Raw genomic sequence first — 93,947 nt, forward strand, 5'->3', positions numbered from 1 at the left:
AACCGGCGCGGCGACCGGCGCAGCGATGGGCGCGGCGATGGGTGCGGCAACCGGCGTCGGCACCGGAACCGGCACCGGCACCGGTACCGGCGCCGCCTGCACCGCGGTCGTCGCCACCGGGCGCGACTGCGCGGCGGGGGCCGGCGCAGCCGCATCGAGCGGCGGCAATCCCATGCGGCTGCGCACGAGCGGATCGCGATACTTCACGTCGTCGGCAACGGTCGCCTCGGCGGCCGGCGCCACGTTCGAACGCGCGAGCGGTGCGGTCGTGCCCGGGCACAGGTGGCCGGTCGCCTCGACGGCGCGCCGGTTCGCATCGCTCTGGCAGAGCAGCGCGAGCGCGACATCGGTCAGGCCCATCGCACGGAATTCGCGCGCGTCGAGACGACGCACGCACGCCTGGTCGACAAGCGTCGTGCCGCCCGTCGCGCCGAAGCCCGGGAACGACACGCCGACGCTCACCGAGCCCATGCAGGTATCGGACAGCGTGGTCGTGAGCCCCGGCGCCTGGATGGCGGGGTTCGTCTTGATCGTCTGCGTGCCCGAATAATTGACGTTTTCGGCTGACTGGGTGTTATACGGATTGGTGCCGGGTGCGCCCGCCGACGCGAGCGAACTGACGCCCTGCGGCTGAACGTTCGAGCCTCCGCTCGTGGAAGACGGCATCGTCACGCTGACCTGCACGGTCGAATTGCCGCTACCTCGAACCCCGCTGCTGCTGGTGGCATTGCCGCCGCGCGAACTGGTGGTGTTCGTATTCGTGTTCGAGCTCATGCTCGAGCCACCACCCTGGCTGATTGCCGTCGACGAAGTCGACGACTGCGAGCTCGAGCTCGAGTCGGCGGTTTGCGCGTGGGCACCGATGGTGGTCATCGCGAACATCGCCGCACATGCCACCTTGATCTTGTTGCTGTTCATTTCACTCTCCGGACGAGGTTTGACCTCCCACCCAGGCAACCGTACTAATTCCCCTGAATTCCTTCAGCTTTTCCTGCTTCCCCGAACTGCTTCCAGCCGCTGCCCAGCTGGGACCACGAGTTGTCCGACACGCCCTGCCACCACTGCAGGGAATCCGGTGCGCCGATGGCACTGCCCGAAGAAAGCGTTTGTTGTTGTGACGGTTTGGTTGTCTGGTCAGGGTTGTTTGACGTCTGCATATTCGATTGCACGTCCTCGGCAGCACGGTCAGCGCCATACGCCGTCAGAGACGCGAGCATCAGAGCGGCGGCAATCAGTTTCTGCTTCATGCCAACTCCTTACGTGACAACAATGCGGGGAAAGAGACCAGCGTCGCTGGGAAACTGGCCCCTCCCGCGCCTGCTAATGACTGCTTCCGGTTGCGCTCGAACTGCTCTGGCTTCCGCCCGAGGCGGACGGCGAGCCAGCCGAACCGGTACTCCATACGGTCGACGAATTGGTGTGATTCGAACCCGCGATCGCGCCCGAGCCGCCGCTGCCCGACAACCCGGCGGCACCCGCGTTGGCATTTCCCTGGTCGTTCGCGCTCGTGGCCGTATAGTGGTTCGCGCCGAGTACGATCGTGGCGCTGACCCCTCCCGACAAAGCATTCGCGTTCTCGCTCGTGCTGCTGTTTCCGCCGTACGAACCTGCGGCACCGATACCGCCGCCTGCTGCAAACGCGCCCCCGTTCGTGCCCGAACCGCTGGCCGTCGAAGTCGTGTTGTGGAAAGCGGACGCCGTACCGACGGAGCCAGACGGTGTCACGGTACTTCCTGCACTCGCACCCGCCGTCGAAGTCGAATTGCTCGTATAGCTGCCGGACCCGACCAGCACCGAGCCAGACACGCCCGCGGCAACAGATTGAGTCTGGTTGGTGGTCGAACCGGCCGCCCATACGACCGACGAAATGGCGGTGAGCGCTGTCGCAAAAATGATGTTGGCTTTCATAGCAATTCCTTGCTGTGAGAAAGTTCGGCGGAAGCGGGCCGGTTCCGCCCGTATCAGGCGGAACCGGCATCCGCACCCGCCAGCCAATGACGAACGCTACGCGCCGTGGCTTAGTGGTGCGACGTCGTCCAGCCGATCGAGCCGGCATTCGCGCCGCTTTGACCGCTAGCCTGTGCACCGCCGAAGCCGAAACCACCGACCGTCGACGTATTGGTATGGTTCGTGTACGAGATCGAGCCGCTGCCACCGTAGCCGGCAGTCGCGCCGGCTGCGCCGAGCGCCGAGCCCGAATCGGTCGCGCTGAAGTGGCCGAACCCGACGACGCCGGCCGACGTACCGCCAACGCTCGACGAGCTGCTCGACGACACCGTGCCGCTGCCGGCGAACGCTGCACCCGAAACCGCCAGAACTGCTGCTGCAATCAGAAGCTTCTTCATGGTCGACTCCAAAACGGCGTGGACGGAATAAGCGAGGAAGATCGCACGCCAACAACCTTCCTGCTTCGAGCAATCCATTTAATTAGGATCACTACGCCATAAAATCGAAAACCCGATCTCGTTAAATTCGTTTATGCAATTTTGGTCAGCCGAAGTGTAGTTTCGTGTTTTTCAGTTGTCCAAATTTTCTTTGTAGGTGTTTTCTATTAATTTTATGAACATTTGCCATTCCACATAAATTCATTAATTCGCGCATCTGAAAATATTAATGCGCCTCTCCTGCGTCGATTTTCGACACTTACCCCGGCGGCGCACCGAAAAACGGCACCCGCCCGCAAGAAAGTAAAATGCGCGAACATATTCACCACTGCAAATGCGACACCGGAATTAATACTCGACTCAATCCGGGGATAACGGCTCCGCATTGCAGTCGGGTGGCATGGCGTCTCCCTGAGCTATCGATGAAATGTCTTCCGGGTAATTCCGGCGACGGCGTTCGATCTACTCCGGCCGGCGCCGGCAACGGCCCGGCGCGATCGAAACCGCTCTGCACTGTCGAAGACGAATCGGCGCCAGGCTGCACGGCACGAACAGCCCGACCCATCCGGGTGAACAGAATGAAAACTGGCGCCACCGGCGCTCGATTGCCGCGTCGGGCGACAACCGCTCCAGGACACGGAGCCCGTGAAATCGGCAAGGAGAAACCCGCGAGGCTGGCACGGCATCGCGAGATACGCCCCGATTTGTTCGACTGCCCCACTGCTGCGCAAGCATCGCGCGGATCAAGCCACTGCCTATGGTTTTCATCGCCGCTTCCCCGACTGGCTTATTGACGAGTTGGTCGCCCCACATCTTTGTCGCGTCGCATCGACCGCTCGCCGGTGCGTCCAGTACCGCAAACGGCGTGCCATGCGTTATTCCACCGACCGCCGGACGCTGTCTGCCGCCGTCGTGCCGGGTTCCATCGCCGCAAATGTTATTTTTTGTTTCAGGAATGTATCGCAATAACGGTCAGGCGCCCGCAGCCATCGTTGAGCGTCGCGAAACAATGCCGGCAAAAGGCTGAGAAATCCGGATACGGGCCTGCGCCGGCCGCTCGCTTGAACGAGTGTTTCAAACTTGAGATGCGAGCCGCCGTGCGTGTGCGGCCGCGCTCGCGGTTCAACTCGCCGACCGCCCGTTGCAGCGCGCGCAGCGGGACGGCAACGCTCGGACGAATGGAATCCGGCACGCGCGAGCCCGATTGCGGAAGGCCGCCGCGCCGGACATCGATACGTTTACGATACCGGCGCATTTCGACGATCCGCACGCATTTGATTCATTCGTGAAAATACGACTCGATCACTCGACGATTGCCATCGTCGCAAATGCACGGATCCGGAAAATCGACACGTCGATCAACGGCCTTTCGCTCGACGCGCACTGCCCTTCCGAAACGACGACGTCGTACTTCAAACGTATGACGCATTGGCATTGCAATCCGTCCTGGTTCGTCTAATTCACGCATTCGGTGCATCTCGACGCCGCCATCCGGCATTTCCATTGCAGGTGCGCTTGCACGCATTCATCGGCAGCCGATACGCGGCGGAAACATTTTTCACGCCGATATCGAAAGGATTCTCAAACCTGAAACATCCGCATTCGCCGCCTGTCGCTCGATCCGGAATCCGTCCCGCCTTGAATCGCAGTGCACTGCAACGCGTCGATGCGCGCGAATCCGGGATTCGGCCGATCGGTTTGTCTGTCCCCACGATACACGCATGAAACACAAGCCCGCGTGATCGCCTGCGCTGCGCCGGCACACTGTCGCGATCGCGCACGGGCGCAGCGGGATTGCAACGGCGCTGGCATGCCGATTGCCTCATGTCGGGTTCAAGCGAGCGGCACGCCACGATGCCAAGAAGACGGGTGGCGGCCGTTCGTCCATAAGCCAGTCGGGGAAGCGGCGATGAAAGCCATCAGCGATCGATCGACGTTCGCGTCGTTCAAGCATCAGCGGGGAAGTCAGCGCAACCGGAGTGCCTGTCGGGGCGCTTCGTCGACATCAGCACAGGTGGACCGGCGCATGCCGAAACGATGCCCTTGCAACGGGATGGGCATCGTTCGCGCGATCGTCGAGCAACTCGATATCGGATTCCTGACGATGTGCGACGAAGGAGAAGACCATGAATGACAGGATTGCGATCGAGACACGCGCCGGCCAGCGCGTGCTCGTGACAGGCGGCGCAGGGTTTCTCGGCAGCTACGTATGCGAACGTCTCGTGATGGAAGGCGCGCATGTCGTATGCGTCGACAGCCTGCTGACGGGCCGCAAGCTCAACGTCGCCGACCTGAAGGCGTCGGGCCGCTTCGAGTTCGTGAAGGCCGACGTGTCGCTCGGGCTGCCGCAGATCGAGGTGGACGAGATCTGGAATCTGGCGTGTGCGGCCTCGCCGCCGACCTATCAGGTCGATCCTGTCCATACGATGATGACCAACGTGCTCGGGATGAACCACTGCCTCGCGCTCGCGCGCAAGACGGGCGCGCGCGTGTTCCAGGCATCGACCAGCGAGATCTACGGCGATCCGGGCGTTCATCCGCAGATAGAAACCTATCGCGGCAACGTCAACACGATCGGCCCGCGCGCATGCTACGACGAAGGCAAGCGCGCCGCCGAGACGCTGTGCTACGACTACTACCGCGCGTACGGCATCGACGTGCGGGTCGCACGCATCTTCAACACGTACGGGCCGCGGATGTCGCCGCGCGACGGCCGCGTGGTATCGAACTTCATCGTCGGCGCGCTGAACGGCGAGCCGCTCGAGATCTACGGCGACGGCAGGCAGACACGCTCGTTCTGCTTCGTCAGCGACCTGATCGACGGCTTCTTCTGCCTGATGGGCGCCGAGCGCAACGTCGGCACGCCGGTCAATATCGGCAACCCCGTCGAGTTCACGATGATCGAGCTCGCGCAGAAAGTCCTCGCGATGACGGAATCGAAATCGGAGATCGTGTTCCGGCCGCTGCCGATCGACGACCCGCACCAGCGCAGGCCCGACATCTCGGTTGCCGCGACCGAGCTCGGCTGGCAGCCGTACATCGATCTCGACGAAGGCCTGCGGCGCACCGCCGACTACTTCAGCCGCGAGCTGTGGATCGCGCCGGTGCTGCAGACGACCGGAGCGAGCGCATGAAAGTCCTCGTGACGGGCGGCGCCGGCTATATCGGCAGCCATACATGCAAGGCGCTCGCCGCCGCGGGGCACGAGCCGATCGCGTACGACAACCTGTCGACCGGCCACCGCGACGCGGTCCGATGGGGGCCGCTCGTCGTCGCCGACATTCTCGACGGCGACGCGCTCGCCGGTGCGCTGGCCGCGCACCGGCCCGACGTCGTGATCCATTTCGCGGCGCTCGCCTATGTGGGCGAATCGGTGCTCGTGCCGGACCGGTATTACACGGTCAACGTGACGGGCACCTGCACGCTGCTGAATGCGATGCGCGAGGCCGGCGTCGGGCGGATCGTGATGTCGTCGTCGTGCGCGACCTACGGGATTCCGGACGCGCTGCCGATCTCCGAGCGCACGCCGCAGCAGCCGATCAACCCGTACGGCTTCACGAAGTGCGCGATGGAACGGATGGCCGCGGATTTCGAGCGCGCGTACGGGCTCAAGTGGGTCGCGCTGCGCTACTTCAACGCGGCGGGCGCCGACCCGGACGGCGAGATCGGCGAGCATCACGAGCCTGAGACGCACGCGCTGCCGCTCGCGATTCGCGCAGCGCTCGGCACGGGCCACGCGTTCCAGGTGATGGGCACCGACTATCCGACGCCGGACGGCTCGGCCATTCGCGACTACGTGCACGTGAGCGACCTCGCCGATGCACACGTGAAGGCCACCGCCTACCTGAGCCGCGGCGGCAACAGCGTCGCGCTGAATCTCGGCACCGGCAACGGCACGTCGGTGCTCGAAGCGGTACGCGCAGTCGAAGCCGTGACCGGACGGCGCGTGCCGACCGTGACGGCGACACGCCGCCCCGGCGACCCGCCCGCGCTGTACGCGGACGCGACCAAGGCCGCGCTCGTGCTCGGCTGGCAGCCGCGCTTCACCGCGATCGAGCAGATGGTCGAACACGCCGCAACATGGTTCCGGAAAGAACTGCAACTCGCATCGATTCAGTAATCGCGCAAGCGTCGTTGAAATCCATCAAGGGGGTAACCATGAATGTGCGGATCGCCATCGTCGGCACGGGCTACGTCGGGCTGGTCAGCGGCGCGTGCTTCGCGGATCTCGGACATGACGTCGTGTGCATCGACAATAATCGCGGCAAGATCGAGGCATTGAACGACGGCTGCATGCCGATCTACGAGCCGGGCCTTGACCTCGTCGTCGCGCGCAACGTCGAGCGCGGCACGCTGCGCTTCAGCAGCGACCTCGCATCGAGCGTGCGCGATCGCGACGCAGTGTTCATCGCGGTCGGCACGCCGACGCTGCCGGGCACCGACCGCGCCGACCTGCAGTACGTCGAGGCGGCCGCGCGGGAAATCGCGTCGAACCTGAACGGCTTTACGGTCGTCGTCACCAAGTCGACGGTGCCGGTCGGCACGAACCGCATCGTCAAGCGCATCGTCGACCGCTGCGCGCCGGCCGGCCTCGACACCGCGATCGCGTCGAATCCGGAATTCCTGCGCGAAGGCTCGGCGATCGACGATTTCATGCATCCGGACCGCGTGGTGTTCGGCGCCGAGCATCCGCGCGCGATCGAGATCATGAACGCGATCTACGCACCGCTCGCGGCAGCGGGACATCTCGTGCTCGCGACCGAGATCGAGACGGCGGAGCTGGTCAAGTACGCAGCCAACGCGTTCCTCGCGGTGAAGATCAGCTACATCAACGAAATCTCCGACCTGTGCGAAGCGGTCGGCGCCGACGTCGAGCTGGTCGCGAACGGCATGGGCCTCGACCGTCGCATCGGCGCATCGTTCCTGAAGGCCGGCCCCGGCTGGGGCGGCTCGTGCTTCCCGAAGGACACGCGCGCGCTGAAGGCGACGGCTTCCGAATACGCGGTGCCGCTGCGCATCGTCAGCGCGGCGATCGAATCGAACGCGCTGCGCAAGGAGCAGATCCTGCGCCGCATCGAGAATGCATGCGGCGGCTCGATCAAGGGCAAGCGCATCGCCGTGCTCGGGCTGACGTTCAAGGGGCAGACCGACGACGTGCGAGAAAGCCCGAGCATCGACGTGATCCAGTTGCTCGTGAGCGCCGGCGCGCATATCCGCGCGTACGATCCCGCACGCCCGCACGAGGCGACGCGCCTGCTGCCGCAGGTATTCATGGAAGGCTCGGCGGTCGACGCGGTGCGCAGCGCGGACGCCGTGGTCGTGATGACCGAATGGAAAACCTTCGAGACGCTCGATCTCGCCGATCTTGCGGATCACATGGCCGACCCGGTCATGCTCGACATGCGCAACCTGTTCGACGAACGGCATGCGGTCGACAGCGGCTTTCGCCGCTACGAACGCGTGGGCCGCTCGTGCGGCGAACGCGCGCAACTCCAACCCGTTTCCGACGACACTCCGGCTGCGCCGCAGCCTGCTTCAAAGCTGATGATCGACTCGCACTGATTGTTGAGGAGAGCACCATGAAGAAGCTGGTTGCATCGCTCGCCGGCGGCCCCGAGCCGGACACCGTCGACACCGAGGCCGCGCCCGCCGACACGCTGAGTCCGGAAGTCCCGCTGCGGGTGCCGCTGATGGACAGCGGCACCCGGTTCGTCTTCCAGCTTCTCGCGCTGTGCTGGTTTGCGGCGCTCGCGATCTTCTGGCGATGGTGGTTGCGCGACGAACACTATGTCGATGCGTTCCGCTTCGGCGTCAACTGCTTTGTCCTGTTCTGGACCACCTTCATTCCCGGCTACTTCATCTTCATCATCCGCTCGGCGGTCATCCCGAATCCGGAGCTCGCCGTGCCGCGCGACTGGCGCGTCGCGATGGTCGTCACCAAGGCGCCGTCGGAGCCGTTCGCGATCGTGCGCACGACGCTGCTCGCGATGCTCGACCAGACCTACCCGCACGACACCTGGCTCGCCGACGAGGATCCGACGCCCGAAACACTCGAATGGTGCCGGCAGCACGGCGTGCGCGTATCGACGCGGCGCGGCATCGCCGATTATCACCGCACGAGCTGGCCGCGCCGGACCCGGTGCAAGGAAGGCAATCTCGCGTATTTCTACGACACCTACGGCTACGACAACTACGACTTCGTGTCGCAGCTCGATGCCGATCACGTGCCGACCCGCACCTATCTCGAGGAGATGCTGCGGCCGTTCGTCGATCCGGCCGTCGGCTACGTGTCGGCACCGAGCATCTGCGACAGCAATGCCGCCGAAAGCTGGAGCGCGCGCGGTCGCGTGAACGTCGAGGGGCCGCTGCACGGCACGATGCAGGCGGGCTACGCAGGCGGGCTCGCGCCGCTGTGCATCGGCTCGCACTACGCAGTGCGCTGCCGCGCGCTGCGCGAGATCGGCGGCCTCGGGCCCGAACTCGCCGAGGACCACTCGACCACGATGATCTTCAACTCGAAGGGCTGGCGCGGCATGCACGCGCTGAATGCGATTGCGAACGGCGAAGGGCCGCGCACCTTCGCCGATCTCGCGACGCAGGAATTCCAGTGGTCGAAGAGCGTGATGATCATCATGCTGCGCTACACGCGACACTATTTCGGCGGGCTGCCGCTGAAGCTGAAGGCGCAGTTCCTGTTCTGCCAGCTCTGGTATCCGCTGTGCGCGCTCGCGATGGCCGGCAGCGTCGTGATCCCGGTCGTTGCGCTGCTGACCGGCCGCGTGTGGGCGCATGTCGACTACCTGACCTATCTGACCTACGCGCTGCCGCTCACCGTGCTGATCCTGTGCGTCGTGACCTGGGCGACGCACGCGACGCAATCGTGCCGCCCGCTGAATACGAAGCTGCTGTCGTGGGAAGGGCTGTCGTTCGTGTTTGCCCGCTGGCCGTGGGTCGTGCTCGGCTGCGCGTCGGCGATCTTCGACTGCCTGCGCGGCCGGGAATTCGCGTTCAAGGTCACGCCGAAAGGCGGCGCGATCGAGCAGGACGCGCCGCTGCGCGTCGTCGCGCCGTATCTGCTGATCTCGATGTTCTGCAGCGTGCCGGTGGTCGCGGTCGAGAATCCGCACAACGCCGGCGGGTTCTATCTGTTCTCGACGCTGACGAGCATCCTGTATCTGGTGATCGCGGCCGTCGTCGCGGTCAATCACGGCAAGGAGCAGGGCCTCGCCGCGTCGACGCTCCGGCAGATGTTCTTCAGCCGCCTGCCGGTGCGCAACGCGCTGTTCGTGTTTGCGCTTGCGATGCTGCTCGCCGGCATCGGCCTGCGCGCGCCGAAAGGCTGGCAGGCCGTGACGTGGCGTTCCGGCGTGCCGGCCGTGCTCGCGCCTGCGCCGGGACAGCCGGTGAAGCAGCCGGCGCTCGGCGCGTACGATCCCGACAACACGTTCTCGGCGGATGCGAATCTCGCCTTCGATCACGTGTTCGTGTCGTGGAATGCACCCGACCTCGACACGCAAATCGACCGCGCATACCGCGACGCGCAGGCCCGCAACCGCGAGCTGATGGTGACGGTCGAGCCGTGGGCGCTCGACGGCAGCCGCAAGGGCGCGCTGCTCGAGGATATCGCGCACGGCCGCTACGATGCGCGCATCGCCGCGACCTGTTCGGCGCTCGCCGCATTGCAGGCGCCGGTGTTCGTGCGCTGGGGCCACGAGATGGAAACCGACACCGGGCGCTATCCGTGGGCGATCGGCGACGCATCGGGCTATGTCGACGCCTACCGGCGCGTCGTGACCGCCTGCCGCGCGATGACCGACAAGCTGCGCTTCGTCTGGTCGCCCGCGGGCAACCGAAACCTCGACGACTACTTCCCGGGCCGCGGCTATGCGGACGCGGTCGGCCTGTCGGTGTTCGACTGCCCGCGCTGCGCGGTATGGCCGGCCGGCGGCCGCTCGTCCGCCGCGAGCATCCTGCGGGTCAAGTACGCGCGGGTGGCCGACTACGGGCTGCCGGTGATGGTCACGGAACTCGGCGTCGACGGCTCGGACGCGCGCAAGCGCGACGAACTCGACGAATTCCAGCGGTCGCTTTGGCGCTATCCGCTGCTGAAGGCGGTGCTCTATTTCAATGCGGTCGATACGCCCGGCGCATGGCCCGCGCATTACGTGCCGGACTGGCGAATCGAGCCGGCGTTTTTGCAGGCGGAGGTGGTCGCGAAATAGGCGGGGGCCCGGGGGCGCAGCACGCCCCCTTCGGCTAGGGGTTTACACGTAAGCATATTGTCAGAATGTTATCGATATGCCGATAATGTTCTCATGGATGTGAAAACCGCAGTGCGCGTCTTCGACGTGATCAATCTCTTTGCCGAGGTCCGGCAACCGATGATCTACAGCGAGATTGCGCGTCGAACCGAGATCCCGCTATCGAGCTGCCACGCGCTGTTGCAGACGATGGTGGCCAAGGGCTATCTCTATGCACCGGGCGTCAAGGCCGGCTATTACCCGACCCAGCGCCTGCTGCATGTCGCGCGGGACATCTGCAGCGAGGATCCGCTGACGCTGATGTTCCAGCCGCTGCTTTGCGCGCTGCGCGACGCGACCGGCGAAACGGCCGCGCTCGCCACGCTGGCGGGCAATCGCGTCGTCTATCTCGATGTCGTGGAATCGCGCCAGAAAATCCGCTACAGCGACGAGCCAGGCGGCTTCATGTCCGTCGCGAGCGCGGCCGGCAAGGCGCTGCTCGGCGCACTTGCGCCCGCCGCGCGGCGCAGGCTACTCGACAGCTGCGAACCGCTGACGGTTGCGCCCGGCGGCTCGTTCGTGAATCGCGAGACGTTCGAACGCGACATCGAGCAGGGCGTGATCGACGGCTGGCACCGCTCGACCGGGGAAAGCGTCGAGGATGTGGCCGGCCTCGCGCGCGGCTTCCTGATTCATGGCGAGGCCTTCGCGCTCGTCATCGGCGCGCCCAAGGCGCGTCTTCTGAGGCACGAGCAGCAAGCAGTGAAAGCGCTGCTCGACGTTTATGCACAAATCCCGCCGTCGTTGCTGGCCGCCTGACGGCGCACGCAACGTTCGCCGGGAACGATCCAGATCGGCACAGCAGCACGGCAGCGGCAGCATGGCTAACGGTAACGAAGCACATGCCGCCGGCTCCGGACATCGAGGAATTGCGCATGCGTTGGAAGAACCGGCCGGAAGGCTCGAACTGGGGCGACTTCGGCCCCGATGACCAGTTGGGCCGCCCGAACCTCATCGGCGCGGAGCAGGTGCTCAAGGGCGCGCGCGAAATCCGTGCGGGCCTGAGCTTCACGCTGTCGCTGCCGCTCGACTTTCCCGGCGACAGCAAGCTCAACGCGCGGCGCCATCCGCCGGTGCTGCGCCCGACGACGCGCGACGGCCTGCCCTATGTGAACTTCCCGTTCGCGCGCAACGTGCCGGGCGCGAGCGACGTGGTGAGCGACGACCAGGTGCTGCTGTCGCTGCAATACTCGACGCAATGGGATTCGCTTGCGCATGTGGGCGCACGCTTCGACGCCGACGGCGACGGCCTGGCCGAAAGCGTCTACTACAACGGCTATCGCGCGGACCACGATATCGTCGGCCCGATCCAGTACCGCGCGGACGGCGGCTTCGCGCCGCACGCGTGCGGTGGCGAGCATAGCCGCGCGACCGCGCTCGGCATCGAAAATCTCGCGGTAAAAGGCATGCAGGGCCGCGGCGTGCTGATCGATTTCGTCGCGCATTTCGGACGCGAATACCGCACGATCGGCTACGACGATCTGATGCGGGTCATGCAGGCGGACAACGTCACCGTCGAACCCGGCGACATGCTCGTGCTGCGCACGGGCTTCGCCGAAATGATCGTCGAGATGAATCGCGAGCCCGACGAAGCCGTGCTCGCGAGCCATTGCAGCGCGCTCGACGGTCGCGACGCGCGCCTGCTGCAGTGGATTACCGATTCGGGTATCGCCGCGCTCGCCGCCGACAACTATGCGGTCGAACGCTACCCGGCACGCGAGCCGGCCACGCCGGGCGAACATCCGCTGTTGCCGCTGCATCATCACTGCCTGTTCAAGCTGGGCCTGCCGCTCGGCGAGCTGTGGTATCTGCGCGAACTCGCCGCGTGGATGCGCGAACACAGGCGGTCGCGCTTCATGCTCACCGCCCCGCCGCTGCGGCTGCCGGGCGCGATGGGCTCTCCCGTCACACCGGTCGCGACCGTGTGAGCGCGGTCCGCGCACATTCATTTTCAAGTCTCTCCATTAGGATTCCAGACATGATCAAAGAACGTGTCCTGATCACCGGCGGCCATGCCGGCATCGGCGCGGCGTGCGCCGCACGCTGCGAAGCGGACGGCTATGAAGCGATCGTCATCGACCGCGACGGCGACGGCATCGTCGCCGATCTCTCCGACACGCGGGCCACGGCGGCGGCGCTCGAGCGCGCACTCGCCGGCGGCCCGATCACGCGCCTCATCAATAATGTCGGCGTCGTCTGCCCCGCGGACGCCGAGCACCAGACGCTCGACGAGCTCGAACGCGCATGGGCGCTCAACGTGCGCTGCGCGCAGCAGTGCATGCAGGCGCTGCTGCCGGGCATGAAGGCCGCGGGGTTCGGGCGCATCGTCAACATGTCGTCGCGCGCGGCGCTCGGCAAGGAGCTGCGCACCGCATACTCGGCCACCAAGGCCGCGCTCATCGGCATGACGCGCGTATGGGCGCTGGAGCTGGGCCCGTTCGGCGTGACCGCGAACGCGATCGGCCCCGGCCCCATCCGCACCGCGCTGTTCGACCGCGCCAACCCGCCCGGCGCGCCGCGCACCCGGGCCATCGTCGATGCGGTGCCCGTCAAACGCGTCGGCACGCCGGACGACATCGCGCACGCCGCGTCGTATCTGCTCGACGCGCGCAGCGGCTTCGTCACCGGCCAGGTGTTGTATGTATGCGGCGGCATGACCGTCGGCGTCGCGGGTATCTGACGATGCCGCCCATCGATCGCCGCGAAGCCGGCTCGCGCCCTCTGCAAACCGGGCTGCCGCCCGACGTCCGGCGCGCCGGCATCGTCGGTGCGGGCAGCATCGGCATCGCATTCGCGCTGGTGTTCGCGCGCGCCGGCTGGCGCGTGCGGCTGTTCGATCCCGATCGGGCGCGACGCGCGGCGGCGCCGGCCGAAATCGCGTCGCGGCTGGCCGACCTCGCGCACTTCGCGCTGCTCGACGAAAGCGCGGCCTGCATCGCCGCACGCGTCGAACTCGTCGAATCGCTCGAAGCCGCCGCAGCCGATGCCGATCTCGTACAGGAATGCGCGCCCGAACGCGTCGAACTCAAGCGCGCCCTCTTCGCGCAGCTCGACCGCGCCGCACCTCCGCACGCAATTCTCGCGAGCGCGTCGTCGTTTCTCTGCGCGTCGGCGTTCGTCGACGAAACCGTTGCGGGCCGCGCACGCTGCCTCGTCGCGCATCCGGGCAATCCGCCGTACCTGATACCCGTGATCGAGATCGTGCCCGCCCCCTTTACGGCCGAGCACGCCACCGCACATGCGATTGCGCTCTACCAAGCAGCGGGCCTGACGCCCGTTCGCGTAAAGAAGGAAATCGCCGGCTTTATCTTCAACCGGCTGCAAGGCGCGGTGTTGCGCGAAGCGTATTGCCTCGTGCGCGACGGCATCGCGTCGATCGACGATATCGACACGGTGATGCGCGACGGGCTCGCGCCGCGCTGGTCGGTGACCGGCCCGTTCGAGACGGTCGACCTGAACACGCGCGGCGGCATCGCGTCGCATGCGCAGAAGATGGGGCCGTCCTACGAGCGCATGGGCGCCGAGCGCGGCCAGTCCGATCCATGGACGTCCGAACTCGTCGCACGCGTGACGGCCGCGCGACGTGCGGCGTTGCCGCTCGATCAATGGGACGCGCGCGTCGCATGGCGCGACCGTCGGCTCATGCATCTCGCGCGGCATCGCAAGGCCGTCGCACTCGACGACGATTGATCGGCCCGTGCGCCGCCGGGGAACCCCAAAACAATCACGATACAACGGAGACAAAGCCATGCAGAAATTGACCGCCTTCTTCACCGAGCTGATGCGCCGGTACTTGCCTGACCCGTTCGTCTTCGCGATCGGCCTCACGCTGCTTACGATGGTGCTCGCCGTGGTCGTGCAAGGCCAGGCCGTGACCGCGCTCGCCACGAGCTGGGGCAAGGGTTTCTGGACGCTGCTCGCGTTCACGACGCAGATGGCCGTGATTCTCGCGATGGGCTACGTGCTCGCGACCGCGCCGCTCGTCGACCGCTTTCTGGACCGCATCGTCTCGCACGTGAATTCGCCGCGCATGGCCATCGTCGTCGCGACGCTGGTCGGCGGCATCGGCAGCTGGCTGAACTGGGGATTCGGACTCGTGGTGGGCGGCATCGTCGCGCGCAAGCTCGCGCTGCGCGTGCAGGGCGTACACCATCCGCTCATCATCGCGTCGGCATACAGCGGCTTCACGCTCTATGGCCTCGGCCTGTCCGCAAGCATCCCCGTGCTGATTTCGACGAAGGGTCATCCGCTCGAAGCGCAGATGGGCGTCATTCCGCTGTCCGAAACGATTTTCTCGCCCGCGATGCTGATGACGAGCCTCGCGACCATCGTCACGCTGCCGTTGCTGAATGCGTGGCTGCATCCGAAGGCGGGCCAGCCGGTGAAGGAAATCGATCGCACGCGCGAAGCCGCGCCTGCGGAAGCCGCGCCCGCGCTCGACCTCGACGAGGGCGACACGCTCGCCAACCGCCTGAACCACAGCCGCGTGCTGAGCTACCTGATCGGCGCGATCGGCATGGGCTACGTGGCGCTGCACTTCGTGCAGGGCGGCTCGATCGACCTGAATCTCATCAACTTCTTCATCCTGTTTCTCGGCATCCTGCTGCTCGGCACGCCGATTCGCTATGTCGAGAAGCTCAACGAGGGAATCCGCACGATCGGCGGCATCATCCTGCAGTATCCGTTCTATGCGGGCATCATGGCGATCATGGCGTCGTCGGGCCTCGTCGAGACGCTGTCCGCTGCGTTCGTCAAGATCGCGACGCCTGCCACGCTGCCGTTCTGGGGGCTGGTCAGCTCGTTCGTGATCAACTTCTTCGCACCGTCGGCCGGCGGCCACTGGGTCATCCAGGGGCCGTTCATGATCGAAGCGGCCAAGACGATCGGCGCGTCCGTCGGCCATACCTCCACCGCCGTCATGCTCGGCAACGCATGGAACGATCTTGTGCAGCCGTTCTGGATCCTGCCGGCGCTCGCGCTGTCGAAGCTCAAGCTCAAGGACATCATGGGCTATACGGTCATCATGATGTTCTGGGTCGGCATCGTCTATTCGGTCGCGATCCTCGCATGGCGCTGAGCGCGGCGCATCGCGTCGCGCCGCACGCGTCCGGGCAAATCATCGAACGAGGCAGGCAATGCCGTTTCTGATCGAAACTTTCGACAAGCCGGACCACGCCCATGTCCGCGCGCGCGAACGCGACGTGCACCTCGATTTTCTCGCGCGGCACCGCGCGCTGCTGCTCGCCTGCGGCGCCAAGCTCGACGACGACGGAGCCGCGGCGAGCGGCGGCATTTATATCGTCGACGTGGATACACGGGAAGCGGCGGAGCGCTTCATCGCCGCAGACCCGTTCTCGCTCGCGGGGCTGTTCGAGCAGGTCGCTATCGTGCGCTGGCGCAAGGCGTATGTGGACGGTGTCTGCCATCTGTGAGCGCGGCCGCGCAATCGCGCGTCAGCCCAGCAGTTCCTTGCGCCGCAAATGCCCGACATCGCGCATCGGCGGCGCGCCGAACAGCCGGCTGTATTCGCGGCTGAACTGCGACGCGCTTTCGTAGCCGACGGTCGCCGCGACCGACCCGACGTCGCCGCCCTGATGCAGCAGCAGCCGGCGCGCCTCGTGCAGCCGCAGCTGCTTCTGGTACTGCAGCGGGCTCAGCGTCGTCACATGCTTGAAGTGATGATGCAGCGACGACACGCTCATATTGACCGCGTGCGCGAGCGTCTCGACCCGCATCGGCTCCGCGAAGTGATCGCGGATCCATTCGATCGCGCGCGCGATCCGGTGCGTCTGGCTGCCCGCGACGCCCATATGCCGCAGCCGCGTGCCCTGCCCGCTCGCCATCAGCCGGTACAGCACTTCCTTTTCGATCAGCGGCGCGATCACCGGGATATCGGCGGGCGTATCGAGCAGCCGCAACAGCCGCAGCGCGGCGTCGAGCAATGGCGGCGTCAGCTCGGCCAGCGCGATCCCCTCGCCTTCCGGGCCCGCCTCCGGCTCCGGCAGCCGCATCTCGGCCGACAGCTCGACGATCCGCTGCGGATCGAGCGTCAGCGACAGGCACAGATAAGGCTCGGCGGCCGACGCGCGCGTCACGCGCGAGAGGATCGGCAAGTCGATCGAGGTAATCAGGCAGTTCTGTGCATCGTATTCGTACGCGTGACCGGCGACGATCACGCGCTTCGCGCCCTGCGCGGCAATCACCAGCGCCGCCCTCGACACGCCGCAGCCGAGGTCGACCGGACGCGTATGCTTGTGCAGCAGCAGGCCCGGGATGGCGGTCGGGTGGGAGCCGTCCACCGGCGCAAAGCGGCCGATCAGCGAGGCCAGTTCGCGCCGCCCGGATTCGCGCGACGCGGCGATATCGGTCATGTCCATCACACCTTCCTCGATTCGATTCCTGTTGTCGCGGGAGCATAGCGAAACGCGCCGCGCGATGCCGGGGATTTGCAGGATTGTTCAAGAAATTTGCAGGATTGTGTAGACGCAAAACCGGCGCGTTCGCGCACACTGCCCCCTAACCTGGCCCCAGCCGGGTTTTCCCCATGGAGACATCCAATGCCCACCACGTTTGTCCTGAACGGCAAGAGTGTCACGCTCGATGCCGATCCGTCGATGCCCGTCCTCTGGGCGATCCGCGAACACGCGGGGCTGACCGGCACGAAGTTCGGCTGCGGCATGGCGCAGTGCGGCGCGTGCACGGTCCATCTCGAAGGCCAGGCCGTGCGCTCGTGCGTGCTGCCGCTCGCCGGCATCGCCGGCAAGCACGTCACGACGATCGAAGGCCTGCAGAGCAAGCCCGCGCAGGCCGTGCAGGCCGCCTGGGTCAAGCTGCAGGTGCCGCAATGCGGCTATTGCCAGTCCGGCCAGATCATGTCCGCCACCGCGCTGCTGGAACAGAATCCGAAACCGACCGACGCCGACATCGACGCCGCGATGAACGGCAACCTGTGCCGCTGTGCGACCTACGCCCGCATCCGGGCCGCGATCCACGACGCGGCCGCGACGCTGGGAGCCTGACCATGACGATCGAACTCGACAACCGCGGTTCGGTGCAGCCGTCGCGCCGCACGTTCCTGAAAGCCGCGGGCGCGGCGGCGGCCGTCAGCCTGACGATCGGCTTCGAATGGGCCGGCCTCGGCCGGCGCGCGCTCGCCGCGACGGCCCCCGCCGCCGGTTTCGCGCCGAACGCGTTCCTGCGGATCACGCCCGACGGCGTCGTCACGGTGATCGCGAAGCACGTCGAACTCGGCCAGGGCGCCTACACGGGCATCGCGACGATCGTCGCCGAGGAACTCGACGCCGACTGGTCGAGCGTGCGCGTCGAAAGCGCGCCGGCCGACGCGAAGCGCTACGCGAACCTCGCGTTCGGCACGATGCAGGGCACGGGCGGCAGCTCGGCGATGTCGAACTCGTGGCAGCAGCTGCGCGAAGCCGGCGGCAAGGCGCGCGCGATGCTCGTGTCGGCGGCCGCCGCGCGCTGGAAGGTGCCAGCGAGCGAACTGACGACCGCCAACGGCGTCGTCACGCACGCGAAAAGCGGCAACACGGCCGCGTACGGCACGCTGGTCGCCGATGCATCGAAGCTGCCGGTGCCGGACAAGGTCGTGCTGAAGCAGCCGGCCGACTTCAAGCTGATCGGCCATCGCATTCCGCGCGTCGACGCGTCGGCGAAATCGAACGGCACCGCGCATTTCACGCTCGACACGACGTTCCCCGGCATGCGCGTCGCGCTGCTGCAGCGCCCGCCGCGCTTCGGCGCGACGGTCAAGTCGTTCGACGCGACGGCCGCGAAGGCCGTGCCGGGCGTGGTGTCGGTCGTGCAGGTGCCGGGCGGCATCGCGGTCGTCGGGACCGGCTTCTGGGCCGCGAAACAGGGCCGCGACGCGCTGAAGGTCGAATGGGACGAAACGAACGCCGAAAAGCGCGGCTCGGACGAGATCATGCGCGAATACCGGCAGCTGGCGGCCAAGCCCGGTGCATCGGCGCGCAAGGACGGCGATGCCGACGCGGCGATCGCCGGCGCCGCGCGCAAGATCAGCGCGACCTACGAGTTCCCGTATCTCGCGCATGCGCCGATGGAACCGCTCGACGCGGTCGTCAGGCTCACGAAGGACAGCTGCGAGATCTGGGCCGGCGACCAGTTCCAGACGGTCGACCAGGGCAACGCAGCCAAGGTCGCCGGCCTGAAGCCCGAGCAGGTGCAGATCCATACGCTGTATGCGGGCGGCAGCTTCGGCCGCCGCGCGAATGCGTGGTCGGACTACGTGGTCGAGGCCGTGTCGATCGCGAAGGCGCTCGGCGCGGACGGCAAGCCGGTCAAGCTGCAGTGGACGCGCGAGGACGATATCCAGGGCGGCTTCTATCGTCCGATGTACTTCCACAAGCTCGATGCGGGGCTGACCGCCGACGGCCGGCTGGTCGGCTGGCGTCACCGGATCGTCGGCCAGTCGATCCTCGCCGGCACGCCGTTCGAAGCCTTCATGGTCAAGAACGGGATCGACGCGACGTCGGTCGAGGGCGCGGCGAACCTGCCGTACGCGGTGCCGAACGTGTCGGTCGAACTGACGACCACCAAGGTCGGCCTGCCCGTGCTGTGGTGGCGCGTGGTCGGCAGCTCGCACACGGCCTATGCGGTCGAGGCCTTCATCGACGAAGCCGCGCACGCGGCCGGCAAGGATCCGTACCTGTTCCGCCGCGACCTGCTCGCGAAGGAGCCGCGCATGCGGGCGGTGCTGGAGCTGGCCGCGCAGAAGGCCGGCTGGGATCCGGCGAAGCCGCTGCCGGAGGGTCGCGGACGCGGAATCGCGGTGGCCGAGGCGTTCAAGAGCTATGTCGCGCAGGTCGCCGAGGTCTCGGTCGACGCGGACGGCAAGGTGAAGGTCGAGCGCGTGGTCTGCGCAGTCGATTGCGGGATCGCGATCAATCCCGACATCGTCGCCGCGCAGATGGAAGGCGGCATCGGCTTCGGGCTCGGCGCGGCGATGCACAGCGCGATCACGCTGAAGGACGGGCGCGTCGAGCAGCGCAACTTCGACGGCTACCATGTGCTGCGCATCGCGGAGATGCCGAAGGTCGACGTGCATATCGTGCCGTCGGCCGAGGCGCCGACCGGCGTCGGCGAGCCGGGGGTCGCGCCGATCGGGCCGGCCGTCGCGAACGCGATCTTCGCGGCGACCGGCAAGCGGCATTACGTGCTGCCGTTCGATTCGGGCGATAGCGCGAAGGCGTAAGGCCGGATGCGCCGGCTGTGGGGCGGGGGTGCCTTGCGGCCGGCGTCATGCGCAATGACACACCCGCTGACCTCCTTCACTCCTGTTCGACTTCCGGCCACAGTTTCGGGAACAGAAATCGGAGGCTGGCCAGCGGCAATCCCAACGACAGCTCGCCTCGATGCGAAGGCGAAGTCAGCAACCCGAAATCGAGCAACGAACGGACGATTCGACGCGCAAGCACATCGCTCACCCCCAGCATCTGCGCGAATTGCGCGCGCGTCACGGTTCGACGCAGGGCGACAAACTCCATGGCGAGCGCCGTGGCTTCCGGTTTGATGACCGATTTTTCCGACCGAATGGTCCACGGATTGGCTTCCAGATATCGCAACAGATCGAGCAAACGTCCTGTCACGCCGTCGAACTCCGTCATGTGGATCATGAAGCTGACCTGATCCAGACAGCAGTCGAGGAAAAAACGGGCGAACTGCACCAGGCCTTCCTGGGACAGATTGCCCCGACCATCCAGGTCGTTGCGCCGCGTCTGATCGGCCTCGCTCAACCTCGCATAATATTGCTCATGCTCGCGGGCCAAACCCCGGAGCGGCGACCAGAGCCCGTGAGTCAGGTCGGCCGCGCGCAATCCGAGATGCGAATGCAGACGCGCAACCCTGCCGTTGCCATCCATGAAAGGATGGATCCACGCCAGACGATGATGCGAACAGGCAATCGCGATCAGTTGATATTCCTTGGCCCGGATGCGGCCATAACGTGCCGCCCACGCATCGAGCAACGGCTCGATCATCTCCGGCTCCGGCGCCAGATGCCGTCCGACTGTCACGTCCGCTCGACGAATCTCGCCCGGAACAATGACCGCGCCATCCCCGGTCAATCGCTCGTCCTCGGGCAGGCAGGAAAAAAAACGCTCGTGGATGGCCGAAATGCGCGCCGGATCGAATAGCGCGGCCACCGGAAGCGCCCCCCACTCCTTCTCGAGCATCGTTTCCGTTGCGATATGCGCGACCGCGAAGCGCTGCTTCTTGCGCTCGACGGCATCCGCGGAATAATCGCGATGAAGCGCAGCCTCGATCCTGGCGGGCGTCGTGTGCTGACCTTCGATCTTGTTCGTGTAGTACGAATTCATCGCGCGCAGCTGCGGCACGAGCGCGCTGGCGAGCGGAGTGTCGCGCACGGCAAGCAGCTGCCGCGACGTGTCGACGAGCTGTGCAGCCCGTTCGAGCAGCGGATCGAGTACGCGATCCTCGGGAAACAGCGGTTCGAAGGTAACGACGGTTGTCATGCGTCCGTGTCGGGTTTCATGTAGGGTTCGATGTCGGCAATTGTATCCTCTTATTATGCTGATTTATATAGGCTTTTCATATATAACGGTAGAGTTCGATGTAGGGTTCCAAGTAGAGTTATCGCCAGCCGTTTTCACGCAACGCGACAGCCGCAGGCACCCGGCCTCGCCCCACGTTACGTCAGCCGTAACGCCCGTAACGTCCGCGCGCGATGCTACGTAACAATCCTTCACTTTCGCTCCGGCCCTTTCGCTTTCCACCCGCCCCCGGCGTTAAAAATTCTTTGAGATTCAAGGCTGCCGCCGTCTCCCGCTTCGCCATCGGCGGCAAACACCAGGCTGGCCCGAAAGTTGCAGTAACTGACTCGCAACACTCCTTTAAGGACATGCGAGGGCCACCATGGATTGCAAATACCTGTATATCGACGACATAAAAATCAACTTCGTGCGCCGCACGATCGAAATCGCCAATAAACCCGTCGACGTCACGCCGCGCGAATTCGACGTCGTCGAATTCCTGCTCGACAACATGAACAAGATCGTGCCGCGGCAGGCGATCCAGGAAGCGGTCTGGGGCCGCGAGCTCGGCGTATCGTCGCGCACGCTCGACACCCATATCTCGCGCATCCGTTCGAAGCTGCAGCTCGATCACGACAAGAACCTGCGGATCATCCCGATTTATGCGGTCGGCTATCGCCTGGTGCTGTTCGGCGCAGCGATGACGCACGTCGAACGCCACGAAGCCGCGCCGATCCTGCGCACCGCGCCGCAGCCCGCGATGGCCGCCGACTACGCGTAACGATTCGTTCGTGCGCCGCGCTGCCCGCGGTGCGCCGAAGCCCGCCCCCCGCCGCGCAGCGCATCGCGCCCCGGCGTTCGACCGTCGCACGCCAGCTGCCGTCCGCGTGCCGCGACACGACCGCCGCCTCCAGGCGGCGGTCGCATTTGAACGCGCCGCTGCGCGCACGGCGGCGCAGCGCACCTCGTAAATCCTCTCCCGCCGCGCCGCCACTCGCAGCACGCAACTACGGATTCCGGCGCGGCACACGCGCATCGCCGTCCCTACAATCGACGCAGCAGCCGCGCGCCCTTCTCGCGCCGCCGGCCAGAACAATCCGTCGAACCAACGCCGAATCCGCCTCGATCCCGCCGTGCCTGCGCTGTTCCTGACGAATGCCGACACCGGCGACGCCGCGAATCGGGCCGCTCCCACCGCGCCGCCGACGCCCGCCGCGCCACCGGCGACATGCGCGCTCGACGCGTCGCCGTACCTGCCGCGCCTGTCCGCCGCCGCGGCGCGCGGGCTGTCGCATGCGTACTGCGCGAGCGAGGCCGTGCCGATCACGCTCGGCGAGCACGCATACCAGGTGCGCTGGCGCGTCGATGCCGAACCGGCCGCCGATGCGCAGGCGTACCGCTTCGTCGTCGGCCCGGCGGTCGGCACGCTATGGATCGACCCGCTCGCGGAAACCGAATGGCTCGGCGATGCCGCCGACCGGGCCGTGCCGGCCGTGATCCGCGCGGCGCTGCTCGCCGACCTGTGCGCGCCGCTCACGGCGGCGCTGCAAGCCGCGACGCGACAGCGCGTCGAGCTGCTGCCGCCGGCCGCGACGTCGCCCGCGTGGCACGCATCGCCGGCCGCGCTGCGTTTCGAGCTGCGCCGCGCCGACGGCGCATGGCGCTGCCACGGCGCCCTGTCGTTCGACGCGCCGGATGCGCTCGCGGTGTTCTTCGCCGCCGCGCCGGCGGCGGCGCCCGACGCGCGCGCGGCCTACGCGAACCTGCCGGTGCCGCTCGTATTCGAGATCGGCCGCACCGAACTGACGATGGCCGAGCTGGCCGACGTCGTCGGCGGCGACATCATCGCGATCGAACGCTGGCACGCGCACGAGCAGAGCCTGCTGTGCGTCGCGCGGGTGCCGGCCGTGCCGGCGTGGGAGATCACCGGACGGCCGTCCGGCAACCGGCTGACCGTCCAACGAATCAGGGAGATGCCTTTGGAACCGACCCGCACCGACACCTCGCCTACCGGCGCGCACGATGCGTCGGGCGCCGCTGCGTCGGGCGCCGCCGCGCCGACAGGCGACGCGCCGCGCCCGCTCGACGGCCTCGCGGTCGACCTGCGCTTCGAGCTGCCGCCGACCTCGATGCCGCTCGGCGAACTGAGCGCGCTGCAGCCGGGCGCGGTCATCGAGCTGCAGCAGGGCATCAACCAGAGCGTGATCCATCTGGTCGCGAACGGCATGCTGATCGGCACCGGCCAGCTGATCGCGGTCGGCCAGAAGCTCGGCGTGCGCGTCGTCACGCTGACGCAGCCGGCGCCGCGCGAGCGCTGAGCGATGGGCAACCTGCCGAATCCGGTTGCGCTGATCGCGGTCATCGCCGCGCTCGGCATCGCGCCGTTCGCGGCGCTGATGGTGACCAGCTATACGAAGCTGGTGGTCGTGCTCGGGCTGCTGCGCTCTGCGCTCGGCATCCAGCAGGTGCCGCCGAACCTCGTGCTGAACGGCATCGCGCTGATCCTGTCGCTGTTCATCATGGCGCCGGTCGGGATGTCGATTCGCGATGCGCTGCAGGCGCGCCACTTCGATGCGTCCGGGCAACTATCGACCGCCGACGTCGGCGCGCTCGCCGATGCCGCGCTGCCGCCGATCAAGGATTTCCTGGTATCGCACACGCGGCAGCGCGACCGCGAATTCTTCGTGCGCACCGCGACGTCGGTCTGGCCGAAGAACCGCGCGGACGGCATCAAGGACGACGACCTGCTGGTGCTGGTGCCGAGCTTCACGCTCGCCGAGCTGACGAAGGCGTTCCAGATCGGTTTCGTGATCTATATCGTATTCATCGTCGTCGATCTGCTGGTCGCGAATATCCTGCTCGCGCTCGGCATGCAGATGATTTCCCCGACGACGATCTCGGTGCCGTTCAAGCTGCTGCTGTTCGTCGCGCTCGACGGCTGGTCGCTGCTGGTGCACGGGCTCGTGCTGTCGTACCGCGTGGCGGGGGCGGGATGAGCGCGCGCGGCCGGCGTCGCGTCGCCGCGTGGCTGTGTGCAGCCGCCGCACTGGTATTCGTCTGCGCATTCGGCCAGCCGCACCGCGCGCACGCGGCCCGCAACGTTGCGGGCTTCGCGCAGCTCGCGCGCGCCTGCGCGCCGAACGTCGATCCCGAGACGCTGGCCGCGCTGGTGCGCACCGAGTCGGGCTTCAATCCGTACGCAATCGGCGTGGTGGGCGCGCACCTGACGCGACAGCCCGCATCGCTCGACGAAGCGCGCGCGACCGCGCGCGAGCTCGCCGCGCGCGGCTTCAGCTACAGCGTCGGGCTCGCGCAGGTCAACGAGCGCAATTTCGCGAAATACGGGCTCGACGAAGCGACGATGTTCGAGCCGTGCCGCAACCTGCGCGCCGGCGGTGCGATCCTGACCGAATGCTTCGCGCGCTCGTCGGGCACCGGGCGCGCGGTGCAGGCCGCGTTGCGCGCGGCGCTGTCCTGTTACTACAGCGGCAATTTCACGACGGGATTCTCGAGCGGCTATGTGAGCCGCGTCGTCGCGAGCGCGCAAAGCAATGCACGCGAAGGCGGCGCGGCGCCGATCCCGGTCGTGCGCGACGCGCCGCCGCCGGCGCGCCAGCGGCGCATGGACGCGGCCGCGACCACCCCGCCCGAACGCGCGCGCCGGCAGGCATCGCCGGCGGCATCCGCCGACGCGCCGTCGTGCCATGCGCGACCGGTCGTGATGATGTGCCGCGGGCTGCCGGCCAGCCAGGCGAAGCGGCTCTGCGTGCGCTGCCTCGACGAGTGACCGGGCCGGCTGCGTCGCGCCGGCGCGCACGCTCAGATCGCGGCGCGCTGCGCGTCGAGCCACGCCTGGAACATCAGGACCGTCCATAGCTGGTGCTGCCAGTTCATCCGGCCGGTCTGGTGCTGACGCCACAGACGCTCGACCGCGGCCGCGTCGAAGAAACCCTCGTCGCGCAGCCGGGACGGCTGCAGCAACGCGTCGGCCCAGTCGCGCAGCGCGCCGCGCAGCCAGTGATCGACCGGCGCGCAAAAGCCCTGTTTCGGCCGGTCGATCAGCGACGACGGCACATAGCGGTCGAGCAGACGGCGCAGCATCGCTTTCGACTGCCCGTCCGGCAAGCGTATCGACGCCGGCAGGCACCACGCGAATTCGACGACGTGATGATCGAGAAACGGCATCCGCGTTTCGAGGCTGACCGCCATCGCCGCGCGATCGACCTTCGCGAGGATATCGGTCGGCAGATAGGTGAGCGTGTCGATCGCCATCGCCTGCTCGGCGAAGCTCAGATGCGCGGGCCATGCGGCGGCCGTATCGAGCGGCGTCGGCGGTTCCTGCCCGGCCAGCGCGATGCGCTCCGGATGATGCACCGACGACATCAGCAGCCGGTACAGACCGATGCGGCTCTCCGCCGTCATCACGTGGCCGAGCTTGTGCAGGCGATCGCCGATCCGCGACGCCGACTCGCGCGCCTCCACGCCGCTCCATGCGCCCTGCGCGACCGCCGCGAGCTGGTCCGCATGATCGGGCCGCAATGCGTGCAGCGCGGCGGCGATCCGCGCACGCACGGCCGCCGGCACGCGATGCAGCTTGCGCCACAGGCGCGGCGTCAGGAAGTAGCGCGTATAGCCGCCGAACAGTTCGTCGCCGCCGTCGCCGGACAGGCTCACCTTCACGTGCCGGCGCGTCAGCTCCGCGACGAGAAAGGTCGGAATCTGCGACGCGTCGGAAAACGGCTCGTCGTAGATCGACGGCAGCTTCGGCACCACGTCGAGCGCATGGTCGGCCGTCACGTAGAGTTCGGTATGCCGCGTGCCGAGATGGCGCGCGACGGCCTTCGCATAGCCGGCCTCGTCGTAGCCGGCTTCGTGGAAGCCGATCGTGAACGTATCGACCGGCGTCGTCGACTGCGCCTGCATCAGCGCGACGATCGCCGACGAATCGATGCCGCCCGACAGGAACGCGCCGAGCGGCACGTCGGCCTCCATCTGTCGCGCGACGGCCTGGCGCAGGATCGCATCGAGCCGGCCGACCGCGTCGTCCGCATCGCCTTCGAACGGCTGTTCGCGGCCGGCCTCGATCGCCTGTTCGAGCGTCCAGTACGCGCGCGGCCGCGGCGTGTCGCGCGCATGCTCGAACTGGATCCAGGTGCCCGGCGGCAGCTTGCTGATGCCGCGATAGATCGTGTAAGGCGCGGGCACGCTCGACTGACGCAGATACAGGCACAGTGCGTCGCGATCGATCTCGCCGCCGAAACCCGGATACGCGCGCAGCGCCTTCAGCTCCGACGCGAACACGAGCGCGTCGCCGACCCGGCCGTAATAGAGCGGCTTCTCGCCGATCCGGTCGCGCGCGAGCGTCAGCACGCGCGACGCGCGATTCCACAGCGCGAACGCGAACATGCCGGTCGCACGCCGCAGCGTCGCCTCGACGCCCCATGCCGCGATCGCCGCGATCAGCACTTCGCTGTCCGAATGGCCGCGCCACGCGGGTGCGCGCCCCGCGCGCTCCAGTTCCGCGCGCAGCTCGCGATGGTTGTAGATTTCGCCGTTGAAGACCAAGACGTAACGGCCGCACGCGGACGCCATCGGCTGCCGGCCGTGCACCGACAGATCGACGATCGCGAGCCGCCGGTGGCCGAGCGCGATGCCGGCCTCCGGATCGACCCACAAGCCCTGCCCGTCCGGCCCGCGATGCGCGAGGCTCGCCGTCATTCGCGCGAGCGTGCCGCGCGCTGTCTCCTCATCGAAGGCGACGCTATTCAGAAAGCCGTCGATTCCGCACATGTAATTTGCCCGCCCTGTTGACTTGCCCGCCATGTGCGGCGCGACCTCGCGGCCCGCCGTCCGGCATGACGGTCGCGCCATATTACGAAGAAATAATTCAGCAATAATTCATGGATGAATTCCGGCCAGAACCGGAAAAAATACTGCGTCAAGCGCCACGTGCACGCAGCGATGAAAGGGCCGCATCGAAACCGGCGCGCATCGATTGATCGGACGAATCGATCAGGTCGCGCCCGTCGCCCACTTCAGCAACTGCGCGACTTCGCGGAAATGCTGCTGCTGGATCGTGCCGTTCTCGGGCGTCGTGTCGTACAGCGATTGCGCGAGCCCGGCATTCGCGAGCGTCGGGCGCAGCGCGTCGCGCGCGAGCCGCACGATCCGCTCGGCCGCCTCGCCTTCGCCGCGCGCGAGCACCCACGGCAGCGTGCCGGCCCCGCCGTAATAGAGCGCGACCGCGACGCGCGGCGAGTAGACGACCACCGATGCAAAGCCGATCCGGTCGGGCAGCGCCGCGAACTGCGCTTCGCGCGCGAGTTGACGGCGTTTTGCCTCGATATGCGGATCGCCTTCGTCCTCCTTGTGCTCGCGCCGCACTTCGTCGATCGACATCTTCATCTTCCGGTTGAATTCGCGCCGCTGATGCACGATGTCGATCAGCGCCATCACGATATAGATCAGCGCGGCCCAGCCGAACAGCAGCATCAGCAGCTTCACGATCAGCGCGAGGATCGATATCGGCCGCGTAAAGCCCGACTGCACCGCGGCATCCAGCGACTCGACGATCACCCAGCCGAGCGTCGCGACGAGCAGCGTCGTCTTCAGCAGCATCTTCGCGAGATTGACGAGGTTGCGCAGCGACCACAGGTTCTTCAGCCCTTCCGCCGGATTGAGTCGCGACAACTGCGGCACCAGACGGCTCCACGCCATCACGCCGCCGACCTGCACGAAACCCGCGAGCACGCCGAGCAGCAACCCGGCCGCGACGATCTGCGCGGACAGCGTCGCCCAGTCGCGCGCGGCGCCGTCGATCAGCACCGCGATCCGCGCGGACGGATCGGCCGCGCCGGCCGCGTCGAACACGAGCCGGAACAGCGCCTGCAACCGCGCGAACAGCGCGCCGATGCCGACCGCCAGCGCGATGCACACGCCGGCGAAGCATGCCGACGAGATCGTCTCCGCGCTCTTCGGCACGTCGCCTTTCTCGCGCGCCTCGCGCAGGCGTTTCGCGGTCGGCTGCTGGTTCTTCTCGGCCATGTGCGGTCCTTCGTGCGGTCACGTGCCGCCGTGCGCGGCGAACAGCGCACGCAACAATGCGACCAGCCCGCTGTCGGGACTCAGCAGCGCATGCAGCGACGCATACACGACCGGCAGGAACAGCGCCATCATCAGCACCGCGAGCGCGCTTTTCACCGGCTGCGCGAACACGAAGATATTGAGCTGCGGCACCGCGCGCCCGACCAGCCCGATCCCGAGTTCGACCAGCACCAGCACGATCGTCACCGGCGCCGCGAGCTTCACCATCCATTCGAAGATCGTGTCGGTCTGACGCACGACGAAGGTTTGCAGCACCGACGAGAAATCGGGGCCGAGCGAGCCGATCGGCCACCATGCGTACGACTGCGCGAACAGCTGCACGAGCACCTGCAGCCCGCCGGCCGTGACGAACAGCGCGATCGCGACGAAGTTGAGAAAGCCGGACGTCGGGCCGCCTTCATGCCCGCCCATCGGATCGAAGAACGCGGCGCTGCCGCTGCCGGTCTGGAAATCGATCAGGTAGCCGACGCCCTGGATCGCGAACAGCACGGCGCTGAACGCGCCCGCCAGCAGCATCCCGACCACGGCCTCCTTCGCGACCAGCACGCACCACATCAGGAACGGCAGCGCGGCCACCTGCGCGGCATCGATCGCCGGGGCGACGAACGCGGCGATCACGACCGCGATGCCGTTGCGCACGAGGCCGGTGACGATCTGCTCGTTGAATACCGGCACGACGAACATGATCGGCAGCAGGCGCGGCATCACGTAAAGCAGCGGACGCAGCGTGCCCGCGATGTCGTTGAAGCCTGCGGCGTGATCTAGCATCGGCGCTCCGAGGCGTCGGGCGGCGGTCCGTCGGGCGGCGCTCCGTCGTCGGCCGCGTCGGGTTCAGCGCCTGCGGGATGCGCGCCCATCTGCGCATCGAACGCGGCGGTCGCTTCCGGTTGCGCGCCTGCATGGCCTGCCGCATGAGCAGCCGCATCGACGCCTGCATCGCCCGCCCATCCGCTCGATATCGCAAAGCGCCGCACCGCATACCCGTCCGCGACTTCGTCGGCATCGCGTTCGATCCGCGCCGCGCGCGCATGCAGCGCCTTCTCGCCGGCCTTGTCGAGCTTGTCCTCGGCGGCCCTCGCCTTGCGCGCGGCGCGCTGCAGGTCCGCCAGCGTCGCCTCGTGGCCGCGATGCACGTGCGCGGCCTCGCTGACCGACGCGCTCGCGCTGCCGATCCGCCGGCCGAAGGTGCGCGCATCGGCTGCCGCGTCCTGCAGCGCGCGCGCCTCGCGCACGTCGCCGGCGAGCCGCGTCTGGATCGCGGCCTTCGCGGCAAGCTGCTGCGCGAGCTGCGCATGCGCGTCGTCGAGCGCGCGGCGGCTCTGCGCGGCGACGCGCTGCTGCCGCGCGGCCGCGACGCGCGCGATCTGGCTGCGCATCTCGCGCACGCGCCTGAGCCGCGCGAGCGTCGCGAGCACGAGACGGTCGTCGGCTTCAGACATGATCGTCCGCCAGCCGCGTCAGCTGCGCAAGCAGTGCATCGAAGCGCACGTCCTCGTGCGACGCCTGCGCGCAGAACGCGGCAATCGCATCGCGCGCGCGCAGCGCGAGATCGCCGAGCCGGTCGCTGCCTTCGCGATACTCGCCGATCTGCACGAGCAGCTCGATCTCCTGGTACTTCGCGATCAGCTCGCGTACGCGTGCGGCCGCCTGCTGGTGCGCGCGGCCCGCGACGAGCGGCATCACGCGCGACAGGCTCGCGAGCACGTCGATCGCCGGATAGCGGTTCGCGAGCGCGATCTTGCGCGACAGCACGATATGGCCGTCGAGGATCGAACGCACTTCCTCGGCGATCGGATCGGACTCCTCGTCGCCCTCGACCAGCACCGTATACAGTGCGGTGATCGATCCGTGCGCACCCTGCCCCGCGCGTTCGAGCAGCCGCGGCAGCACCGCGAAGGTCGACGGCGGGAAGCTGCGCCGCGTCGGCGGCTCGCCGCTCGCGAGGCCGACCTCGCGCTGCGCGCGCGCGAAGCGCGTCAGCGAATCGACCAGCAGCAGCACGCGCTTGCCCGCGTCGCGGAAATGCTCGGCGATCGCGGTCGCGACCAGCGCCGATTTCACGCGCTCCATCGCGGGCCGGTCGGACGTCGACACGACGACGATCGAACGCGCGCGCACCTCGGGCGACAGACTGTGCTCGATGAATTCGCGCACCTCGCGGCCGCGCTCGCCGACCAGCGCGATCACGTTGACGTCGGCCTGCGCGCCGCGCGCGATCATTCCGAGCAGCGTGCTCTTGCCGACGCCCGACGGCGCAAAGATGCCGACCCGCTGCCCGACGCCGAGCGTCATCAGTCCGTCGATCACGCGCACGCCGGTCGGGAATGGCGTGTCGATCATCTTGCGCGCGAGCGGATTCGGCGGATCCTGCTGCGTCGACACCCACGCCGCGCCGGTCACGGGCCCGCGATCGTCGAGCGGCCGGCCGAGTCCGTCGAGCACGCGGCCGAACAGGCCGTCGCCGACCGGAAACACATGCTCGCGCCCCGACGGCACGACGGTCGTCTCGGGCGACAGACCGGCCACGTCGCCGAGCGGCGTCAGCAGCGTGGTCTGGCGCGAGAAGCCGACCACTTCGGCCAGCAGCGTCGGCTGGTTCGGCGTGCGCAGCTCGCAGATCTCGCCGAGCCGCGCGCGAATGCCGGTCGCGTTGAGGATCTGCCCGACCGCATGATTGACGCGGCCCTGCACCGACACTGGCGAAAAGAACGCGAGCCCCGCATCGAGATCGCCGACCAGACGGCCGCGATCGAGCGACACGTCGTCGTCGCCGGCGAACGGCTGCGCGTCGTCGAACGGCGCGTTCATCGCGTGGCGCCCTTCAGTGCATCGCGGCGGATCGCCTGGCGCAGCGCGTCGATCTGCAGGTCGAGGCTCGCGTCGATGCGCCCGGACGGCGTCTCGACCGTGCACGCATGACGTTCGAGCTGCGCGTCCTCGACGATGCGCAGCTTCTGCCGGTTCGTCTGCCCCGCGAATGCACTGTCGAGCGCATCGCGCATTTCGTCGTGACGGCCGGGCGCGACGCGCACGGTCACGAACGCCTCGTCGCGCACGAGCGGCGCGATCCGCGCGAGCGCGGCCTCGTACAGCTTCTGCGTGCTCATCTCGCCGACGATCGCGCGCACCGCCTTCACGACGATCTCGGCCATCGCATCCTTCATCGATTCCATTGTGCGCGCGGCGGCCAGCGCCTGCGTATAGGTCTGCGCCGCATGCTCGCGCTGCGCGCGGCGCATGCCCTCGTCGTAGCCGGCCGCCTGGCGTTTGTCGAATTCGCGCTGCGCATCGGCGACGATGCGCTCGGCTTCTTCGCGCGCGGTCGCGATCACCGCAGAGGCGTCGAGCAGCGCCGCATATTCGCGCTCCTTGAGCACCTTGCGCTCGGACAGCAGCTGCAGGTTGTCGCTCGTGATCAGAAAAGCCAGTCCCATGACGCAAGCCTCTCGGGAATCAGAAACAGGAACAGCAGCTCGCCGAACTGGTCGCGCTGCGCGTGGTTCAGCCAGTAACGCGCTTCGTCGTCGATCGCGCGATTGAACTTCAGCCGCACGCGCCGCGCGACCGCCTCGCCAGTCGCGCCGATGAAATCTGCGAGCAGCCGCCCGCAGCGCGCGCGGATCACGGCCGGCAGCACGGCCGGATCCGCGCGCCACGGTTCGAGCGTTTCCGCGAGCACGCCGAATTCGGGCGCGCGTTCGAGCGCGAGCGCCAGCGCGTCGGCGCCGAGCTTCGCGGCGACTTCCGCACGAATGCGCCGCACGGCCAGTGCGTCGCGCAGCCAGCCGCGATGCAGCAGCAGCCCCGCATACGACGCAAGCTGTTCGAGCGCCGCGCCCGGCAGCAGCGCGAGCCGTGCGCACGGCGTCGCCACGTCGAAGTCGTGCCGGTCGGCTACGCCGTGCGCGGCGAGCAGGTGTTGCGCGATCAGCTTGCGGCCGGCCGCGCCGAACGCATCCGGCGAACGGTAGCGCGCGGGCCAGTCGGACGGCACGCGCGTCACGTGCAGATAGCGATCGGGCCGCAGGTTGAAATCGCAGACCAGCGCATGGAACGCGCCACGCCGCGCGGCGGGCGGCGGCGCAAGCGGCTGCAGCCACGGCAGCGGCGCGTCGCCCGGCGACGGTGCGTGCGGATCGTTCATGCGCCGTCGCGCGCGCCGTCCGGCGTGCCGAGCCCGCCGTTCGCGCCCGAGGCCGCACCCGCACCCGCGCCGCGCGTCGCGCCGAGCAGCTCCGCGAGCCGCGCGCCGAACATCCCGCGCCGCGCCGCCGACAGCGCGATCACCGCGCAGGTCAGCAGAATCAGCGCGAACACGAGCCAGCCGAGCGGCGAGCGCAGCCGCACGATATCGGTCAGCGCGCTGCCGACACCATCCACGCGCGTGGTGCGCGCGGCGGCCGGCTGCAGGAACAGCGACACGTTGTCGTACTGCAACCCTTCGATGCTGTGTGCGACCAGATCCTTGACCATCGGCGCCATCGCGCGCAGGTCCACGCCGGGCCGGTAGCGGATATACACGGCGGCCGACGACGGCTTGATCTTGTCCGCGAGCGGATCGTTCTCCGGAATCACGACCTGCACGCGCGCGACCACCACGCCCTCGATGTCCTGCAGCGTGCGCGACAGGTCCTGCGATACGCCGTACAGGTAGCGCACACGCTCCTCGGCCGGCGTCGACACGAGCCCCTGCTTCTGGAACAGCTCGCCGAGGCTCGCGTAGCTCGGCTTCGGCAGCCCGTTCGCCTGCAGCACGGTAAGCGCCGACTGCATGTCGCCGTCCGCGACGCTGACCTGCCATGCGTTGCGGTCGGACGTGTCGCGCGCATCGTTGTCCTTCGACGCGCTGATGCCCGCATCGCCGAGCACCGCGACCATCTGGTTCGCGTCGCGCTCCGACAAACCCGAGTAAAGCTCCTTCTGGCAGCCGGCCAGCAGCACGAGCAGGCCCGCGAGCAGCGCCCGCGCCGCCCGGCTGCGCCACGCGCACGCGCGCGGCGTCGAATCGATCGTCGTCATCGTTTGTCCGCTTCGTAGCACGCGCGGCCGTCGCCGGCCCGCGCACCGGCCTGCATCACTCCTGCGTCTTCAGCACGGTGTGCGTGAAGCCGTTCGCCGCCTGCGCGACCGACAGGCTCAATTGATATTCGGAAATCGTGGTGGTCGCCGTCCACTGGAAATCCATCGCCTTCACCATCGTCATCATCGGATCGCTGCGGCTGTCCGCCATCGACGTCAGCATCTCGGTGCGATGCTTGTCGATGTTCGCGTACCGTGCGTCGAGATCGTTGCCGTACGTGCGCAACCGCTCGACGAGCGACGATGCGTTCGCCTGCGCGGGCGTCATCTGCACGGCCGGCGCTGCGTCGGCGCTCGCGTGCGACACCGCCATGCCCGACGGCGACGCCGTTTGCGCCGGCGACGCCCCCGGCTGCATCAGCGCGTCGAACTGGCGCACCTGCGCCGGATCGGACGCCGCGCCCGCCTGTTGCGTGGCGCCCGCGAGCGCGGCTGCGCCCGGCGCCGCCGTGCCTACGCCTGTCACTGACATCGCTTGCCCTCCTTGGCTAACGGATCGGAACGGGCCGGCCGGCACGCGCGCACGCTGCGCCGGGTTCGTCCCGACGTGCGATGCGACGCGGCCGCGCCGGCATCCGGCGTCATGCGCGGCCGGCGGAACTCAGATGTTGCGCGACCTGGGCGTTCGCCGTCCCCTCCTGCGCGGTCACTGCGTTGCTGGTTTCGAACGTCGCCGTCGACTGCTGCACCTGGAAGTTGATCTTGGTCAGCTCCAGCTGCGTCTTGGTCAGGTCGTTCGCCTGCTGCTGAACGTCGTTCGTGTTGGTCGCACCAGTTGTGGCCGAGGCACCCATGTTTCGCTCCTTTGCGTGAACTTCATCCACCTTGCGGCAGCGGCCCCATGCCGCTGCCCGCCACGTGACGCGCCGCCCGTCGGCGACGCGTCGCGTCATGCGCGCACCGCGCGATACGCGATGCACCCGATCCATCGCGGCGCTAATGCACCGCCGCCTTCGAGGCGTCCGCCGTCGCCGCGACCGGCGCATCCGGCAACAGCGTCGGCCCCGGCACCGGCTGCGCGACACCGGCGGCCGCGCCGCTCGCGAGCGGCGCCACCGGCGGCGCCGGCGCCTGCTCCGGCGCACTTGCCGACGGTGCGCCGAGCGGCATCGTGATGCGCTGGCCGTTGCGTTCGAACACCACCTCGTCCGGGCCGATCGACACGACGGTCGGCCCCTCTTTCAGCCGCGCGCCTTCGAAATAGCGGCTACCGTCGGCCGTCTCGATATAGCGCTGGTCGCCGTCGCCCGCGAACACGGTCGTGATCTCCGGAATGCCGGCGACGCCGCCGAGCGTCGTCGTCGTGCGCGGCGCGGCCGCCTCCGCATCGCTCACGTGATCGACGACTTCGAGCGCAGGGCGCGCATCCTTCATGTAGTTGCGGATGCGCGGCTCGATCTGCGCGCGCGCGGCCGCGCCGGTCAACTCGATGCGGCCGCGGCCGAGATAGGTAACGGTCAGCGCGGTATCGCTGAAATAGGTCTGCGCGGTCGCGACGAGATCGCTGACCACGTAGAGGTTGCCGAGCGCCGCGTTGTCGACGCCCGACACGATCTGCGCGACGCGTTCGCGCGCGGCCGGATCGCTGACGTAGCCGGACACGATCACGCCGTCGTCGCGCGGCGCGACCGCGAGCTCCGGATACGCATGCAGCAGCTGCTGCAACCGGTGCGTGCGCGCCAGCACCGATTCGTGCTGCCACGGCAGGCGCCCCGACCACGCGACGAACCCGTAGCCGAGCGCACCGAGCAGCACGCCGACCCATAGCGCAACGAGCGCGATCACGAGCCGCCGGCTGCCGAGGCGGCGCAAGCCGCCCGTCAGCCAGCCGAGCCACGGCGCGATGCGATCGGTGTCCGGCGCGCCGGTCTCGTCGGGCACCGCAACGCTCGCCTGCGCGTGCCGCGCGATGCCGAGCCGGATCGAGCCGATCGTCACGACGTCCTGCGGCGTCATCGAGCGGCGGCCCGCGCCGAGCGGCTCGTCGTTGAACAGCACCCGCGCACCCGCGTCGCCGCCGTGGTTCTGCACCGTGACGGCCAGCGCGCCGACCTGCAGGCACACCTGTTTCGCGCCGATCTCGCGATCGGGCAGGATCACCTCGCAATCGGCCGCGGTGCCGACCCAGTTCGCACCGCGCGCGAGCGACATCGTGCGGCCGTACATCGGGCCGCTCAGGAAGCACAGATTCCATGGCGACGCGAGCGCGGCCGCACCGCCCGCCGCGCCGCCGCCGGGCAATGCGCCGTCGCCGTGCGGTTCAATGATGCTCGTCGACATGGACAGGCGCTCCTGCGGTCGTCGCCGCGGGCTGCGAGGCCGCATCCTTCGGCGGCGGCAGCGCGGGCGGACCGAACTTCGTGCCGGGCAACGGCTGCGGCGTCAGCGGCACCGCGATGTCGTTGTCCGGCGGCCGATACATCGACACGCCGCTCGCATCGGCCGGCGCATCGACGCCGGGGTTCACCGGCGAGCCGTCCGGCGCATACATCGACGCGGTCGACACCACGCGCGGCGTCAGCAGATAGAAGCGCTCCATGTGATTGCCCGACTTGTCGGTGTACTTGAACAGGTTGCCGATCAGCGGGATGTCCGACAGCCACGGCACGCCGCTCTTGTTGAGATGCACCTCGTCGTCGTTGAAGCCCGCGATCAGCAGGCTGCGGCCTTCGTCGATCATCGTCTTCGTGACGATGTTGCGCTGCTGGATCACCGGCACGTTCGACACGGCCTGCCCCGGCACGATGTTGCCGTCCTGGATGTCGATCGACATCATCACGCTCTGCGGATTGCTTGCCGGACTGCCGGACACCGCGGCCGCATTGCGGATCGCATCGTCGACGATCATCGGCGTCACCTTGATGCTCGTGCCGGTCGTCACGCTGTACAGCGACGAATCCTGGTAGCCCTGCACCTGCACGTAGAACTGCGTGAGGTTCTCGAGAATCGCCTCGGTGTTGTCGAGCGCGAGCACCTTCGGCTTCGAATGCAGCTGCGCCTGCCCCTTCTGCGCGAGCGCGTTCACGCGAGTGAGCAGATAGTTGCGCAGCGACCCGCCGATCGATGCGGTTAGCGCGATGCCGGTCGGCATGAACGTGCCGGTCTGCCCGGTCTCGCTGGTGCCGATGCCGAACGTCAGCGGCGGATTGCCCGAACCGTTGTACTGCGTGTTGCCGTTCAGCGGGCTCGAGCCGTTGCCGATCTGCACGTCGCCGTGCGTCGTGTGCAGGCGCCAGTCGATCCCGAGACTGTCGAGCGAATCCTCGTTGATGTCGATGATCGTCACGTTGATCTCGACGATGCGCGGCCGCTCGTCGAGCTGGCCGATCAGCGACTGGTAGCGGTACATGTTCTCCGGCAGGTCGCGCACGATCACCGCGTTGATCGCGGGATCGGCCTCGATCTGCGGCAGCGAATCGCCGCCGCCACCGCCGCCCGCAAACGGCGAGAATGCGCCGCCCGCGCCGCTGTCGCCGCCATAGCCGGCCGAACGCGGGCCGCCGGAGATATCGGGGAAGTCGAGGCGCGGCACCGCGATCGTCAGGCCCGAGCCGAGCTTCACCTGCCGCGCGGCCTGGCCGAGCGGCGCGCTCGACGGCGACGGGCTCGTGCCGCCGCCCTTGCCGAACAGGCGGCGCAGGATCGTCGCGACGCCCGGCACCGTGACCTCCTTGCCCGAGCGATTGATCGTGAAATCCGACGCCCAGCCGTATTTCAGCCGGAACGCGCGGATATCGGCATGCTGGCCGTTCGCCGACGGATCGCCGACCGTGCCGACCGCCTGCCGCACGAGTTCGACATAGCGGCGCGGGCCGGCCACGTACACGCTGTTCGCGCGGTCGTTGATCACGAGCGTGTAACGCTTGTCGGGAATCTGCATCGCCTGCAGCGCGCGGCCGATTTCGCCCGCCGCGTTCGGCGGGATCGGGATCATCTGCGTCTGCGACTGGTCGGCGGGATCGACGTACAGGAACGAGCCGTCGTAGTACCACGTGAGCCCGTAGGTCGAGCAGATCGTGTCGAGCGTCTGCTGCGGCGTGCCCGAGAAGCGGCCGCTGATCACGCCGTCGACCTTCGGGTCGACCACGGCCGTCACGCCCTGCGACGACGCGAGTTCGCGAATGAAGTCGCCGATCTTCTTGCCGTTCGCGACGATCGTAAACGGCTTGTTGCGCCAGCGCAGATCCGCGGCGCGCGCGGGTTGCGCCGGCGCCAGGCACAACGACGCCGTGAGCAGCGCGGTGGCGCACATGGCGAGCGCGGCCCGTTGCAGGCTGCGCGATTGAAACCGGATCGAGGCGACGCGTCGACGCATCAAAAAACTCCCGTGGAAGAAACGAACATGCGCTCCAGCGCCTGCTGCGCGAAGCGCAGCACTTCGCCGCCCAGCCAGCCCGACAGCAGCACCAGCGCGACCATCACGGCGATCAGCCGCACCGCGATGCCGATGTTCGCGTCCTGCACCTGCGTGACGGCCTGCAGGATCGCGACGACCAGCCCCGTCACCGTCGCGATCAGCACGATCGGCAGCGACAGCAGCAGCACCAGCATCAGCGCCTGGCGCGTCAGGTCGAGGATCGTCGAGCTCGTCATGGCGCGGCTCCGGGCGCGCGCACTTCGGCGCCCGCGCCGACCGTGCCGTCGTCGGGCGGGTTCTTCACCCAGCCGACCGTATGCAACTGCACGTCCTCCTCGATCTCCTGGTACGACAGCACCGCGAGGTCGGGCAGCACCGGCTGCAGGATCGTCTTCACGTAGCGGCGCGCGCCGAGCGCGACCATCACCGCGAGCCGCGCCGTGCCCTGCGCATTGCCCTGGCCCGCCTGTGCAGCCTGGACGATCGCACGCACCTGCTCGCCGATGTCCTGCTTGACCGCGCTCGACAGCGCGAGGAAATTGCCCTGCTTGGTGCGCATCACCGCGTTCTCGATGCGCTCCTGCAGGTTCTGCTCGAACAGCACCACGCGCAGCTGGCGCGCCGCGCCCGCATGGCGGTCAGTGATCATCCGGCGCAGGTCGACGCGCACCAGCTCGACGAGCGCAATCACGTCGTCGGGTTCGTTCGGCGCCCATGTGATCAGGCTTTCGAAGATCACGCGCAGGTTGCGGATCGGCACCTGCTCGGCGAGCAGCCGGCGCAGCACCTCGGTCACGCGCTGCAGCGGCACGAGCCGCGTCAGCTCGCCGACGAGTTCCGGGTGATCGCGACGCACCAGATGCACGAGCGCCTGCGTCTCCTGGATGCCGAGCAGCTCGTCGGCGTGCTGACGCACGATCTGCTCGACGTGCGCGGCGAGCGCGGCTTCGCTCGTCAGCCACTTGCCGTCCGGCGCCGCGCCGTCGGGCTTGATCCACAGCGCGGTCGCGAACGGTCCGAACGCCTCGGCCGGCTGGCGCTCCGCATGCTCGGGCAGCGGCGCGACGCCGTCCCACAGCAGCCAGCCCGGCTTCAGCGCGCCGTGCGCGGCGAGCACGTCCTGCAGGTAGATCCGGTAGCTGCCGGCCGGCGCGCCTTCGTCGTCGTTCAGCGTGATGCGCGGGAACACCGTGCCGATGTCCGCGTCGACGCGCGCCTTCGCGCCCGACAGTGCGGCCTGCAGCTGCGCGAGATTCAGCGTGGTGCGCAGGTCGTCGGACAGCGACACCGCGATCAGAGACGTGACGCCCGCCGCATGCGACACCTTCGCGGGCTGGCCGTCGTCGAGCGCGCCGACGCGCCCCGCGATATGGATCAGGTTGAAGCTCGGCGCGGCGGTCTTGCGCTTGAGCTGCGAGAACGCAAAGGCGCCGAGCGCGAGCGCGATCAGCGCGAACGACCATTTCGGGAAGCCCGGCACGGCGAGGAAGCCGGCCAGCACCAGCGCGGCGATCAGCAGCGCACGCGGATGCGCGCCGAGCTGCTCGCCCAGCTGTTCGCCGAGCTGGCGCTGCCGCGCATCTCGCGTCGCGACGCGCGTCGTCACGATGCCGGCCGCGATCGAGACCAGCAGCGACGGAATCTGCGACGCCATCCCGTCGCCGACCGTCAGGATCGCGTAACGCTGCAGCGCCTGCGCGATGTCCATCCCGTGCATCAGCGTGCCGACAGCGATCCCCGCGACGATGTTGATGAACGCAATCACGAGGCCCGCGATCGCGTCGCCCTTCACGAACTTCATCGCGCCGTCCATCGCGCCGTGCATCTGCGATTCCTGCTCGAGCTTCTCGCGGCGCTCGCGCGCCTCGTCGGCACTGATGATGCCGGCGCGCAGGTCCGCGTCGATGCTCATCTGCTTGCCCGGCATCGCGTCGAGCGAGAAACGCGCGCCGACCTCCGCAACGCGCTCCGAGCCTTTCGCGATCACGATGAACTGCACGACGGCGATCACGAGAAACACCACGCCGCCGACCACGACGTTGTTTCCGACCACCAGCCGCCCGAACGCGTCGATCACGTGACCGGCATTCGCATGCAGCAGGATCAGCTTGCACGACGCGATGTTCAGCGCGAGCCGGAACAGCGTCGTAAACAGCAGCAGCGCGGGAAACGACGAGAAGCTGACCGCCGACGGCACGTAGGTCGACACCGTCAGCAGCACGACGCTCGCGGCGAGATTCAGCGAGATCATCCCGTCGAGCGCGGTCTGCGGCAGCGGCAGGATGAACAGCGCGACCACCGCGACGATGAACGCGGCGAGGAACAGGTCGGCGCGCGGCGACGCGCCGAGACGCCGCCCGGACACGCCGCGGCCGGCGGAAAACATCCGCTGCCAGTCGCGGGGAAGCGCCTTCGGTTCTGCCATCGTGCCGTCGTCCTGTCGTTATCGCCGGCGGGCGCGGGCAATCGATGCCCGCGCGCCGCGCGGTGCGTGGAATGGGACGAGTGTAGCGACGCGAAACCGCGTAAAAACCGCTCCGCCTCGTAGCGCGAAAGCGCGTTTTCCGGCGGCGTTCGGATCGGACTACGAAACCCGGCGACGCATTTGGCCCCGCCTCGGCGGAACCGCTTCCACGGCGAACCGGCCCGCGTGTCGGGCTGCGAGCCGGGCCGCGGAAGCCGCGTCAGGACGGCAGCCGGCGCGCGGCGAGATACGCGAGCTGCGCGCGATTCTGCACGTTGAACAGCTTTTCGAGCGAGCGGATGTGATGGCCGACCTTGTGCAGCGACGTGCGCAGCGCGCTCGCGATCTCCTGGTCGGACAGCCCGTGCACGAGGCGTTCGAGCACCTGCTGCTGCTCGTCGCCGAGCGAGAAGCCGCGCAGGCGCGCGATGCGCGCCTCGAGGAACGGCAGCGCGACGCGATGCACCGCCAGGCTCACCGACAGCGCGCCGCCGATCACGCGATCGTCGATCCATTCGGTGCCGTGCGCCTCCGACGACACGTTCACCGCGACGCGCAGGTCGAGCCGCGGCGCGGACAGGCTGAAGATCACGCCGCTGTTCATCGCGTGCGCGCGCAGATGGCCCGCGAGCGCGAGCACCTTGCGGTCGCCGTCGCGCTGCGCGGCCGCCTCGATCTCGTCGAGCCGCCACGCGACCGGAAACCCGCTTTGCCGCACCTGCGCGAAACGCGGATCGCTCTCGTACAGCATGCCCTCGATATACGGCTGCATGAAGGTCGCCGGCGCGAGATCGCGCAGCAGATGCGCGCACAGAATGCGCCGCCCGATCATTTCATAGGCGCCATATCCGAGCGTGCTGAATCCGATTTGCCTCAAGCGCTCGTGGCATTGCGCGAAATCGACCGAACCCAGGTCGGATTTACCGGACGCAATTTGAATCGCGGTAAAAACGTCGCGATCGATTGCCTGAATTTCATTCGAATAAGCGGCAGCCGCCGCGATATCGGCTTGCGAAAACCATTCGACGCATGGCGCGCCGTCAGCGTATGTCATGAGGAGCCCACCCCTTCCCAATATGTGAACAAGCCCCGTCACATCATGGTCTTTTCTTTATGCTTTTCTGGTAATCGTCATGGCCGGGCGAACATGAAACTTTCGCCGCGATTAGTATTACGGCATATTACGCGCACGCCGGCATTTTTGTACAATGCCCCCGCGTTTCGTCAGGATCACGACCGGCGCATATCAATACGATGCTTCGATCGCACCGTCGCCCGCCGTGCACGACACGGCGGCCATCGCGCGGCGTGGCGCGTCGATTCCGAGGGATGGGTCATGTCCGATATTGCCTTGCATGAAGCAGCCGTCGCCCCAGCCGTTCCCTGCCCGCCGCGCGGACCGGGCGCACTGCGCGAGCGCCCGGTGCAGGTCGTCTGGTGCGACGACGTCAAACGCAACGAGATCGCGCAGCCGCACGCGCCGAAGCTCGGCGTCGCGGACACGCTCGCGCACGCGCAAAGCACGGCCGAGCGCAACCGCATCGTGTCGGGCCTGCTGCATCTGACGGGTTTCTCGACGTTCGCGTACTTTGCGCTCGAATTCGCGCACGAACGCGTCGAGAGCCTCTATCTGCACGAAGCGTTTACGCCGTCCACCTATCGCGGCGACTATGTCCGGCACCACCACCACGACGTCGATCCGCGCACGCTCGGCGCGCGCGTCTGCAACATGCCGGTCGTGTGGGACCTGCAGCAGTTGCGCCGCGAGCATCGCCAGCGCGACGAATCCTGCGTGACGCCGGCCGCGCTCGACGGCTTCCTGCAGACGATGCAGGACGACGGCATGTGCAGCGGCATCATGTATTCGATGGCGGTGCCCGGCACGCGGCTGCATGCGTTCATGAGTTTCACCGCACCGCGCCGCACGCGCGAATGGATCACGCCCGCGACCGTCGAGCAGGCGCTGTCGATCGGGCTGTCGGTACACAAGTTCGCATCGCCGCAACTGATCGCGACGTCGCGCGAACGCGCGGTCAACGGGCTCACGCCGTTCGAGCAGGAACTGCTGCTCGGCATCGCCGAAGGTGCGTCCGACAAGGAAATCGGCCGCCGCCTCGACACCAGCGCGCACAACGTCGACTATCACCTGCGCAAGCTGCGCAAGCGCTTCGGCGTCGCGAACCGGATTCAGCTCACCTACCTGACGTCGAAGCTCGAACTGATCTGACGGCGACGCAGCGCATCGCCCGTGCCGCGCGCGTAAACGCAGATGCCGGCCTCGCGGGCCGGCATCGACGGGTAGCGGCGCGGTGCCGGATCCGGCACCGCTTGCCTGGTCGCGCGCGTTACCGTTACTTCAGCAGCGTCATCTGCACGACCTTGACGATCACGAGACCGACCGCGATCACGAGGTAGCCGCGCAGCACGGCCATCCAGATCCGCGTGGACAGCGTCATCTTCTGCGGCGCGAGCGTGTCGAGCGGCGGCATGCGCCACGTGTCGCGCAGCGCACGGTCGATGCCCGGTTCGATGACGCGCCCGTTGCGGCGGATCAGCACCGTCGCGAGGTAGCCGGCGATCGCGAGCACGGTGCCGCCCACCAGCACGTCGAGAATCGCTTCGCCGCTGATGTCCGGATACATCACCGACGCGGTCAGGACGATCGACAGCAGCACGAGCACCCAGACCACCGCGCCCGTAAACACGTTGAGCTTCATCGAGTTGACCCACGGGCCGAGCACCTGGCGGTCGTTGCACAGCACCAGCAGGAACACGGTCGCGCTCGGCAGCAGCACCCCCGCGAGCGTCTGCACGGCTTCGGTCAGCAGGCCGAGCGGGCTGCCCGGGATCAGCACCAGCGTCGCCGCGGCCGCGACGATGCCGAAATACACGAGATAGAAGCCCTTCGCGTCGCCCACGCCGCGATGCAGCGAGTGGCGGATCTTGAACACGTCGCCGATCGCATACGCGGTCGACAGCGACACGGCCGCCGCGCCGATGATGCACGCATCGAGCAGCGCGACCGCGAACAGCGTCGCGCTGGTGCGCCCCGCATACTTCTCGAGGCCCGCGATGATGCCGCCCGCGTCGGTGAAATTGCCGGCTTCCGGATGCCCGCCGAACAGCGCAGCGCTGAAGCCGATCATCGCGACCGAGCCGATCAGCACGAACGCGATGCCGATCCACAGATCGACTTTTTCATACTTCATGAAGCGCGGCGTGATGCGCTTGTCGATCACGTAGCTTTGCTGGAAGAACAACTGCCACGGCGCGACCGTCGTGCCGACGATGCCGATCACGAGCAGCATCACGTCGGACAGCTTCGCGTGCGCGGGCCAGTTCGGCACGAGGAAGTCGCGCGTCATCTGCGCGACGGGCGGATGGATCGACACGAGCACCGGCACGAGCAGCAGGCTCAGCACGCACAGCACGACCGCGAATCGCTCGAAGCGCCTGAAATCGCCGGTACTCACCGCCGCCATCGTCAACGCGGCGGCCACGCATACGCCCGCGACCTTCGGCAGGCCGAAGAAGGCGAGCACGAACGTGATGCCGATGAATTCGGTGACGATCGTCAATGCGTTGAGCAGGAACAGGTCGATCACGCTGAACGCGCCCCAGAACCTGCCGAAGCGTTCGAAGATCAGGCGCGCATGGCCGACGCCCGTGACCGCGCCGAGGCGCAGCACCATTTCCTGGTTCACGTACAGCACGGGCACGAGCAGCAGCAGCGTCCACAGCAGCGTCGTGCCGTAGTTCTGGCCGGCCTGCGTATAGGTGCCGAATGCGCCGGCGTCGTTGTCGCCGACCATCACGATCAGGCCGGGGCCGATGATCGCGAGCAGCGTGCGCAGCCGGGCCCGCCACGTGCCGCGCGGCGCGGTGTCGTGATGCGCGATCGTGCCGAGCGCACCGCGGATGTCGCCCAGATGGGCGTCATCGAGCACGGCGCTGCGTTCGACGGCGATCGGCGGAGAGACGTTGGATGGCGTGGACATGATGGATTCCGTACGACTGGGGTTATCTGGCAAGCATGTGACCTTGGCATGCGCACGCAGCCGCGCGTGCGCATGCCGAGGCGCGCTCGGCGTTTCAGCGAATCAGGGATTTCAACTGGTTCAGCAGGCGGGAAAACACGCGCGGACGCGCGTCGAGCGTGAGCATCCCGTCGTAGTGGGCGCGCGATTCCGCGACGTGCGGGAGAGTCGACAGCAGAAGGCCGAAGTTCATGGTCTGGCTCCGTGCGGCGACGGCAAGGCGTGCCGGCCGCGTCGTGGGTGCGGGGCCAGTCCGGCGCCTGTTCGGATATCAGGCTAGTCGGCCGGCGTGTCCCTGCGACCCGGGTTCGAAAGGGTCTGGCGGTATGCGTGGCATAAGGGACAACTGTCACTGTCGTTCATGGCGGCTCCTGTACGGTGTTCCGGGGAACACGGTTGAGCGCCGTCCGGCACGGCGACCGGATCCGCGCGCCCTGGCAAGGCGTGCGCGAACGCGGCCGCGACCCGGCGGCGGCGAAACCGGACGGCGCATGCGCGAACGCATCACGCTAACCGGCGCGAATCAGGGTGCACGTAGGAAGTGTTGCTGCGGAGTACTGCTGCGCGCACCGTTTGCCTGGGTGACAAACGGCGGCTTGAAGAGGCGCGGACGTCGGTCGCTCAGGCGGAAATTTCGTTCGAAGATCGACTACTGCAAGCGTCCAAGACGGCTGCCCCAAAAGTGAAGATGCCGGATTCTATGGATCGGCCGAAAGCGAAGTCAACCCCTTGAAACCGTTTTCCGGAAATAAAATTTCGCGGGCGCGACGCTGAAAGATTTGCCCTCGAAAACACGCGATGAAACCTTTCACGCCGGGCGCTGCGGCCGATGCGCGGGCGCAACGATCGGACCGCGTGCGGGATCGGTTCCAGGTCGCGCGGGCGCGGCCGCGCTTGCTTGCGATCGGCGGCCTTTGATGCGTTTTCTACTTGCACTGCAGCAAATCGCGCGTCTACAATCCGCCGCAGTTCAACACGGGAGTCCCTTCGTGGACACATGCTCCAGTTGCAGTTCGATGCCGGTCCAGGCCGGCCAGACCATCGCGAGATAGCAGCCCGCACGCATGCCTGCCGCCGCTAGCTCGCCTTCGCCGGGTTAGCGCGCTTCCTCCGGACCGGCCATCGCCGGTTCGTCCGTCGCACGCTCCGTTACGTTTCAACCGCCGATCGCAGGCGCGCCGCGCGCCCGCGCTCGAACACGTCGTCCGGCACTCGCCGGACCGGACGGAGGCCACGTCATGTTCATTCCATCGTTCGCGGTCAGACTCAAGCGCATCGTTCCCGGTGCGCGTCTTTCACCGCTTGCCCATGCGCCCGGCAACCGGCGCGCGTTCGCTCGCCTGCCTACTCCGCCGCGCCTGCTCGACTGCGCGCTGATCGGCGCGATGGCAGCCGCCGTCGCGCTCGCCGCGCTGCTGTGCGTGGCCGCGTCGCGCATCGGCTTCGCATCGGTCGGACGTGTCGCCGGCTGGCTGCCATAGCCGGCCGCACACCGCGCGCCGAATCGCACCTCGCTTTCGCTTCTTCAGCCTGACTCATCAAACCATCAACGGGATCCACATGAAGCACCACCTCGACCTCGCGCTGCGCACGCCACGCCTGCACGCACTGGCCCCCCTGCTGCTTTCGCTTGCCGCCGCGCCCGCGCAATCCGCATCGCCGGCGGCGACCGAATCCGCCGCCGGCGCCAGCGACGCCGCACCGGCACCCGCGGCCGATGCGGCCGCGCCCGCTCCCACCGGTCTGTTCGAACGCTCGAACCTGCTCGGCAACATGGGCGGCCTGCGCGACGTGCTCGGCGCTCGCGGCGTCACGCTGAACCTGCAGGAAACCAGCGAGTACCTGTACAACGCGGCCGGCGGCACCGGCCGCGGCGGCGCATACCAGGGCCTCACGCAGTTCGGCTTCAGCGTCGACACGGAAAAGGCGATCGGCCTGCCGGGCGGTACGTTCAACGTATCGGGCCTGCAGATCCACGGCTCGAACCTGACGCAGCGCTATCTGCAGACGCTGCAGACCGCGACCGGCATCGAGGCGAACGCGACCACGCGGCTGTGGGAGCTGTGGTACCAGCAGGCGTTCCTCGGCGACAAGCTCGACGTGAAGGTCGGCCAGCAGAGCCTCGACCAGGAATTCATGGTGAGCCAGTACGCGGCGTCGTTCATGAACGCGACGTTCGGCTGGCCCGTGCTGCCGTCGGCGGACCTGCCGTCGGGCGGCCCCGCCTATCCGCTGTCGTCGCTCGGCGTGCGGCTGCGCGTGAAGCCGTCCGACGCGTGGACCGTGCTTGCCGGCGTGTTCGACGGCAACCCGGCCGGCCGTCTCGATAGCGATCCGCAGCAACTCAATGCGCACGGCACGAACTTCAACCTGCGCAGCGGCGCGCTGCTGATCGGCGAAGTCCAGTACGCGCTGAACGCGCCGCCTGCCGATCCGAAGGCGCCGCAGCCGACCGGCCTGCCGGGCACCTACAAGCTCGGCGTCTGGTATCAGTCGCAGCATGCGGACGATCTGCGCACGGGCACCGACGGCCTGTCGCTCGCGAATCCGGCCAGCAACGGCGTGGCCGCGACCCATCGCGGCAACTACGGGTTCTATGCGGTCGCCGACCAGATGGTGTGGCGGCCGGCCGCCGACAGCCCGCGCTCGGTCGGCGTGTTCGCACGCGTGATGGGCGCGCCGGGCGATCGCAACGTCGTCGATTTCGCCGCCAACGCGGGCGTGACGCTGAAAGCGCCGTTCGCCGGACGCGACGACGATGTCGCCGGCATCGCAATCGGCTACGCGAAGATCGGCTCGCATGCGCGCGCACTCGACGGCGACGTCGGCACCTACACGACGCCCGGCTATCCAGTGCGCCGCGCGGAGACGGTGGTCGAGGCGACCTACCAGTACCAGGTCGCGCCGTGGTGGCAGCTGCAGGCCGACCTGCAGCACTTCTTCCGTCCGGGCGGCGGCATCCCGAACCCGGGTGCGGCGGGCGCGCGCATCGGCGACGAAACGGTGATCGGCGTGCGCACGACGATCACGTTCTGACGCGCGCGATACACGAGCACGGGCCGCACGCGCCGGCCCGTGTTCTCCTGCCGCGCCGCGCGCGCGGATATCACTCGCCGTACAGCCCGAGCAGCTTCAGCGTAACGCCGTTGGTCCAGCCGAAGCCGTCCTGCAGCGGATATTCGCCGCCGCCCCCGCCGCCTTCGCCGGCCCCCTCGACCACGTATTTCTCGACGAGCTTGCCTTCGGTCGCATACACATGCTTCACGTCGGTCAGGAAACGCGTGCCGATATCCTTCGCGAGCGCCGGCTCGCCATAGCGGCGCAGCCCCTCGATCGCGATCCATTGCAGCGGCGCCCAGCCGTTCGGCGCGTCCCACTGCTGGCCGGTGTTCTCGGTCGTCGTCGCGAGGCCGCCCGGCTGCAGCAGCGTCCGGCGCATTTCGCGTGCGGTCGCCTTCGCGCGTTCGGGCCATGCGACGCCGGTGAACAGCGGATACAGCGCGGCCGCGCTCACGCCATCGCGCGGCTTGCGCAGCTGCCAGTCGTAGTCGCCGTAATAGCCACGGCGATTCCACAGATAGCGATTGATCGCCGCCGCACGCCGCGTCGCGCGCGCCGAGAAGTCGGCCACGCAGGCGACGTCGTGCGTGACCGTGCAGCCCTTCACGATGGTCCGCTCGAGATGGAACATCAGGCTGTTCAGGTCGACCGGCACGATCGACGTCGTGCGGATCGTCGCGAGCGTGCGGCCGTCGCCGAACCAGCGCGAGCTGTAGTCCCAGCCGCTCTCGGCGCCCGCGCGCAGGTCGCGGTAGACCTCGTTCGCGGGACGGTCCGGCACGGCCTTCGCGGTCGTCACGTCCTCGAGATACGACTCGTCGCGCGGCGTGTCGCTCGCATCCCAGTAGCGGTTCAGCACCGCGCCGTCCGGCATTGCGACCACATGGCGCGCAGCCTGCCCGCGCGGCGTCGACGTCTCGCCCTGCATCCAGTACGCGTATTCCTTGCGCAGTGCGGGCAGATACTTCTGGTACACCTTGTCGCCCTCCGCCTGCGCGGCGAGCGTGACCATGTACGCGAAGAACGGCGGCTGCGAGCGGCTCGCGTAATACGTGCGGTTGCCGTTCGGGATGTGGCCGACCGTATCGATCAGATGCGCGAAATTGTCGAGCATGTCGTCGACGAGATCCTCGCGCCCCGACACCTGCAAGCCGAGCATCGTGAAATAGGTGTCCCAGTAATAGCCTTCGCGGAAACGCCCGCCCGGCACGACGTACGGCTTCGGCATCGGGATCAGCGAACTGTACGGCGGCACGGTCGCGCTCGTGCGCGTGAGCTGCGGCCACAACCAGTCGATATGCTCGCGCAGCGTCTGGTTCGGCGGCGGCGTCACGCCGCCCGCGGGCGGCGGCGTGAAGTGCTGGTCGACGAACGCCTTCAGCGAGAAGCCCGGCTGCGACTTCTGTTGCTGATACAACTGCACGATTGTCGCGGGATCGGTGTCCGGCGTCGCGTCGACGAAAGTCTTCTGGTCGGGATAGAGCTGCGCGGTCTGCACCGCGACGAACAGGTCGCCGTAGAGCTGGCTCGGCGGCGGCAGCAGCACGCTCGAAGCGGGCGTCGCGACGGCGGCGGACGATGCAGCCGCCTGGACGGCGGCCTGGTTCGCGCTGTCCGCCTGCGCGGCGCAGCCGGCGACGGCGAGATACGCGACCGCCAGTGCAGCGGCCCAGCGGATGCGCGGTGCGGCCGGCGCGGGATGCGATGCGGTCGATGCGGCACGACGTGACGTCATGGCGTGTCCCCTCCTTTCGATGGTGAGTGGATCGGCAAGGGTCTCCGCACGCGTGCGCTCGTCTCGATGGCCGTCGATCGATGCGCGTAATGATGTGTTTCGATGTGTTTCGCGAGGGTTCGACTGTCGCACGAAACGCGCGCGGCGCGCAAGCTTCGCGGCCGGCATGCGCGCCCGATGTCATGTGTCATGTCATGCGCCGCCTGCCGCGCATCGGTCGCGGGCAGTCGTCTCTTGTTGCCGGCCGCGCGACAGGAACGACTGTCGCAACATGCGGAACACGCGCGGCCGCACGTGACGCATCGACCACAATGTGGGCATAATGACGCCTTTACCGCGCGCCCAGCCCATGTCGCCCGTCTTCCTAGCACCGCTCATCGTTGCCTGTGCGTTGTTCATGGAAAGCGTCGACGCGAACATCATCGTCACTGCGCTGCCGGCAATGGCGAGGGACTTCGGGCACAGTCCGGTCACGCTGAACATCGCGATCACGGCCTACGTGGTCGGGCTCGGCGTGTTCATCCCGATCTGCGGCTGGCTCGCCGACCGCTTCAGCGCACGCGCCGTATTCCGCACCGCGATCGGCATCTTCGTTGCCGGCTCGCTGCTGTGCGCGGCCTCCAATTCGCTCGGCCTGCTCACGTTCGCGCGCTTCGTGCAGGGCGTCGGCGGCGCGATGATGGTGCCGGTCGGCCGCATCATCATCTTCCGCGCGGTGCCGCGCTCCGATCTCGTGCGCGCGATGAACTACCTCGCGATTCCCGCGCTGTTCGGGCCCACCGTCGGACCGCTCGTCGGCGGCTTCATCACCACCTACCTGCACTGGCGGATGATCTTCTTCATCAACGTGCCGATCGGCCTGTACGGCATCTACCTCGCCAGCAAGCACATCGCGAACACGCACGAGCCCGATCCGGGCCCGCTCGACTGGTTCGGCTTCCTGCTGTCCGCAAGCGGGGCGGCGCTGCTGCTGATGGGCCTTACGCTGATCGACGGCGCGCTCACCACGCGCGCGAATGCGCTGACGATGTGCGTGGCCGGCGCGGTGCTGCTCGTGCTCTACGTGCCGTATGCGCGCCGCAAGGAGCGGCCGGTGCTCGACCTCAGCTTCCTGAAGATCCCGACCTACCATGCGAGCGTGGTCGGCGGGTCGCTGTTCCGCATCGGGCTCGGCGCGGTGCCGTTCCTGCTGCCGCTCGCGCTGCAGGAAGGCCTCGGCATGACCGCGTTCCATTCCGGGCTGATCACCTGCGCGTCCGCGCTCGGCGGCGCGGTGAGCCGCTCGACGGCCACCCACACGCTGCGCCGCTTCGGCTTTCGCACGGTGCTGATGTACAACGCGGCGTTCGCGGGCCTGTCGATCGCCGCATACGGCGTGTTCCATCCGGGCATGGCGACCTGGGCGATCTGGCTGATCGTGCTGGTCGGCGGGATCTTCCCCGCGCTGCAGTTCACGAGCCTCAATTCGATGATCTACGCGGATATTTCGCCGCGCGACGCGGGGCGCGCGACGAGCCTCGGCAGCGTCGTGCAGCAGATGTCGCTCGGGCTCGGCGTGACGGTCGCAGGCCTCGTGCTGCACGTCTCGCACTGGCTGCAGGGCCATCAGACGATGGTGTGGTCGGATTTCTGGCCTGCGTTCGTGGTGGTCGGGCTGTGCTCGTTCGCGTCGATTCCGATCACGCGCAGGCTGCCGCCGGGCGCCGGCGACGAAGTCGCGCGCGGCAAGCGGGCCTGAAAGCGCTGCATCGATCGGCAGCGCAGAAAACAAAAAAATCAGCGGACATCCACACGGGGCCGGTGCACAGCCGCATGGATGTCCGCTCAGGGCTCCGGGTCTCCCGTTGGGGGTTGAGAATCCCGGATTCGCTTCCTGCGTGCCATGGACATATCGTGCGTCGGAAGCGGAATCGTTGCGCGCTCATGTCGTCGCGCCATGAGTGCACTATAGGGAATCTTGCGGCGGGCATCTGTCAACCATTGTCAGATGCGTGCGCGCGCCGTTCGCGCTAAAGTGGTGCCCGACCGCCACCCTTTTCCGCCGTTCCGATGCCGACGCTCTCGCCCGCCGCCGCCCGCGCGCTGCATCTCGCCGCGCAAGGCCTGCTGACACCGCCGCGCCGCAAGGCGACCAAGGCCGACGTGCTCGACACGATCCGCCGCATGGCGCAGTTACAAATCGATACGATTCACGTCGTCGCGCGCAGCCCGTATCTGGTGCTGTTCAGCCGGCTCGGCGATTTTTCCCCGCAATGGCTCGACGAGCATCTGGCCGAGGCGCGCCTGTTCGAATACTGGTCGCACGAGGCGTGCTTCCTGCCCGTCGAGCAGTTCGGCCTGATGCGCTACAAGATGCTCGATCCGTCGGGGATGGGCTGGAAATACGCGGCCGACTGGCATGCGGAGAACCGCGACGAGATCGAGCGACTGCTCGCGCGAATTCGCAGCGACGGCCCGGTGCGCTCGGCGGATTTCGTTCGCGAGGACGGCGCAAAAGGCAACGGCTGGTGGGACCGCAAGCCCGAGAAGCGTCATCTGGAAGTGCTGTTCACGACCGGCGATCTGATGGTGTCCGAACGCCGCAATTTCCAGCGCGTGTACGACGTGCGCGAGCGCGTGCTGCCCGGCTGGGACGATGCGCGCGACCTGCCGCCGCGCGAGGCCGTGCTGCCCGCGCTGCTCGACTACACGTGCCGCGCGCTCGGCATCGTGCGTGCGGACTGGGTCGCCGATTACTACCGGCTGCCGCGCCGCTCCTACAAGCCGGAACTCGAACGGCTCGCGCAAGCGGGCGATCTGATTCCGGTGCAGGTCGGCGACTGGAAGGAACCCGCGTACGTGCATCGCTCGCTCGAAGCGCTGCTGCCCGCCGCCGAGGCCGACACGCTGCGCTCGACGGTCACGACGCTGCTGTCGCCGTTCGATCCGGTGGTATGGGACCGCCGGCGCGCGTCGACGCTGTTCGACTTCGACTACACGATCGAGTGCTATACGCCCGAGCACAAGCGGCGCTACGGCTATTTCTGCCTGCCCGTGCTGCATCGTGGCCGGTTGATCGGCCGCGTCGACGCGAAAGCGCATCGCATGCTCGGGACGTTCGAGCTGAAGTCGGTGCACGTCGAACCGGGCGTGCGCATCGGCGCGGGGCTCACGGCCGACGTCGCGAAGGCCGTGAAAAAGCTCGCGGCATGGCACGGCACACCGGAGATCCGGGTCGGCAACGCGCCGCCCGCTTTCGCGCAGGCGTTCGCAAGCGCCTGAGACGGATCCCGCCCTAGCGCTGCGCCGCAATCCAGCGCGCAATCTCCGGCCACGCCGCCTTCAGCGTGCGCGAGCCCATGAACAGGCCGATATGGCCGCCCGGCACCAGCCGGCTCGTCACCTGCGCGGCCGGCGTGCCGATACGATCGCGCGCATTGAACACCTGCTCGGGCGTCGTGATGTCGTCGGCCTCGCCGGCCAGCAGATAGACAGGACACCGCACGTTCTTCAGATCGAGCGTGCGGCCGAGCGCGACGAACGTGCCCTTCGCGAGCCGGTTCTCCTTGAATATCTGCACGATCGCCTGCAGGTACCAACGCCCCGGCAGGTCGATCGGGCTTTCGTACCAGCTCGCGAACGCCTCGCGCTTGCGCAGGTAGTCGGGATCGTCGAGATGCTCGTACAGATCGACGTGCTCGGACAGATAGTGCTGGTCGGGGTGCATGTTCTTCCAGCCGCGCAACATGAGGCGCCCGCGCATCAGGCCGCCACCCATCGCGACGAGTTCCTCGTAGAACGACACCGGATACGCATGCGCCATCCGCTTGATCGGGCCGTCCCCCGCGTCCGCGTCGATCGGCGCACCCGCGAGCACGAGGCTCGCGACCTTGTGCGGGAAGCGTGCGGCATACATCGCCGACATCCAGCCGCCCTGGCACAGCCCGACGAGGTTCACGCGGCCGCCGAGTTCGTCGACGCATACGTTCAGCTCGGCCAGATACTGGTCGATCTCGAGGTCTTTCATGTCGTCGGTCGCGGAGCGCCAGTCGGTCAGGTACAGGCGCGTCACGCCGTTGCCGCGCAGCGTCTCCATCAGGCTCTGGCCGGGCTGGAAGTCGGCGATCATCGCACTGTGCCCCGCGTACGGCGCATCGACGATGGTCGGCAGGCCTTGCCCCGGCTCGACCGAGTAGTCGCGAAACGTCATCGTGCGCAATTCGAGCAGCGGCCGGTTCGGCGATGCCAGTGCCGGATGCAACTCGAAATGCAGCTTCTCCTCTTCCGCGAGAAAACGGAGATTGCGCGCGGCGATCTCCGAACCGGCCTGCAGCATCGTCATCGCAGCCATCGGCCAGAACATCGGCAGCGCGGGGACCCGATCCGGACGGGCCGCGAGATCGTCGGTTTTCTTCATCGTACTCCCGGGTGAATGCATGCAACGTGGACGGAAACGCGCCGCTCACTGCGCGACGGCAGCGGGCGCCGCCGCCATGCGCGACGCGTGCGCATACAGCACGGCCACCGCACAACTCGCGAGGCGCGTGCGCTCGCTGTCCGCGCGGCTCGTCAGAATGATCGGCACGCGCGCACCGAGCACGATCCCGGCCGCGTCGGCGTTCGCGAGGAAGGTCAGCTCCTTGGCCAGCATGTTGCCGGCTTCCAGATCGGGGGCGAGCAGGATATCGGCGTCGCCGGCGACGCGCGGATCGAGATGCTTCAGGCGCGCGGCCTCGGCGCTGATCGCATTGTCGAGCGCCAGCGGACCGTCGAGCACGCCGCCCGTGATCTGCCCGCGCTCGGCCATCTTGCACAGCGCGGCCGCGTCGATCGTCGACGGCAGCTTCGAGCTGACCGTCTCGACAGCCGACAGGATCGCCACCTTCGGCATGCCGACGCCAAGCGCGTGCGCGAGGTCGATCGCGTTCTGCACGATATCGGCCTTCTGTTCGAGCGTCGGACGAATATTGACCGCCGCATCGGTAATGAAAAGCGGCTTGCGATAAGTCGGCACATCCATCACGAACACGTGACTGAGACGCCGCCCCGTGCGCAGGCCCGTATCGGCCCGCACGACTTCGGCAAGGAGTTCGTCGGTATGCAGGCTGCCCTTCATCAATGCATCGGCTTCGCCGGCCCGCACCACGCCGACCGCCAGCGCCGCCGCTGCATGACTGTGCGGCGCGTCGACAAGCCGGCAACCCGACAGATCGATGCCGAGCGCCGCCGCGAGCGTGGTGATGCGCGCGACGGGACCGATCAGCACCGGCTCGACGATGCCGGCGCGCGCCGCGTCGACGGCCGCACGCAGCGAAACGTCGTCGCAGGGATGCGCGACCGCGACCGTCACCGGACGCAGCGCCCGGCAACGCGCGATCAGCGCATCGTATTTCTCGTGCTGACGGGACTCGCTCATTGCGCCCACCTTCTCGATCACGACACCGCATTCTCGGGCGATCGGCGCGACACAAATTTGACGGCCGTCAATTGTTTCGGGTGAAGTCCCGATAGCATGGGTCTGCACAAGGACATCCGGAGCGCCGCGCCGGACCGCACCGGCGCCGGTTCCCGTTCGTGACGGAGCCGGCCGGCACGCGCAGCGCCCTTGCGCTCAGTCGCGCAGCTTGCGAAAACGCGGTGTGCCGTCCGGCAGGTTTTCGTTGAACATCGCTTCGGGCCGCACCCACAGCCCGCGCGCGTGCGGCCACAGATGTTCGTAGACGACCACCGCTTCCTCGGTTTCGGAATGGCGGGCCACGCCGATATAGCGATACAGTCCGCCCTTGTAATGGCGGTGCGTCGCGAGCTGTTCGGCTTCCTGTTCGGTCATGATGCGCTTCCCTTCGGCAAATCGGAAAGCGCGTATTGTATGCGCTGCGCCGCGCGTCAGCGTTTCGTGTAGAGGTCGGGGCGGCGAATCTCCATCAGCCGCTCGGGATTCGCGGACGGCCCGAAGCCGACCGGCCGGTACAGCTCGTGCGCATCGCTCGTCACCAGCATGATGCGGCGCAAGCCCTGCACCATCGGCTGCGCGAACACGTGGTCGATCAGCGCGCGGCCGTAGCCGCGGCCGCGCTCGGCCGGCAGTACGAACACATCGCACAGGTACGCGAACGTCGCGTGATCGGTGACGAGCCGCGCGAATCCGACGAACCGCTCGCCGACATACGCGCCGAAGCACAGCGAACCGTCGATCGCACGCTCGACCACGTCGCGCGGGATGCCCTTCGACCAGTACGCCTCGCGATGCAGGAAGTCGAAGATCGCGTCGACGTCGAGTTCGCGCTTGTCGGTGGAAAATCTCAGCGTGGCGGGAGCGGCAACGGGCACGGCAGCCTCCGGGGCGAGGAAGGGGGAAGCGTGGACGATACCGCGATGCGGGGGGCGAGACAAGGGTGTTCCAGCCGCCCGTAGCCCGGTGACCGCGCCCGCATATTACGGGGCGGCAAAATCCTCCCGGCGCCCTGCATCGGCACATGTCCAGCATCCTGTACATCTTCGTTTGCTGCTGCGATAGACTTGCGCAACTGACCGTACATGTGGGGTATGCCATGCGCACGATTCACTTTTCGGGCGCTCGCGGCAATCTGAAGACCGTGATAGACCAGGTCGTCGACGATGCGGACGCAGCCGGTCGCGCAGGCCACCCGGCTCGACGCCACGCCCGCTTCGCATGGTCGATGACGCCGCGCGACACGGCACGATGACTTGCCGGCTCGTCGCATTCGACTTCGACGGCACGCTCGCCGATTCGCTCGACTGCTTTCTCGCCGCACTGTCGGAAGCGTCGCGCCGGCACGGGTTTCGCGATGCCGATCCGGCATTGCGCCCGGCGCTGCGCGGGATGTCCGCGCGCGACATCATCCGCACGCTCGAAGTGCCGATGTGGAAGGTGCCGCGCGTGACCGCCGACATGCGCCGCCTGATGCAGCCGCGCATCGCGCACATCGCGCTGTTTCCCGGCGTCGAACCGACCTTCGACGCACTCGCGGCGCGCGGCATCCACATCGCGATCGCAAGCTCCAATACCGAAGCGATCGTGCGCGACCGGCTCGGCGCACCGGCGAGCCGTCGCGTCGCCTACTTCGCATGCGGCATCTCGCTGTTCGGCAAGGCGCGGCGGCTGCGCGCACTCGCACGCGAAGCGGGCGTGCGCCCCGGCGAGATGCTGTATGTCGGCGACGAGATTCGCGATGCCGATGCAGCGCGCCGCGCAGGTGTCGCCTTTCAGGGCGTCGCGTGGGGCTACACCGCGCCCGACGCATTGCAGTCGCATTGCGCGACACCGTTGCTGCCGACGCTCGACGCCTTGCTCGATTGCCTCTAGCGCGCTGCGCGATATCGCCACACCCCACATCACCACGATGAACTGCGTGTGACAGGCGCGTTCATCGCGGCTGCCTTCCGCTCGCAAAAATTGCCGGCATCCTGCCGCACGCCGGTATCCACTACCTGAACGCGAGCTTGCATCCCGATTCGTCTTACTAACCGTTACACAAGCCACAGCACCGTTGCACCTGCTACCCGATCGCGCTTCTAGAATCAGTCGGGCCGGAACTCGCTTCGACCGGCGCCGCGGCAGAGCGGCGGTCGAATCCGGCCCGGGCGCGCCCGGTCTCTCGCACAGCTACGGATCACGCGATCCGTCTTTCAACCAGAGCCCCGATCGAAAGGAGGTCCCATGAACCGCTTTCCCCAAATCTCGCGCCTTGCCCTGTCTGCCGCTGGCCTGCTTCTCGTCGCCGTGACGGCGACCGCGAACGCGCAAACCGCCCAACCGTCGCCGTCCGCGCCGGCTGCCGCGACCGCGCGCATCCACGAAGCCGACCAGGCCTTCATCACCGACGGCACGAAGACCGTGTCGACGCAGCACGACGCGGCGCGCATCGCCGATTCGCGCACGTCGGACAGCCAGGTCAAGGCCTTCGCGCAACGCGTGTCGACCGACGACGAGAAGATCATCCAGGCGATGCGTGCGGCCAGCCCACGCGGCGTCGACGTGCCGGCCAACGATCCGGACACGACCGTGCTGGACGGCATCAAGAACCTGCGCGGCGCGGAGTTCGACAAGGCCTATATCGAACAGGTTGCGCTGGCCGGCCAGCAGAAGGCGATCTCGGCGTTCCAGGCAGAAATCGCGTCGGGCCGCGACGCGAAGCTGAAGGAAGTCGCACGCCAGTCGCTGCCGATGCTGCAGGCCCACTACGCGGAAGCGCAGAAGCTCGCGCAGCGTCACCACCTCGCATCGGCGCAGTAACGCGCTGCGCCGCCGCGCATTGCGCGCGGCACTGCCGTTCCCCCGGCGTCGCGCCGCCGCTCCCCTGCCGGCGGCGCGCTGCACGGCGGCTCGCCCCGCATGCACTTCACGGACGTCACGCGCGCATCGCGAGCCTCGCGCGCAGGCGCGCATCCACGTCGGGCCATTCGTCGTCGATGATGCTGAAGCGCACCGAGTTGCGCTTGCGGCCGTCGGGCATGATCCGCTCGTGACGCACGATCCCCTCCTGCTTCGCGCCGAGCCGCAGAATCGCGGCACGCGATTTCTCGTTCAGCTCGTCGGTCGTGAACTGCACGCGCACGCATCGCAGCGTGTCGAACGCATACGCGAGCAGCAGCCATTTCGCCTCGGTGTTCACGCGCGTGCGCTGCGCCGATTCGCTGAGCCACGTATGGCCGATTTCGAGCTTGCGGTTGTCCCGGTCGATCTTCCAGAAGCGCGTGCTGCCGACCACGCGATCCGACTCGCGATCGACGATCGCATAAGGCATCACGGTGCCGGCCGCGCGCCCGCGCAACGCCGTGTCGATATACGCGTCGACCGTGTCGGCGTTCGGTACGGCCGTCACTTTCAGGTTCCACAGCCGGCCGTCCGCGGCCGCATCCAGCAGCGCCTGCCGATGGGCCGGTTCGAGCGGACGCAGTTCGACGCGCTCGCCGGTCAGGGTCGGTTGTTCCGGTAACGATGCGGCGTCGGTCATGACGGATTCCGTTGAAGTAAGGGCACGCACGGCAAAGCGTCCATCATACGGCCCGTGCGCGCGGACCGCTTCACGACGATTGCGCGCGCGGGCCGAGCAGCGCCGCGAGCCGGCGGCGAATCGCCTTTGCCTCGTCGCGCAGCGCGTCGGCGAATGCATCGACGAGCAGGCTCTTCGGGCGGTGCTCCGGCACGATCACGCTGACGCGGTATGGAAACGAACGCTCGAGCGGCCGCACATGCAGGTCGCGGCCGACGAAATCGAGCGCGGTCAGCGGATTGACGATCGCCGCGCCGAGGCCCTGCCGCACGAACGCACACACCGACACCGCCGACGGCGTCTCGACCACCGAACGCGGTGCGACGCCGAGCTGCGCGAACGCGTCGTCGATCATGATCCGGTACGGGTCGTTCAGCGACAAACTCACGAACGGGCGATCGGCGAGATCCGCCAGCGCGATCGCGTCCTTCGCGAGCAGCGGATGGCCGTCCGGCAGCACGCACACTTCGTCGACTTCGAGCAGCGGCGCGAGCACGGTGCCGGGCGGCGCGACGTCGTGCTCGGTCAGCCCGAGATCGTAGCGCTGCGCGGTCAGCCACTCCTCGAGTACCGGCGATTCCTGCGTCGCGACCGACACGCTGACGCCCGCGTGCGCATCGTGGAAACGCCGGCATGCGCCGGGCAGGATCGCATGCGAGAACGCCGGCAGCGCGATCACCGATAACTGCCCGTCGCGAAACTCGCGCAGGCGCGCGGCGGTCGCCGACACGCGTTCGAGCCCCACATAAGCGAGCCGCACGTCGTCGAACAGCGTGAGCGCGGCCATCGTCGGGCGCAGCCGGCCGTGCGTGCGCTCGAACAGCGCGAAGCCGACCGCCTGCTCCATCCGCGCCAGCTCGCGGCTGATCGTCGGCTGCGACGTGTACAGCATCTCGGCCGCGCGCGTCGTGTTGCCCGTGACCATCAGCGCGCGAAACACCTCGATGTGGCGATGCGTGAGCGTAGCCATCTATATCAGGAATGAATCGAATCTCGATAAATCGGCATTTTACTGGATAGTCGATCGCGCGCATCATGACGGCTGTCCGTCCATTCGACCCGATCGATTCGCCATGTCCCTCGATTCCCGCCAGCTCGCTGCGCTCGCGCAGCAATACGGCACCCCGCTGTGGGTGTACGACGCCGACGTCATCCGCGACCGCATCGCGCAACTGCGCCAGTTCGACGTGATCCGCTACGCGCAGAAGGCGAACTCGAACCTGCATATCCTGAAGCTGATGCGCGACGCAGGCGCCTGCGTCGACGCAGTGTCGCTCGGCGAGATCGAGCGCAGCCTCGCGGCCGGGTTCAGCCCCGCCGGCGAACCGGAAGGCGTCGTGTTTACGGCCGACCTGATCGACCGCCCGACGCTCGCGGCCGTGCTGAAGCACGGCGTGACCGTGAACGCGGGCTCGCTCGACATGCTGGCGCGCGTCGGCGAGCAGGCGCCCGGCCATCGCGTGTGGCTGCGCGTCAATCCCGGCTTCGGCCACGGCCACAGCAACAAGACCAACACCGGCGGCCCGCAGAGCAAGCACGGCATCTGGATCGACGACGTGCCGCGCGCGATCGAGATCGTGCGCCAGTACGGGCTGAAGCTCGTCGGCATCCACATGCATATCGGCTCGGGCGTCGATTACGGCCACCTGTCGCAGGTCTGCGATGCGATGGTCGACCTCGTCGCGTCGCTCGGCCACGACATCGACGCGATCTCGGCCGGCGGCGGGCTGTCGATCCCGTATCGCGACGGCGAGCCGCGCGTCGACGTCGACCACTATTTCAAGCAGTGGGACGCCGCGCGCAAGCGGATCGAACGGCATCTCGGCCACGCGGTGCGCATCGAGATCGAGCCGGGCCGCTTCCTGGTCGCCGAAGCCGGCACGCTCGTCACCGAAGTGCAGGCCGTGAACCGTCGGCCGAAGCACGACTTCGTGCTGATCGACGCCGGCTTCAACGACCTGATGCGACCGTCGATGTACGGCAGCTATCACGCGGTGTCCGTGCACGCGCACGACGGTGCGCTGCCCGAAGGCAGGCCGCTCGTCGACATCGCGATCGCGGGGCCGCTGTGCGAGTCGGGCGACGTGTTCACGCAGGACGCGGGCGGCGTGGTCACGCACCGCCGGCTCGCGCAGCCGCAGATCGGCGATCTGCTGTTCCTGCACGACGCGGGCGCGTATGGCGCGTCGATGTCGTCGAACTACAATAGCCGGCCGCTCGCGCCGGAAGTGCTGGTCGATCGCGGCACGCCGCGGTTGATTCGCCGCCGCCAGACGATCGACGAATTGCTCGCGCTGGAAACCTTCGAGTAACGCGCCTTCGCGGATCGCGGCCAGGCTTGCCGGAAGCGGCATGCCTGGCCGTTTTGCTTTTTGGCGCATGGTCGCGGCGCCGTCGCGCGCAACCCGCGATGCCGCGTCGTAGTAACCGATCCTTCACATCGTGCGCAACCGCAGCACAATGCTAGTGCCACCACCCGAACGCGAAAAATAATTTTCCACACATCGCAGAAAGTGCGCGCGTTTTTGGAAACACTTTCCCTTTTGACAAAACTAAGATTGCCGTCAGTCGTTCAGCATTTGTGAGCGCCGGACACGCGCCGATGCGTACCGGTCTACACCACAGACAAGCCGCACGGGCAATCATGAATATCTTGCTTGAACTCCTCGCCGCGCACCGACCCGCGTTCAGCATGAAGCTCGCGCAGTCCTTCACGCGCTTCGCGGTGCACACGCCTTAACGCGCCTGTCGGCGGGCGGCACGTGCCGCCGTCCGCCGCCCCGCTTCTCCCGCCGCATCACCGCGGCCCGCTTCCCGCCCACGGCGACGCCGCCCGTCGCCGCGGACGCGCACACCCCGAAAGTTTCGACGACAACCACGGAGACAACCATGAAGCGCCTCACCCCGACGTTCACGCGAGCCTGTACCGCCGCCCTGCTGTGCATCGCCGCCACGACATCCCACGCGGCGGATCTTCTCGACACGGTCAAGCAGGCCGGCGTACTGAAGATCGCGCTCGAAGGCACCTACCCGCCGTTCGACTACCGCAACGCCGACGGCCAGCTCGAAGGCTTCGATGTCGATGTCGCCAAGGCGGTCGCCGCGCGCCTGGGCGTGAAGCCGCAATTCGTCACGACCGAATGGAGCGGCATCCTCGCCGGGCTGCAGGCCGGCAAATTCGACGTGATCGTCAACCAGGTCGCGATCACGCCGTCGCGCAGGCAGGCGCTCGATTTCAGCCAGCCGTACGTGTATTCGTCCGCGCAACTGTTGCAGCGGCAAAACGATGCGCGCGCGTTCCGCTCGCTCGACGAACTCAAGGGCAAAAAGGTCGGCGTAACGATGGGCAGCAACTATGTCGATCTCGTGAAGCGCGTGCCCGCGATCGATCTGCAGGTTTATCCGGGCACGCCGGAAAATCTGCGCGACCTCGCGGCCGGGCGCATCGACGCGGCGGTCAACGACCGCCTGATGCTCAACTATCTGATCAAGAACTCGCACCTGCCGCTGCGCCCCGGTTCGGTGCTGGCGGACGGCGCGGACGAGATGGGCATTCCGTTCCGCAAGGGCAATCCGAAGTTCGCGAAAGCGCTCGACGACGCGATCGCGTCGCTGCAGCAGGACGGCACGCTGAAGAAGATCTCGATGCAGTGGTTCGGCACCGACACCACGAAGCCCGTCACGCAGTAAGCCCGCTCACCGGTGCGAGGCCGCCCGCAGCGACGGACGGCCTCTATGCAAAACAATCTGGAGACATGCGATGGAAGCACTCGATCTCGTCATTCATACGCTCCCCGTGATGGTGCAAGGCGCGGCGCTCACGCTGAAGTTCGCGGTGTCGTCGATGATTCTCGGCCTGCTCGCCGGACTCGCGATCGCCGTCGTGCGCATCGGCGGCAACCGCTTCGCGGCCGGCGTCGCGCAAGGCTATGTCAGCGTGATGCGCGGCACGCCGCTGCTCGTGCAGATGTTCGTCGTCTACTACGGCTTGCCCGACCTCGGCATCACGCTCGATCCGACCACCGCCGGCATCTTCACGCTGACGCTCAACGCGGCCGCGTATCTGTCCGAAAGCATGCGCGGCGCGATTCTCGGCATCGGCCGCGGGCAATGGGCGGCCGCGCACAGCCTCGGCCTCACGCATGTGCAGACGCTGCGCTACGTGATCTGCCCGCAGGCGCTGCGCCTCGCGGTGCCGAGTCTCGGCAACACGCTGATCAGCCTGATCAAGGACACGTCGCTGGTGTCGGTGATCACCGTGACCGAACTGCTGCGCTCGACGCAGGAAGCGATCGCCGCGACGTTCCAGCCGCTGCCGCTGTACCTCGCGGCCGCCGCGATCTACTGGGTGCTGAGCACGCTGCTGTCGCGGCTGCAAGGCCGCGTCGAATCGCGCCTCGCGCTGCCGGCCGCGCATTGAGCGTGGCCGCCACTCAACCCGACATCGACAACGGACAGAACATGATTACGCTCGACAACGTATCGAAGTGGTATGGCAGGCATCAGGTGCTCGCGGATTGCAGCGCCGCGGTCTCGAAAGGCGAAGTGGTCGTCGTGTGCGGGCCGTCCGGCTCCGGCAAGTCGACGCTGATCAAGACGATCAACGGCCTCGAACCGTTCCAGAAAGGCAGCATCACCGTCGACGGCATGCGGCTCGACGATCCGGCCGCGAAGCTCGCGCAACTGCGGGCGCGCGTCGGCATGGTGTTCCAGCACTTCGAGCTGTTTCCGCATCTGTCGATCATCGACAACCTGACGCTCGCGCAGCGCAAGGTGCTCGGCCGCGGCAAGGACGAGGCGATCGACACCGGCCGCAAGCTGCTCGACCGCGTCGGTCTCGCCGCGCATGCGAACAAGTATCCGGGGCAGCTGTCGGGTGGCCAGCAGCAGCGCGTCGCGATTGCCCGCGCGCTGTCGATGAACCCGGTCGCGATGCTGTTCGACGAGCCGACCTCCGCGCTCGACCCCGAGATGATCAACGAGGTGCTCGACGTGATGGTCGAGCTCGCGCGCGACGGCATGACGATGGTGTGCGTCACGCACGAGATGGGATTCGCGCGCAAGGTCGCGCATCGCGTGATCTTCATGGACCAGGGCACGGTGGTCGAGGACGCAGCCAGCGACACGTTCTTCGCTGCGCCGCGCTCCGAACGCGCGCGCGATTTCCTCGACAAGATCCTGCATTGAACGCCCGTACCGGCATGCCGAAGCTTCCGACCGATCCACACCCCGACCACAGGACGATATCTTGACCCAGCTCCCTTCCATCGACACGGTTCTCGCCCATGAAGGCCGTTCGCACGGCCAGCCCGGTTCGCCGGTCAATCCGCCCGTGTACCGCCAGTCGACGCTGCTCTTTCACGACACCGACGCGCTCGACACGGTACGCGGCACGCCGCTCGCCTACGGCCGCCACGGCAGCCCGACCACGCGCGCACTCGAAAAGGCGCTCGCGCGCCTCGAAGGCGCACATGCGGCGCTGCTGACGCCGAGCGGGCTCAGCGCGATCACGACCGCGCTGCTCGCGGTGCTGAACCCGGGCGACCATCTGCTGATGACCGATTCCGCGTACGACCCGACCCGTTCGTTCTGCGACGAGACGCTTGTGCGGCTCGGCATCGACACGACGTACTACGACCCGTCGCTCGGCGCGAACATCGCGTCGCTGATGCGGCCGAACACGCGTGCGGTATTCACCGAATCGCCCGGCTCGCTGACCTTCGAGGTGCAGGACATCCCGGCGATCGCACGCGTCGCGCACCGCCACGGCGCGGTCGTGCTGCTCGACAACACATGGGGCACGCCGCTGAATTTCCGGTCGTTCGCACATGGCGTCGACGTGTCGATCCACGCGGCGACCAAATACATCGCCGGCCATTCCGACGTGCTGATGGGGGCGATCCTGACGACCGAGGCGCTCGCGCCGAAAGTCACGCGTTGCTATCGGCAGCTCGGCATGACCGTCAGCGGCGACGATGCGTATCTCGCGCTGCGCGGCTTGCGCACGTTGTCGGTGCGGCTCGAGCGGCACCAGCGCAATGCACGGGTGCTGACCGACTGGCTCGCGGCGCAGCCCGAGGTCGCGCGGATCCTGTATCCGGCGCGTGCCGGCGATCCCGGTCATGCGATCTGGCAGCGCGACTTCACGGGCGCCTGCGGACTGTTCGGCGTGGCGCTGCATCCGCAGCCCGACGACGCGCTGCGCGCGCTGCTCGACGGGATGACCTGCTTCGGCATGGGCTACAGCTGGGGCGGCTTCGAGAGCCTGATCATCCCGGCCAACCCGTCGCGTCACCGCACGGCGACGCGCTGGGCGGCAACGGGGCCGTTGCTGCGGATCCACGCGGGCCTCGAAGATCCGGACGACATGATCGCCGACCTCGACGCCGGCTTCGCGAGAATGCGCGCCGCCGCGCTTGCGACGGCCTAATGCGCCGCCCGCTCGTCATCACGCTTTCTTCAACGTACGACCTCAACCTTCCAGCGAGACACATATGAAAGACACCCTGTTCATCCTGCGCCCCGGCTTCTTCAAGGACAGCGACGGTCCGTTCTACTGCGGCGATTCGGTTGCCGTCGAAGGGCTGCTGAGTTTCTATCCGCAGCTGCGCGATGCGGTCGACGTCGAATACGTCGATGCGCCGCGGCCGCGCCAGCCGATCGTCGCGCTGATCGGCGCGGACAACCAATCGGCGCCAGTACTGGTGCTCGGCCGCGACCGGATGCCCGCCGACGGCACGATCGCGACGCGCGAGCACAACGGGCGGCACTTCATCGATTCGCCGGCCGACATCCGAAGGTATCTGTCGTCACAGTATGGCGTCGCGCACGCAGCCTAAACGCGTCGCGCCGACGGCCGAACACCGGCGGTAACGCGTGCCGTGGATCGCCCGATCCGCGGCACGCGTCGCCCCGCACACGCGCACCTCACCCCGCGCGCCGCACCGGCACCGCCTTCGAAAAATACTTCGCGCCCGCCACGCACCCGACGACAACAGCCGTCACGATCACCATCGACCCCGGCACCGCTTCGTGCAACAGCCCTGCCGCGAGCAGCAGCCCGAAGAACGGCTGCAGCAACTGCAACTGGCCGACGCCTGCGATCCCGCCGAGCGCGAGCCCGCGATACCAGAACACGAAGCCGATCAGCATGCTGAACAGCGACACGTACGCGAGCCCCCACAACGCGGTCGCATCGACGCCGTCGAACGACGCAGGCCGCGTGATCCATGCGAGCGGCAGCATCAGCGGCAGCGACAGCACAAGCGCCCACGAGATCACCTGCCAGCCGCCGAGGTCGCGCGACAGCCGCGCCCCTTCCGCATAGCCGAGCCCGCACGCGACGATCGCGGCCAGCATCAGCGCATCGCCGAGCACCGACGCGTGGCCGCCATTGCGCAGCGCGAATAGCGCGACCGCGCCGCTGCCGATCAGCGAAAACACCCAGAACGGCGCGCGCGGTCGCTCGCCGCCGCGCCACACGCCGAACAGCGCGGTCGCCAGCGGCAGCAGCCCGACGAACACGATCGCATGCGCGGACGTCACGTGCCGCAGCGCGAGCGCGGTCAGCAGCGGAAAGCCGACCACGACGCCGAGTGCGACGATCAGCAGCGAGACGGCTTCGCTGCGCGTCGGCCGCTTCTGCTTCAGCATCGCGAGCAGCAGCAGCCCGAGCGCGCCGGCGATCGTCGCGCGCGCGAACGTGAGGAACAGCGGGTCGAGGCCCTGCACCGCGACCCGCGTCGCAGGCAGCGAGCCGCTGAAGATGATGACGCCCAGCAGACCGCTGAGCCATCCGTCGGTCGTCTTTTGCACGGAAAATCCTGAACGGGTGATAGGGGGATGACCGATGATCCGCCGCCCGCGAAAAGCGCGTAAGCTACACCCCAATACAATTTCGCCAAACTGTACTGAACAATCGGCCGTACAGTTCATCGCCCGCCATGACCCGCTCCGCCCCGAACCCGACTCCGCCCGCCGCGTCGCGCACGCGCGTGGAAACCGTGATGGACACGCTGCGCGCGCGCATCGCGAGCCGCGCGCTGATGCCCGGCGCGCGCGTGCCGTCGATCCGGATGATGGCCGACGCGCTGCATGTGTCGAAGTCGACGGTCGTCGACGCGTACGAACGGCTCGCGAGCGAAGGCGTGCTGGTCGCGCGGCGCGGATCGGGTTTCTACGTGTCCGGGCACGCGCCGCCGCTCGCGCTCGCGGATCTCGGCCCGCGCCTCGATCGCGAACTCGATCCGCTGTGGCTCACGCGCCAGTCGCTCGAATCGGCGCCGACCGCCGTGAAGCCCGGCTGCGGCTGGCTGCCGGCGTCGTGGCTGCCGGACGAGAGCCTGCGCCGCGCACTGCGCGCCGCATCGCGCGACGAACCGGATGCGCTGACCGACTACGCAACGCCGTCCGGCCTGCCCGCGCTGCGCCAGCAGCTTGCGTGGCGGCTCGCGCAGCATGGCGTCCATGCCGAGCCCGCGCAAATCATGCTGACCGACAGCGGCACGCAGGCGCTCGATCTCGTGTGCCGCCTGCTGCTGGAACCGGGCGACACGGTCGTGCTCGACGATCCGTGCTACTTCAACTTCCACGCGCTGCTGCGCGCGCATCGCGCGCGGATCGTCAGCGTCCCGTACACGCCGAACGGGCCCGATCTCGCGCGCTTCGAACAGACGCTCGTCGAGCATCGACCGCGCCTTTACATCACCAACGCGGCGCTGCACAACCCGACCGGCGCGACGCTCGCGCCGCCCGTCGCGCATCGGCTGCTGACGCTCGCGGCCGAGCACGGACTGCTGATCGTCGAGGACGACATCTTCGCGGATTTCGAAACCACGCCTGCGCCGCGGCTCGCGGCCTTCGACGGGCTGTCGCGCGTCGTGTCGATCGGCAGCTTCTCGAAGACGCTGTCGGCCGCCATCCGCTGCGGTTATGTCGCCGCGCGCCCCGAGTGGATCGACGCACTCGTCGACCTGAAGCTCGCGACGTCGTTCGGCCATGCGCAGATCGGCGCAAGCGTCGTGCATCGGCTGCTCGTCGACGGCACCTACCGGCGCCATCTCGACAGCCTGCGCGCGCGCCTCGCGGACGCGATGGGCGAAACGATCCGGCGGCTCGCACGCGCGGGGCTCGCGATCTGGACCGAGCCGCGCGGCGGGCTGTTCGTATGGGCGCAGCTGCCCGACGGGCTCGACGCCGCGCGCGTCGCGCGCCATGCACTCGACCACGACGTCGTGCTGGCCCCTGGCAACGTGTTCAGCGCGTCGCACAGCGCGACGTCGTACCTGCGCTTCAACGTGTCGCGCTGCAAGGGGCCGGCCGTGTTCGATGCGCTCGCGCGCGCGATGGACGCGGCGCGCGCGTCGGGCGCGTCATGTCAATCGAGATCGGCGGCCGACTCGGGCAGGATCGGCCGGTCCGGCACGCTCGCCTGCGATCCGCGCGACACGGCGTAGTACAGCAGGCCCGGCACGACGATGCCGACGATCCACGACACGTCGACGCCGCCCAGCGCATCGACCCACGCCCCGGTATAGAACCCGGTCGCGACAAACGGCATCTGCACGAGCACGCCGAGCGCATACACGACGATGCCCGCGACGTTCCAGCGACCGTAGCGGCCGTCGGGTTCGAACAGCGCCGGCACGTCGTAGCGTTCGCGCGTCACGCAGTAGTAGTCGACGAGGTTGATCGCGCTCCACGGCGTGAAGAATACGAGCAGGAACAGCAGGAACGACGAGAACGCCTTCAGGAAATCGTGCTGCCCGGCGAGCGCGATGCCGCTCGACGCGGCGACGGTCAGCAGCACGAACGCGATTCGCGTGCGCGGCGAGATTTCGCGGCGGCCGCCGAAGCCGGTCAGGATCGCCGCAACCGACATCACGCTGCCGTACGCGTTGAGCGTCGTGATCGTCAGCTTGCCCAGCGCGATCGTCAGATAAAGCACCGCGGCAATCGCACCCGTTGCGCCGAGGCCGACGATGAACGACACCTCGTGGCCGGAGAAACGGTCGCCGGCCAGCGCGGCGGCCAGCACGCCGAACGTCATCGATACCTGCGCGCCGATTACCGTGCCGCAGAACACCGCCGCGAAGGTCTTGCCGGGCGGCGTCGATCTCGGCAGATAGCGCGAATAGTCGGCGACATACGGCCCGTATGCGATCTGCCACGACGCAGACAGCGACACCGCGAGCAGGAACGATGCAACGGTGAAATGCCGGTTCGCGAGCAGCGCGCCGAATGCATGCCCGTGCAGCAGGCTCGCGAACAGGTACAGGAACGCGAGCGAACCGACGATGCTCGACACGCGGCCCATCGCGTGGATCGTCCGGTAGCCGAGGCCGGTGAGCAACACGACGAGCGCCGAGAAGATCAGGATCGCAGCCGGCCGGCCGACGTTCAGCAGCTCGGCGATCGCCTGTCCGGCCAGCACGGTCCCGCCCGCCGAGAAGCCGACATACATCACGCAGACGAGCGCGAGCGGCACGATCGCGCCGTACACGCCGAACTGCACGCGGCTCGAAATCATCTGCGGCAGCCCGAGCTGCGGCCCCTGCGCACCGTGCAGCGCCATCACCGCTCCGCCGAGCAGCTGCCCCGCCAGCAGGCCGACCAGCGACCAGAACACGTCGCCGCCCAGCACGACCGCGAGCGCGCCGACGACGACCGCGGTGACCTGTAGGTTCGCGCCGAACCACAGGGTGAATTGACTGAAGAGATTGCCGTGGCGCTCGGCTTCGGGAATATAGTCGATCGAGCGGCGCTCGATCAGCGACGGACTGGCGACAGATGAAGCGGTACGTTCCATGCTCGGCTCCTGACCGGTGGAAAACTGCGCTTGAGGTTCGCTCGGTGCCCGTGCCGCGCCGCCGGCGATTCGTCGTCGGCGCGGACCCGGTCCCTTGCGTGGTTCGCGCGTCGGTCGCAACGATGCGGCGGCGCGCGCAGGATCGACCGATCCTGAACGGGTGTTGAAATCAGAGCGACGCGGTCAGCGCCGGGACCGTCTCGTGCAAATCGCCGACGAGACCGTAGTCGGCGACGCTGAAGATCGGTGCTTCGGGATCCTTGTTGATCGCGACGATCACCTTCGAATCCTTCATGCCGGCCAGATGCTGGATCGCACCCGAGATGCCGACCGCGATGTACAGCTGCGGTGCGACGATCTTGCCGGTCTGGCCGACCTGATAGTCGTTCGGCACGTAGCCCGCGTCCACTGCCGCGCGCGAGGCGCCGAGTGCGGCCGACAGCTTGTCCGCCAGCGGCTCCAGCACCTTCGTGTAGTTCTCGCCGCTGCCCAGACCGCGGCCGCCCGAGACAATGATGCTTGCCGACGTCAGTTCAGGACGATCCAGCTTCGTCACTTCACGGCTCACGAACTGCGACTTGCCTGCGTCTGCCGCCGCGTCGATCTTCTCGACCGACGCGCTGCCGCCTTCGGCCGCGACCGGATCGAAACCCGTCGCACGCACCGTGATCACCTTGATCGGGTCGCTCGACTGCACCGTCGCGATCGCGTTGCCGGCGTAGATCGGGCGCTCGAATGTGTCGGCACTGTCAACCGCCGTGATGTCCGAGATCTGCGCGACATCGAGCTTCGCTGCGATACGCGGCGCGATGTTCTTGCCGTACGCGGTTGCCGGCGCGAGGATGTGCGAGTAGTCCTTCGCAATGTTCAGCGCGGTCGCTTCGACGTTTTCCGCGAGGCCCGCTTCGAGCTGCGGCGCATCGGCCAGCAGCACCTTCGCCACGCCGGCGATCTTCGCTGCTGCGTCCGCAGCCGCTTGCGCATTGTGACCCGCGACCAGCACGTGAATGTCGCCGCCGATCTTCTGCGCCGCCGCCACCGTGTTCAGCGTCGCGGCCTTGATCGACGCGTTGTCGTGTTCCGCAATAACCAGAATCGTCATTTCTATCCGCTCCCTCTTACAGCACCTTGGCTTCGGTCTTCAGCTTCTCGACCAGCGTCTTCACGTCCGGCACCTTCACACCGGCCGCGCGCTTCGTCGGCTCGGCCACCTTCAGCGTCTTCAGACGCGGCGCGACGTCCACGCCGAGGTCTTCCGGCTTCACCGTTTCCAGCGGCTTCTTCTTCGCCTTCATGATGTTCGGCAGCGTCACGTAGCGCGGCTCGTTCAGGCGCAGGTCGGTGGTGACCACCGCCGGCAGCGTCAGCGACAGCGTTTCCGCGCCGCCGTCGACTTCGCGTGCCACGGTCGCCTTACCGTCGGCAATGGTGACCTTCGATGCGAACGTCGCCTGCGGCAGGCCTGCCAGCGCGGCCAGCATCTGGCCGGTCTGGTTCGAATCGTCGTCGATCGCCTGCTTGCCGAGGATCACGAGCTGCGGCTGCTCCTTGTCGACCAGCGCCTTCAGGATCTTCGCCACAGCCAGCGGCTCGACGCCGTCGTTCGACTCGACGAGGATCGCGCGATCCGCGCCGATCGCCAGCGCCGTGCGCAGCGTTTCCTGCGCCTGGGCCACCCCGACCGACACCGCAACCACTTCGGTCGCCACGCCCGCTTCCTTCAGGCGCACGGCTTCCTCAACGGCGATCTCGTCGAACGGGTTCATCGACATCTTCACGTTCGCGATATCGACGCCCGTGTTGTCCGACTTCACGCGGACCTTCACGTTGTAATCGACCACTCTTTTCACTGGCACCAGAATCTTCACCATTCGTCTCCTTGTCTCGTTTCGTTCGCCGTCACGCCAGCATCGTGCGTGCGATCACCGTGCGCTGGATCTCGGACGAGCCTTCGTAGATCCGCAGGATCCGCGCATCGCGCACGAGGCGCTCGATCCGCATTTCGCGCGTAAAGCCGTAGCCGCCGTGAACCTGCAACGCGGCGTCGGTCACGAATGCGACCATTTCCGATGCATACAGCTTCGCCATCGACGCCTGGTCGGTAAACGGCTCGCCGGCCGCACGCCGCGCGGCGGCCTGCAACGTGAGCAGCCATGCGGCTTCGAGTTGCGTCTTCATGTCGGCGAATCGCCATTGCAAGCCCTGCTTGTTCGCGAGCGGTTCGCCGCCGACGTGGCGCTGCTTCGCCCAGTCGACCGCGTCGCCAAGCGCCGCTTCCGCGATCCCGAGGCTCGTCGCCGCGACGTCGAGGCGGCTGTTGTCGAGCACCTTCATCGCGGTGCGAAAGCCGCTGCCCTCGTCGCCAAGCCGGTTCGACGCCGGCACCACGCAATCGAACGCGACTTCGTGGGCGGGCGCGCCGTGAATGCCCATCAGCTTTTCCGGCGCGGACACCGACACGCCCGGCGTGTCGCGATCGACGACGAATGCGCTGATCCCGCGCGTGCCAAGACCGGGCGCGGTTTTCGCATAGACGACGATGAACTGCGCCGCATCCGCGTTCGAGATGAAATGCTTGACGCCGCGAATGCGATAAGCGTCGCCGTCGCGCACCGCCTGCGTGGTCATGCCGGCCGGGTTCGAACCGGCCTGCGGTTCGGTCAGCGCGAACGCGCCGAGCTTCGCGCCGGTCGCGGCGTCCGGCAGGTAGCGCGCGCGCAATGCGTCGTCGCCGCCGATCAGCACCGAGTCGGTCGCCAGATAGTGCGCGCCGATCATCGACGACGTCGCCGCGCAGGCCTGCGCGATCTCGGCCAGCGCGAGGATGATCGCAGCCGGCGATGCGCCGATGCCGCCCCATCGCTCCGGCAGGTTCATCCCCATCACGCCGAGCTCGGCGAGTGCCGGTACGTAGCGCGTCGTCGAGGTTTCGTCGCGATCGACCTGAGCCGCATGCGGCGCCAGTTCGGCTTGCGCAAAGCGGCGGATCGCATCGGCAATTTCGAGGTCGGCGTCGCCGACGCCGAGTCGTTTAAGCATCGTTCATCTCCTGATGGATGTTGGTCTGGCGCGACGTGGCGGCCGCCGGGTGGATGACGCCGGCCTGCGCCAGCGCGGCGATCGCCGCATCGTCGAGGCCGAGCACGCGTTCGAGCACCGCGTGTGTGTGTTCGCCGAGCTGCGGCGCGCGTGTCGTGCGCGTATCGGGATAGGCGGAAAACTTCAGCGGCTGCGCGGGCAGCCGGATCGTCGATCCGTCGGCCGCGGCCGTCTCGACGAGCACGCGGCGCACGTGCGCGTGGTCGCTCTCGAGCGCCTGCTGCACGCTGCGGATCGGCGCGACCGGAATGCCCGCCGCGCCGAGCGCCGCATTGACGTCGGCGACCGAGCGCGTCGCGGCCCACTGCTCGATACACGCGCGCAACGCCGCCTCGTGCGTGCAGCGCGACGCATCGGACGCGAAACGCGGATCGTCGATCAGTGCCGGATGGCCTATCGTGTGAGCCAGCAGGCCGAACAGCTTGTTGTTGAGCACGGCGACGACGAAATGCCCGTCCGCCGCGCGATACGCGCCGAACGGCGCGGAGGTCGGATGGCGATTGCCGACGCGCGGCTGCGCGACGCCGGTGGTCGCATAGCGTGCGACCAGCGCCGCGGTCAGGTTCAGCGTCGCGTCGAACATCGACACGTCGACATGCGTGCCCGCGCCGGTGCGATCGCGCGCGACGAGCGCGGCCAGCACGCCCCATGACGCGAAGATTCCGCTGATTACGTCGGATACCGAATCGCCGACCAGCGTCGGTTCGCCGTCCGGTGCGCCGGTCGCGTCCATCAGCCCGCACATCGCCTGCAGGATGATGTCGTACGCGGGTCGGCGCGATTCCGGTCCGGTCTGCCCGAACCCCGACACGCTCGCGTAGATCAGCCGCGGATCGCGCGCCGACAGCGCCGCGTAGCCGATCCCGAGCCGCTCGGCGACGCCCGGCCGGAAATTCTCGACGACGACGTCCGCCTGCGCGCACAGCGCTTGCGCGAGCGCCTGCCCGTCGTCGGTCTTCAGGTCGATCACGACGCTGCGCTTGTTGCGGTTCATCGCGCCGAACAATCCGCTCTCGCCGTTCGCGAACGGGCCGATCGCGCGATAGTCGTCGCCCGCCGGCGGCTCGATCTTGATCACGTCGGCGCCGAGGTCGCCGAGCAGCGCAGAACACAACGGCCCCGCCAGTACCCGGGAAAAATCGATCACGCGTATGCCGTCGAGCGGCAGCCTGGACACAGTCACGGCATCTTTCTCCTGAAGGTCGGGCCAAGTTGGCCGATGCGGTGATTCTGGTCGAGCGAGGCAATCAGATAAAATACTGGAATAAATTAACGCCTATAAGATTTTCATATGGGTTCGACATGGCGCTATCGCTGAGACTGCTACGCTATTTCGTCGCGGCCGCCGAAGCCGGCAGCACGACCGCGGCCGCGGCCCGGCTCAATGTGTCGCAGCCGTCGATATCGGTCGCGATCCGCGAACTCGAGGCGCTGTTCGACGATCCGCTGTTCACGCGCGGCGCCGGCACGCGGATGACGCTCACGCATTTCGGCGAACGCAAGCTTGCCGAAGCGCGCCAGTTGCTCGCGTCGGCGTCCGCGTTCGCGACCGACGACGTCGGCGACGAACCGGGCGGCGTCGTGCAGATCGGCGTGTTCAGCACCATCGCGCCCGTGTATCTGCCACGCGTGCTGGAACTCGCGCAACAGCGCCATCCGCGGCTCGCGATCCGGTTCGTCGAAGGCGATCTCGCGCAGCTCGACATCGCGTTGCACAAGCAGCAGATCGACTTCGCACTGATGTACGACGTCGGCCTGCCCGAAGATATCGAACGCGAATGTCTCGCCGAATTGCGGCCGTACGCGCTCGTACCGGCCGGCTCCGCGCTCGCGAAGCGCAAGCGCGCGATTTCGCTGCGCGATCTCGCGGCGCAGCCGTTCATCCTGATCGACCTGCCGTACAGCCGCGATTTCCTGATGGCGCCGTTCTGGCAATGCGGGCTGTCGCCGAACGTGCGCTATCGAGCCGTGTCGATCGAACTCGTGCGCGCGATGGTCGCGAGCGGGCTCGGCGTGTCGCTGCTGATCACGCAAAGCCCGGCCGTCACGCGCTCGCCGCTCGTCGTCGAATGTCCGATCCGCGAATCGACGGTGATCCAGCCGCTGGTGATCGCGCGGCTCGCGCGCGCCGCACGCACGCGCGCATCGGAAATCGCGGCGGCCTGTGTGCGCGATGCGGTCGCCGAGGCGATGCGCACGCGCATTCGATCGGCCGGACGGCAAACCGCATCGTGACGTCCGGCGCTTCGCGAAGCGCCATCGCGCCTCGCAGCCCGGCTTATGCTTCGCCCGCGTGCGCCCTCGCCCGCACCTCGGCAAACGACGCGTCGACGAGCAGCCGCCCCGTATCGAACACCGTTTCGAGCGCTTCGTCCCACTCGCCCTCCAGCGCGCGATCGTCCCATGCGACAGGCAGCGTCGCGGTCCGGTACTCGCCGGTGCGGCGATGGCGCAGCAACGTGAGCCGCCCCTTCTTCGAACGCTTGCCCTGGTCGGTGACCGGATCCTTGCACACGTCGTGCCATACGCCGTCGCGCCGGATCGCCGAGCACTTCATCGCGAAACGCTGCGTGTCGCGATTCACCTGCTGCAACAGCGCGCCGCCCATCCCGAACACCACGTTGCCGGCCGCGTAGCCCGCATCGTCGAGCGCGGCCAGAATCGCACCGATCGACTGCTCGTCGATGCCGTCGCCCTGGATCACGCGCACGTGATTCAGCACGCGCCGCCCCTTGCCGTTCAACGTCGATCCGAACGATGCATCGAGCGCGCGCACCGTCTGCAGCACGATCGACACCGGCTCGCCCGAATCGGGCCGCACGACCAGCGTCGCACCCGAGTCGATCACCGCCTGTCGCAGTTCGCCGCCCCACATGTCGAGCGCGGCGAACAAATCGTAGGAATCCGACACGACCGATACGATCGCGCCGGGCAAACCGAAACGCGCGATCATGTTCCGGTACGCATCGACTTCGGCTTCGCGCCCCCACGACGTGATCGTGCTGTGCTCGGCGGCCGGCACCGAATAGGCGGCCATCGGCTCGCGATAGAAACGGTTCGCGGCCAGCACGCCTAGTACCGTATCCGAACCCATGAAGCTGACGAGATGCGCGGCCCCGCCGATCGCGGCCGACTCCGCACTCGACACGCCGCGCGCGCCGAAATCGTGCAGCTTGAACGGCAGTTGCGCGAGATCGTCGTCGGTCTTTTCGAGGAAGCGGCGGATCGTCTGCCGCATGTGCCAGCTCTGCGTCGCGACCGTCACCGGATACCACACGCGCAGCAGCATCGTCTCGAGATACGACGCGAGCCAGAACACGGCGGGATCGTCGCATTCGACGGTCATCAGCACGTTGTGCACCGGCACGATCGAGCCTTCCGGCACCGCGCGGATCTTCACGGGCAGCCAGCCGTCGTAGCGCTCGACGATGTAGCGCCAACCCGCCTCGTTGAACGGTTCGCCGTGCACCGCGAAGAAGTCGCGCGCGTCGTCGACCATCGCGTGCGTGACCGGCTTGCACAGATATGCCTTCAGCAGCATCTGCAGGCCGAAGAACAGCGTGCGGTCGTAGCGTCCGCCGCGCGATTCGACGTACGAGAACATCGCCGTCGCGTCGGGCGGATATTGCAGGAAGTGGGAAGCCTTGTACGAATCCGTGTTGAGAATCGGATTGGCGAGAACCGCGGCAAAGCCGCCGAGATCGTTTTGCATGGCTAGAGCTCCTCTAGGCCGTTGGAATGCCGCCGCGTCTGTCGCGGCGGACGGGAATGCGGGGAATCAGCGGATCACAGCTTCCCCAGGAAGTGATACGCGATGTCGAAGTGATCCTCGAACATCACGTTGCGCATCTGCGCGAATTCGTTGAGCGGGACCCAGCGCGCCTTGTCGGCGTCGTCGCTGCCCTTCACGCGCGGCAGCTCGCCGGTCGGGAAATTGAACAGGCATGCGTGCGTGATCGTGCGGCCGCGCAGCGAGCGCGTCGGATGATCGAACACCTGGCGATCCCTGATCGAGCCGCGCAGCACCGGTTCCGGCAGCTTCAGGCCGGTCTCCTCGCGCAGCTCGCGGATGCAGGCCGCATCGAGCCGCTCGTCCTGGTTCACGAACCCGCCCGGCAGCGCCCACAGGCCACGGCCCGGTTCGCTGCGCCGGCGCACCAGCAGGATGTGGCCCGAGTGCACGACGACCGCATCGACCGTCACGAACGTGACCGGGTACGGCGCGGCTGCCCATGCCTTGCGATAGGCGGCGATGAACTCGGCCTCGGCCTTCAGCTGCACGAACTCCGGCTGCGTGCGGAAGCGTTCGAGCCAGCCGAACACCGGTTCCGGCACGGCCCACTGCACGAAGCTGTTGGTGCGTTCGGCGAAATACTGGTCGCGGATCTCGGTCGCGGAAATATCTTCCGTCGCATCGACGTCGACCAGTTCCCATTGCGGGAACATCCGCAGGTAATACGAGGTCGCGTCCTTCTCGTGGCCGATCAGCCCGACCTTGCGCTGTGCGACATCGCCGAGCGCGGACGCGACGGCATCCTGCACCCAGCGCACCCAGTCGCCGTCGTTGTACGTCGAATCCTGCACGGGCGCGATCGTCACGCGCTCGCGTTCGGCTGCGTCGAGCAGCGAAGCCAGCATCTGCCGGCGCTCGTCGAACGAAAACGGATCCTTGACGGTGCGGGGCTTGTCGGTCGACCCGATCAGCACGCAGACGCGCTCGGCGCGGCTCAGTGCCGATTTCAACACGTTCAGGTGACCACGATGCGGAGGCTGGAAACGACCGATGAAAACGAGCGCGTCGAAGCGCCGGTTCTGTTGCGTACTCATGAGGCTCCCTCAAGAGATTGAAACGCTTCGGGTCTGTCCCGAAGGCATGACGCGTATCGTAGGATTCTTTTCGAGATGCGTCAATCGAGCGGCTATTCGACTTGACGAAGTCTGAAAGAAATATCCGGTACCGCCGCGCTACACTCGATTGCATCCACAGTCCGCGCGAAAGCGCCCGCCATCATGAGGATCTCAGTCAGCCGGATCGTCGGCGTCGATCGCCGCCGCCTGTTCACGTGGTCGCAGGATTACGGACGGCGGCTCGTGTGGGACAGCTTCCTCGCCGACGCGTACCTGCTCGACGGCACGGCCGCCGATGTCGGCGTCGATGCGTTCTGCCGCAGCAACTCGGGCGCGACGATGGTGTCGCGCTATATCTCGTACCGGCCGCCGCAGGTCGCGGCCGTCGAGATGGTCGACGGCCCGAAGGTGCTCGCGCGCTTCAGCGGCAGCTGGAATTTCACCGAGCGCGCGCCGGGCTCGACCGAGGTCAAGTTCACCTACCACTTTCGCGCGCGGCCCGGCTGGCTGCGCTGGCTGCTCGAACCGCTGATCGGTGCGTTCTATCTGATGCAGACGCGCCGGCGTCTCGATTCGTTCAAGCGCTGGGCCGAGGCGGAAGCGCTGCCGCACTGACGGGCGGCGCAGCGCGCGCGCCGCGATGCCGTCATTGCGCCGCAGCCGGCGCCCGCTATAATCGCGCGACATTCCGACTGCGCATGCAGGCCGACGATACCGCGCCCTTCGACGCGGCCGTATGCCCGCCTCGACAACAACAATGACGAACCGAACCCTCCGACGCCTTCGCCCGTTCGCGCGCGCCGCCGCGCACCTGCTGACATGCGTGCCGCTGCTGGGCGCATCGCCGGCGCTGCAGGCGGCCGATGCCGTCACGCCGGCCGGCTCGCAGCGCTATATCGTCGTCGATACCGGACACACGCCGGCCCACCCCGGCGCCACCGGCGCGAGCGGACGCGTCGAGTACCTGTACAACCTCGACCTGTCCGCGGCAGTCGCCGAGAAGCTCGCCGCGCACGGCGACCGCGTGCTGCGCACGTCGGCCGACGGCCGCGAGATCGCGCTCGACCAGCGTTCGACGCAGGCGCCCGACGCGAACCTGTTCGTGTCGATCCATCACGACTCGATGCAGCAGCAGTTCATCGACGCGGGTCGGCAGCGCGAATTCCGCGGCTTCGCGGTATTCGTGTCGGAGCGCAATCCGCACTATGCGGACAGCCTGCGTTGCGCGAAAGCGATCGCCGAGCGGCTGGTCGCGGCCGGCGAACGGCCGTCGCTGTATCACGCGCAGCCGATTCGCGGCGAGAATCGCCCGCTGGTCGATCCGCAACTCGGCATCCATCGCTTCGACGATCTCGTCGTGCTGCGCACCGCGCCGATTCCGGCGGTGCTCGTCGAAGCGGGCGTGATCGTCAATCCCGACGAGGAGGCGCGGCTCGCGCGGCGCGAAACGATCCAGCGCCTGTCCACCGCGATCGCGGGCGGGATCGACGCGTGCACGGCGCCGATGTGACGACGCGCCCGTCGGCTTCAACGGTTTTCACCCAGCCAGGAGCATCACCATGAAGAACAAGAATCTGCTCGCATCCTGCGCGCTGCTCGCGCTCGCCGTTCCGTTCGCCGCGCACGCGGCGGGCTGCGCGAAACCGCATAGCGCATTCGACCAGGTGTATTGCAGCAGCACGCAGTTCTCGCAGAGCGACCGCGAGCTCAACGACGCATACGGCCGCCTGCGCAAGCAACTGAGCGGCGACCAACAGGCGGCACTGAAAGCCGGCCAGCTTGCATGGTTGAAGCAGCGCGACGCGCAGTGCAGCGAGACCCGCAACAACGGCTATCTCGTGGATCTCCAGTGCGCGACCGACATGACGCAGTCGCGGCTGTCGTTCCTGCGCGAGCGCGAACGCGAATGCGCGAGCACCGGGTGCGTCGCGTCGAAGCTCGGCGAGTAGGTTCGTCGCGCAGGCCGTGCCGCGAGAGATTGTCCGGCACGGCGCTTTGTCAGCGTCAGGGGCTGGCGATGCGACGAGAATCCGTTGAACTGCTCGTCGCAGGCCGCCCGTCCCGGCATCATGCCGGCCTCATCGCGTCGCGACTCACAGAAACCACCGGTACTCGCGCGCGCCGATCTCGTTGCGAAAATCCAGTTCCTCCTGCCGCTTGTTCTCGCAATAGACCATCACGAACTCGCTGCCGAGACCGTCGCGCACGGCGGCATGATCCTGCATCGCCGCAACCGCCGACAGCATCTCCTTCGGGAAATCGATCCCGCTGCCGCGATCGTCGTTGAGCGGCGCGATCGGTTCGATGCGCGCATCGAGCCCGTGCTCCATGCCGGTCAGGATCGCGGCAAGCACCAGATACGGATTCGCATCGGCGCTCGCGAGACGATGCTCGATCCGCAGGTTGCGCGCGTCGGACTCCGGAATCCGGATGCACGCGTCGCGATCCTCGAAACCCCAGCTCGCGCGGCTCGCGGCATTCACCATCGATCCGTAGCGCCGGAACGCATTGTGGTTCGGCGCGAACACCGGCATGCAATGCGGCAGCAGCGCGAGGCATCCGCCCACCGCGTGCCGCAGCGGCCGCTGCCCGTCCGCCGCGAGCAGGTTGCGCCCCGCTTCGTCGTACAGGCTCACGTGCACGTGCATGCCGCTGCCCGGCGCATGCAGGTACGGCTTGCCCATGAAGCTCGCGCGATAACCGTGGCGCAGCGCGACGCCGCGTGTGCTGCGGCAGAACAGCGCCGACCAGTCGGCCGCGCGCAAGCCGTCGTCGGTATGGCCGAAGTTGATCTCGAACTGGCCGGGCCCGAGTTCCGCGGTGATCACCGTCGCATCGACACCCTGCTCGCACGCGGCCTCGACCATCTCGTGCAGCACGTCGGAAAAGCGCGACAGGCGCTCGATATGCATGTTCGGCTGATCGTCGCGGTCGTCGCTCAGGCGATCGCGCGGATACTGCGGCATCCCGTCCGCGAGCTGCGCGGCAAACAGGTAGAACTCGAGCTCGAACGCGACGACCGGCCGGATGCCGCGCGCCGCGAACCGCCGCAGCACGCGCGCGAGCACTTCGCGCGGTTCGAACTCGATCGGCGCATCGGTGCCGTCGGAACTGATCAGCATCTGCGCGAGCGGCTGCCGCTCCCAGCGTACCGGCTTCAGCGTGCCGGGAATCAGCCGGCGCGGCGCATCGGGGTCGCCGTCGTTGAAACAGTAGTCGCCGATCTTGTAGAGGCCGCCCTGCGTGCCGAGCAGCACGCAGTTCTGCGGCAGCTTCAGCAGCGAACCCGACGCGACCTTCTCGAGCGCATCGATCGGATAGCGCTTGCCGTAGAAGTGGCCGGGCAGGTCGAGGCAGATCAGGTCGACATAACGGATCTCGGGGTGCGCCTGCCGGAATGCGCGGACTTCATCGATCAGCGCGGGAACGACGTCTGCCATGTCTCATCCTTTCCATTTGTATGACGGTGCCGCATCGCGACACCGGATTCGCACGGCATGCTCTGCGCCGCACGTCCCACCTCGATCAGTACTGCAAACTCCCGATTCGAAACGGCGGCCCCGCCCGGCCGCCTGCGTTACGCGTGGCTCAGGTGAACACCCAGATCACGCGCGCCGGCCGGTCGCCGAGGTTCGCATAGCGAAACCGCTTGTGCGCGGGAAGCTGGAAGGCGTCGTTCGGCCCGAGCGTGACGGGCGTGTCGTCGCCGTCTATCCAGATCGTCAGCTCGCCTTCGAGCACGAAGCCGCCCTGCTCGTCGCTGTCGTCGACCGGCCGCTCGCCGCTGCTCGCGCCGGGCGCGAGATGGCTTTCGAGAATCGAAAAGCGCGCGCGCATGTTCGGCGACACGAGGATGTCCGTGATGCCGGCCGCGTAATACACGGTGCGCCGCTCGTCGGGCCGCGTGACCCACGGCACGCTGCGCGGCTTGCTCAGGCTGTAGAAATACGTGGTCGGCACGCCGAGCGCCTCGCCGATCGCGGTGAGATCCGCGACGGTCGGGCGCGACAGGCCGCGCTCGACCTGCGACAGAAAGCCGACCGAGCGGCCGATCCGCTCCGCGAGGTCGTTGAGCGTGACCTTGCGATGCTTGCGCAGGTCGCGGATCAGGATCGCCAGACTTTCTATCTCTTCCTGTTCGTTCATGATGGTTTCCGGTGCGGTCAGACGGTATCGCGCAAACGGTACCAAACCTTGCCGAGCGCTTCCAGCGGCGCGGCGAGCCGGTCGCCGCCGGGAAAGCGCGGATTGCGGATGCGCGCGTACTGCGCAAGCAGGCGATCGTCGCCGAGCACCGCGTCGGCGACCGCGCGCGCACCGGCCAGCGTCGGCAATACGCCATGCCCGGAAAATCCCTGCAGCCAGAAGCGCTGGCCGTGACGCCCGATGTCGGGCGTGCGGCGCATGCTGATGTCGATATGGCCGCCCCAGGCGAACTCGAGCTTCACGCCGCGCAACTGCGGAAATGCCCGTTCGAGCGGCCGGCGCGTCGCTTCCGCGATATCGGCCGGAATGCCGCCGAGATACGTGCAGCCGCCTCCGAACAACAGCCGGTTGTCGGGGCTCAGGCGGAAGTAGTCGGGTACGAACTGGTTGTCGATCACGCAGCTGTTCTGCGGCAGCAACGATCGCGCGAGGTCGGGCGCGAGCGGCACGGTCGCGACCTGGTAGGTGCCGACCGGCAGCATCCGGCGCGACAGTTCGGGATCGAGCCGGTCGACGTACGCATTGCACGCGAGCACCAGCACGTCCGCGCGCACCTCGCCGGTGGCCGTGCGCGCCACGTAGCCGCTGTCCGTCTCGCGATAGTCGAGCACGCGGCTCTGTTCGAAGATGCGGCCGCCTGCCTGCTCGATCGCCTGCGCGAGGCCGAGCGCGAGCTTCAAAGGGTTCAGGTGCCCGGCCTCCGGGTCGTACAGCGCCGCGAGATAGCGCGGGCTGCCGATCCATTCCGGCATCTCGTCGCGCCCGATCACGCGCAGCCGGTCGTAGCCCCAGCGCTCGGCCGCCTCGTCGCGCGCCTGCGCGAGCATCGCGACGCGGCGCGGCCGCACCGCCGCCCACAGGCTCCCGGGGCGGTAGTCGATGTCGAAACCGTGCCGCTGCGGCAGTTCGCGCACTTCGGCCGCGGCCCAGCGCATGCTGTCCCACAATGCGCGCGCGCCGTCGCGGCCGAGCGCCGCCTCGATCGGCGGCATGTCGCACGACCAGCCGAGCAGCGCCTGTCCGCCGTTGCGGCCCGACGCGGCCCATGCGACGCGACTCGCTTCGAGCACGACCACGCGCCTGCCCGCCAGCGCGAGACGCAGCGCCGTGTGCAGCCCGCTGAAGCCCGCGCCCACGACCAGCACGTCGGCGTCGAGGCGTTCGTCCAGTGCCGCCCGATGCGGAATCGGCGCCGGGTAGGTGCCGGCGTAGTAGCTTGCGACGTGACGGTCGGACTGCATGAACATGCGGGCTCCCGTGAAATTTTCGCCAATTAATTTCATGAAAAATTAGCACGGCAATTTCACGGATGCAAGTGAGGGGATGTGCGAGGGGTTGTCCCGGCTTGAGGCATCTGTCGAGATGCGTCCAACTTGGAATTTTTTTCGTTCAAGTCGGAACTTGCAAGGGCCCACGCCGACCGCGAACGCCTGCGAGTATTCCTCAATAAAACAATAGCTTGAAGAGGTCGCCACACGCCCTCAGCGCTACAACGTGATCGACTACCGATCGATGCATCGGCTGCTGCATCGGCTGCTGTGCGCTGAAGTCGCGTGTGGGCGACTGTTGACTGCATCAAGCCGGCGTTTCCTTACTGCAGCGCCCGCTCTTGCAATTCGGCGGTACCAGGAGTGCACGCGTACACAACTTGGAATTCCCTATAGTTACCACAGACTTTTCGGTGCCAGATACAATTATGTCAAATTAAGGACTCCGAATGCGTTTGCTCACCTATATCAAGACATTGACTGGGGGTTGGCAACGTCATGACCTTGCACCCGGTTTTCGTCTAAACAGGCGCTAGAGTCCGAGGTTAGAAATTGTGCGCAGACTCGCGCGCCAGCTCGACGAACTGTGTGACCCGCGCATTCGCATCGCCGTACCGGTGTGCGATATACAACACCGTCGTCGTATCACGATCCGCCAGTTCGCGGAACGTCACACCCGGTATCGCAATGCTACGCAGCGGTGCCGGTACGAGCGCAATACCCAGCCCGGTGGCGGTCAGGCCAATCAGCGTCGACGCCTGCTGCGCTTCCTGCACGACGCGCGGCTCGAATCCGCGCTTCGCGCATAGCGCAAGGATCTGCTCGTAAATCGCAACGCCTGCCGTTTTCGGGTACGCGATGAACGGCTCGTCGCGCAGGTCCGCGATGCGGATCGCGCGCCGCGCGGCGAACCGATGCCGTTCGTGCATCGCAAGCAGCAACGGCTCGGTGGCGAGCGGTTCGAATGCGAGCCGCGACGGCGTTGGGCCGCCCGGTAGCCGTAGCAGTCCCACGTCGAGCTCGCGCTGCTCCAGCGCGACGATCTGCCGGTTTGACGGTAGTTCAGACAGCACGATGTTGACGTTCGGGCGCAGCGTCCGATATGCGTGAATCAGGCGCGGAAACACCGGCGACAGCGACGATGCATTCGTGAACCCCACCCGCAGGCGACCCACATCGCCGCTAATCGTCTCCCACACGCTTTCTTTCGCATGTTCGACGCGCGCGAGGATCGCCCGCGCATCCTCAAGCAGGGCAAGCCCCGCCTCGGTCAGCACAACGCTGCGCTGTGTGCGATGAAACAGCCGCCCGCCCAGCTCGTCCTCCAGCGCCTGGATGGCAAGGCTCAGCGGCGCTTGCGTGATGCCCAGCCGTTCCGCGCTGCGGCGAAAGTGCAACTCCTCGGCGAGCACGACGAAATACTCCAGATGGCGCAGATTCATTGATTTGTTTATTGAATCAATAATGTTGGAAGCAAGCATAGATCAAAACGCCGGAGCTAACGATACTGTGCTCAACCAAGCAGTCGATACGGAGACGACATGACCGGGGACGAACTCCTCAAGAACCTGCGCAGCGGCGAGCGCATCCTAGCGCTCGGCATCCGCGCGTCGCGCACCGCCGAAGTGGTGCGCTGGGCCAAGGTGGCCGGCTATCACACGATCTGGATTGATATGGAGCACAGCACGCTGCCCGTCGACGTCGTGTCGCAGATGTGCCTGTGCGCACGCGACGTCGGGCTCATGCCGTGGGTGCGCGTGCCGGAGCGCGAATACGGCGTGATCAACCGCGTGCTCGACGGCGGCGCGCTCGGCATCGTGATCGCGCGGGTCGAGAGCGCCGAACAGGCGCGCGCCGCCGTGACCGCCACGCGCTTCCCGCCGCTCGGCCAGCGCTCGCAGATCGCGACGCTTCCCACCGTCGACTATGCGCGGCTGCCGGCGCGCGAATTCAACGAGCGGATCGATGCAGCCACGGCGCTCAAGGTGTTGATCGAAAGCCGGGCCGGCGTGGAGGCAGTCGATGCGATCGCCGCGGTCGAAGGCGTCGACGTCGTCGCGCTCGGCTGCAACGACCTGTCGGCCGACCTCGGCCATCCGGGCGAACCCTCGCATCCCGAGGTGGTCGCTGCTTGCCGGCGAGTAGTCGAAGCAGCCGCGCGGCATCGCAAGATCGCGATCGTCGGCGGGATGCCGGAGGGCGACGCGCTCGACGGCCTCCGGCGTGCCGGCGCCGCACCCTTCGTATTCGCCGGCATCGACTCCGACCTGTTCCTCGCGGCGCTGCGCGAGCGCGCCGACGTCGCGCGGCACGCGCCCTGAACGCCCGCCCGCCGAATTCACCGAACCCTTACCACTCGAACGATCATGGCAGAAACCCCGCTGGTCTCCACCCCCATGCGCGATCTCGCAACGCTGTCGCGTCCGTCCTTCGCCGTGCCGGAAAAAGCGTGCGACGCGCACATGCACGTATTCGGCCCGGCCGATCGCTACCCGTGCGTCGCGCACCCGCACTACACGCTGCCCGACGGCAAGCTGGCGCACTACCTGAAGATGATGCCGGTGCTCGGCCTGCAGCGGTTCGTGATCGTGCAGCCGAGCTATTACGGCACGGACAACCGCTGCCTGATCGACGCGCTCCAGATTGCCGGCTCGATCGCGCGCGGCGTCGTGATGATGGACGAAGACACCGACGCGAAAACGCTCGACGCATGGCACGGCGCAGGCGTGCGCGCGGTGCGGCTCGATCTGTTCGCCCGCTCGGGTCTGCCGACCGCCGAAATCCAGGCCTACATCACGCGGATGGCCGCGCTGTGCAACAGCCTCGACTGGCACCTGCAGTTCTATGCGCCCGGCTGGGTCGTGCGCAACCTGATTCCGTTCCTCGCCGACGTGCGCACCGAGTTCGTCATCGATCACATGGGCTACATGCTCGAGGAGGACGGTCTCACGGCAGCGGATTTCGAGCGGCTGCTGGGGCTGCTGAAGGATGGGCAGTGCTGGCTGAAACTGAGCGCGCCTTACCGGATCGCGAAGCAACGCGGCTACGGCGCGATCGAGCCGATGGCCCGCGCGATCGTCGCAGCCGCGCCGGACAAGGTGATCTGGGGTTCGGACTGGCCGCATATCCCCGACTCGACGCGCGACACCGGCGAACTGCTGAACCTGCTCGAACAGTGGACGGACGAGGCGCACGTGCGACAGGCGGTCCTGTCCGACAATCCCGCCCGGCTGTTCGACTTCTGACGCGCACCGAGGACCGCAGACCATGGCCTACCAACCCAATCCGTGTTTCGCCGGGCTGTTCCGCGCGTTCACGTCGGACCCGCAGAGCATCGGCGCCGCCATCACCGCGCAGATGGACCGACTGGGCGAAGACGACCCGATGCTGGTATCGACGGGATCGGACATCGTGCTGTTCCCGCGCGTCGGCGCACCGCCCCGCTTCGAAAGCTTCCGCAAATCGACGCGCGGCTTCATCGAACTGACGGCCGTGTCGCACCTGCCGCTCGCGCTGGCCTACCTAGCGCAGATACGTGAGCTCGACCCTCGGGACACGCGCTGGCGCGACGGCGCACAGCAACTGATCGAGCACGCGACACTCACCCGTGAAGCCAATTCCGTGTCGCTGTGGCGCGACGTCATTGCGGTCGATAGCTTCGCGGGTCACGAGGAGAAGATCGCGCGGCTCGTCGACTACACCTGCGCGACGTCGATCGATTGGCTTGTCCGCGCACTCGACGATCCCGAACTGCTGACATTCGACGTGCTCAACGACGGTTTTTTCGCGGCCGGCAGCCAGCGCATGCCGGTGCCGATGAACGACGTGATGTTCGCGACGTTCGGCCTCGCGTTTCTCGACATCGTGTACCGGATCGGCAACTGGCTGCGCGCGCTGGAAATCGACTGGCGCCGCACGATGGTGCTCGTGAGCGGGCGCTCCGGCCGGCCGACGGCCGGCACGACGTGGGCGTCCAACAACATGTGCTACCTCGTGTGGCGCGCATCCGGCCGCGCGCTGCCGCCCGAACGCGTGTATGTCGCGCCGCACGCACCGTCGTTCCAGATCGACGCGCTGCCCGACGCGGCCGGGCTCGCCGAACTCGAACGCACGTACCGCCACCTGTGGCTGAACACGCGCGCGAGCGTCGACGTCGCCCGTGCGCTGTTTCCCGCGCAGCCGGCCTACCGCTTCGACCCGACGCCCTTGGACGGCATGCCGCCGATTGCCGCCGTCGACGACCGGGACGCGACAGCCGCACGGCTGCGCCGCATCATGGAAGACCCGAGCCAGTTGCTGTCGAACTGCGTTGCCGATTACATCGTCGACCAGCTGCACGAGAACGGCAATCGGCCGCGCGCCGTCGAGATTCCGGGCTTCACGAACGTGGATTACCCGTAGCGGCACCCGCACGTCCCGCCCAACGACCGGCACGGGCAGCCGGATCGGTATCGCATGCAAGCCCGGCAACAGGAGACAACATGATGGTTCAAACCGACCCGCGCGCACCAGCCCCGCCGGCGCGCACCGTGGCGCTCCGGGTCACGCTGGTGTGCTTCGCCGTCGCGATGATCGACGGCTTCGATACGCTGATGCTGTCGTTCATCGCACCGTTGCTGGTCAAGTCGCTGCACATCGATCATGCGGCGCTCGGCCGGATCTTCGGTGCCGGCTTTTTCGGCACGGTGCTCGGATCGATCCTGATCGGCCCCGCCGCCGACCGGTTCGGCCGGCGGCCGATGCTGCTGCTGTCGCTCGCACTGACCGGCGTGCTGACGCTGGCATGCGCAGCCGCGACGACGGCGCCGATGCTCGCCACGCTGCGCTTCATCGGCGGGCTCGGGATGGGCGGCGCGATTCCCGTCGTCGCGGCCGTCACCGCGCAGAATAGCCCGGCGCGCAGCCGCGCGTCGCTGGTCATCCTGATGTTCATCGGCTTTCCGCTCGGCGCAGTCGTGGGCGGCGCGCTCACCGCCGTGCTGATGATGAAGTTCGGCTGGCCGTTCGTGTTCGTGATGGGCGGCGCGAGCGCACTGATCGCGATGGTGCCCGTGTGGTTCGTGATTCCCGCCGGCACCGCGCCGCGCGATGCTGGCCTGGCACATGCGCAGCGCCGGCCGCGCACGCTGAATCCGCTCGGACGCACACTCGCCGACGGTCGGGCGCCCGCCGCGATCGCACTGTGGTGCGGCGTGCTGGCGACGATGATTCTGTCCGGCTTTCTGGTGAACTTCATGCCGACCATCCTGAACCTGAACGGCATCGCGCCCGACCGCGCGGCGATGGGCGCAGTGCTGATCAACGTCGGCGCCATCCTCGGCGCGCTCGCGCTGTCCGCGATCGTCGGGCGCTTCGGTCCGTTCAAGCCAGTCGTGACCGTATTCGTCGCCGGGGGGGCCCTGACCGTCGCGCTCGGGCAATTGATCGGCGTCGGCAACGGCGTATTCGCGATGCTGTTCTGCATCGGCGCCTGCCTCGTGGGCGGCCAGCTAACCTTTCCCGCCATCGCGAGCCGGCTCTTTCCGGACGACGTGCGCGGCAGCGGCGTGGGCTGGACGATGGCGATCGGCCGCGCGGGCTCGATCATCGGGCCGCTCGTCGGCGGCATGCTGCTCGCCGCGCACCTGCCGCTCGAACGCATGTTCCTGATGGTCGGCCTGCTGGCCCTGTGCGGCGCGCTCGGCGTCGCCCTCGCCTACCGATGGCAGCCGGCCGATGCCGGGCGGCGCGTCACCGCCGACGCCGCCGCGCTGTCCATCGCCGAATCCGAACTGAGCAACGGGAAACACTGACATGAGCCTCGACTTCCTCATCCCGGTGCAGTCGCTTGCGACGAGCGGCGCGCGCGCGGCGGCCGTCTTCGAAATCGACGGCACGACGTACCTCGGGATTCCGCAACTCGCCGTCGACATCGCCGGCCAGCCACCGCACATGAACGGCGGCGACAGCGACATCGGCGCGCAGCTCTATCGCCGTGACGACAGCCGCTTCGTCGAGGCCGGCACGCTGCCGCTGCCCGGCGGCGAGGATCTTGAATACTTCGAGATCGGCGCGCGGCGCTTTCTCGCAGCCGCCGGCGTGCGCTCGGGCAAGGGTCCGTACGACCTGAACACCGACGCGATCCTGCACGAATGGACCGACGGCGCATGGTGCCCGTTCCAGCGCATTCGGGCCTTCGCCGCGAAACAGTTCCGCGCGTTCGACATCGGCTCCCGGCACTTTCTCGGGCTCGCGCAGGGCGTGAAGATCGACGGCGCGATCGCGCGCCATCCCCGCCAATCATGCGTGCTCGAATGGACCGGCAGCCGCTTCGACGCATTTCAGGCGTTCGACGGCCTGTGGGGATACGACTGGATCTCCACACGGTTCGGCGGCGAACACTACCTCGCATATGCCGACCATCTCGACGGCGCGACGATCTACCGCTGGAACGGCGAGCGCTTCGAGACGTTCCAGACGCTGCCCGGCCACGGCGCGCGCACGTTCCGCTTCTTCGAGGACGGCGGCGCACTGTGGATGGTCTACGTGAACATCCAGGACCACACGACACTGTATCGGCTGAACGGCGAGGCATTCGTGCCGGTCCAGCGGCTTGCCGATGCGGGCGGCCGCGAACTCTGCCTGATCGACGGTGCCGACGGAGGCCGCTATCTCGTCCGCGTGTGCTTCATCACCGGCACGCCGCACGACCCGGTCGTCGTCCAGCGTTCGCAGGTGTTCGCGTGGCGCGGCGACGGGTTTGCGCTGCTCGGCGAATTCCCGACGTCGGGCGCGACGTCGGCGAGCACGTTCGTCGCTGATGGCACGCGTTACCTCGTGGTCAGCAACGCATTGAGCGAAGACGTTCGTTTTCGCGTCGATTCGACGGTGTACCGGTTCGAACGATGACTCATCGCGCATGACCGCCTGACCGGCCGCAAGGCCGGCGGCGCTCGGTTTCACCCAGCAGCAGCGATGCTCGATCCCTCCGGCAGGCAGGGAGGGCCCGGGCTTGCCCGAAAAAATAACGATGATGGAGACAGTCAATGAAGAAGTCGCTTCTCGGCGCGGCGGTGCTCGCGGCCGCCAGCACCGCCGCACACGCGCAAAGCAGCGTGACGCTTTATGGGATCATCGATGCCGGCGTCTCGTACCTGAGCAACGTCGGCGGACATAGCCAGTTCATGGCGAACGACGGCGCGATCCAGTCGAACCGCTGGGGCTTCCTCGGCAAGGAGGATCTCGGCGGCGGACTGAGCGCCATCTTCGATCTCGAGGGCGGCTTCAATCTCAACTCGGGCGCCCTGTTCCAGTCCGACACGATCTTCAACCGGCAGGCGTGGGTCGGTTTCGCGTCGCCGCGCTACGGCCGCGTGACGCTCGGCAAGCAGTACGACTTCTTCTGGGACAACCTCACGCAGTTCGCGATGGGCCAGTACGCGGGCCAGTACTCATGGCACCCGGGTGACTTCGATCATCTCGCGGGCACGCTGCACATCAACAATTCGGTTCGCTACGTGTCGCCGACGATCGCCGGCGTGACGTTCGGCGGGCTCTACGCGTTCCAGTCGCAAGCAACGTCCGGCGGCACGGGCCGCGTCGTCGCCTTCGGGCTGCGGTACGACAACGGGCCGCTGAAGATCGGTGCGGCCTATACCGACATCCACGACATGGGCGTGAACGGCCCCGTGCAGGCCGGTACGACATTCTTCCCGAACCTGCCGGCTGCGCCGATGCTGGCAAGCGGCGTCACGAACTACGGCGTGGGTGCGAGCTACCAGATCGGCCGCAGCCTCACGCGGCTGCTGTTCACCGATACTCACCTGCGCATCCGCAACGACAACGGCGCGATCGCGACCTACGAAATCAACGAAGTCTTCTCGCTGACGCCGGCGACGACACTGATGGCCGGCTACTGGTACAGCAAGCTCGGCGACCAGCACTGGCAGAACGCGACGGCACTTGTCGACTACGCGCTGTCCAAGCGCACCGACGTCTATGCGACCGCGACCTACCTGCGCGCGTCGGGCGGCGCGGCGCCGGTATTCCTCGGGATCGGCGGCACCGGCGCATTCGCCAACGGCAACTACATCGGCAGCGGCGGTGCGTCTTCGGTCGCGGTGCGCATCGGCATGCGCACGAAGTTCTGAACCGGGATGAAAGACGTTAATCGGACGACGGAGCACCTAAAATGATTCGGATGACGAAAGTAATGATTGCATCGATCGCCGCGGCTGCACCGCTCGCGCTCAGCGGTTGCAGCGGCAGCGCGGATTCCGATCCGCCCGACCCGCATGTCGTGCAGACTCAACAAGGTGCGGCCATCGGCATCGAGCAGAGCGGCGTGCGGCAGTTTCTCGGCCTGCCATATGCTGCGCCGCCCGTCGGCGCATTGCGCTGGAAACCGCCCGAACCGGCAGCCGCTTACGCCAGCGGCAAGTACGACGCGTCCCGCTTCCGCTCTGCCTGCATGCAAGGCAGAGCCAGCGCGCCGACCGGCAGCGAGGACTGCCTGTACCTGAATGTCTATGTACCGGCCACGGCGACGCTCGCCTCGGCGCTCCCCGTCCTGTTCTGGATGCATGGCGGCGGCTTCATTCTCGGGTCCGGCAGTCAGACCGACGGCTCCGCACTCGCGAAGCAGGCGAATGCAATCGTCGTGACGATCAACTACCGCCTGAACGCGCTCGGCTTTCTCGCGCATCCCGCGCTCAGCGCGGAGGATCCGGATCATGTGTCCGGCGACTACGGGATCATGGACCAGGCCGCAGCACTCGGCTGGGTCAAGCAGAACATCCGCGCATTCGGCGGCGATCCGGCCAACGTGACGATCTTCGGCGACTCGGCGGGCGGGCATTCGGTGTATGTGCAACTCGCGTCGCCGCTGTCGGCCGGCCTGTTCGCGAAGGCCGTCGCGCAAAGCGGCGAGTTCAGCCGCCAACAGGAATCACAGGCGCAGGCTGAAGCGGACAGCGCCGGCTACGCGAATACCTGGGGGTGCGGCAATGCGGCCACCGCCGCCTGCCTGCGCGGGCTGCCTGCCGCCGCGCTGCTGCAGGGCAACCCGGCCACCTGGTATGCGACGCTCAACACCCGCGTGCTGCCGCTCTCGACCAGCGCCGCGTTCGCGAGCGGCAATTTCAATCGCGTGCCGATCGTATCGGGTTTCACGCAGAACGAAGGCACCTTTTTCGTTGCATCGGCATTCGACGCACAGAGCAAACCTGTGACAAGCGACGGATACGCGGCGGCGATTGACGCGTTCCTGCGCGTTCCGGGCGCCGCCACCGCCGCGCAGTATCCGCTCGCTCAGTACGCGACGCCGAGCGCCGCGCTGGCCGCGGCGGCCGGCGACGACCTGTTCGTCTGCGGCGCGCTGCAGGACGGCGACAACCTCGCGCGATACGCGCCGGCCGTGTACATGTACCGCTTCTCCGATCCCGCTCCGTACAGCGTCAACTCGCTGATTTCGCGACTGCCTCCCACCGGCATCGACTACGGCGCGTTCCACTCGTCGGACCTCGACTACTGGTGGCAGTTGATCCCGTCGCCGACCGCCGCCCAGGAAAGCCTGTCCGGCACGATGACGGCCGCGCTCGCGGCATTCGCACACACCGGCAACCCCAATGCGGGTGGCGCGCCAACCTGGGGCGCCTACTCGGCACGCGCGCGCACGACGCTCGATTTCGGTTATCCGGTCACGAATACCTACGACGCGTACGGCGATCATCACTGCGGTTATTGGTATGGAGAGCCCGCATCGAGCGGGCTGTAACACATGCGAACCACCCGTCCTTGCGATCGGGACGGGTAGCCGCAACGCCACACAAGTAACCAATCCGGAGAAGAAAACGTGGACAGATGGAACCGATGGAAGGCCGCGCGCGTCGTCGCCGCGCTGGCAGCAGCAAGCTGTGTGTTCGGGCTGGCCGGATGCGACGACACGGAGTCGTCGAACCCTGTGTCCTCGTCTGCGCCGGTGCCGGTGGATTACGGCGCGCGTTGCACAGGCCTAAGCGGCCGTCAATTCGCCGGAATCGCGGTGACGGCGAGCGTACGGACGGCACCGGCCAACGGTGTCCCCGGCTATTGCAAGGTGTCGGCGACGGGCGCAAACGGCACAACGCTCGATATCGAAGTCGATCTGCCCGACAACGGGTCGAACCGGCTCCTGCACCAGGGCGGCGGTGGTTTCGACGGCAGCATTCCGACGATCGAGGCGACGTCCGCGCAGTTCCCGCTGCTCACGCCGCTGCAACGGGGCTTCGCGTACACTGCGTCGAACGGCGGAAATCGCACCGGCAATCCCGCCGAACTCGTCGCCAACGAAACCGAACTGCGCAACTACGCTTATGCGTCGACCGGCACGACCGTGCATTTCGCCAAAGCGGTGTTCGCGGCCTTCTATGGCGCCGCGCCGAAATACACGTACTTCAACGGCGCGTCGAACGGCGGGCGCGAAGGCTATCTGGCCGCGCAGAACCTTCCGGGCGACTACGACGGCATCATCGCCGGCGACGAAAGCATGAACATGGCCACGCAGGTCACCGCGATGCTGAGAACCGCTTCGCTCGCCGGCTCTGCCGCGATGCCTTCCGCCGCGCAATGGACCGCGGCCTACAACGCGGCCGCTGCCCAATGTGGAAACGCCAACGGCGTGATCCTGAACCCGGCGGCGTGCACGTTCGATCCGGCAACGCTGCTGTGCGACGCCTCGAGCGCGCCGGCGGCGACCTGCCTGTCGTCCGCACAGTTGCAGACCGTCCGCGCCCAGTTCGCGCCGTTTTCGACGAGCGGCGGGCAATTGCTCTTCGCCGGCTATGACTGGGCCGACTTCGGCGGCCAGTTCGGCGTGCAGTCGTACGGCGTACTCGGCGGCGGTTTTGCCGCGATCGCTACAGGCAACCCGGCATGGCTGCTGCCGCCCACGACGGCCGGCAGTCTTCAGGCGAACTTCAACGCCGACGCATCGTTTCCAGTCATTGCCGCCGGTCTCGACAACATCGGCGCCGACCACGACCTGCAGGCCATCGCGCAGTACCTGATATCGGGCAAGAAAATCATCTCGTTCCACGGCGGGGCCGATCCCCTCATTTCGCCGCACGACCACCTGCGCAATTGGCAAACGGTCGTGCAAGCAGCAGGCGCCGCGGGTGCGAACGCGCGCTTCTATCTGGAACCCGGCGTCGGCCATGTGCTTGGCGGCAACGGCCCAGATCAAGCCGACTATCTGGGTGCGATGATTGCGTGGGTCGAACAAGGTACGCCACCGGCTCGACTCCTGCTGACGAAGTTCGACGCGCAGGGCAATGTGCTCACCACACTGCCGGACTGCCCTTATCCGTCTTTTCCGCGCTATTTGGGATCTGGCAGCCAGAACCTCGCGGCCAGCTATGCGTGCGTGACGGCCTGACACGCTCGACGTGACCCTGTCTCGTTTCCACGTACGGCAAGTCATGCGGCGATCAACGCGGCCTCGTAGTCGACAGGGGTATGAAAGTCGATTGAGGTGTGCAGGCGTTGCCGATTGTAATAGCCTTCGATCCAGTCGACGATGTCCAGGCGAGCCTGGGCGCGTGTTTCGTAGCGGAGCTGATAGATTCTTTCGACTTTCAGTGTCTTAAAAGCTCTAACAAAAAGAGTTACGAGGGCTGTTAACCCGCTGCACGCTCTGTTAACCTCATCGTTGTTTCGC

Annotated in this window: 87 protein-coding genes and 2 pseudogenes; 44 read left to right on the top strand and 45 right to left on the bottom strand. The window is 67.5% G+C overall.

What is annotated here, in order from left to right:
* The 5 genes and pseudogenes from BST28156_RS16825 to BST28156_RS16845 all read right to left on the bottom strand — a co-directional run.
* Nucleotides 1-918, bottom strand: a pseudogene (locus BST28156_RS16825) (chemotaxis protein CheA); the annotation flags it as partial.
* 44 nt (nt 919-962) lie between these two features.
* Nucleotides 963-1,247, bottom strand: a complete 285-nt coding sequence (locus BST28156_RS16830; protein WP_060241376.1) for a hypothetical protein — start codon at nt 1,245-1,247, stop codon at nt 963-965.
* A 73-nt stretch (nt 1,248-1,320) separates the two neighbouring features.
* On the bottom strand, nt 1,321-1,908 hold the full coding sequence (locus tag BST28156_RS16835) for a hypothetical protein (RefSeq protein WP_081077126.1): 588 nt from the start codon (nt 1,906-1,908) through the stop codon (nt 1,321-1,323).
* A gap of 110 nt (nt 1,909-2,018) precedes the next feature.
* Nucleotides 2,019-2,345 carry a hypothetical protein gene (locus BST28156_RS16840; protein ID WP_174902815.1) on the bottom strand — a complete coding sequence of 109 codons (327 nt, stop codon included), beginning with the start codon at nt 2,343-2,345 and terminating at the stop codon, nt 2,019-2,021.
* Nucleotides 2,346-3,333: 988 nt separating this feature from the next.
* Nucleotides 3,334-3,654 carry a hypothetical protein gene (locus tag BST28156_RS16845; RefSeq protein WP_174902816.1) on the bottom strand — a complete coding sequence of 107 codons (321 nt, stop codon included), beginning with the start codon at nt 3,652-3,654 and terminating at the stop codon, nt 3,334-3,336.
* A gap of 639 nt (nt 3,655-4,293) precedes the next feature.
* Between BST28156_RS16845 and BST28156_RS34765 the strand changes: the two genes are divergently transcribed.
* From BST28156_RS34765 to BST28156_RS16900, 11 genes are all read left to right on the top strand, one after another.
* Nucleotides 4,294-4,518: a hypothetical protein gene (locus BST28156_RS34765; protein WP_230960455.1), complete on the top strand. Its 225-nt coding sequence runs from the start codon at nt 4,294-4,296 to the stop codon at nt 4,516-4,518.
* On the top strand, nt 4,511-5,518 hold the full coding sequence (locus BST28156_RS16855; protein ID WP_174902817.1) for a UDP-glucuronic acid decarboxylase family protein: 1,008 nt from the start codon (nt 4,511-4,513) through the stop codon (nt 5,516-5,518). Before BST28156_RS34765 ends, BST28156_RS16855 begins: the two co-directional genes overlap by 8 nt.
* On the top strand, nt 5,515-6,504 hold the full coding sequence (gene galE, locus BST28156_RS16860; RefSeq protein WP_174902818.1) for a UDP-glucose 4-epimerase GalE: 990 nt from the start codon (nt 5,515-5,517) through the stop codon (nt 6,502-6,504). The genes BST28156_RS16855 and galE overlap by 4 nt, the downstream gene beginning before the upstream one ends.
* A 38-nt stretch (nt 6,505-6,542) precedes the next feature.
* Entirely contained in the window at nt 6,543-7,946 is a 1,404-nt protein-coding gene (locus BST28156_RS16865) for a UDP-glucose dehydrogenase family protein (protein ID WP_174902819.1), read from the top strand.
* A 17-nt stretch (nt 7,947-7,963) separates the two neighbouring features.
* Nucleotides 7,964-10,606, top strand: coding sequence for a glycosyltransferase (locus BST28156_RS16870; RefSeq protein ID WP_174902820.1), 2,643 nt, complete (start codon nt 7,964-7,966; stop codon nt 10,604-10,606).
* Nucleotides 10,607-10,699: 93 nt separating this feature from the next.
* The gene (locus BST28156_RS16875; RefSeq protein ID WP_060241384.1) at nt 10,700-11,443 is read left to right on the top strand and encodes an IclR family transcriptional regulator; all 744 of its coding nucleotides are present in this window, start codon (nt 10,700-10,702) and stop codon (nt 11,441-11,443) included.
* 116 nt (nt 11,444-11,559) lie between these two features.
* Nucleotides 11,560-12,612: a cyclase family protein gene (locus BST28156_RS16880; protein ID WP_174902821.1), complete on the top strand. Its 1,053-nt coding sequence runs from the start codon at nt 11,560-11,562 to the stop codon at nt 12,610-12,612.
* Between the two features lie 50 nt (nt 12,613-12,662).
* Complete coding sequence (locus BST28156_RS16885; protein ID WP_060241386.1) at nt 12,663-13,364, top strand: SDR family oxidoreductase; 702 nt, start codon at nt 12,663-12,665, stop codon at nt 13,362-13,364.
* A 2-nt stretch (nt 13,365-13,366) separates the two neighbouring features.
* Nucleotides 13,367-14,374, top strand: a complete 1,008-nt coding sequence (locus tag BST28156_RS16890) for a 3-hydroxyacyl-CoA dehydrogenase (RefSeq protein ID WP_174902822.1) — start codon at nt 13,367-13,369, stop codon at nt 14,372-14,374.
* Nucleotides 14,375-14,432: 58 nt separating this feature from the next.
* Nucleotides 14,433-15,761: a short-chain fatty acid transporter gene (locus BST28156_RS16895; protein WP_174902823.1), complete on the top strand. Its 1,329-nt coding sequence runs from the start codon at nt 14,433-14,435 to the stop codon at nt 15,759-15,761.
* A gap of 58 nt (nt 15,762-15,819) precedes the next feature.
* Entirely contained in the window at nt 15,820-16,116 is a 297-nt protein-coding gene (locus BST28156_RS16900; protein ID WP_174902824.1) for a YciI family protein, read from the top strand.
* Nucleotides 16,117-16,137: 21 nt separating this feature from the next.
* On the opposite strand, the gene BST28156_RS16905 is transcribed toward BST28156_RS16900, so the two are convergent.
* Nucleotides 16,138-17,061: an AraC family transcriptional regulator gene (locus BST28156_RS16905; protein WP_060241388.1), complete on the bottom strand. Its 924-nt coding sequence runs from the start codon at nt 17,059-17,061 to the stop codon at nt 16,138-16,140.
* Nucleotides 17,062-17,241: 180 nt separating this feature from the next.
* On the opposite strand from BST28156_RS16905, the gene BST28156_RS16910 reads away from it, so the two are divergent.
* Both BST28156_RS16910 and BST28156_RS16915 read left to right on the top strand, forming a co-directional pair.
* Complete coding sequence (locus BST28156_RS16910) at nt 17,242-17,703, top strand: (2Fe-2S)-binding protein (RefSeq protein WP_009692967.1); 462 nt, start codon at nt 17,242-17,244, stop codon at nt 17,701-17,703.
* A 2-nt stretch (nt 17,704-17,705) separates the two neighbouring features.
* Nucleotides 17,706-19,916: a xanthine dehydrogenase family protein molybdopterin-binding subunit gene (locus tag BST28156_RS16915; protein WP_174902825.1), complete on the top strand. Its 2,211-nt coding sequence runs from the start codon at nt 17,706-17,708 to the stop codon at nt 19,914-19,916.
* A gap of 76 nt (nt 19,917-19,992) precedes the next feature.
* Here the strand turns inward: BST28156_RS16915 and BST28156_RS16920 are convergent, their stop codons facing one another.
* Complete coding sequence (locus tag BST28156_RS16920) at nt 19,993-21,195, bottom strand: Fic family protein (protein ID WP_174902826.1); 1,203 nt, start codon at nt 21,193-21,195, stop codon at nt 19,993-19,995.
* A gap of 400 nt (nt 21,196-21,595) precedes the next feature.
* On the opposite strand from BST28156_RS16920, the gene BST28156_RS16925 reads away from it, so the two are divergent.
* From BST28156_RS16925 to BST28156_RS16940, 4 genes are all read left to right on the top strand, one after another.
* The gene (locus BST28156_RS16925; protein WP_060241390.1) at nt 21,596-21,994 is read left to right on the top strand and encodes a winged helix-turn-helix domain-containing protein; all 399 of its coding nucleotides are present in this window, start codon (nt 21,596-21,598) and stop codon (nt 21,992-21,994) included.
* A 352-nt stretch (nt 21,995-22,346) separates the two neighbouring features.
* A complete protein-coding gene (sctQ, locus tag BST28156_RS16930; protein WP_174902827.1) occupies nt 22,347-23,531 on the top strand; it encodes a type III secretion system cytoplasmic ring protein SctQ in 1,185 nt (394 codons plus the stop codon).
* A gap of 3 nt (nt 23,532-23,534) precedes the next feature.
* Nucleotides 23,535-24,209: a type III secretion system export apparatus subunit SctR gene (gene sctR, locus BST28156_RS16935; protein WP_034180501.1), complete on the top strand. Its 675-nt coding sequence runs from the start codon at nt 23,535-23,537 to the stop codon at nt 24,207-24,209.
* The gene (locus tag BST28156_RS16940) at nt 24,206-25,000 is read left to right on the top strand and encodes a lytic transglycosylase domain-containing protein (RefSeq protein WP_174902828.1); all 795 of its coding nucleotides are present in this window, start codon (nt 24,206-24,208) and stop codon (nt 24,998-25,000) included. Before sctR ends, BST28156_RS16940 begins: the two co-directional genes overlap by 4 nt.
* Before the next feature lie 32 nt (nt 25,001-25,032).
* Here BST28156_RS16940 and asnB read toward each other — a convergent pair whose 3' ends face one another.
* The 15 genes from asnB to BST28156_RS17015 all read right to left on the bottom strand — a co-directional run bounded on the left by asnB (nt 25,033) and on the right by BST28156_RS17015 (nt 41,271).
* A complete protein-coding gene (asnB, locus tag BST28156_RS16945; RefSeq protein WP_174902829.1) occupies nt 25,033-27,003 on the bottom strand; it encodes an asparagine synthase (glutamine-hydrolyzing) in 1,971 nt (656 codons plus the stop codon).
* A 222-nt stretch (nt 27,004-27,225) separates the two neighbouring features.
* On the bottom strand, nt 27,226-28,257 hold the full coding sequence (locus tag BST28156_RS16950) for an EscU/YscU/HrcU family type III secretion system export apparatus switch protein (RefSeq protein WP_060241394.1): 1,032 nt from the start codon (nt 28,255-28,257) through the stop codon (nt 27,226-27,228).
* 18 nt (nt 28,258-28,275) lie between these two features.
* Complete coding sequence (gene sctT / locus BST28156_RS16955; protein WP_174902830.1) at nt 28,276-29,085, bottom strand: type III secretion system export apparatus subunit SctT; 810 nt, start codon at nt 29,083-29,085, stop codon at nt 28,276-28,278.
* A complete protein-coding gene (locus BST28156_RS16960; RefSeq protein WP_174902831.1) occupies nt 29,079-29,756 on the bottom strand; it encodes a hypothetical protein in 678 nt (225 codons plus the stop codon). Before BST28156_RS16960 ends, sctT begins: the two co-directional genes overlap by 7 nt.
* Nucleotides 29,749-31,125, bottom strand: coding sequence for a type III secretion system ATPase SctN (sctN, locus tag BST28156_RS16965; RefSeq protein WP_174902832.1), 1,377 nt, complete (start codon nt 31,123-31,125; stop codon nt 29,749-29,751). Before sctN ends, BST28156_RS16960 begins: the two co-directional genes overlap by 8 nt.
* A complete protein-coding gene (gene sctL, locus BST28156_RS16970) occupies nt 31,122-31,751 on the bottom strand; it encodes a type III secretion system stator protein SctL (protein ID WP_174902833.1) in 630 nt (209 codons plus the stop codon). Before sctL ends, sctN begins: the two co-directional genes overlap by 4 nt.
* Nucleotides 31,733-32,461: a SctK family type III secretion system sorting platform protein gene (locus BST28156_RS16975; protein ID WP_174902834.1), complete on the bottom strand. Its 729-nt coding sequence runs from the start codon at nt 32,459-32,461 to the stop codon at nt 31,733-31,735. The genes sctL and BST28156_RS16975 overlap by 19 nt, the downstream gene beginning before the upstream one ends.
* Nucleotides 32,458-33,336, bottom strand: a complete 879-nt coding sequence (sctJ, locus tag BST28156_RS16980) for a type III secretion system inner membrane ring lipoprotein SctJ (RefSeq protein WP_174902835.1) — start codon at nt 33,334-33,336, stop codon at nt 32,458-32,460. Before sctJ ends, BST28156_RS16975 begins: the two co-directional genes overlap by 4 nt.
* A gap of 55 nt (nt 33,337-33,391) precedes the next feature.
* The gene (locus BST28156_RS16985) at nt 33,392-33,868 is read right to left on the bottom strand and encodes a hypothetical protein (RefSeq protein WP_174902836.1); all 477 of its coding nucleotides are present in this window, start codon (nt 33,866-33,868) and stop codon (nt 33,392-33,394) included.
* A gap of 109 nt (nt 33,869-33,977) precedes the next feature.
* The gene (locus BST28156_RS16990) at nt 33,978-34,190 is read right to left on the bottom strand and encodes a hypothetical protein (protein ID WP_040132076.1); all 213 of its coding nucleotides are present in this window, start codon (nt 34,188-34,190) and stop codon (nt 33,978-33,980) included.
* Between the two features lie 142 nt (nt 34,191-34,332).
* Complete coding sequence (gene sctD / locus BST28156_RS16995; protein ID WP_174902837.1) at nt 34,333-35,676, bottom strand: type III secretion system inner membrane ring subunit SctD; 1,344 nt, start codon at nt 35,674-35,676, stop codon at nt 34,333-34,335.
* Nucleotides 35,657-37,711, bottom strand: coding sequence for a type III secretion system outer membrane ring subunit SctC (gene sctC, locus BST28156_RS17000; RefSeq protein WP_174902838.1), 2,055 nt, complete (start codon nt 37,709-37,711; stop codon nt 35,657-35,659). Before sctC ends, sctD begins: the two co-directional genes overlap by 20 nt.
* The gene (sctS, locus tag BST28156_RS17005; RefSeq protein ID WP_009687668.1) at nt 37,711-37,989 is read right to left on the bottom strand and encodes a type III secretion system export apparatus subunit SctS; all 279 of its coding nucleotides are present in this window, start codon (nt 37,987-37,989) and stop codon (nt 37,711-37,713) included. The genes sctC and sctS overlap by 1 nt, the downstream gene beginning before the upstream one ends.
* Nucleotides 37,986-40,178 carry a type III secretion system export apparatus subunit SctV gene (gene sctV / locus BST28156_RS17010; protein ID WP_174902839.1) on the bottom strand — a complete coding sequence of 731 codons (2,193 nt, stop codon included), beginning with the start codon at nt 40,176-40,178 and terminating at the stop codon, nt 37,986-37,988. Before sctV ends, sctS begins: the two co-directional genes overlap by 4 nt.
* A 259-nt stretch (nt 40,179-40,437) precedes the next feature.
* Entirely contained in the window at nt 40,438-41,271 is an 834-nt protein-coding gene (locus BST28156_RS17015) for a helix-turn-helix transcriptional regulator (RefSeq protein ID WP_174902840.1), read from the bottom strand.
* A 282-nt stretch (nt 41,272-41,553) separates the two neighbouring features.
* Between BST28156_RS17015 and BST28156_RS17020 the strand changes: the two genes are divergently transcribed.
* On the top strand, nt 41,554-42,444 hold the full coding sequence (locus BST28156_RS17020) for a helix-turn-helix transcriptional regulator (RefSeq protein WP_174902841.1): 891 nt from the start codon (nt 41,554-41,556) through the stop codon (nt 42,442-42,444).
* Nucleotides 42,445-42,568: 124 nt separating this feature from the next.
* Here the strand turns inward: BST28156_RS17020 and BST28156_RS17025 are convergent, their stop codons facing one another.
* Together BST28156_RS17025 and BST28156_RS17030 are read right to left on the bottom strand one after the other, a co-directional pair.
* Nucleotides 42,569-44,215, bottom strand: a complete 1,647-nt coding sequence (locus tag BST28156_RS17025; protein ID WP_060241407.1) for an NRAMP family divalent metal transporter — start codon at nt 44,213-44,215, stop codon at nt 42,569-42,571.
* Between the two features lie 94 nt (nt 44,216-44,309).
* A complete protein-coding gene (locus BST28156_RS17030; protein ID WP_174902842.1) occupies nt 44,310-44,447 on the bottom strand; it encodes a hypothetical protein in 138 nt (45 codons plus the stop codon).
* 1,045 nt (nt 44,448-45,492) lie between these two features.
* On the opposite strand from BST28156_RS17030, the gene BST28156_RS17035 reads away from it, so the two are divergent.
* Nucleotides 45,493-45,735: a hypothetical protein gene (locus BST28156_RS17035; protein ID WP_060241408.1), complete on the top strand. Its 243-nt coding sequence runs from the start codon at nt 45,493-45,495 to the stop codon at nt 45,733-45,735.
* A gap of 79 nt (nt 45,736-45,814) precedes the next feature.
* Entirely contained in the window at nt 45,815-47,290 is a 1,476-nt protein-coding gene (locus BST28156_RS17040) for a carbohydrate porin (RefSeq protein ID WP_174902843.1), read from the top strand.
* A 70-nt stretch (nt 47,291-47,360) separates the two neighbouring features.
* Here BST28156_RS17040 and treA read toward each other — a convergent pair whose 3' ends face one another.
* Together treA and BST28156_RS17050 are read right to left on the bottom strand one after the other, a co-directional pair.
* Nucleotides 47,361-49,049, bottom strand: coding sequence for an alpha,alpha-trehalase TreA (gene treA / locus BST28156_RS17045; RefSeq protein WP_174902844.1), 1,689 nt, complete (start codon nt 49,047-49,049; stop codon nt 47,361-47,363).
* A 192-nt stretch (nt 49,050-49,241) separates the two neighbouring features.
* A complete protein-coding gene (locus BST28156_RS17050) occupies nt 49,242-49,448 on the bottom strand; it encodes a hypothetical protein (protein ID WP_174902814.1) in 207 nt (68 codons plus the stop codon).
* Here BST28156_RS17050 and BST28156_RS17055 point away from each other — a divergent pair.
* Together BST28156_RS17055 and BST28156_RS17060 are read left to right on the top strand one after the other, a co-directional pair.
* Nucleotides 49,399-50,787, top strand: a complete 1,389-nt coding sequence (locus BST28156_RS17055; RefSeq protein ID WP_060241411.1) for an MFS transporter — start codon at nt 49,399-49,401, stop codon at nt 50,785-50,787. The two genes, BST28156_RS17050 and BST28156_RS17055, sit on opposite strands and share 50 nt — an antisense overlap.
* 311 nt (nt 50,788-51,098) lie before the next feature.
* The gene (locus BST28156_RS17060) at nt 51,099-52,310 is read left to right on the top strand and encodes a winged helix-turn-helix domain-containing protein (RefSeq protein ID WP_174902845.1); all 1,212 of its coding nucleotides are present in this window, start codon (nt 51,099-51,101) and stop codon (nt 52,308-52,310) included.
* Nucleotides 52,311-52,323: 13 nt separating this feature from the next.
* Here BST28156_RS17060 and BST28156_RS17065 read toward each other — a convergent pair whose 3' ends face one another.
* The 4 genes from BST28156_RS17065 to BST28156_RS17080 form a co-directional block, all read right to left on the bottom strand.
* Nucleotides 52,324-53,445: an alpha/beta fold hydrolase gene (locus BST28156_RS17065; protein WP_254596388.1), complete on the bottom strand. Its 1,122-nt coding sequence runs from the start codon at nt 53,443-53,445 to the stop codon at nt 52,324-52,326.
* 45 nt (nt 53,446-53,490) lie between these two features.
* Nucleotides 53,491-54,516 (bottom strand): phosphate acetyltransferase, encoded by a 1,026-nt coding sequence (locus tag BST28156_RS17070; protein ID WP_174902868.1) that lies wholly within the window; start codon nt 54,514-54,516, stop codon nt 53,491-53,493.
* 123 nt (nt 54,517-54,639) lie between these two features.
* Nucleotides 54,640-54,858 (bottom strand): DUF1653 domain-containing protein, encoded by a 219-nt coding sequence (locus BST28156_RS17075; RefSeq protein WP_009687837.1) that lies wholly within the window; start codon nt 54,856-54,858, stop codon nt 54,640-54,642.
* Nucleotides 54,859-54,914: 56 nt separating this feature from the next.
* Complete coding sequence (locus BST28156_RS17080) at nt 54,915-55,358, bottom strand: GNAT family N-acetyltransferase (RefSeq protein WP_060241414.1); 444 nt, start codon at nt 55,356-55,358, stop codon at nt 54,915-54,917.
* 221 nt (nt 55,359-55,579) lie between these two features.
* Between BST28156_RS17080 and BST28156_RS35195 the strand changes: the two are divergent.
* The 3 genes and pseudogenes from BST28156_RS35195 to BST28156_RS17095 form a co-directional block, all read left to right on the top strand.
* Nucleotides 55,580-55,654 (top strand): annotated as a pseudogene (locus BST28156_RS35195) (type II toxin-antitoxin system prevent-host-death family antitoxin); the annotation flags it as partial.
* A gap of 77 nt (nt 55,655-55,731) precedes the next feature.
* Entirely contained in the window at nt 55,732-56,355 is a 624-nt protein-coding gene (locus BST28156_RS17090) for an HAD hydrolase-like protein (RefSeq protein ID WP_174902847.1), read from the top strand.
* 354 nt (nt 56,356-56,709) lie between these two features.
* Nucleotides 56,710-57,285 carry a DUF4142 domain-containing protein gene (locus BST28156_RS17095; protein WP_174902848.1) on the top strand — a complete coding sequence of 192 codons (576 nt, stop codon included), beginning with the start codon at nt 56,710-56,712 and terminating at the stop codon, nt 57,283-57,285.
* 115 nt (nt 57,286-57,400) lie between these two features.
* Here BST28156_RS17095 and BST28156_RS17100 read toward each other — a convergent pair whose 3' ends face one another.
* Together BST28156_RS17100 and BST28156_RS17105 are read right to left on the bottom strand one after the other, a co-directional pair.
* Entirely contained in the window at nt 57,401-58,006 is a 606-nt protein-coding gene (locus tag BST28156_RS17100; RefSeq protein ID WP_174902849.1) for a GNAT family N-acetyltransferase, read from the bottom strand.
* 70 nt (nt 58,007-58,076) lie between these two features.
* On the bottom strand, nt 58,077-59,015 hold the full coding sequence (locus tag BST28156_RS17105; RefSeq protein ID WP_060241417.1) for a LysR family transcriptional regulator: 939 nt from the start codon (nt 59,013-59,015) through the stop codon (nt 58,077-58,079).
* Between the two features lie 103 nt (nt 59,016-59,118).
* Between BST28156_RS17105 and lysA the strand changes: the two genes are divergently transcribed.
* From lysA to BST28156_RS17135, 6 genes are all read left to right on the top strand, one after another.
* Nucleotides 59,119-60,357, top strand: coding sequence for a diaminopimelate decarboxylase (gene lysA / locus BST28156_RS17110; protein ID WP_174902850.1), 1,239 nt, complete (start codon nt 59,119-59,121; stop codon nt 60,355-60,357).
* 577 nt (nt 60,358-60,934) lie between these two features.
* Nucleotides 60,935-61,735: a transporter substrate-binding domain-containing protein gene (locus BST28156_RS17115; RefSeq protein ID WP_174902851.1), complete on the top strand. Its 801-nt coding sequence runs from the start codon at nt 60,935-60,937 to the stop codon at nt 61,733-61,735.
* A gap of 70 nt (nt 61,736-61,805) precedes the next feature.
* Nucleotides 61,806-62,465 (top strand): amino acid ABC transporter permease, encoded by a 660-nt coding sequence (locus tag BST28156_RS17120; RefSeq protein WP_174902852.1) that lies wholly within the window; start codon nt 61,806-61,808, stop codon nt 62,463-62,465.
* A gap of 41 nt (nt 62,466-62,506) precedes the next feature.
* Nucleotides 62,507-63,232, top strand: coding sequence for an amino acid ABC transporter ATP-binding protein (locus BST28156_RS17125; RefSeq protein ID WP_174902869.1), 726 nt, complete (start codon nt 62,507-62,509; stop codon nt 63,230-63,232).
* A 61-nt stretch (nt 63,233-63,293) separates the two neighbouring features.
* Nucleotides 63,294-64,475, top strand: coding sequence for a cystathionine beta-lyase (gene metC / locus BST28156_RS17130; RefSeq protein WP_174902853.1), 1,182 nt, complete (start codon nt 63,294-63,296; stop codon nt 64,473-64,475).
* A 64-nt stretch (nt 64,476-64,539) separates the two neighbouring features.
* Complete coding sequence (locus BST28156_RS17135; RefSeq protein ID WP_174902854.1) at nt 64,540-64,884, top strand: DUF3088 domain-containing protein; 345 nt, start codon at nt 64,540-64,542, stop codon at nt 64,882-64,884.
* 88 nt (nt 64,885-64,972) lie between these two features.
* Here BST28156_RS17135 and BST28156_RS17140 read toward each other — a convergent pair whose 3' ends face one another.
* Entirely contained in the window at nt 64,973-65,860 is an 888-nt protein-coding gene (locus tag BST28156_RS17140; RefSeq protein ID WP_174902855.1) for a DMT family transporter, read from the bottom strand.
* 128 nt (nt 65,861-65,988) lie between these two features.
* Here BST28156_RS17140 and BST28156_RS17145 point away from each other — a divergent pair, with 128 nt between their 5' ends.
* Nucleotides 65,989-67,500: an aminotransferase-like domain-containing protein gene (locus tag BST28156_RS17145; protein WP_060241420.1), complete on the top strand. Its 1,512-nt coding sequence runs from the start codon at nt 65,989-65,991 to the stop codon at nt 67,498-67,500.
* Here BST28156_RS17145 and BST28156_RS17150 read toward each other — a convergent pair.
* From BST28156_RS17150 to BST28156_RS17170, 5 genes are all read right to left on the bottom strand, one after another.
* The gene (locus BST28156_RS17150) at nt 67,422-68,852 is read right to left on the bottom strand and encodes a purine-cytosine permease family protein (RefSeq protein ID WP_060241421.1); all 1,431 of its coding nucleotides are present in this window, start codon (nt 68,850-68,852) and stop codon (nt 67,422-67,424) included. The genes BST28156_RS17145 and BST28156_RS17150 overlap by 79 nt on opposite strands.
* Nucleotides 68,853-69,021: 169 nt before the next feature.
* On the bottom strand, nt 69,022-69,954 hold the full coding sequence (locus tag BST28156_RS17155; protein ID WP_174902856.1) for an electron transfer flavoprotein subunit alpha/FixB family protein: 933 nt from the start codon (nt 69,952-69,954) through the stop codon (nt 69,022-69,024).
* A 16-nt stretch (nt 69,955-69,970) separates the two neighbouring features.
* Nucleotides 69,971-70,720 carry an electron transfer flavoprotein subunit beta/FixA family protein gene (locus BST28156_RS17160; protein WP_174902870.1) on the bottom strand — a complete coding sequence of 250 codons (750 nt, stop codon included), beginning with the start codon at nt 70,718-70,720 and terminating at the stop codon, nt 69,971-69,973.
* Nucleotides 70,721-70,751: 31 nt separating this feature from the next.
* Nucleotides 70,752-71,891 carry an acyl-CoA dehydrogenase family protein gene (locus BST28156_RS17165; protein WP_174902857.1) on the bottom strand — a complete coding sequence of 380 codons (1,140 nt, stop codon included), beginning with the start codon at nt 71,889-71,891 and terminating at the stop codon, nt 70,752-70,754.
* Nucleotides 71,884-73,134, bottom strand: coding sequence for a CaiB/BaiF CoA transferase family protein (locus BST28156_RS17170; protein ID WP_174902858.1), 1,251 nt, complete (start codon nt 73,132-73,134; stop codon nt 71,884-71,886). The genes BST28156_RS17165 and BST28156_RS17170 overlap by 8 nt, the downstream gene beginning before the upstream one ends.
* A gap of 119 nt (nt 73,135-73,253) precedes the next feature.
* Here BST28156_RS17170 and BST28156_RS17175 point away from each other — a divergent pair, with 119 nt between their 5' ends.
* Nucleotides 73,254-74,186, top strand: coding sequence for a LysR family transcriptional regulator (locus BST28156_RS17175; protein ID WP_174902859.1), 933 nt, complete (start codon nt 73,254-73,256; stop codon nt 74,184-74,186).
* Nucleotides 74,187-74,229: 43 nt separating this feature from the next.
* Here BST28156_RS17175 and BST28156_RS17180 read toward each other — a convergent pair whose 3' ends face one another.
* Entirely contained in the window at nt 74,230-75,663 is a 1,434-nt protein-coding gene (locus tag BST28156_RS17180) for a nicotinate phosphoribosyltransferase (protein ID WP_174902860.1), read from the bottom strand.
* 74 nt (nt 75,664-75,737) lie between these two features.
* The gene (locus BST28156_RS17185) at nt 75,738-76,778 is read right to left on the bottom strand and encodes a bifunctional nicotinamide-nucleotide adenylyltransferase/Nudix hydroxylase (RefSeq protein WP_060245591.1); all 1,041 of its coding nucleotides are present in this window, start codon (nt 76,776-76,778) and stop codon (nt 75,738-75,740) included.
* A gap of 183 nt (nt 76,779-76,961) precedes the next feature.
* Between BST28156_RS17185 and BST28156_RS17190 the strand changes: the two genes are divergently transcribed.
* The 3 genes from BST28156_RS17190 (at nt 76,962) to BST28156_RS17200 (ending at nt 78,748) form a co-directional block, all read left to right on the top strand.
* Nucleotides 76,962-77,414, top strand: a complete 453-nt coding sequence (locus BST28156_RS17190; RefSeq protein WP_060245592.1) for a type II toxin-antitoxin system RatA family toxin — start codon at nt 76,962-76,964, stop codon at nt 77,412-77,414.
* Nucleotides 77,415-77,556: 142 nt separating this feature from the next.
* Entirely contained in the window at nt 77,557-78,309 is a 753-nt protein-coding gene (locus tag BST28156_RS17195) for an N-acetylmuramoyl-L-alanine amidase family protein (protein ID WP_174902861.1), read from the top strand.
* Between the two features lie 49 nt (nt 78,310-78,358).
* Nucleotides 78,359-78,748, top strand: coding sequence for a lysozyme inhibitor LprI family protein (locus BST28156_RS17200; RefSeq protein WP_060245594.1), 390 nt, complete (start codon nt 78,359-78,361; stop codon nt 78,746-78,748).
* 144 nt (nt 78,749-78,892) lie between these two features.
* Here the strand turns inward: BST28156_RS17200 and BST28156_RS17205 are convergent, their stop codons facing one another.
* The 4 genes from BST28156_RS17205 to BST28156_RS17220 form a co-directional block, all read right to left on the bottom strand.
* Nucleotides 78,893-80,239 carry a glutamine synthetase family protein gene (locus BST28156_RS17205; RefSeq protein WP_060245595.1) on the bottom strand — a complete coding sequence of 449 codons (1,347 nt, stop codon included), beginning with the start codon at nt 80,237-80,239 and terminating at the stop codon, nt 78,893-78,895.
* Nucleotides 80,240-80,387: 148 nt separating this feature from the next.
* Nucleotides 80,388-80,945, bottom strand: a complete 558-nt coding sequence (locus BST28156_RS17210) for a helix-turn-helix domain-containing protein (protein WP_009688584.1) — start codon at nt 80,943-80,945, stop codon at nt 80,388-80,390.
* Between the two features lie 17 nt (nt 80,946-80,962).
* Complete coding sequence (locus BST28156_RS17215) at nt 80,963-82,252, bottom strand: NAD(P)/FAD-dependent oxidoreductase (RefSeq protein ID WP_174902862.1); 1,290 nt, start codon at nt 82,250-82,252, stop codon at nt 80,963-80,965.
* Nucleotides 82,253-82,818: 566 nt separating this feature from the next.
* Complete coding sequence (locus BST28156_RS17220; RefSeq protein WP_081071575.1) at nt 82,819-83,754, bottom strand: LysR family transcriptional regulator; 936 nt, start codon at nt 83,752-83,754, stop codon at nt 82,819-82,821.
* Between the two features lie 60 nt (nt 83,755-83,814).
* Here BST28156_RS17220 and BST28156_RS17225 point away from each other — a divergent pair, with 60 nt between their 5' ends.
* From BST28156_RS17225 to BST28156_RS17260, 8 genes are all read left to right on the top strand, one after another.
* Nucleotides 83,815-84,594: an HpcH/HpaI aldolase family protein gene (locus BST28156_RS17225; RefSeq protein ID WP_174902863.1), complete on the top strand. Its 780-nt coding sequence runs from the start codon at nt 83,815-83,817 to the stop codon at nt 84,592-84,594.
* Between the two features lie 45 nt (nt 84,595-84,639).
* On the top strand, nt 84,640-85,518 hold the full coding sequence (locus tag BST28156_RS17230; protein WP_060217691.1) for an amidohydrolase family protein: 879 nt from the start codon (nt 84,640-84,642) through the stop codon (nt 85,516-85,518).
* A 22-nt stretch (nt 85,519-85,540) separates the two neighbouring features.
* On the top strand, nt 85,541-86,674 hold the full coding sequence (locus BST28156_RS17235; RefSeq protein ID WP_174902864.1) for a DUF5624 domain-containing protein: 1,134 nt from the start codon (nt 85,541-85,543) through the stop codon (nt 86,672-86,674).
* A gap of 80 nt (nt 86,675-86,754) precedes the next feature.
* Complete coding sequence (locus BST28156_RS17240; protein WP_081071573.1) at nt 86,755-88,065, top strand: MFS transporter; 1,311 nt, start codon at nt 86,755-86,757, stop codon at nt 88,063-88,065.
* 1 nt (nt 88,066) lies between these two features.
* Nucleotides 88,067-89,161 (top strand): hypothetical protein, encoded by a 1,095-nt coding sequence (locus tag BST28156_RS17245; RefSeq protein WP_060217688.1) that lies wholly within the window; start codon nt 88,067-88,069, stop codon nt 89,159-89,161.
* Between the two features lie 137 nt (nt 89,162-89,298).
* Nucleotides 89,299-90,402: a porin gene (locus tag BST28156_RS17250; protein WP_174902865.1), complete on the top strand. Its 1,104-nt coding sequence runs from the start codon at nt 89,299-89,301 to the stop codon at nt 90,400-90,402.
* A gap of 62 nt (nt 90,403-90,464) precedes the next feature.
* Nucleotides 90,465-92,027, top strand: a complete 1,563-nt coding sequence (locus tag BST28156_RS17255; protein WP_174902866.1) for a carboxylesterase/lipase family protein — start codon at nt 90,465-90,467, stop codon at nt 92,025-92,027.
* Nucleotides 92,028-92,105: 78 nt separating this feature from the next.
* Nucleotides 92,106-93,665 (top strand): tannase/feruloyl esterase family alpha/beta hydrolase, encoded by a 1,560-nt coding sequence (locus BST28156_RS17260; protein ID WP_174902867.1) that lies wholly within the window; start codon nt 92,106-92,108, stop codon nt 93,663-93,665.
* Nucleotides 93,666-93,706: 41 nt separating this feature from the next.
* Here the strand turns inward: BST28156_RS17260 and BST28156_RS17265 are convergent.
* Nucleotides 93,707-93,947, bottom strand: a 241-nt coding sequence (locus BST28156_RS17265; RefSeq protein WP_254596389.1) for an IS3 family transposase, incomplete at its 5' end; no start/stop codon positions are given.

The organism is Burkholderia pseudomultivorans (assembly GCF_902499075.1).
Lineage (GTDB): Bacteria > Pseudomonadota > Gammaproteobacteria > Burkholderiales > Burkholderiaceae > Burkholderia > Burkholderia pseudomultivorans.

Bases quoted from the DNA above. Each gene is read 5' to 3' on its own strand.
- BST28156_RS16830 (WP_060241376.1), bottom strand. From the start codon at position 1,247: ATGAAGCAGAAACTGATTGCCGCCGCTCTGATGCTCGCGTCTCTGACG.
- BST28156_RS16835 (WP_081077126.1), bottom strand. From the start codon at position 1,908: ATGAAAGCCAACATCATTTTTGCGACAGCGCTCACCGCCATTTCGTCG.
- BST28156_RS16840 (WP_174902815.1), bottom strand. From the start codon at position 2,345: ATGAAGAAGCTTCTGATTGCAGCAGCAGTTCTGGCGGTTTCGGGTGCA.
- BST28156_RS34765 (WP_230960455.1), top strand. From the start codon at position 4,294: ATGAAAGCCATCAGCGATCGATCGACGTTCGCGTCGTTCAAGCATCAG.
- BST28156_RS16855 (WP_174902817.1), top strand. From the start codon at position 4,511: ATGAATGACAGGATTGCGATCGAGACACGCGCCGGCCAGCGCGTGCTC.
- galE (WP_174902818.1), top strand. From the start codon at position 5,515: ATGAAAGTCCTCGTGACGGGCGGCGCCGGCTATATCGGCAGCCATACA.
- BST28156_RS16865 (WP_174902819.1), top strand. From the start codon at position 6,543: ATGAATGTGCGGATCGCCATCGTCGGCACGGGCTACGTCGGGCTGGTC.
- BST28156_RS16870 (WP_174902820.1), top strand. From the start codon at position 7,964: ATGAAGAAGCTGGTTGCATCGCTCGCCGGCGGCCCCGAGCCGGACACC.
- BST28156_RS16875 (WP_060241384.1), top strand. From the start codon at position 10,700: ATGGATGTGAAAACCGCAGTGCGCGTCTTCGACGTGATCAATCTCTTT.
- BST28156_RS16880 (WP_174902821.1), top strand. From the start codon at position 11,560: ATGCGTTGGAAGAACCGGCCGGAAGGCTCGAACTGGGGCGACTTCGGC.
- BST28156_RS16885 (WP_060241386.1), top strand. From the start codon at position 12,663: ATGATCAAAGAACGTGTCCTGATCACCGGCGGCCATGCCGGCATCGGC.
- BST28156_RS16890 (WP_174902822.1), top strand. From the start codon at position 13,367: ATGCCGCCCATCGATCGCCGCGAAGCCGGCTCGCGCCCTCTGCAAACC.
- BST28156_RS16895 (WP_174902823.1), top strand. From the start codon at position 14,433: ATGCAGAAATTGACCGCCTTCTTCACCGAGCTGATGCGCCGGTACTTG.
- BST28156_RS16900 (WP_174902824.1), top strand. From the start codon at position 15,820: ATGCCGTTTCTGATCGAAACTTTCGACAAGCCGGACCACGCCCATGTC.
- BST28156_RS16905 (WP_060241388.1), bottom strand. From the start codon at position 17,061: ATGGACATGACCGATATCGCCGCGTCGCGCGAATCCGGGCGGCGCGAA.
- BST28156_RS16910 (WP_009692967.1), top strand. From the start codon at position 17,242: ATGCCCACCACGTTTGTCCTGAACGGCAAGAGTGTCACGCTCGATGCC.
- BST28156_RS16915 (WP_174902825.1), top strand. From the start codon at position 17,706: ATGACGATCGAACTCGACAACCGCGGTTCGGTGCAGCCGTCGCGCCGC.
- BST28156_RS16920 (WP_174902826.1), bottom strand. From the start codon at position 21,195: ATGACAACCGTCGTTACCTTCGAACCGCTGTTTCCCGAGGATCGCGTA.
- BST28156_RS16925 (WP_060241390.1), top strand. From the start codon at position 21,596: ATGGATTGCAAATACCTGTATATCGACGACATAAAAATCAACTTCGTG.
- sctR (WP_034180501.1), top strand. From the start codon at position 23,535: ATGGGCAACCTGCCGAATCCGGTTGCGCTGATCGCGGTCATCGCCGCG.
- BST28156_RS16940 (WP_174902828.1), top strand. From the start codon at position 24,206: ATGAGCGCGCGCGGCCGGCGTCGCGTCGCCGCGTGGCTGTGTGCAGCC.
- asnB (WP_174902829.1), bottom strand. From the start codon at position 27,003: ATGTGCGGAATCGACGGCTTTCTGAATAGCGTCGCCTTCGATGAGGAG.
- BST28156_RS16950 (WP_060241394.1), bottom strand. From the start codon at position 28,257: ATGGCCGAGAAGAACCAGCAGCCGACCGCGAAACGCCTGCGCGAGGCG.
- sctT (WP_174902830.1), bottom strand. From the start codon at position 29,085: ATGCTAGATCACGCCGCAGGCTTCAACGACATCGCGGGCACGCTGCGT.
- BST28156_RS16960 (WP_174902831.1), bottom strand. From the start codon at position 29,756: ATGTCTGAAGCCGACGACCGTCTCGTGCTCGCGACGCTCGCGCGGCTC.
- sctN (WP_174902832.1), bottom strand. From the start codon at position 31,125: ATGAACGCGCCGTTCGACGACGCGCAGCCGTTCGCCGGCGACGACGAC.
- sctL (WP_174902833.1), bottom strand. From the start codon at position 31,751: ATGGGACTGGCTTTTCTGATCACGAGCGACAACCTGCAGCTGCTGTCC.
- BST28156_RS16975 (WP_174902834.1), bottom strand. From the start codon at position 32,461: ATGAACGATCCGCACGCACCGTCGCCGGGCGACGCGCCGCTGCCGTGG.
- sctJ (WP_174902835.1), bottom strand. From the start codon at position 33,336: ATGACGACGATCGATTCGACGCCGCGCGCGTGCGCGTGGCGCAGCCGG.
- BST28156_RS16985 (WP_174902836.1), bottom strand. From the start codon at position 33,868: ATGTCAGTGACAGGCGTAGGCACGGCGGCGCCGGGCGCAGCCGCGCTC.
- BST28156_RS16990 (WP_040132076.1), bottom strand. From the start codon at position 34,190: ATGGGTGCCTCGGCCACAACTGGTGCGACCAACACGAACGACGTTCAG.
- sctD (WP_174902837.1), bottom strand. From the start codon at position 35,676: ATGTCGACGAGCATCATTGAACCGCACGGCGACGGCGCATTGCCCGGC.
- sctC (WP_174902838.1), bottom strand. From the start codon at position 37,711: ATGCGTCGACGCGTCGCCTCGATCCGGTTTCAATCGCGCAGCCTGCAA.
- sctS (WP_009687668.1), bottom strand. From the start codon at position 37,989: ATGACGAGCTCGACGATCCTCGACCTGACGCGCCAGGCGCTGATGCTG.
- sctV (WP_174902839.1), bottom strand. From the start codon at position 40,178: ATGGCAGAACCGAAGGCGCTTCCCCGCGACTGGCAGCGGATGTTTTCC.
- BST28156_RS17015 (WP_174902840.1), bottom strand. From the start codon at position 41,271: ATGACATACGCTGACGGCGCGCCATGCGTCGAATGGTTTTCGCAAGCC.
- BST28156_RS17020 (WP_174902841.1), top strand. From the start codon at position 41,554: ATGTCCGATATTGCCTTGCATGAAGCAGCCGTCGCCCCAGCCGTTCCC.
- BST28156_RS17025 (WP_060241407.1), bottom strand. From the start codon at position 44,215: ATGTCCACGCCATCCAACGTCTCTCCGCCGATCGCCGTCGAACGCAGC.
- BST28156_RS17030 (WP_174902842.1), bottom strand. From the start codon at position 44,447: ATGAACTTCGGCCTTCTGCTGTCGACTCTCCCGCACGTCGCGGAATCG.
- BST28156_RS17035 (WP_060241408.1), top strand. From the start codon at position 45,493: ATGTTCATTCCATCGTTCGCGGTCAGACTCAAGCGCATCGTTCCCGGT.
- BST28156_RS17040 (WP_174902843.1), top strand. From the start codon at position 45,815: ATGAAGCACCACCTCGACCTCGCGCTGCGCACGCCACGCCTGCACGCA.
- treA (WP_174902844.1), bottom strand. From the start codon at position 49,049: ATGACGTCACGTCGTGCCGCATCGACCGCATCGCATCCCGCGCCGGCC.
- BST28156_RS17055 (WP_060241411.1), top strand. From the start codon at position 49,399: ATGTCGCCCGTCTTCCTAGCACCGCTCATCGTTGCCTGTGCGTTGTTC.
- BST28156_RS17050 (WP_174902814.1), bottom strand. From the start codon at position 49,448: ATGAACAACGCACAGGCAACGATGAGCGGTGCTAGGAAGACGGGCGAC.
- BST28156_RS17060 (WP_174902845.1), top strand. From the start codon at position 51,099: ATGCCGACGCTCTCGCCCGCCGCCGCCCGCGCGCTGCATCTCGCCGCG.
- BST28156_RS17065 (WP_254596388.1), bottom strand. From the start codon at position 53,445: ATGAAGAAAACCGACGATCTCGCGGCCCGTCCGGATCGGGTCCCCGCG.
- BST28156_RS17075 (WP_009687837.1), bottom strand. From the start codon at position 54,858: ATGACCGAACAGGAAGCCGAACAGCTCGCGACGCACCGCCATTACAAG.
- BST28156_RS17090 (WP_174902847.1), top strand. From the start codon at position 55,732: ATGACTTGCCGGCTCGTCGCATTCGACTTCGACGGCACGCTCGCCGAT.
- BST28156_RS17095 (WP_174902848.1), top strand. From the start codon at position 56,710: ATGAACCGCTTTCCCCAAATCTCGCGCCTTGCCCTGTCTGCCGCTGGC.
- BST28156_RS17100 (WP_174902849.1), bottom strand. From the start codon at position 58,006: ATGACCGACGCCGCATCGTTACCGGAACAACCGACCCTGACCGGCGAG.
- BST28156_RS17105 (WP_060241417.1), bottom strand. From the start codon at position 59,015: ATGGCTACGCTCACGCATCGCCACATCGAGGTGTTTCGCGCGCTGATG.
- lysA (WP_174902850.1), top strand. From the start codon at position 59,119: ATGTCCCTCGATTCCCGCCAGCTCGCTGCGCTCGCGCAGCAATACGGC.
- BST28156_RS17115 (WP_174902851.1), top strand. From the start codon at position 60,935: ATGAAGCGCCTCACCCCGACGTTCACGCGAGCCTGTACCGCCGCCCTG.
- BST28156_RS17120 (WP_174902852.1), top strand. From the start codon at position 61,806: ATGGAAGCACTCGATCTCGTCATTCATACGCTCCCCGTGATGGTGCAA.
- BST28156_RS17125 (WP_174902869.1), top strand. From the start codon at position 62,507: ATGATTACGCTCGACAACGTATCGAAGTGGTATGGCAGGCATCAGGTG.
- BST28156_RS17135 (WP_174902854.1), top strand. From the start codon at position 64,540: ATGAAAGACACCCTGTTCATCCTGCGCCCCGGCTTCTTCAAGGACAGC.
- BST28156_RS17145 (WP_060241420.1), top strand. From the start codon at position 65,989: ATGACCCGCTCCGCCCCGAACCCGACTCCGCCCGCCGCGTCGCGCACG.
- BST28156_RS17150 (WP_060241421.1), bottom strand. From the start codon at position 68,852: ATGGAACGTACCGCTTCATCTGTCGCCAGTCCGTCGCTGATCGAGCGC.
- BST28156_RS17155 (WP_174902856.1), bottom strand. From the start codon at position 69,954: ATGACGATTCTGGTTATTGCGGAACACGACAACGCGTCGATCAAGGCC.
- BST28156_RS17165 (WP_174902857.1), bottom strand. From the start codon at position 71,891: ATGCTTAAACGACTCGGCGTCGGCGACGCCGACCTCGAAATTGCCGAT.
- BST28156_RS17175 (WP_174902859.1), top strand. From the start codon at position 73,254: ATGGCGCTATCGCTGAGACTGCTACGCTATTTCGTCGCGGCCGCCGAA.
- BST28156_RS17180 (WP_174902860.1), bottom strand. From the start codon at position 75,663: ATGCAAAACGATCTCGGCGGCTTTGCCGCGGTTCTCGCCAATCCGATT.
- BST28156_RS17185 (WP_060245591.1), bottom strand. From the start codon at position 76,778: ATGAGTACGCAACAGAACCGGCGCTTCGACGCGCTCGTTTTCATCGGT.
- BST28156_RS17190 (WP_060245592.1), top strand. From the start codon at position 76,962: ATGAGGATCTCAGTCAGCCGGATCGTCGGCGTCGATCGCCGCCGCCTG.
- BST28156_RS17195 (WP_174902861.1), top strand. From the start codon at position 77,557: ATGACGAACCGAACCCTCCGACGCCTTCGCCCGTTCGCGCGCGCCGCC.
- BST28156_RS17200 (WP_060245594.1), top strand. From the start codon at position 78,359: ATGAAGAACAAGAATCTGCTCGCATCCTGCGCGCTGCTCGCGCTCGCC.
- BST28156_RS17205 (WP_060245595.1), bottom strand. From the start codon at position 80,239: ATGGCAGACGTCGTTCCCGCGCTGATCGATGAAGTCCGCGCATTCCGG.
- BST28156_RS17210 (WP_009688584.1), bottom strand. From the start codon at position 80,945: ATGAACGAACAGGAAGAGATAGAAAGTCTGGCGATCCTGATCCGCGAC.
- BST28156_RS17215 (WP_174902862.1), bottom strand. From the start codon at position 82,252: ATGTTCATGCAGTCCGACCGTCACGTCGCAAGCTACTACGCCGGCACC.
- BST28156_RS17220 (WP_081071575.1), bottom strand. From the start codon at position 83,754: ATGCTTGCTTCCAACATTATTGATTCAATAAACAAATCAATGAATCTG.
- BST28156_RS17225 (WP_174902863.1), top strand. From the start codon at position 83,815: ATGACCGGGGACGAACTCCTCAAGAACCTGCGCAGCGGCGAGCGCATC.
- BST28156_RS17230 (WP_060217691.1), top strand. From the start codon at position 84,640: ATGGCAGAAACCCCGCTGGTCTCCACCCCCATGCGCGATCTCGCAACG.
- BST28156_RS17235 (WP_174902864.1), top strand. From the start codon at position 85,541: ATGGCCTACCAACCCAATCCGTGTTTCGCCGGGCTGTTCCGCGCGTTC.
- BST28156_RS17240 (WP_081071573.1), top strand. From the start codon at position 86,755: ATGATGGTTCAAACCGACCCGCGCGCACCAGCCCCGCCGGCGCGCACC.
- BST28156_RS17245 (WP_060217688.1), top strand. From the start codon at position 88,067: ATGAGCCTCGACTTCCTCATCCCGGTGCAGTCGCTTGCGACGAGCGGC.
- BST28156_RS17250 (WP_174902865.1), top strand. From the start codon at position 89,299: ATGAAGAAGTCGCTTCTCGGCGCGGCGGTGCTCGCGGCCGCCAGCACC.
- BST28156_RS17255 (WP_174902866.1), top strand. From the start codon at position 90,465: ATGATTGCATCGATCGCCGCGGCTGCACCGCTCGCGCTCAGCGGTTGC.